The sequence below is a fragment of the Thalassotalea sp. LPB0316 genome, assembly GCF_014898095.1.
In the GTDB taxonomy this organism is placed as follows: Bacteria; Pseudomonadota; Gammaproteobacteria; order Enterobacterales; family Alteromonadaceae; genus Thalassotalea_G.
Window position 1 is genome coordinate 1,211,100 of sequence record NZ_CP062946.1, and the last position, 115,343, is coordinate 1,326,442.

Annotated in this window: 90 protein-coding genes (2 of these 90 cut by a window edge); 65 read left to right on the plus strand and 25 right to left on the minus strand. The window is 43.2% G+C overall.

Translation table 11 applies throughout. The features are described 5' to 3' along the window. From rnr to LP316_RS05380, 3 genes are all read left to right on the plus strand, one after another. Positions 1-1,255: the 3' portion of a ribonuclease R gene (rnr, locus tag LP316_RS05370; protein ID WP_193023103.1), read on the plus strand. It extends 1,157 nt beyond the left edge of the window; only the last 1,255 of its 2,412 coding nucleotides appear in the window; its start codon lies off the left edge, out of view; the stop codon is at positions 1,253-1,255. Positions 1,256-1,270: 15 nt separating this feature from the next. Continuing rightward, positions 1,271-2,029, plus strand: coding sequence for a 23S rRNA (guanosine(2251)-2'-O)-methyltransferase RlmB (gene rlmB, locus LP316_RS05375; protein WP_193023105.1), 759 nt, complete (start codon positions 1,271-1,273; stop codon positions 2,027-2,029). A 62-nt stretch (positions 2,030-2,091) separates the two neighbouring features. Then, positions 2,092-2,955: a universal stress protein gene (locus tag LP316_RS05380; protein WP_193023107.1), complete on the plus strand. Its 864-nt coding sequence runs from the start codon at positions 2,092-2,094 to the stop codon at positions 2,953-2,955. Positions 2,956-3,037: 82 nt separating this feature from the next. On the opposite strand, the gene LP316_RS05385 is transcribed toward LP316_RS05380, so the two are convergent. Continuing rightward, positions 3,038-3,910, minus strand: coding sequence for a hypothetical protein (locus LP316_RS05385; protein WP_193023109.1), 873 nt, complete (start codon positions 3,908-3,910; stop codon positions 3,038-3,040). A gap of 239 nt (positions 3,911-4,149) precedes the next feature. On the opposite strand from LP316_RS05385, the gene rpsF reads away from it, so the two are divergent. The 5 genes from rpsF (at position 4,150) to LP316_RS05410 (ending at position 7,626) form a co-directional block, all read left to right on the plus strand. Continuing rightward, on the plus strand, positions 4,150-4,548 hold the full coding sequence (rpsF, locus tag LP316_RS05390; RefSeq protein WP_193023111.1) for a 30S ribosomal protein S6: 399 nt from the start codon (positions 4,150-4,152) through the stop codon (positions 4,546-4,548). A gap of 28 nt (positions 4,549-4,576) precedes the next feature. Continuing rightward, entirely contained in the window at positions 4,577-4,864 is a 288-nt protein-coding gene (priB, locus tag LP316_RS05395) for a primosomal replication protein N (protein ID WP_193023816.1), read from the plus strand. Between the two features lie 10 nt (positions 4,865-4,874). Then, positions 4,875-5,102 carry a 30S ribosomal protein S18 gene (gene rpsR, locus LP316_RS05400; RefSeq protein ID WP_193023113.1) on the plus strand — a complete coding sequence of 76 codons (228 nt, stop codon included), beginning with the start codon at positions 4,875-4,877 and terminating at the stop codon, positions 5,100-5,102. Positions 5,103-5,122: 20 nt separating this feature from the next. Further along, on the plus strand, positions 5,123-5,575 hold the full coding sequence (gene rplI / locus LP316_RS05405; RefSeq protein WP_193023115.1) for a 50S ribosomal protein L9: 453 nt from the start codon (positions 5,123-5,125) through the stop codon (positions 5,573-5,575). A 191-nt stretch (positions 5,576-5,766) separates the two neighbouring features. After that, positions 5,767-7,626 (plus strand): EAL domain-containing protein, encoded by a 1,860-nt coding sequence (locus tag LP316_RS05410; protein ID WP_193023117.1) that lies wholly within the window; start codon positions 5,767-5,769, stop codon positions 7,624-7,626. Here LP316_RS05410 and LP316_RS05415 read toward each other — a convergent pair. Then, positions 7,592-8,527 carry a 1-aminocyclopropane-1-carboxylate deaminase/D-cysteine desulfhydrase gene (locus LP316_RS05415; protein ID WP_193023119.1) on the minus strand — a complete coding sequence of 312 codons (936 nt, stop codon included), beginning with the start codon at positions 8,525-8,527 and terminating at the stop codon, positions 7,592-7,594. The genes LP316_RS05410 and LP316_RS05415 overlap by 35 nt on opposite strands. Positions 8,528-8,672: 145 nt before the next feature. On the opposite strand from LP316_RS05415, the gene LP316_RS05420 reads away from it, so the two are divergent. From LP316_RS05420 to LP316_RS05545, 26 genes are all read left to right on the plus strand, one after another. Further along, complete coding sequence (locus tag LP316_RS05420; RefSeq protein ID WP_193023121.1) at positions 8,673-9,572, plus strand: hypothetical protein; 900 nt, start codon at positions 8,673-8,675, stop codon at positions 9,570-9,572. Then, on the plus strand, positions 9,569-10,189 hold the full coding sequence (locus LP316_RS05425; RefSeq protein WP_193023123.1) for a PilN domain-containing protein: 621 nt from the start codon (positions 9,569-9,571) through the stop codon (positions 10,187-10,189). The genes LP316_RS05420 and LP316_RS05425 overlap by 4 nt, the downstream gene beginning before the upstream one ends. Further along, positions 10,186-10,860: a hypothetical protein gene (locus LP316_RS05430; RefSeq protein WP_193023125.1), complete on the plus strand. Its 675-nt coding sequence runs from the start codon at positions 10,186-10,188 to the stop codon at positions 10,858-10,860. Before LP316_RS05425 ends, LP316_RS05430 begins: the two co-directional genes overlap by 4 nt. After that, a complete protein-coding gene (locus LP316_RS05435; protein WP_193023127.1) occupies positions 10,853-11,164 on the plus strand; it encodes a hypothetical protein in 312 nt (103 codons plus the stop codon). Before LP316_RS05430 ends, LP316_RS05435 begins: the two co-directional genes overlap by 8 nt. Next, the gene (gene mshL, locus LP316_RS05440) at positions 11,164-12,819 is read left to right on the plus strand and encodes a pilus (MSHA type) biogenesis protein MshL (RefSeq protein WP_193023129.1); all 1,656 of its coding nucleotides are present in this window, start codon (positions 11,164-11,166) and stop codon (positions 12,817-12,819) included. The genes LP316_RS05435 and mshL overlap by 1 nt, the downstream gene beginning before the upstream one ends. A 21-nt stretch (positions 12,820-12,840) precedes the next feature. Then, positions 12,841-13,746: an ExeA family protein gene (locus tag LP316_RS05445; RefSeq protein ID WP_193023131.1), complete on the plus strand. Its 906-nt coding sequence runs from the start codon at positions 12,841-12,843 to the stop codon at positions 13,744-13,746. Next, positions 13,747-14,889 carry a tetratricopeptide repeat protein gene (locus tag LP316_RS05450; RefSeq protein WP_193023133.1) on the plus strand — a complete coding sequence of 381 codons (1,143 nt, stop codon included), beginning with the start codon at positions 13,747-13,749 and terminating at the stop codon, positions 14,887-14,889. A gap of 1 nt (position 14,890) precedes the next feature. Beyond that, on the plus strand, positions 14,891-16,606 hold the full coding sequence (locus LP316_RS05455; protein WP_193023135.1) for a GspE/PulE family protein: 1,716 nt from the start codon (positions 14,891-14,893) through the stop codon (positions 16,604-16,606). A gap of 3 nt (positions 16,607-16,609) precedes the next feature. Beyond that, entirely contained in the window at positions 16,610-17,839 is a 1,230-nt protein-coding gene (locus tag LP316_RS05460; RefSeq protein ID WP_193023137.1) for a type II secretion system F family protein, read from the plus strand. Between the two features lie 2 nt (positions 17,840-17,841). Continuing rightward, positions 17,842-18,345 carry a hypothetical protein gene (locus LP316_RS05465; RefSeq protein WP_193023139.1) on the plus strand — a complete coding sequence of 168 codons (504 nt, stop codon included), beginning with the start codon at positions 17,842-17,844 and terminating at the stop codon, positions 18,343-18,345. A 110-nt stretch (positions 18,346-18,455) separates the two neighbouring features. Next, complete coding sequence (locus LP316_RS16110; protein ID WP_193023141.1) at positions 18,456-19,067, plus strand: type II secretion system protein; 612 nt, start codon at positions 18,456-18,458, stop codon at positions 19,065-19,067. A gap of 32 nt (positions 19,068-19,099) precedes the next feature. Next, complete coding sequence (locus tag LP316_RS16115; protein ID WP_193023143.1) at positions 19,100-19,594, plus strand: type II secretion system protein; 495 nt, start codon at positions 19,100-19,102, stop codon at positions 19,592-19,594. 63 nt (positions 19,595-19,657) lie between these two features. Further along, complete coding sequence (locus LP316_RS16120; RefSeq protein WP_193023145.1) at positions 19,658-20,152, plus strand: prepilin-type N-terminal cleavage/methylation domain-containing protein; 495 nt, start codon at positions 19,658-19,660, stop codon at positions 20,150-20,152. 179 nt (positions 20,153-20,331) lie between these two features. Next, complete coding sequence (locus tag LP316_RS16125; protein ID WP_193023147.1) at positions 20,332-20,778, plus strand: prepilin-type N-terminal cleavage/methylation domain-containing protein; 447 nt, start codon at positions 20,332-20,334, stop codon at positions 20,776-20,778. Further along, complete coding sequence (locus LP316_RS05490) at positions 20,768-21,325, plus strand: prepilin-type N-terminal cleavage/methylation domain-containing protein (RefSeq protein ID WP_193023149.1); 558 nt, start codon at positions 20,768-20,770, stop codon at positions 21,323-21,325. Before LP316_RS16125 ends, LP316_RS05490 begins: the two co-directional genes overlap by 11 nt. Continuing rightward, complete coding sequence (locus LP316_RS05495) at positions 21,325-22,122, plus strand: prepilin-type N-terminal cleavage/methylation domain-containing protein (protein WP_193023151.1); 798 nt, start codon at positions 21,325-21,327, stop codon at positions 22,120-22,122. Before LP316_RS05490 ends, LP316_RS05495 begins: the two co-directional genes overlap by 1 nt. Continuing rightward, a complete protein-coding gene (locus tag LP316_RS05500) occupies positions 22,112-22,585 on the plus strand; it encodes a hypothetical protein (RefSeq protein WP_193023153.1) in 474 nt (157 codons plus the stop codon). Before LP316_RS05495 ends, LP316_RS05500 begins: the two co-directional genes overlap by 11 nt. Positions 22,586-22,807: 222 nt before the next feature. Beyond that, entirely contained in the window at positions 22,808-23,851 is a 1,044-nt protein-coding gene (locus tag LP316_RS05505; RefSeq protein ID WP_193023155.1) for a rod shape-determining protein, read from the plus strand. 77 nt (positions 23,852-23,928) lie between these two features. Continuing rightward, positions 23,929-24,792 carry a rod shape-determining protein MreC gene (mreC, locus tag LP316_RS05510; protein WP_193023158.1) on the plus strand — a complete coding sequence of 288 codons (864 nt, stop codon included), beginning with the start codon at positions 23,929-23,931 and terminating at the stop codon, positions 24,790-24,792. A 5-nt stretch (positions 24,793-24,797) separates the two neighbouring features. Beyond that, on the plus strand, positions 24,798-25,277 hold the full coding sequence (gene mreD / locus LP316_RS05515) for a rod shape-determining protein MreD (RefSeq protein ID WP_193023161.1): 480 nt from the start codon (positions 24,798-24,800) through the stop codon (positions 25,275-25,277). Positions 25,278-25,288: 11 nt separating this feature from the next. After that, on the plus strand, positions 25,289-25,888 hold the full coding sequence (locus LP316_RS05520; protein ID WP_193023164.1) for a Maf family protein: 600 nt from the start codon (positions 25,289-25,291) through the stop codon (positions 25,886-25,888). A gap of 8 nt (positions 25,889-25,896) precedes the next feature. After that, positions 25,897-27,363, plus strand: a complete 1,467-nt coding sequence (gene rng, locus LP316_RS05525; RefSeq protein ID WP_193023167.1) for a ribonuclease G — start codon at positions 25,897-25,899, stop codon at positions 27,361-27,363. Continuing rightward, entirely contained in the window at positions 27,363-31,382 is a 4,020-nt protein-coding gene (locus LP316_RS05530; protein WP_193023175.1) for a YhdP family protein, read from the plus strand. The genes rng and LP316_RS05530 overlap by 1 nt, the downstream gene beginning before the upstream one ends. Next, the gene (locus tag LP316_RS05535) at positions 31,375-32,211 is read left to right on the plus strand and encodes a carbon-nitrogen hydrolase family protein (protein WP_193023177.1); all 837 of its coding nucleotides are present in this window, start codon (positions 31,375-31,377) and stop codon (positions 32,209-32,211) included. The genes LP316_RS05530 and LP316_RS05535 overlap by 8 nt, the downstream gene beginning before the upstream one ends. Then, positions 32,208-33,650 carry a metalloprotease TldD gene (gene tldD, locus LP316_RS05540; protein WP_193023179.1) on the plus strand — a complete coding sequence of 481 codons (1,443 nt, stop codon included), beginning with the start codon at positions 32,208-32,210 and terminating at the stop codon, positions 33,648-33,650. Before LP316_RS05535 ends, tldD begins: the two co-directional genes overlap by 4 nt. Then, complete coding sequence (locus LP316_RS05545; RefSeq protein WP_193023181.1) at positions 33,651-33,896, plus strand: VF530 family DNA-binding protein; 246 nt, start codon at positions 33,651-33,653, stop codon at positions 33,894-33,896. Between the two features lie 2 nt (positions 33,897-33,898). On the opposite strand, the gene LP316_RS05550 is transcribed toward LP316_RS05545, so the two are convergent. From LP316_RS05550 to pgi, 3 genes are all read right to left on the minus strand, one after another. Continuing rightward, positions 33,899-34,306, minus strand: coding sequence for a hypothetical protein (locus LP316_RS05550; protein ID WP_193023183.1), 408 nt, complete (start codon positions 34,304-34,306; stop codon positions 33,899-33,901). An 11-nt stretch (positions 34,307-34,317) separates the two neighbouring features. Next, positions 34,318-35,733, minus strand: a complete 1,416-nt coding sequence (locus LP316_RS05555; protein ID WP_193023185.1) for a sodium/proline symporter — start codon at positions 35,731-35,733, stop codon at positions 34,318-34,320. Positions 35,734-36,318: 585 nt separating this feature from the next. Next, complete coding sequence (gene pgi / locus LP316_RS05560; protein WP_193023817.1) at positions 36,319-37,968, minus strand: glucose-6-phosphate isomerase; 1,650 nt, start codon at positions 37,966-37,968, stop codon at positions 36,319-36,321. A 133-nt stretch (positions 37,969-38,101) separates the two neighbouring features. Here pgi and LP316_RS05565 point away from each other — a divergent pair, with 133 nt between their 5' ends. From LP316_RS05565 to LP316_RS05585, 5 genes are all read left to right on the plus strand, one after another. After that, positions 38,102-38,713: a fumarylacetoacetate hydrolase family protein gene (locus LP316_RS05565; RefSeq protein WP_193023187.1), complete on the plus strand. Its 612-nt coding sequence runs from the start codon at positions 38,102-38,104 to the stop codon at positions 38,711-38,713. Between the two features lie 181 nt (positions 38,714-38,894). Further along, the gene (locus tag LP316_RS05570) at positions 38,895-40,790 is read left to right on the plus strand and encodes a diguanylate cyclase (RefSeq protein ID WP_193023189.1); all 1,896 of its coding nucleotides are present in this window, start codon (positions 38,895-38,897) and stop codon (positions 40,788-40,790) included. Positions 40,791-40,832: 42 nt separating this feature from the next. Beyond that, positions 40,833-41,972 carry a hypothetical protein gene (locus LP316_RS05575; protein ID WP_226960810.1) on the plus strand — a complete coding sequence of 380 codons (1,140 nt, stop codon included), beginning with the start codon at positions 40,833-40,835 and terminating at the stop codon, positions 41,970-41,972. A 15-nt stretch (positions 41,973-41,987) separates the two neighbouring features. Beyond that, positions 41,988-44,138, plus strand: a complete 2,151-nt coding sequence (ovoA, locus tag LP316_RS05580; RefSeq protein ID WP_226960811.1) for a 5-histidylcysteine sulfoxide synthase — start codon at positions 41,988-41,990, stop codon at positions 44,136-44,138. After that, positions 44,135-45,286 (plus strand): pyridoxal phosphate-dependent aminotransferase, encoded by a 1,152-nt coding sequence (locus tag LP316_RS05585; RefSeq protein ID WP_193023191.1) that lies wholly within the window; start codon positions 44,135-44,137, stop codon positions 45,284-45,286. The genes ovoA and LP316_RS05585 overlap by 4 nt, the downstream gene beginning before the upstream one ends. 22 nt (positions 45,287-45,308) lie before the next feature. Here LP316_RS05585 and LP316_RS05590 read toward each other — a convergent pair whose 3' ends face one another. Then, entirely contained in the window at positions 45,309-47,342 is a 2,034-nt protein-coding gene (locus tag LP316_RS05590; protein ID WP_413470666.1) for a glycoside hydrolase family 97 protein, read from the minus strand. Positions 47,343-47,409: 67 nt separating this feature from the next. After that, on the minus strand, positions 47,410-50,190 hold the full coding sequence (gene pulA / locus LP316_RS05595; RefSeq protein ID WP_193023193.1) for a pullulanase-type alpha-1,6-glucosidase: 2,781 nt from the start codon (positions 50,188-50,190) through the stop codon (positions 47,410-47,412). A 446-nt stretch (positions 50,191-50,636) separates the two neighbouring features. Here pulA (LP316_RS05595) and LP316_RS05600 point away from each other — a divergent pair, with 446 nt between their 5' ends. From LP316_RS05600 to LP316_RS05625, 6 genes are all read left to right on the plus strand, one after another. Beyond that, positions 50,637-53,546: a TonB-dependent receptor gene (locus tag LP316_RS05600; RefSeq protein WP_193023194.1), complete on the plus strand. Its 2,910-nt coding sequence runs from the start codon at positions 50,637-50,639 to the stop codon at positions 53,544-53,546. 39 nt (positions 53,547-53,585) lie between these two features. After that, positions 53,586-57,884, plus strand: a complete 4,299-nt coding sequence (pulA, locus tag LP316_RS05605) for a pullulanase-type alpha-1,6-glucosidase (RefSeq protein WP_193023196.1) — start codon at positions 53,586-53,588, stop codon at positions 57,882-57,884. A 566-nt stretch (positions 57,885-58,450) separates the two neighbouring features. Then, positions 58,451-61,207 (plus strand): TonB-dependent receptor, encoded by a 2,757-nt coding sequence (locus LP316_RS05610; RefSeq protein ID WP_193023198.1) that lies wholly within the window; start codon positions 58,451-58,453, stop codon positions 61,205-61,207. A 183-nt stretch (positions 61,208-61,390) separates the two neighbouring features. Beyond that, positions 61,391-62,887 carry a tryptophan halogenase family protein gene (locus LP316_RS05615; protein WP_193023200.1) on the plus strand — a complete coding sequence of 499 codons (1,497 nt, stop codon included), beginning with the start codon at positions 61,391-61,393 and terminating at the stop codon, positions 62,885-62,887. Positions 62,888-62,890: 3 nt separating this feature from the next. Beyond that, the gene (locus tag LP316_RS05620) at positions 62,891-64,381 is read left to right on the plus strand and encodes a tryptophan halogenase family protein (protein WP_193023202.1); all 1,491 of its coding nucleotides are present in this window, start codon (positions 62,891-62,893) and stop codon (positions 64,379-64,381) included. 11 nt (positions 64,382-64,392) lie between these two features. Continuing rightward, positions 64,393-65,796, plus strand: a complete 1,404-nt coding sequence (locus tag LP316_RS05625; protein WP_193023204.1) for an MFS transporter — start codon at positions 64,393-64,395, stop codon at positions 65,794-65,796. A gap of 580 nt (positions 65,797-66,376) precedes the next feature. Here LP316_RS05625 and LP316_RS05630 read toward each other — a convergent pair. After that, a complete protein-coding gene (locus LP316_RS05630) occupies positions 66,377-67,129 on the minus strand; it encodes a hypothetical protein (protein ID WP_193023206.1) in 753 nt (250 codons plus the stop codon). Positions 67,130-67,286: 157 nt separating this feature from the next. On the opposite strand from LP316_RS05630, the gene LP316_RS05635 reads away from it, so the two are divergent. The 5 genes from LP316_RS05635 to LP316_RS05655 all read left to right on the plus strand — a co-directional run bounded on the left by LP316_RS05635 (position 67,287) and on the right by LP316_RS05655 (position 73,427). Next, a complete protein-coding gene (locus LP316_RS05635; protein WP_193023208.1) occupies positions 67,287-67,661 on the plus strand; it encodes a YacL family protein in 375 nt (124 codons plus the stop codon). Positions 67,662-67,745: 84 nt separating this feature from the next. Next, positions 67,746-69,047 (plus strand): efflux RND transporter periplasmic adaptor subunit, encoded by a 1,302-nt coding sequence (locus LP316_RS05640; RefSeq protein ID WP_193023210.1) that lies wholly within the window; start codon positions 67,746-67,748, stop codon positions 69,045-69,047. After that, positions 69,040-72,189 carry an efflux RND transporter permease subunit gene (locus LP316_RS05645; RefSeq protein WP_193023212.1) on the plus strand — a complete coding sequence of 1,050 codons (3,150 nt, stop codon included), beginning with the start codon at positions 69,040-69,042 and terminating at the stop codon, positions 72,187-72,189. The genes LP316_RS05640 and LP316_RS05645 overlap by 8 nt, the downstream gene beginning before the upstream one ends. 33 nt (positions 72,190-72,222) lie before the next feature. Then, the gene (locus tag LP316_RS05650) at positions 72,223-73,101 is read left to right on the plus strand and encodes an ATP-grasp domain-containing protein (RefSeq protein WP_193023214.1); all 879 of its coding nucleotides are present in this window, start codon (positions 72,223-72,225) and stop codon (positions 73,099-73,101) included. Positions 73,102-73,139: 38 nt separating this feature from the next. Then, a complete protein-coding gene (locus tag LP316_RS05655) occupies positions 73,140-73,427 on the plus strand; it encodes a hypothetical protein (RefSeq protein WP_193023216.1) in 288 nt (95 codons plus the stop codon). An 8-nt stretch (positions 73,428-73,435) separates the two neighbouring features. Here the strand turns inward: LP316_RS05655 and LP316_RS05660 are convergent, their stop codons facing one another. After that, a complete protein-coding gene (locus LP316_RS05660) occupies positions 73,436-74,854 on the minus strand; it encodes a phosphate ABC transporter permease family protein (RefSeq protein WP_193023218.1) in 1,419 nt (472 codons plus the stop codon). Between the two features lie 7 nt (positions 74,855-74,861). Continuing rightward, complete coding sequence (locus LP316_RS05665) at positions 74,862-75,557, minus strand: response regulator (RefSeq protein WP_193023220.1); 696 nt, start codon at positions 75,555-75,557, stop codon at positions 74,862-74,864. Between the two features lie 156 nt (positions 75,558-75,713). On the opposite strand from LP316_RS05665, the gene LP316_RS05670 reads away from it, so the two are divergent. Next, a complete protein-coding gene (locus tag LP316_RS05670; RefSeq protein WP_193023222.1) occupies positions 75,714-76,505 on the plus strand; it encodes a Spy/CpxP family protein refolding chaperone in 792 nt (263 codons plus the stop codon). 85 nt (positions 76,506-76,590) lie between these two features. Here the strand turns inward: LP316_RS05670 and LP316_RS05675 are convergent, their stop codons facing one another. From LP316_RS05675 to LP316_RS05685, 3 genes are all read right to left on the minus strand, one after another. Further along, on the minus strand, positions 76,591-77,637 hold the full coding sequence (locus tag LP316_RS05675; RefSeq protein ID WP_193023224.1) for a trypsin-like peptidase domain-containing protein: 1,047 nt from the start codon (positions 77,635-77,637) through the stop codon (positions 76,591-76,593). Between the two features lie 120 nt (positions 77,638-77,757). Continuing rightward, positions 77,758-79,113, minus strand: a complete 1,356-nt coding sequence (locus LP316_RS05680; RefSeq protein ID WP_193023226.1) for a DegQ family serine endoprotease — start codon at positions 79,111-79,113, stop codon at positions 77,758-77,760. An 82-nt stretch (positions 79,114-79,195) separates the two neighbouring features. Further along, positions 79,196-79,648 carry a YhcB family protein gene (locus LP316_RS05685; RefSeq protein ID WP_193023228.1) on the minus strand — a complete coding sequence of 151 codons (453 nt, stop codon included), beginning with the start codon at positions 79,646-79,648 and terminating at the stop codon, positions 79,196-79,198. Positions 79,649-79,830: 182 nt separating this feature from the next. On the opposite strand from LP316_RS05685, the gene zapE reads away from it, so the two are divergent. From zapE to LP316_RS05730, 9 genes are all read left to right on the plus strand, one after another. Continuing rightward, on the plus strand, positions 79,831-80,937 hold the full coding sequence (gene zapE, locus LP316_RS05690) for a cell division protein ZapE (RefSeq protein ID WP_413470671.1): 1,107 nt from the start codon (positions 79,831-79,833) through the stop codon (positions 80,935-80,937). Between the two features lie 260 nt (positions 80,938-81,197). Continuing rightward, positions 81,198-81,626, plus strand: coding sequence for a 50S ribosomal protein L13 (gene rplM, locus LP316_RS05695; RefSeq protein ID WP_193023232.1), 429 nt, complete (start codon positions 81,198-81,200; stop codon positions 81,624-81,626). A 3-nt stretch (positions 81,627-81,629) separates the two neighbouring features. Next, positions 81,630-82,022, plus strand: coding sequence for a 30S ribosomal protein S9 (gene rpsI / locus LP316_RS05700; protein ID WP_193023234.1), 393 nt, complete (start codon positions 81,630-81,632; stop codon positions 82,020-82,022). A 361-nt stretch (positions 82,023-82,383) separates the two neighbouring features. Then, on the plus strand, positions 82,384-82,974 hold the full coding sequence (petA, locus tag LP316_RS05705; protein WP_193023236.1) for a ubiquinol-cytochrome c reductase iron-sulfur subunit: 591 nt from the start codon (positions 82,384-82,386) through the stop codon (positions 82,972-82,974). Next, entirely contained in the window at positions 82,974-84,239 is a 1,266-nt protein-coding gene (locus tag LP316_RS05710; RefSeq protein ID WP_193023238.1) for a cytochrome b, read from the plus strand. Before petA ends, LP316_RS05710 begins: the two co-directional genes overlap by 1 nt. Beyond that, positions 84,239-84,940: a cytochrome c1 gene (locus tag LP316_RS05715; protein WP_193023240.1), complete on the plus strand. Its 702-nt coding sequence runs from the start codon at positions 84,239-84,241 to the stop codon at positions 84,938-84,940. Before LP316_RS05710 ends, LP316_RS05715 begins: the two co-directional genes overlap by 1 nt. Positions 84,941-85,133: 193 nt before the next feature. After that, a complete protein-coding gene (locus tag LP316_RS05720; protein WP_193023242.1) occupies positions 85,134-88,388 on the plus strand; it encodes a VPS10 domain-containing protein in 3,255 nt (1,084 codons plus the stop codon). A 187-nt stretch (positions 88,389-88,575) separates the two neighbouring features. Then, the gene (sspA, locus tag LP316_RS05725; RefSeq protein ID WP_193023253.1) at positions 88,576-89,214 is read left to right on the plus strand and encodes a stringent starvation protein SspA; all 639 of its coding nucleotides are present in this window, start codon (positions 88,576-88,578) and stop codon (positions 89,212-89,214) included. Then, positions 89,214-89,681 carry a ClpXP protease specificity-enhancing factor gene (locus tag LP316_RS05730; protein WP_226960812.1) on the plus strand — a complete coding sequence of 156 codons (468 nt, stop codon included), beginning with the start codon at positions 89,214-89,216 and terminating at the stop codon, positions 89,679-89,681. Before sspA ends, LP316_RS05730 begins: the two co-directional genes overlap by 1 nt. A gap of 59 nt (positions 89,682-89,740) precedes the next feature. Here the strand turns inward: LP316_RS05730 and LP316_RS05735 are convergent, their stop codons facing one another. Next, on the minus strand, positions 89,741-90,217 hold the full coding sequence (locus LP316_RS05735; protein WP_193023255.1) for an acyl-CoA thioesterase: 477 nt from the start codon (positions 90,215-90,217) through the stop codon (positions 89,741-89,743). 168 nt (positions 90,218-90,385) lie between these two features. Between LP316_RS05735 and LP316_RS05740 the strand changes: the two genes are divergently transcribed. The 3 genes from LP316_RS05740 (at position 90,386) to LP316_RS05750 (ending at position 91,770) form a co-directional block, all read left to right on the plus strand. Next, positions 90,386-91,126 (plus strand): 1-acylglycerol-3-phosphate O-acyltransferase, encoded by a 741-nt coding sequence (locus LP316_RS05740; protein WP_193023257.1) that lies wholly within the window; start codon positions 90,386-90,388, stop codon positions 91,124-91,126. A gap of 8 nt (positions 91,127-91,134) precedes the next feature. Continuing rightward, a complete protein-coding gene (gene rraB, locus LP316_RS05745) occupies positions 91,135-91,485 on the plus strand; it encodes a ribonuclease E inhibitor RraB (protein WP_193023259.1) in 351 nt (116 codons plus the stop codon). Between the two features lie 126 nt (positions 91,486-91,611). Then, the gene (locus tag LP316_RS05750; RefSeq protein ID WP_193023261.1) at positions 91,612-91,770 is read left to right on the plus strand and encodes a hypothetical protein; all 159 of its coding nucleotides are present in this window, start codon (positions 91,612-91,614) and stop codon (positions 91,768-91,770) included. Positions 91,771-91,849: 79 nt separating this feature from the next. Here LP316_RS05750 and LP316_RS05755 read toward each other — a convergent pair whose 3' ends face one another. Then, complete coding sequence (locus tag LP316_RS05755; protein ID WP_193023263.1) at positions 91,850-94,930, minus strand: efflux RND transporter permease subunit; 3,081 nt, start codon at positions 94,928-94,930, stop codon at positions 91,850-91,852. Next, complete coding sequence (locus LP316_RS05760) at positions 94,930-96,021, minus strand: efflux RND transporter periplasmic adaptor subunit (protein WP_193023265.1); 1,092 nt, start codon at positions 96,019-96,021, stop codon at positions 94,930-94,932. The genes LP316_RS05755 and LP316_RS05760 overlap by 1 nt, the downstream gene beginning before the upstream one ends. Before the next feature lie 141 nt (positions 96,022-96,162). Here LP316_RS05760 and LP316_RS05765 point away from each other — a divergent pair, with 141 nt between their 5' ends. Beyond that, positions 96,163-96,768, plus strand: a complete 606-nt coding sequence (locus LP316_RS05765) for a TetR/AcrR family transcriptional regulator (RefSeq protein ID WP_193023267.1) — start codon at positions 96,163-96,165, stop codon at positions 96,766-96,768. A gap of 64 nt (positions 96,769-96,832) precedes the next feature. On the opposite strand, the gene LP316_RS05770 is transcribed toward LP316_RS05765, so the two are convergent. The 8 genes from LP316_RS05770 to LP316_RS05805 form a co-directional block, all read right to left on the minus strand. Beyond that, positions 96,833-97,057 (minus strand): hypothetical protein, encoded by a 225-nt coding sequence (locus tag LP316_RS05770; protein ID WP_193023269.1) that lies wholly within the window; start codon positions 97,055-97,057, stop codon positions 96,833-96,835. Between the two features lie 34 nt (positions 97,058-97,091). Further along, positions 97,092-98,282, minus strand: a complete 1,191-nt coding sequence (locus tag LP316_RS05775) for a DUF418 domain-containing protein (protein WP_193023271.1) — start codon at positions 98,280-98,282, stop codon at positions 97,092-97,094. 160 nt (positions 98,283-98,442) lie between these two features. Continuing rightward, positions 98,443-99,951 carry a leucyl aminopeptidase family protein gene (locus tag LP316_RS05780; protein WP_193023273.1) on the minus strand — a complete coding sequence of 503 codons (1,509 nt, stop codon included), beginning with the start codon at positions 99,949-99,951 and terminating at the stop codon, positions 98,443-98,445. A gap of 227 nt (positions 99,952-100,178) precedes the next feature. Beyond that, positions 100,179-101,954: an alpha-amylase family glycosyl hydrolase gene (locus tag LP316_RS05785; RefSeq protein WP_193023275.1), complete on the minus strand. Its 1,776-nt coding sequence runs from the start codon at positions 101,952-101,954 to the stop codon at positions 100,179-100,181. 35 nt (positions 101,955-101,989) lie between these two features. After that, on the minus strand, positions 101,990-104,158 hold the full coding sequence (gene malQ / locus LP316_RS05790; protein ID WP_193023277.1) for a 4-alpha-glucanotransferase: 2,169 nt from the start codon (positions 104,156-104,158) through the stop codon (positions 101,990-101,992). Next, positions 104,145-106,283 carry a glycogen debranching protein GlgX gene (gene glgX / locus LP316_RS05795; RefSeq protein ID WP_193023279.1) on the minus strand — a complete coding sequence of 713 codons (2,139 nt, stop codon included), beginning with the start codon at positions 106,281-106,283 and terminating at the stop codon, positions 104,145-104,147. The genes malQ and glgX overlap by 14 nt, the downstream gene beginning before the upstream one ends. Position 106,284: 1 nt before the next feature. Next, positions 106,285-108,468, minus strand: a complete 2,184-nt coding sequence (gene glgB, locus LP316_RS05800) for a 1,4-alpha-glucan branching protein GlgB (protein WP_193023281.1) — start codon at positions 108,466-108,468, stop codon at positions 106,285-106,287. Positions 108,469-108,544: 76 nt separating this feature from the next. Beyond that, a complete protein-coding gene (locus LP316_RS05805; RefSeq protein WP_193023283.1) occupies positions 108,545-110,980 on the minus strand; it encodes a glycogen/starch/alpha-glucan phosphorylase in 2,436 nt (811 codons plus the stop codon). 692 nt (positions 110,981-111,672) lie between these two features. Between LP316_RS05805 and LP316_RS05810 the strand changes: the two genes are divergently transcribed. Further along, a complete protein-coding gene (locus LP316_RS05810) occupies positions 111,673-114,249 on the plus strand; it encodes a TonB-dependent receptor plug domain-containing protein (RefSeq protein ID WP_193023285.1) in 2,577 nt (858 codons plus the stop codon). Between the two features lie 160 nt (positions 114,250-114,409). On the opposite strand, the gene tolC is transcribed toward LP316_RS05810, so the two are convergent. Next, positions 114,410-115,343 carry the 3' portion of an outer membrane channel protein TolC gene (gene tolC, locus LP316_RS05815; protein WP_193023287.1) on the minus strand. Its footprint extends 404 nt past the window's final position, so only the last 934 of its 1,338 coding nucleotides appear in the window; the start codon falls outside the window, past its right edge; it ends in the stop codon at positions 114,410-114,412.

Sequence of the window (115,343 nt, forward strand, 5' to 3'; positions counted from 1 at the left end):
TAAAGTGGCAGCAATCTTAGACGGTGATCAAGCGTTGATCGACCAATACGCCCCATTGGTTGATGATTTACGTCACTTGCACGATATGTATATTGCATTGGCGAGCGCAAGAGATAACCGCGGTGCAATTGCTTTTGAAACGGAAGAGTCACAATTTATCTTTAACCAAGATAGAAAAATTGAATCGATTGTCCCGTTGATCCGTAACGATGCGCACAAGATGATTGAAGAATGCATGATCTTGGCTAATGTCGCGACGGCGAAGTTTATCGAAAAACACAAAATGCCGGGGTTATTTCGTGTCCACGATAAACCGAGTGACGATAAATACCGCAATTTTATCTCGTACTTAGGTGAATTAGGTATTGAGATCCCGTACAAAGAAGCGCCAGAGCCTTCTGATTATGGCTATATTTTGGCAAAAGTTGCTGAACGCCCAGATCAAGAACTGATCCAAACTATGTTACTGCGTTCGATGAAGCAAGCGGTTTATCAAAGTGAAAACATCGGTCACTTTGGCTTGGCCTTAACGCAATATAGCCACTTTACTTCGCCAATTAGACGTTATCCCGATCTTGTGGTTCATCGCGTGATTAAGGCTATTTTACAGCAACAGGCTGAAAGTGAAGCTAATGTTGGTTATTTCAGTTATACCGACCAACAAGTAACAGAACTAGGTGAGCACTGTTCGATGACCGAGCGCAGAGCCGATGATGCCACGCGCGACGTCGCTGATTGGCTCAAGTGCGAATACATGCTTGATCACGTTGGCGACAGCTTTACTGGGGTGATTTCGACAGTAACCAATTTTGGCCTTTTTGTTCGCTTACAAGACTTACATATTGAAGGGCTTATTCACATTACTTCACTGGGTCGCGATTTTTATCACTTTGACGATGTTAGAATGTGCTTATCCGGTGAGAATACAGGTAAGCGCTACAATGTTGGCGATGTGTTAGCTGTGCAAGTAGCGGCAGTCAATCTTGACGAGAAGAAAATTGATCTGGTATTACAGGGTGAAAATGCCATTTTACAAAAAGCAAAGCCAATAGCGAGAAGTAACGCTAAACAAGGCAAGGGTAAGAAAGTCAAATCAAAAGCGCAAGAGCGAGCTAAAAGCGCGGCACGTGATTTCGAAAAGCCAGCAAAAGGTAAAAAGAAAGACAAAGCTGAAAAGTCGAAAGTTAAAAAGCGCAAAGCGCGTAAAAACAGGCCAGGCAAAAATGCCCGTAAAGCCGCGAAATCAAAGAAGTAATTAAAGAAGAACACTATGTCAAAACAAAGTGATATCGTTTTAGGGATCCACGCCGTCCAAGCGTTAATTGAACGTTCTCCAGAGCGCTTTATCGAAATGTGGGCACTGAAAGGCCGTGACGATGAACGAATGCTACCGATCATCAACTTAGCGCGAAAATATAAAATTCCCATGCAGTTTGTGCACCGCAAGGTGTTAGACGACAAAAGTCAAGGTGAACAGCATCAAGGTGTTATTGCGCGCATTACACCGAATAAGCAATACAATGAAAATGATTTAGACGAAATTATCAGTAGTGCAGAGAAGCAAAATATCTCGCCATTTCTGTTGATCTTAGATGGCGTTACCGATCCCCATAATTTGGGCGCTTGCTTGCGAAATGCTGATGCAGCAGGTGTTCAGGCGATTATCGTGCCGAAAGATAAGGCCGCGAAAATTACCGCTACGGTTCGCAAAGTAGCGGTTGGTGCAGCTGAAACTGTGCCCTTAGTTCAAGTGACTAATTTAGCTCGCACAATGAAACACATCCAGCAACTAGGCGTTTGGATCGTTGGCACCGCTGGGGAAACCGATACCAGTTTATACGACGTTAAGCTCAATGGCCCGTTAGCTTTAGTGATGGGGGCAGAGGGCAAAGGTATGCGCAGGCTTACGCGAGAAAACTGCGACCAATTAGTTAAGCTGCCAATGGCTGGTGCGGTATCGAGTCTAAATGTATCCGTTGCGACCGGTATCTGTTTATTTGAAATAGTACGACAAAGGCTTACAAATTAACGAGTTAATTCTTAAGTTATTTGTGATATAAACGACAAAGCGGAATTATTTAGGAGATTTTTATGAGTCATATTTTGGTTGTCGCAGATTTACTAGACAACAATCCAGTAGCAACGTTAAAGGCCAGTGAACTAGCACAGCAAAGCAAGTTGCCAGTAAAGTTTGTCTTTTTCTGTCACGATAATATTACTCACCTAGATAACGATCAAGAGCAGGTCAAAGCTCAGATTATCAAGCGTGTTGAGCAGCAGTCTCAAGCATTATTAACTGAACACGTGCCAGCTGATGTTGAATATAGTTTTGAAGTGGTGTGGGAAAAGCGCATTCACCAGTGGGTTAATCGCTACGTTGATAACAATGATGTAAGTTTTGTTGTTAAAACGGGCCATCGCACTGAAACAATGATGTATACCTCAACTGATTGGCACCTACTTCGTGAGTGTAACGCGCCAATTTATATTTCTTCAGAAAAACAATGGCGCAGAGCACAACACGTTTTAGCTTCGCTTGATTTGGAAACCAAAAATGAAGAAAAACTCGCTTTAAATAGCAAGATTCTCGAGCAAGCAAAAGAATTAGCGAGTGCATCTAAAAGTCAGCTTCATGTCTGTTACACAGTACCTTTTTCGCGTCTATTACACGATTTTGGCATGCAGTTTCGAGATGAACTGGAAATTAAAGCGGAGAAGAAGTTAAAACCAGTTATCGAAGCCTTGTCTAAAGAGCACGATATTCCGATTGAACGCTTTCATATCAAAGCGGGCGAACCTGAAAAAGTGATCCCGAGTACAGCTGCAAGTGTTAAAGCCGCCGTTGTAGTTTTAGGGATGGTGGGTCGCAAAGGCTTGAGTGGTAAGATAATAGGTAACACCGCAGAGAAAATCTTAGCGTTATTAAAAACCGATTTAGTTGCCGTTAAGCCATAAACCGCTTTGGTATTAAAAAAACAAAACCGATGCAACATGCGTCGGTTTTTTTTGTGTTTAGATTCTCATTGACGACCTTGACTTAATTCACTTGGTATAACGTCAGCCACAGGTCAGAATCAATATGTGTCGATACATCGGGGAGCAAAGCGTTATTCAAATGAAAATAACGGCGTAATCGCCATTGTTCAAGCGGGAAAACCCCTTTAGTTGCCGGATGGTTTTGCATCAGAGCTAATAGACTACCATCATTAATCGCACTGACTAATCCTGCCTCTATTTGGCTCGCTAATACTTCGTTTTCTGAATTGGTAAAAAAGTAGTAGGCAAATGGGTAGTGTAAAATCGTTTGATCGTAAATCATCAATTCTGGGTATTTTAACTGAGCCTTTGCTAACTCTCCGTAGCCTTCAAAAATTGCACGAGGAAAATAATCACAGCGCTTTTGTTGCAGCATTTTGAACATTAAATCAAAGCGAGCCACTCTGAGCACTCGATAACCGTTGGCTTCTAGGATGTCTGAGTCAGGCCAGTGCTGGCCTTGACAAGCAACTTTACTTTTTAAGGTCGCTTCATCAATATTGATAAAATCTTCAAGGTTTTCTTTTCTGATAATTGAAACCCGATAACCTAGTAAGCCTTTAAATAGCGGTACCCGTATCGGTAACATCGAAGCCTCGCGATCAAGGCTAGTGCCGGTCCAATAAATATTGGTGACATTATTTTTGAGTAACTGAATTGAGCGACCTTGGGTGGGTTGGCCACTATTTAATATAGTAATATTTTGATAGGGGTGAGTATCTTTGGTTTTATTAATTGCCAAATTGAGCAATTCAACAAAGTAACTGTGAGAGGTATCTTCTTCTGATTGCGGACCAACAATGACAACACTTTTGGCGAGACAATTGACCGAAGCCACGACCAAAAAGGTAAAGAAAATAAATAACCTAAGCACATTAATCCATGTTTTTTGAACTTGCGTGTTTATCAATATAGCTACTTTTAAGTGCTTATACCAATCAGCTTTTCTTAGCCACTAACAAGCTTTTAATTATATTGCGTTAAATGATTGCATTTACTGTTCAATTTACCTACAATACGCGACCTTAATTCAGCCTGTATTTTATTGTTCCTTGTCTCAATACTGGTGATGGGCTGAGCCAGATAAGAGACTACAACCGTAAGGAGCTCGTAATGCGTCATTACGAAATCGTATTTATGGTTCACCCTGATCAGAGTGAACAAGTACCAGGTATGATCCAGCGTTATACTGATCTTATCACTGGTGCCGAAGGTCAAATCCACCGTCTTGAAGACTGGGGCCGTCGTCAATTAGCTTACCCAATCAACAAACTACACAAGGCACACTACGTTTTAATGAACGTTGAAGCGCCTCAGTCAGTTATTGATGAGCTAGAAACTTCTTTCCGTTATAACGATGTTGTTATTCGTAACATGATCATGCGCACAAAAGGCGCGGTAACTGAAGCTTCAGCAATGGCTGCTGCTAAAGAAGACCGTCGTGAAGTTAAGAAAGAGGTTACTGAAGCTCCTGCTGCTCCTGCAACTGAAGAAGCTGCAAGCGAAGAATAAGTAATCTGTGGCACACAATAGCCTAACGATGGAAGCCGTGGTGTTTAAAGCACCAAAACTGACATCAAGCCCAGTGGGGATTCACCATTGCCAATTCACTATTGAACACCGTTCAATACAGGTTGAAGCTCAAATGAATCGCCAAGCGTTCGTTAGAATGCAAGTCGTGGCAACAGGTGATTGGTCACAACACTTAACGAGTGAATTAACTGAAGGCAGGCAAATTAGAGTGACCGGTTTTTTAAATCGTCACGAAACAAGAAACGGTAACCCACTTCTTGTTCTGCATGCCCAACAGATTGAAATGATTAATTAGGAGAAATCCCATGTCACGTTTTTTTAGACGTCGTAAGTTCTGCCGCTTCTCAGCGGAAGGTGCTGCGGAAATCGATTACAAAGATATCGCAACACTAAAAAACTATATCACTGAAAGTGGTAAAATTGTTCCTAGCCGTATCACTGGTACAAGTGCTAAATACCAACGTCAACTTGGTCGTGCGATCAAGCGTGCTCGTTACTTAGCATTATTACCTTACACTGATTTACACAAGTAACCTAATAAGGGGTTTTGAAAATGGAAGTAATTCTTCTTGATAAAATCGCCAAATTAGGCGGCCTTGGTGACAAGGTAACAGTTAAGTCTGGCTACGCGCGTAACTTCTTATTACCACAAGGTAAAGCTGTATTCGCATCAAAAGCTAACGTTGAGCACTTTGAAGCTCGTCGTGCTGAATTAGAAGCTAAATTAGCTGAAACTTTAGCTGCTGCTGAAGCTCGTGCTGCTAAGATCGTTGAATTAGCTGAAGTTACTATCGCTTCTAAAGCGGGTGACGAAGGTAAATTATTCGGTTCAATTGGCACAAAAGACATCGCTGATGCAATCACTGCAGCAGGCGTTGAAGTTGCTAAAGCTGAAGTACGTATGCCTTTAGGTACAATCCGTGAAACAGGTGAGTTCGATATCGCAATTCACTTACACACAGATGTAGACACAAGCATCAAAGTAAACGTTATCGCTGAAGCATAATTTTACTTTTATGTTGCTAAAAACACCGCTACCTTTTGGGGCGGTGTTTTTTTATACCTAAATTTTTTACTAGGTACACCGATATAGGTGGGTAAGCAGACCAATTTATCGGTTGTCTTAGTATAAAATGTCCTTGGCTTTGATATTAATTGCTACAATTAATAAACTCCCTTTTTAAAAACTGGTGCGGCATGACACGCTTAGTCAAAAAAACACATAAAAAAGTTTATCACCTGCTGGGTGTGTTTTTGATTGCCGGTTATTTTTTAGCACTGGCCAGTTTTGCTTGGCAAGTGTCAACTCAACAGCAGCAACGTTTTTCTCTGATCGCGGCAATTGCGCCTGATCTCGAACGATTAAATCAAACGCATAGCCTCAATGAAGTACTAGGTCAAAATGTCATTAGCCAGGTTATCCTCCAAGATCGCATTGTCTTTGAACAAACTGCGGGTAGCGAGTGGGTATTAAAACAAATCACTTTGGCACCACAGTTATCAGTTGTTGCTAAGCCGGTTTGGTTTCAAGTCGTTAGCTCACCAATCTTTTGGTTATTGACCTCGGGGTTTGGTCTTTTGTTATTGATAACCGTCAAGCGAAGTTATCAGTTTATTGACAAGGCTTTAGCACATGTCACTGAGATTGAGCACTGGGCGAATTCGGCGATCGTTCAGGGTAATTATCCTGCGGTTACTACAGAGCACCCGATCGGTTATGCGATCAACCATTTGAGAAAGTCGATGTTGCACGCGCAAAATCAAGATAGCTTGTTTGATAAAGCAATTAAAGAAAGCGCATTACTCGACGATGAAACAGGTATTGGCAACAAAGCCTATTTTAATAGCCGTTTGAGCGCCTTAATGGCAGAAGAGGATGTGAGAGGTGCTGTTTACATTATTCAATGCCAAGGCTGCGACACGATACATTCACTATATGGCCATGAGCAGGCTATTCACGTTGTAGAGATGATTATCCAAAGTATTGAGAAACGCTTTGAAAACCGAGCGAACTTTTATCTAGCCCGTTGTCAGGAATACGAACTGGCACTGCTAGTGCCGCATGTATTTGTCAAAGAAGCGGAAAAGCTCGCTCAGCAAATTTTAAAGGGGCTACTCAATATTGTTTTACCGGTAGGCATTAATAAAGATGACTTCTGCCATATTGGCATGAGTTACTTTAAATCTGGCGATAAAGCGTTTCAGGTATTGGCGGAAGCAGATATGGCGCTGAGAACAGCACAGTTACAAGGGCCTTCTCAGTGGTTTATGTACGACGATGGTGAAATTGCTCACGAGAGTGCAAAAGGCTCTTTAAAATGGCGCACCTTCTTAGAAAATGCGATTCGCAACAACAGTTTTGTGATTTTTTTCCAGCCGGTTATTGAGCGCTTTTCAGATAATATTCTCCACCACGAAGTACTCACTAAGGTACGCGATGAAAAAGGCGAGTTGATAAGCGCGCGCGTATTTCTGCCGATGGCGAAAAAATGTGGCTTGTCAGCTCCGATCGATTTACTTGTCTTTAAACAAGTGTGTAAATTATTAACCTACGAGCAAGACAAACAAGACTGTTGCAGTTTAAACCTGAGCGTAGATTCATTATTAGATAAAAGCTTTATTGAAAAGCTGCATTACGAATTAAAACAGTACCCGCAAATTGCGCCTCGATTGATCATTGAAATTAGTGAGTATCAACTGGTTAATCATTTGACTGAACTCAAACCAATTTTATTCAAACTGACCTTGCTAGGGGTTCAGTTACTGGCAGATAAAGTTGGTCAGTATGTGGTCAGCGCTCAATATTTAAAACAACTGCCAATTCGTTACGTCAAATTGCACCGCTCAATTGTGATGAATATCGAACAAAAGCCTGAGAATCAGGTCTTTGTTCAAAGTATGAAAATCTTATGTGAGCCGTTAAAGGTGAAAATGTTTGCACTAGGTGTAGAAGATCAGAATGAGTGGCGAACCTTAACAAAACTCGGTGTTCAAGGTGGTCAAGGGCATTACTTCACCGAGCCTATTGCACAAGTTGCCAAGGCCATTGGTCACTAGTGAGTTTTTTTCGTTCTAATAAGCCATTGATCCCCTGTAAGCCACCAGTATGCAATAACACTATGCGTTGACCTGCTGCAAAATACCCTTGTTCGACCATCGCCATAAAGGCTAATAGCATTTTACCGCTATAAACGGGCTCAAAAGTCACACCAAAATGCCGGTTAAGTGTTGCGAGCTGTTGCGCATCTTCAGCTGAAAATTTTGCGTAACCACCGCGATGAAATTGATGCATTACGTGCCAATTGGTGTATTGCTCGTTTTGATCAGCCAATAGCGTTTGTATTGCTTGATTGAGATACTGCGCGCCTTTTAACACGCAAATGCCGATGATATTGTGATAATTGTTATCGGCTTTAATCAAGCCTGAAATAGTGCCAGCACTCCCTACAGGGGTGATGATAGTATGATAGGGTAATTGTTGGTTAAGCTCAGTGATAACCTCAGCCACGCCTGATAGCGCTAATTCATTAGTTCCCCCTTCAGGTACGATTAAGTAATCGGGGTATTCAGCCTGAAGTTTTGATAGGTAGCTCGCTTGTTGGCGCAAGCGGTATTGCTGACGGTCGACAAAAAGGCACTGCATGCCCCATTGCGCGGCTTGTTTTAAGGTCGCATTGTTTTGGTAGTGAGGCTCGCCTCTAATAATCCCAATTGATTTCAAACTATTTTCGCTACAGGCAAATGCTAGCGCGTGCAAATGATTTGAATAGGCACCGCCAAAGCTCAAAATCCCCGTTTTATCTAGCTGTTTTGCTCGTGCTATGTTGCCGGCTAATTTGCGCCACTTATTACCTGAGATAATCGGGTGGATCAGATCATCGCGTTTGACAAATACGTTAACATTAGCGCGTTCGAATAGCGGGTGAAATAACTGTGTGATAGGGCTTGGTGTCGACATTAAAGGCTATGAAAAAGTTGATCTTTTTACTCCTCTAAGGCTAAAAAAACTTGCGTGAACAAGCGAAAGAGGGATAATGAATACTATGCGATAATAATATTTATAACTATAACAAATCAATGTCTATAAAAATAAGTTCAGACAAATGTTTAGTAAAAATCAGTCGACTCATCAGTTAGGTGTTAGTCTGACCAAGAAAGGCGTTGCCTATTGCCATATCGCTGAAAGAAATATCCAAGATGCTCAAAGACTTAAGTTGGTTGGTGATGATGTCGTCAAATCGCTAAATGTGCTGAGCTCATCACTTGGCCTATCGGGTGAGTGTCGTTTAATCCTCGCGCCTAGCCAGTATCACATGGTGCAAATTGAGCGCCCAAATGTTTCTGAAGACGAAATCAATCAAGCGCTCAAATGGCAAGTAAAAGAGCTGGTTAATATTCCTCCCGACGATATGATTGTTGACTATTTCGACGGACCGGAATTAATTGGTAGTGCGCCGAAATTAAATGTCGTTGTGGCTGCTAAAAGTGAACTGTCGAGCTATGTTAATGAGCTTCATCAAGAAGACATTACTATTTCAGCCATCAGTACTGAGGAGTTTGCCTTTGCACAATTGTTGCCGCCTCAAGACGACGCTCATTTATTGCTTGTGCAGCAGCCAGATGAAGAGTTGGTGATTTTAATTGTCAAACAAGGACAAATGTTTTTCCATCGCCGCTTAAGAGGTTTTAGTGAGATTGCTCAAAAATCGCAAGACGAACTGGCATTTGGCATCATTGATAGTATTAGCCTCGAAATCCAGCGTTCGACAGATTATTTCGAACGCCAATTAAAGCAAGCGCCAATTAAAACGATTAAGGTGTTAATTCCCAACGAAAATGAGAGTTTTATCGCTCGCAAGCTTTCTGAAAATACCAATGTCGCTGTTGAGTTATTTACCTTACCAGAGCCATTTGTTAATTACCGTGAATATGCCGTTACCTTAGGTCTATTTGCTGAGCACGAAGTGGCAGAGCAGCCAGAAGTACAGGACGAAGTGGTATGACGGTAAAAAACACCATTAATTTATTACAGCCAGAACTCTTGCCGAAGCGTCATTTACTGACCTTGCAAAATACTGCAATTGCTTGGCTAGTTGTACTGGTGACTACCTTAAGTACAGGCGTATTTTATTCCTGGCAAGCGCAGCAGCTGCAGGCTCAGAGTAAACAATTAACGAAAGAAAAGCGCCAACTTGCTCAAACGATGGAAACGTTACAAGCACAAATAGCCAAGCACAAAGTCAGTAGTAATTTGTTGGCTAAAAGAGAGCAGTTAAAATTGGTAATGACCAATAAAAATGCGTTATTGGCACAATTAACGGACAGCCAAAAAACAGAAGTGGTCGGTTTTGCTCAAGCGATGACTGAATTGGCTAACTTTCATTCGCGTGATATTAGCTTAGAACGCGCGGTTTTTAATACGAATCACATAAGTTTTAGTGGCTTAGCGAAATCACCAGATGCCGTGCCTCAATGGTTATCAGGTTTTGAAAACTCAAAGCTGTTATCCGGCCAACATTTTAATCATTTCCAATTAGCTGAAAGTGATAATCGCTTGACCAAATTTAGTGTCAGTTCAACGGTGGAAAGTGCCATAGGGTCAGCAGGAGAGTTAAAATGATACAACGCTGGCAACAATACTGCGAAAAGTTTTTAACGATAACACCGCGTGAAAAATATATGATCGTGGCCGTTGGCTTTGTCATTGTCACCTTTTTGCCTTTTACCCTATTTGTTGAGCCAACCTTATTACAGGTCAATAAACACAAGCAGCAAATATCGAAACTCAAACAAGCTAATGGCAACTCAAGATCCTTGATTAATGACATGGAGCTGAAACTCGCCCAAGATCCAAACCTTACGGTTAAGCGTGAAATTGCCCAATATGAGCAAAATATCGCGGCGGTTGATGAGCAATTACTCGCGTTAACTTCCGAGTTAATTGACCCTGTGGCGATGCGCTCGGCGCTAGTTTCCCTCTTAAATATGCACCGTGGCGTGTCACTGCTATCTTTCGAAGTAAAGCCGGCACAGCCCCTCGTGTTAACCCAAATCACTAATGAATCAGAACAGTCAACAACAAGCCAACACTCAGGCTTATACAAGCATGAAATTTCGCTGAGATTGAAAGGTAAGTACTTTGTTTTACGCGACTATTTACAAGAGCTTGAGTCATTGAAATGGAAGTTTTTTTGGCAAAGTTTTGACTATCAACTGGTCGAGTATCCAAACGGTGAGTTAGCAGTAACCTTATATAGTTTGAGTACGCAAAAGGAGTTTTTAGGTGTTTAAAACCACAGTTGCCATCGCGTTACTTTTCAGTTGGAACTTTGCTGCTTTAGCATCCGTTGATCCAACTAAACCTCTATCTGGGGCAAAGCAGTCGAGTACTACCTCATCTCAGCAGTCAATGGTTTTACAGTCTATTATGACGATAGGTGGAGTAAATAAAGCGATTGTCAGCGGAAAGCTGGTTCAAAAAGGAGATACTATTGGCCAGTACCGAGTTATCAGTGTAGAAAAGAAACTTGTTAAATTAGCATCTTCAGATGGTCAAATGACCCTTAAATTGTTTGCAGAATCGGTTAAAAAATAATGAATGAAATAATAAAGAAGTCAGGTATCCACTATTATTTTTGTGCGCTAGTGTTAGCGGGCTGTCAAACCGTGCCAGATGCGCCAACCGACGTCAACAACGCACTAGATGAAGCGATAGCACAAGAAAAATTAAGTCAAGCACCCAAAGCGCTAACGTCAGTGCCAAGTGCGGTTCGCCAAGACTTAATGCAACAAAGTATGCAACAAGCTAGACAAGGTTTACTAGCTGAAAAGCGTTTAGAAATCGCGGCCAGTGGGGTCGATGCGAAACACTTTTTCGCCGCTTTAGTTGAAGACTCACCTTATAGTGTCGCCGTTCATCCTGACGTTGAAGGAACTATTACGTTAAACCTGCAAGATGTCACCATGGAAGAGACCATCGATGTCGTGAAAGAGCTCTACGGTTATGATATTCGCACAAGTGGTAACGTGATTCAGGTATATCCGGCTGGCATGCGGACAGAAACTTTCCCATTAGATTATCTGTTTGTTAAGCGTTTTGGCTTGTCGAGCACCAGTATAAACTCAGGCGGTGTTTCGGAAAATGATCCGAATACCGGCAACAACAATAACAATGCGAACAACAATAACAATACAGGCCGCAATAACAATAACCGCAATAATAACTCGGGTTATGGCTCGAATAACAATAATTCTTCAAGCGGTATCAATATTTACACCGAGAATGAATCAGACTTTTGGACAGAGTTAAAAGATACCTTATTAACACTTGTTGGCGAAGAAGATGGTCGCTCAGTGATTGTTTCTCCGCAAGCAGGCTTGATTACGGTGAGAGCATACCCTGAAGAAATTAAGGCGGTTAAACGCTTTATTGAAGATTCACAAAACCACTTGCGTCGTCAGGTGATTATTGAAGCAAAAATATTAGAAGTGACACTTAATGACGATTTTCAGCAAGGCGTGAAATGGGATAATATTTTTGGTCATATTGGCTCTACTGACTTCTCATTCTCAACCACGGGCAACGTAGTTGGCAATGTGATTTCTGGCGCGATTGGTGGTACAACGTCGATTGGTATTACAAACCCTGACTTCTCTGGAGTTATTGAGTTATTGCAAACCCAAGGTAATGTGCAGGTGCTTTCAAGCCCAAGAATTACCGCAACAAACAACCAAAAAGCCGTGATTAAAGTGGGTGAAGATGAATACTTTGTTACCAATGTATCAAGTACAACGACACCTGAGGTTGATCTAACACCATTTTTCTCTGGTATCGCCCTAGACGTTACCCCGCAAATTAATCAAGATGGCGAAGTTATTTTACACGTTCACCCGTCGGTTACGCTCACCGATGAGCAAGTTAAAACGATTCGCATCAGCGACGAAGATATTATTTTACCGCTAGCACAAAGCAGTGTGCGTGAATCAGATACGATTATTCGTGCGCGCTCAGGTGAAATTGTTGTTATTGGCGGTTTAATTGAAACGCGAAAAATTGATTTAGAGTCTAAAACACCTTTGTTAGGTGATATTCCATTATTAGGCGAAGCTTTTAAGAGTAAAACCCAAACAACACGCAAAAGCGAATTGGTTATCATGTTAAAGCCGACGGTGATTGGTCAAGAAACTTGGACTGATCAGCTTAAAGATGCTCGTCAGCTTTTAAAGCAGTGGTTCCCTGATAGTGAGTAATTGCTAACGTAAGGCAAGCTTATGTACTTGTACCACTTTGGTTTAACGCAATTACCCTTTACGTTAACACCAAACACTAGTTTTTATCTCGGATTAAAGCCTCATCACGAGGCTTTTGCTGTGTTGTTAACGGCGCTAAAAACGGGTGAAGGCTTTATTAAAGTGGTTGGTGAAGTAGGTACTGGCAAAACCTTGTTATGTCGGAAATTACTCAATGAAATCCCTGAGCATTTTGTTACCGCATATATTCCCAACCCTTATTTAAATCCCGACGAGTTGCGACGTGCGGTTGCTAGTGAGCTAGGCGTTAAACAAGCACAGCGAATGAATGCACAATTATTAACGCAACGCATTCAAGAGCGTCTATTAGCCCTGCACCAACAAGGCCATTCAGTGGTGCTCATTTTAGATGAAGCGCAGGCCCTACCAGAAGACAGCCTAGAAGCGCTTCGCCTGTTTACCAACTTAGAAACAGAATCACGTAAACTGTTGCAAGTCGTTTTATTTGCCCAGCCGGAGTTAGATCAGCGCTTGGCCACTACTCAATTTAGACAATTGCGTCAGCGCATTACGTTCTCTTATCAGCTAAGGGCGATGAATGTTGAAGAAGTAGAGCACTATGTGCAACACAGGATGCAAATTGCCGGCTATAAAGGGCCACAACTGTTCCAGCGTCGACTCGTTAAAAAGTTGACTAAAGCAAGTAAGGGTATTCCCCGCTTGGTCAATATTTTGTGTCATAAAATGTTGATGCTTGCCTACGGCGAGGGCAAACATGTTATCACTAACAAGCATTTGGCGTTGGCGGTAAAAGATACTGAAGATGCCAAATTAAGCATTTGGTCTCGCTACGGCGTACATTTTTCAGTGGTCGTTTTGATGCTCGCCGTTAGTGCCGGTGTTTGGCCATTTTTAGGAGTAATCTAGTTGAGTGTTATCAATCAAATGTTAAAGGATTTAGATGAGCGCAAGCCTGAGCAGCTCTCCCCAGCTCAAGGTCATCAAGTGCCGATAACACCCGCGAAAAAGCCAGTTAGCTTAGTTTTTGTTGTCATTACTTTGTTGTTACTTAACGCCGTGGGTTGGTTTATTTATCAACTTTATCAAGAAAACAAAGCGTTAAAGGCTAATGCATCTGAACAACAGCAGGTGTTAGCAAATCGTGCTGAGCAGCCACAACCGCGTAGCCATTCAAGTACATCAAACGCTCATAACTCACAAACTATCGTCGAGCCCAATAGTCAGCAAGAAGTTAATAGCGAAAGCCACATAACTATTGCTGAGCAGCCAAAAACGATAAAAGCTGCTCATTTAGCCAATCAAAAAAACGCGCCTGAGCAAATTGCAACGCCGCAAGTTAATGCGGCTGCAAGTGAGCCAGCGGTACAACAAGCGCAATTACCCGAAGAAACCTTACCCGAGCGCGAGTATCAGCCTGCCATAGTTAAACAAGCCGAGCCTAGTCAGCCTCCGTCATTAACCGTTGCGCGCAAAAAACTCACTAGCGAACAATTACTCGAGCGAAAATTGGCGCAAGCAGAAAAAGCGATTGCTAATAATGAATTAGCGAAAGCGGAAGGCTTTTATGAGGAAGCCCTGATACTCGATCAAGATCAAGCTGAGGTGCGAAAACAACTGGCTGCCCTTTGGTATGGCCGCAAAGCTTATCAAGCGGCCTTAAATTTATTACATCAAGGCAGTGCGATCGATTATAACAACAGCGAGTTTCGCTTAATGAAAGCCCGTATATACTTAACTATGGGTCAAGCTAGCAACGCGCTCTCGGAATTACTGACGTTAAAAGATGTTAATAGTGTTGAGTACCAAGCAATGATCGCTAGCACTGCGCAAGAGCTTCAACAGTATCAGCAAGCTATCGAGGCTTATCAGCAGTTAACCCGACTGCAGCCACACGATGGTCGTTGGTGGTTAGGCTTAGCCATTGCTTACGACACCAATGCGACCTTTGACCTAGCAAAAGATGCCTATAAAAACGCAATATCTTTATCGGGAATTTCTGACTCTTCCATGGCATTTGCGCGTCAACGATTACAAGAATTAGGAGAATAATATGGCGGCACCAAAACTAAAAATGCGCTTGGGCGATTTGTTAGTACATGAACATATCATTACTAACGAGCAGCTTATGCAGGCATTAAACAGCCAAAAATCTACTGGCCGTAAGTTAGGTGATACCCTGATCGAGCTTGGTTACATCGGTGAACGTCAACTGCTTGAATTTTTGGCGCAACAATTAGATGTTCCGTTCTTAGATATCAGTCAGCGCCGCATTCCCAACGAGGTTGCTAAACTTTTACCGGAAGTACATGCACGGCGTTTAAGGGCAATTATTATCGAAGATAAAGGTGCTAGCGTTGTTATCGGTATGAGTGATCCCGCTGACTTAAATGGCTTAGATCAGTTAGAACAGTTATTGTCACCAAAACGTATCGAGTTGGCGGTAGTCATGGAGTCACAGCTTTATGATGCCTTTGATTCTCTTTATCGTAGAACGGCAGATATAGAGTCGTTTGCTAGTCAGCTCGAAGAAGAGTATACCCAAACAACAGATTTTGATTTAGGAAGTAACTTTTTAGACGATGGCGGTGATGCAACCGTTGGCAAACTCTTACAATCGGTATTTGAAGATGCCGTACAAATGCGAGCTTCTGATATTCATATTGAGCCTGATGAAAAGAGTTTGCGAATTCGTCAACGTATCGATGGCGTATTACAAGAAAATGTCTTAAAAGAAAACAAGATTGCCTCAGCCGTTGCTTTGCGCTTAAAACTCATGGCGGGCTTAGATATTTCTGAAAAGCGTTTGCCGCAAGATGGTCGTTTTAATTTGCAAATTAAAGGCCACAGTGTTGATGTGCGGATGTCGACTATGCCAGTGCAGTACGGTGAATCGGTGGTTATGCGTTTACTTGATCAAAGTGCTGGTTTGCTGTCGTTTGATGAAACGGGTATGCCAAAAGATTTAGTTGAGCGCTTGCGCCATCAAATTACTCGTCCACACGGAATGGTCTTGGTAACAGGGCCAACGGGTAGCGGTAAAACAACCACACTTTACGCCGCACTCAGTGAGCTAAACCAATCTACTAAAAAAATTATTACTGTTGAAGATCCGGTGGAATATCGCTTACCTCGGGTCAATCAGGTACAGGTTAATTCAAAAATTAATTTAAATTTTTCTGATGTTTTACGCACCGCGTTACGTCAAGATCCCGATATCATCATGGTGGGTGAGATGCGTGACCATGAAACCGTTGAAATTGGTCTTCGAGGCGCGATCACCGGTCACTTAGTGTTATCAACTTTGCATACCAATGATGCCATCACCAGTGCCTTGCGTTTAATCGATATGGGGGCTGCGGGCTTCTTAGTCGGTAGTTCACTGCGAGCCGTTATTGCTCAACGTCTAGTTCGCCGCGTGTGTGATAGCTGTAGCGCCGATCACAAACCAGAGCCTCAAGAGTTATTTTGGTTGAAAAACCTCGTTGGCAATGATGTTGATAGCATGACTTTTAAGAAGGGACACGGTTGTCAAACCTGCCAATATACCGGTTATCGCGGCCGAATCGGTGTCTTTGAATTACTTGAAATGAATGAGCCGATGATGGCAGCCTTAAAGCGCGACGACGCGGAAGCTTTTACTGAGCTAGCAAAGAAAAATCCAACGTTCAAACCGTTAGCTTTAGCCGCTTTTGATTATGCAGTACAAGGTATTACAAGTGTTGAAGAAGTGCTACGCTTAGTAGAAACCGTAGAGGTGGCAGGTTAGTAGATGGCAGCATATGAATACATAGGTCGAGATGGCAGTGGCGCTCAGGTTAAAGGCGTCATTGATGCTGCCAATGCTGGTGCCGCCGCTGAACAATTGTCTCGTCAGCGCATTACGCCAATCGCGATCAATGAAAAAGCGCAAGCGGCAGCATCGGCTAATATTGATATTGGCGATTTACTTGGTTTTGATCCGGTCTCTTTAGACGAGCTCATCGTCTTTTGTCGGCAAATGTATGCCTTGATGAAATCCGGTGTACCTATCTTACGCGCTATTAATGGGCTAAGCGAGTCAGCGACCTCGGATAAACTGCGCGACGTCTTAAAAGAGGTAGCAAAAGAGCTAGAAAATGGCTATGCCTTATCATCAGCGTTAAACAAACATCCTCGATTTTTTTCATCGTTGTTTGTCGCATTAATTCACGTTGGTGAAAATACGGGTAAATTAGACGAGTCTTTCATGCAACTTGCTAGTTATTTCGAACGTGAGCAAGAAACCAAAAAGCGGATTAAAACAGCCATTCGCTATCCATCTTTCGTGTTAGCCGCGATCGCGATTGCCTTGGTGATTTTAAATATTTTCGTGATCCCAACCTTCGCCAACATGTTTACAAAGCTTGGCGCTGAGCTACCTTGGGCAACCAAAGCGTTAATTACAAGCTCAAACTTTTTCTTAAACTATTGGCCTCATATGTTATTTGTTTTGGTGGCAGGCTTTTTTGGTATGCGCAATTACCTAAAAACCAAGCAGGGACGTTATGCATGGGACAAGCGAAAAACTAAAATGCCCATTGCCGGAGATATTATCGAGCGCTCTATTTTATCGCGCTTCTCCCATAGCTTCGCCATTGTCTTAAATGCAGGCGTACCAATGACCACGGGCTTATCACTGGTTGCTGATGCCGTTGACAATGCCTTTATGAGAGAAAAGATATTAGCGATGCGCTCAGCCATTGAAAGTGGTGAAAGTTTGTTGCGTTCGGCAGCAACGAGTCAATTATTTACGCCGTTAGTGTTGCAGATGATAGCGGTTGGTGAAGAAACGGGGCGAATAGATGAGTTACTTGCCGAAGTGGGTGACTATTACGAGCGAGAAGTTGATTACGATTTAAGTATGTTAACCGCACGTATTGAGCCGATTATGATTGGTATTGTTGCTGGTATGGTACTTATTTTAGCCCTAGGTATTTTTACACCGATGTGGGATATGATGTCGGCTTTCCAAGGTCGTTAATGATGGCTGGTGAACTTGCAACCCAAAAAAAAGAAACGTGGCTGAGTGAGTTCATGCTCATTATTGCGGTTATCGGTATACTTGTTGCAAGTTTTATTAAGTATTTTGGCAAAAACGAAGACGACTTTAATCACGCAGGGCTCAAGCGAATGGCCAATACCTTCTCGAGTAAGGTTAATTTAGTGCACGGCCAGTGGTTAATGGATGATCAACCCTCGATTGTTAGGCTGAGAACCAAAGATGTTGATGGCAACGACATCATTGAGTTAATTCATGTCAATAACAAAGGGTGGATAGCCAGTCGCAGTCGACAACTAGATTGTTTTGATATTTGGCAGCAGGCAATGGATACCCCGCTCAATTTTATGAATGAAACGATCGCCGTGATCGTGCTCAATCGACATGATGAAAATGAGCAAGTGTGCCGTTACGCGTTATCGACAGGCAGTTATTTAGAGTATTCACCGAAAACTGGCCAGGTGGTTACCGTAAAGAATTCGAGCTAGTTAACCTTGCTTAAAACAGTTGTAATAAGTTGTAACTTGGTTAATTTATAAGTGACTTATCTAATATTAAGTTGCTAGAATGTAATTATTATTATTGATTAGAGGTAGTTATGAGAAAACAAAGTGGTTTTACCCTCATCGAGTTAGTAGTTGTCGTTGTTATCCTAGGCTTTTTGGCTGTGACTGCGATCCCTAAATTTATCGACTTAACCGACCAAGCTAAGCAAGCTAATATTGAAGGTATGGCGGGTGGCTTCGCAACGGGTGTTTCGCTTGTTCGCGCACAATGGGAAGCGGAAGGTCGTCCACAAAATTCGAGCGGTCAAAACGGCGTAACCTATGACGGTATTCCTTTGGTATTAACTACTGAGAATCAAGCTAATGGTATTCGCCCTGGCTATGTAACAGGTTTAACCGATGGTGCAACTTTAGGCGGCGGTTTTGATGCAAACAACTGTGAAGAAATTTGGTTAAATATTTTGCAACAGCCTCCTGGTGTAACAACTGATATTAACACCTTGAATAACGACAGCTCGATTAACTACTTCGTTAGTAAAAGCGGTACTTCACAAACCTCGACTTGTCACTATTATTTAAAAGAAAGCTTGAATCGAGACAGTAATGGCCAATGGGAAAACCCAAGTAATAGTACCTCGGTGGGCAACAGCTTTACTTATGCACCAGCAACGAACACTGTTGTGATCCATATTAACCAACAATAATGATTAAAATTTCCAAAAAAAGGATATAAAAGATGAAAAATATTCAACGCCAAGCAGGTTTTACCCTGATTGAACTTGTGGTCGTTATCGTAATTCTTGGTATTTTAGCAGCAACAGCCGCGCCAAAATTTATCGATTTACAAGACGATGCTAAAACAGCAACCTTGCAAGCGATTAAAGGGTCAATGGAAAGTGCTGCTACCTTAGTACAGTCTAAATCATTGATTGCAGGTAATGAGAAAGCTGCAACTGGCACAGTAACCGTTAATTCAGCAACACTCAATATTGTTTATGGTTATCCTCGTGATTCAGTTGTGGCCGATTGGACAGATCAATTATTAGATATTGATACAGCAGAGTTTGAAGTGTTATTAGCTGACGGTGGCAATGGTATTTATGTTGTACCGGCTGGCAGTGCACCATCATCAGGTGATCCTTCTGAATGCTTTGTGCTATATACGCAAGCTACAGCATCAGGTAGCCCTGTAGTTGTTGAACGTCCAGTTATCAGCCTTGATGAGTGCTAATTTAAAATAATTATCAACGAGGAGTTTGCGCTCCTCTTTTGATTTATGCAGTAGATAGTTGTGATGAAAAAACAAAACGGTTTTACCCTGATTGAGCTAGTCGTTGTTATCGTTATTTTAGGTATTTTAGCGGCGACCGCAGCGCCTAAATTTATCGACTTACAAGATGATGCAAGAACAGCGACAGTGGAAGCGGCAAAAGGTGCGTTAGAGTCAATGGCGGCGATGACATACAGCAAGTCATTGATTGAAAATACTGAAAAACTAGCAGATAGCAGTGTCGAGGTTAATGGTGTCACGGTGACTACCCGGTATGGTTATCCACGCTCTAATGATGCCGCAGCGCTTGCCGTTATTCGCGATGAATTATTGCAAATATCTGACGACTATGATGTGGTACTAAACTCCAATAATGTTACGGTTTTTATCTTTCCCAAAGGTCTCTATGAGCCAGCGGTTTACGGTAACTTAAATACCTTTTTAGTGCCGTGTATTGCCGCTTACAGTGAAGCTGCGCAAGAAGGTGGTAGCCCTGAAATCAAGTCAAATCCTTGCTAGTCAATAGCGAGTATTGCATGGTAAGAGGAGACATTGTCTCCTTTTTTATTGTCGGTAAAAAAATATTTATATCTATCTGCGTTTTTAAATGAGCAAGTTTAACTAAAAAGCGTTACTATTCATGTAGGTAAGCAAAACTTATTGATAACGCATAGAGTTATAGGTTGTTACAACTAATTATGAAACAACGAGGTTTCACGCTCATCGAGCTGATTATTACCATTATTATCTTAGGTATCTTGGCGGTGGTCGTCGCGCCGCGGTTTAGCTCGTCTGAAAGTTATCAAGAGCATAGCTATCGCGCCCAATCCATTGCGCTAATTCGCGCTGTTCAATTACGGGCGATGCAACAAACAAGCACGAACTTTGGTTGTCATGCGGTGAATGTAACAAGTAGTCAAATTGCCAGTGATGACACGGCCCCATGTAATATCAACCCTTTAGTTGTCGCTATTGAGCCAAACGATGATGTTAGCTTTAACTTAAATGGCGGTGACGGCACTATTTTATTCAATAATTTTGGCGTACCACAGGGCGACTGCTCAGGTGGTTGCTTAATTACCATCGATGGTGTTGATGATTTGGTTATTCAAATCGAATCACAAGGATACATCCATGCGATATAGCAAACGCGAGCGCGGTTTTACGCTAGTAGAAATTATTATCGGGATTGTTGTTATCTCGTTGTCATTTTCGATTATTTCGACCTTAGTACTGCCAGCTACCGAGCAAAGTGCAGATCAAGTCCAACAAATAAAAGCCGCAGAATTAGGGCAGTCATTGCTAACAGAAATATTAGGTAAAGCCTACGATGAGCAGCCTGGTGTTTCTGGTGGGATCTATCGCTGCAATGACAACGGACAGCCCAATTGTAGTTTAACGCTGGGCCCTGAAGCCGGTGAGAGTCGCAATAACTATAACGACGTTGATGATTATGATGAGATCACTCAGCTTGCAGGTGAAAATATTCAAAACGCATTGGGTGAAAACCTCGGTGATTACTATCTCGGATTTGTCGTTGATGTTTCGGTGGTTTACGATGGCGATTTCAATGGGGTTGATGATTATCTCGAAAGTGGCAGTAGCAACCAATTGGCCAAGTTAGTGACGGTAGAAATTACTACGCCTAGTAACCAAGTTATTAGCTTTTCAGGTTATAGGACCAATTACTAATGCGTATCTTAGCGAAGGGATTTACCTTAATCGAGCTTGTTACCGTATTGGTGTTGCTTGGGGTTTTGTCAGTCGGTATTTCGGGCTTTATCGGTGTGACAACGCAAATTTACGTCGACGTAACCACGCGAGATGAATTGATTGCCAGTGCTCGCTTTTCCATCGAACGTCTCAATCGCGAGATCAGAGGGGCATTGCCTAATAGTATTCGCACGCTTAATAACGATCGCTGCCTTGAGTTTACGCCTGCGCCATTAAGTGCGGTCTATACCCAGCTTAGCGTAGCGCCTGACCCACAAACTGATGAAATAAAATTTATCCGCTTCTTTAGTGATGGCGCGAACTTGTATAACGATGATCTCGAGGTTATTGTTTATCCGTTATCTCCAAGTGATGTTTATGATAACAACGACAAACGCGCTGCCATCAATAGCTTGGATCAAACGGGTAACGAGTGGACACTTACGCTAAGCGCAAATAAGCAGTTTCCAGCCCATTCGCCAACTTCGCGTCTTTACTTTGTTCAATCACCAATAAGTTACTGTATTGATGCCGATGTGTCGGGTGAAAATGGCAAGTTATATCGCTATCAAAACTACAACGGCTATAGTAATGGCGTGCCGAATAGTACCGGTGTATTAATGGCACAGTCTCTTGATATTAGTGGCAGTATTCCGTTTAGATATGCTGAGGCAACACGGCTGCGTAATGCGATTGTGTTAATTAATATCAGCTTTGCTGCTAATGATGAAACCATCAGTTTTAACAATGAAATTCAGGTGCCTAATGTTCCGTAATCGCACATTGCCCATCGGGCCAAAACATCAATCGGGTAGCATGTTGGTGATCGCCATTTTCATTATGGTGGTCATGTTGTTAATTGGTGCGGCAATGGTCAATATTTTAGCCACCAGTGGCCAAACAGTCGCGTATGAGGTTTCAGGCACTCGGGCTTACCTTGCGGCAAACTCAGGTGCGCAACGAAAATTACTTGAAATTTTTCCACTCGACGACGGTGTTAACAACGGTCAAGCGAAAATGTGTGATGGGTCTGATTTGCTCACTGCGCCCTCATCAACATCCAATCAAACCTTTCAACTGGTGGTTGACCACAATAAGAACCGTTGCAACGTTGCTGTTAGTTGCGAAGATTTTCATCACGATAATGTAACTTATTACCAAATTGCCAGTACGGCGACCTGTGATCTCGGTGCTGATAGTACCTCTAGAACTGTTATTATAGAAGCGAGAAGCCTTTAATTTTATCGAGTAAAAGTCGTTCATTAATTGGTATCTGATAAAAACATCATGCCCTAGCAGCAACTTTGCTATTTTTCTTGAATTTTTTTGCGTTTTTTTTAATTTTACATGCCACATCTTTGCCAAGGTGGGGTATGATGTCGGATAATTTCGCAAAAGTATTTATAGCTGTTGATAGCAACGTAAACGTTGATAAATCAGCATGTAAAAGGTTAATAAAATATGTTCAAAAAATTACGTGGCATGTTCTCTAATGACTTATCAATTGACTTGGGAACAGCTAACACCCTTATCTATGTAAAAGATCAAGGGATTGTCTTGAATGAGCCGTCGGTTGTCGCAATTCGTCAAGATCGCGCAGGTGGTTCTAAAAGTGTTGCAGCGGTCGGTACTGCAGCAAAACAAATGTTAGGTAGAACGCCGGGTAATATTGAAGCGATTCGCCCGATGAAAGACGGGGTAATTGCTAACTTCTTCGTCACTGAAAAAATGCTTCAGTACTTTATCAAGCAAGTACACAGCAATAATTTCCTACGTCCAAGTCCGCGCGTTTTGGTTTGTGTACCTTGTGGCTCAACACAAGTTGAACGCCGAGCCATTCGCGAATCAGCACTAGGGGCTGGCGCTCGTGAGGTTTACTTGATTGATGAACCTATGGCAGCCGCAATCGGTGCGGGCCTACCGGTATCTGAAGCAACAGGTTCAATGGTCGTTGATATCGGTGGTGGTACAACAGAAGTTGGCATTATTTCACTTAACGGTGTCGTTTATTCTTCTTCAGTGCGCATTGGCGGTGACAAATTTGACGAAGCTATCATCAATTACGTGCGTCGTAACTTTGGTAGCTTAATTGGTGAAGCAACAGCAGAGCGCATCAAGCATGAAATTGGCTCAGCTTACCCTGGTGAAGAATTGGTTGAAATTGAGGTACGCGGTCGCAACCTAGCAGAGGGTGTGCCACGTAGCTTTACGTTAAACAGCAATGAAATTTTAGAAGCATTGCAAGAGCCGTTAACAGGAATTGTCAGTGCAATCATGGTGGCACTAGAGCAATCACCGCCAGAGCTTGCCTCTGATATTTCAGAGCGTGGTATGGTATTAACCGGTGGTGGTGCCTTACTTAAAGATCTCGATCGATTATTAATGGAAGAGACGGGTATTCCGGTTGTTGTTGCCGATGATCCGCTAACTTGTGTAGCGCGTGGTGGTGGTAAGGCCATTGAAATGATCGATATGCACGGTGGCGATCTATTCTCATACGAATAAGCTCTTTAGCCAACCTAGTGAACTAGGTTGGTTGAGCCCCTCTTGGTTGCCCTTAATTAAAAGGTGATTCGAATTTAATGAATCCTATTTTTAAACATGGCCCTTCTGCACAGCACCGACTCGTTTTGGTGCTTTGTTGTTCTATGCTACTGATTTTTTTCGATCATAAATTACAAAGTTTTGATAGCGTGCGAGGGTACTTGCAGTCGATGGTGAGCCCGTTGCAATACATCGCTAATGCACCAAAACAGATGATGAATTGGGCCGTAGAAAACCTCGCGACAAGAAAACAGCTAATTAAAGAAAATCAACAATTTAAATCTCAGCAGTTATTGTTCAACGAGCAAGCTATACAGCTTGATATTTTGCGCCGTGAAAATAGCCGACTCCGTTCATTACTGGCGTCACCGGTTCGACCTCAAGTCAAAAAAATGGTTGCTGAAATTTTGGCTGTAGATACCGATCCTTATAGTCATCAAATTTTGATTAACAAAGGCTTGAACGACGATGTTTACGAAGGGCAGCCAGTGATTGATGATTTAGGTGTTGTCGGCCAAGTGTTGCACGCGGGGGCGACCAATAGCCGTATTTTATTAATCTCTGATGTTAGTCATGCTATTCCATTGCGGATCAAACGCAATGGTGTTCGATTAATTGCATCGGGTAGCGGCAATATTAGGCGGTTAATCGTCAATCACGTGGCACACAGCACGGATATCGAAGAAGGCGATATTCTTGTTACTTCAGGTTTAGGCGGTAAATTCCCTGAAGGCTATCCGGTGGCTCAAGTCACTTATGTGCAAAAAGATGAAACGCGTGCCTTTGCTCAAGTTATTGCAGAGCCAATAGCCCAGATCGATCGCTTGCGTTATATGTTGTTATTGTGGCCAGAGCCTGTCGAAGAATTTGCTAGCCCACAAACAGCGACAGAGGATAAGTAATCACTGTGTTTGCTCATAACGGAATTATTATTTTACTGACCCTATTATTGTCCTTAATTGCGGCGATTATGCCTATGCCGATTAGCTTAGATATATTCCGGCCTGACTGGGTATTAGTGGTCACTATGTATTGGGCGATAGCCTTGCCAAATCGAGTCAACGTGATCACAGCGTGGGTAATGGGCTTACTCCTCGATATTTTATTGGGCTCAATTTTGGGGGTTCATGCTGCCGCCCTAGCAATAACCATTTACATTGCCTCAGGTAATTATCAGAAAATCAGAAATTTCTCACTTTGGCAGCAATCTTTAGTGGTCGGTGTATTAGCGGCATTATTCCACTTAATTGTGTTTTGGCTGCAGCGGCTATTGACCGATGTCGTATTTTTACCGAGTTATTTATATCCGGTGATTACCTCAATGGTGTTATGGCCATGGGCATTTTTGATCTTACGAAAAACGCGTCAACATTTTAAAATTAAGTAGTTAATATCATTATGGTTTTTCAAAATCACAAACAGCCGAACATTGTTTTGGCTTCTCAATCTCCCAGACGCAAGGAGCTGCTGAGTCAACTCGGCTTTGAATTTGTCACTAAGGCCAGTGATATTGATGAGTCTGTGCTTGTTGGCGAGTCACCGCAATCTTATGTCACGAGAATGGCAAAAGAAAAGGCGCTAGCACAAGATCACGGCGATCAAACTTTAGTGATTGGCTCAGATACTTGTGTTGTTTTTGAAGATAAAATTTTGGGTAAGCCAAAAGACGTTGACGACGCCAAGGCCATGCTGGCCATGTTATCAGGCAATACTCACCAAGTACTGACCGCTGTTGCGATCGCCGTTAACCATGAGGTTGATGTAACGTTAGTGACAACAGATGTTACATTTAAAGCGTTAAGTGCTCAGGAAATTCTGAACTATTGGCGCTCTGGCGAGCCAAAAGATAAAGCGGGTAGCTACGGAATTCAAGGTATTGCCGGTCAATTTGTGACGGGTATCAAAGGTAGTTATTCTGCTGTAGTTGGTCTACCGTTATATGAGACAGCACAACTGATGGCAAAACACGGTTGTCCTACATCAATGATGCAAAGCTAGGTGGTTTAATGAGTGGTGAACTATTAGTTAATGTAACACCGAGTGAAACTCGCGTTGCGTTAATCGAAAACGGCGTATTACAGGAAGTTCACATAGAAAGAGAAGCCAAACGAGGATTGGTTGGCAACATCTATTTGGGTAAGGTGATAAGAGTTTTACCCGGTATGCAAGCGGCTTTTGTCGATATTAATTTAGATCGCGCGGCATTCTTACATGCCGCTGATATCAACTCTAAACTGATCACCAACGACAGTAATGAGGATACACAGACCGTTCCCGATATTCGTTCACTCGTTCACGAAGGACAATTTTTGATGGTTCAAGTCGTCAAAGATCCTCTCGGCACTAAAGGTGCCCGCTTGACGACAGATATTACCATAGCCTCGCGTTATTTAGTGTTAATGCCTGATGCTAGCCACGCCGGTATTTCTCAACGGATCGAAGATGTTGAAGAACGACAGAGATTAAAATCACTGGTTTCTCCTTATTGTGATGATACGCACGGCTTTATTGTTCGCACTGCTGCCGAAGGTGCCGGCGAACAAGAGCTGCAACACGATGCGGAATTTTTACGCCGCGTTTGGCACAAAGTGTTGGAGCGAAAAAAGCGTCGTCAAACCAAAAAACCGATATATCAAGATCTCGCGTTAACTTTTCGGGTACTGCGCGATTTCGTTGGCATTGAGCTTGAGCGGGTTAGAATAGACTCAAAATTGACCTTTGATCAACTTATGGAATTTACCCAAGAATTTGTGCCTGAACTATCAAAAGTGCTGGAATACTACCCAGGTGAGCGGCCCATTTTTGATTTGTTTGATGTCGAGGCCGAAATTCAGCGCGCCTTACAACGTAAAATCGAATTGAAATCAGGTGGCTATTTGATCATTGATCAAACTGAAGCCATGACCACGATCGATATTAATACCGGCGCTTTTGTTGGCCATCGCAATCTTGATGAAACCATTTTCAATACCAATATTGAAGCGACACAGGCGATTGCTCGCCAACTCAGGTTACGCAATTTGGGGGGTATTATTATTATCGATTTTATCGATATGACCATTGACGATCACAAAAAGCGGGTATTACACAGTCTTGAAACGGCTTTATCGAAAGACAAGGTCAAATTTAGCGTCCATGACTTTTCGCCATTAGGATTAGTGCAAATGACCCGCAAGCGCACTCGTGAAAGCTTAGAGCATATTTTGTGTGGTGAGTGCAGCTCATGCCAAGGGCGCGGCCAGCTAAAAACAGTTGAAACCGTTTGTTATGAAATTTTACGCGAAATTGTCCGAGTCAATCGCGCTTACGACTCCGATAAGTTTATCGTCTACGCATCGCCTGCCGTGAGTGAAGCATTGATTGATGACGAATATCACCACTTGGCGGAAACGGAAGTGTTTATCGGCAAGCAAGTGAAAATTCAAACGGAACCGCTATACAATCAAGAGCAGTTTGACGTGGTAATGATGTAATGAAAGGCGGCTCGAGAATATTAAATCGCTGGTTAAATCGACTATTTAAATTAGTCGCGGTTTTTCTCGTCTTATTTGCCGTGTTACTCTCGAGTGCGCGCTTGTTATTACCGTACGCTGACAACTACCGTGTTGAATTACAAGATTATATTAATCAACGCTTTAACGCAGATATTGAAATCGGTGGGTTAAGTGTTGGTTGGTCGGGGACTGGCCCGACGATGGTTGCGCAAAACGTTTCGCTAATTGATATTTCCGGTTTACAGATCGATGTTGCCAATTTTGGCTTTGAATTGGATTTTTGGGCAAGTGTGCTCAATCAAAAGTTAGTATCGAGCCAATTTGATATCCGCGGGCTTAATGCAACACTTAATCCAGAGCTTTTTGAACGCAGTAAATCCAATGCCAGTGTCGTCGAGGTAATTGAAACCGCTGCCGATATCTTTCTTTCGCAAATTCCTCACGTTACCCTACGCGACAGTCGACTCAATGTCATTGATGGCGAAAGTCAGCGTTCACTAACCATCGCTAAATTACGGTGGCAAAACATCGGCCTAAAACACTTAGGCGAGGGTGAGATTATTGTCGATGGCGTCTCGTCAAATAATTTAAAACTGCAGTTAGCGTTCACTGGTGATGAACTAGATGAGCTATCGGGTATGGCTTATGTTGAAGCAAATAATATCGACGTAACCCCATGGCTTCAGCAAGTTTTATCGGTTAGCAATAACAAGGTTGATTCACAAATTAACTTCCAAGTTTGGCAAACGATAAGCAATGGTATGCCTAATCTGTTGCAGTTGGAGTTTGGCAAAAGTAATTTTGTTTGGCAGTCGGGCGATGAAGCGCAAACGCTGAGTATTAATCAAGGACAAATCGTTGGCCATTACAACCAGAGCCGCAAGCAGTTTGACTTGGCTTCAAATAATATTATTTGGCAAACCAACGAAACACAACACGCGCCATTGGCATTTTATTTAGAAGCTCAAAACGACACCCTATTTAGCTATATTTCAAGCCTTGATGTGGCTGGCGTCAATACCGTAGCCTCAGTACTCGTTCAAACCCCAGAAAGTCAGGCAATGCTAAAAAAGTTGTCACCGCAAGGGCAGCTTAACGATGTGTTTATCCGCTATGATGAACAGCTTAAGCTAGTTGCTGAGTTAACTGATTTTAGCAATGCGCATGCTAGCGGTATTCCTGCGACAACCTCGCTATATGCTAGCATCGCGCATCAAGGTCAACAAACCGCTATCACACTCAGTGGTAGTGATGGTTATTTTGACTTTGACAATGGCTTTTATCGCCCGATTCCTTATCAAGCAATTTCATCAAATATTCAAATTGAACAATCTGATAACGGCATAGCGGTAGCGGTTAAACAGCTAAAGCTTTTATCGCAAGAGCTTACCTTAGATGGTGAGTTAACCCTTGATTTTCCGAATAATGATGCGCCGAGTATGGCGTTAGTAGCCAATGCGCGAGATATTGATGCCGCCAATGCCCGCTATTATTATCCGCTAAAATCGATGACAGAAAACTTAGTGGGCTATTTAGAAAACAGTATAATCTCGGGGCAAATTCCATTAGCAACTGTGATTTATCACGGTAAATTTGCTGATTTTCCGTTTAATAACAATCAAGGGATCTTCAGTGTTCAGGCTGATTTACAACAAGCGTCTTTCCAGTTCGATCAAAACTGGCCAGCGATTGAAAACCTTGATGCTCATTTAGATTTCACTAATAACTCGATGACAATTACAACGCGCGGGGGCGATCTCAGTGGTTTGTCGGTTGATCGGGTTATCGCAAGGATTGACGAGCTTAAAGGGGAAAACGTTTTAGTTGTCGATGCGCCGATTGAACAGCAGTCACCAGCAGATATTCACCGTTTACTCAGTCAGAGCCCGTTAGAGCAATCCGTGGCTAAGGTGCTTGATCAAGTTAAGATTAGCCAACCGGTTTCAGGACATTTTAATTTGAATCTACCGCTAAAAGATACGCAAGCGGTGGTAGCGAGTGGTCAGGTTCAGTTTAACGATAATTTAATAGAACTGGCCGCACCAGAAATGAACTTTCATCAAGTTAACGGTCAACTCAGCTTTAGTAATGACAAGATCACCGTAGAAGATTTGACCTTGCTTTGGCGAGATAAGCCGATGCAGTTAGTTGCTCAGGGTGAAAAGCAAGATAACTTTTACCAAACGCTGATTGATATTCATGCCAAGTGGCCACAAGCGACGTGGCAAAGTGAAATCCCCGCTAAGTTTTCACCGTATCTAGCTGGTGAGTTAACATGGCAAGGACAACTCAAATTGTTTAATGTCGATGGTGGCAATTTTAACTATCAACTTACCGCAGCATCAGATTTAGCAGGTAGTCAATTAAACTTCCCCGAACCTTATTCGTTAACCGCTGAGCAAACTGCTGATTTGAGTATTGTTGCTAAAGGCGATAACAACAGCTCAACTATTGATGCTTTACTGGGCGAGAATTTGAGTTTTTACGGTGTGTTAGCACACGAAAGCGCCAGTTTTAACCGAGCACATTTAGTTTTAGGCGAAGAGAAAATGATGCTGCCAACTGATGGCTTTCATATCACTATGAAGCTTGATAATGCAATGTTCACCCAGTGGCACCCTTTTGTTCGCGACATTATAGAATCTGTCGACAAAGTTAAAAGCGAAAACACCGACAAACAAACACCGCTATTGGAAAAACCAGAGCGTATTCGCGGGACAATTGCTAGCCTCGATCTTTGGGGGCATCAATTAACCGACATCTCATTTAATATTTTTGACAAAACCCATTGGTGGTTACTTCAGCTCAATGCTAAAGAAGGCCGAAGCCAAGTGAAGTTTTATCCTGATTGGTATGAGCAAGGTGTTGATGTCAATATCGACTTTCTCAACTTGCCCGTTCAACAAGGGGTCGTCGAGGAAGTCGAGGACGTTATTGCCCAATCAGGCCAGTTCCACCTTGAACAAGCCGAGGGCTTATTACATCAAGAAAAAGATATTTTTGATGGCATGCCGCCGATGAAAGTACATTGCGATAGCTGTCGCTTTGGTTTGCTTGACTTAGGTGTTATTGATTTCGAGATAGCCCGTAGCTCTGGTGAAATTATCGCACTTAAAAACTTTTCTGCCAGTCGAGATGGCCTAGCAGTAAAGTTTGATGGTCAATGGTTATTGCAGGGCGACTACTCAAGCACCCAAATTGTCGGCACGTTAAACGTTAAAGATGTTGAAAGTGAACTCGGTCGCCTTGAAGTTGCGTCAGCAATCAAAGATTCTGGCATGAAAACGCGTTATGAGCTCAATTGGCTTGGCAGTCCACCGAGCTTTGATTTGGCTAACCTCAATGGTCAGGTGAGCGTTGCTTTTGACGACGGTTATGTCGCCGATGTCAGTGAAAAAGGCGCAAAGCTATTTTCTTTGCTGAGTTTACAGTCATTGGTGCGCAAATTAACGCTAGATTTTCGCGATATTTTTGCCGACGGCATGTTTTACAGTTCAATTAAAGGTGATTTAACTGTTGAGCAGGGGGTAGTCTACACCGACAACATTAAAATGAAAGGTTCTGCCGGTGATTTAGCGGTTAAAGGTAATACTAACTTAGTCGAGCAAGAGCTCGATTATGAAATGCTTTATAAGCCCAATTTAACCTCGAGCTTGCCGGCACTTGCTTGGATCGCAACGTTAAATCCCGTGACGTTTTTAGCCGGTATCGCAATTGATGAAGTGATTACTTCAACCGTTGTTCAAGAATTCAAGTTTGTTTTATCAGGCACTATTGACGAGCCAAATCTGGTTCAAGTGGATCGCAAAAATACCAATATTAGTGTTGGCCGATCAACGCCGCCACAAATCGTTGAGCAACTACCTCAGGAGCCAGACACCACGAAACCACAGCAACCACCATTGCCGGGTAAAGTAACACCGTTGAAAAAAGAATCTGTCGACTTTCCCGAACAAAAAGAGAAAAAAGACAACATTCAAGGAGCGATAAATGGCTAAGTTATCGGCTATTCAACTGACCACTACGCCAAACGTTGACCACAATCTTGAAACCATTGACCGTTTGCTTAGTCAATTGCCACACGACGATGAGCACCTCGTACTATTGCCAGAGTGCTGTCTGTTTTTTGGTGGTCGAGATGCGGAACAATTAGCATTGGCAAAAAAGAGTGGTAGCGAAAAGCACAATAGCTTGGTGAGTCAATTAGCAAACTTAGCTCAGCGACATAAGTTATATTTAGTGGCTGGCACTATTCCTTGTCTAACCGCTAATACTGATAAATTTTACAATCGCAGTTATGTTTTTTCGCCACAAGGGCAAACACTGTGTTATTACGATAAAATCCATTTGTTCGATGTTGTCGTAGAAGATAGTGAAAAAAACTATTTGGAATCAAAATACACCCAAGCCGGTAATGAGGTGAAACACATAGATTTACCTTTTGCCACGTTAGGCCTAACAGTGTGTTATGATTTGCGCTTTCCTGAGCTTTATCGCGTATTGAGTCAACGTGGTGTTGATGTGATTACTGTCCCGGCAGCGTTTACCAAAGTTACTGGCCAAGCCCATTGGCAAGCATTGCTGCAGGCAAGAGCAATAGAAAATCAATGCTATATTGTTGCTGCAGGGCAACAAGGTAAACACGCTAACGGCCGTGAAACCTGGGGTCATTCTATGGTTATTTCGCCATGGGGTGAGGTGCTCGCCTGTGTCCCTGAGGGTGAAGGCAGTGTTACCGTTGACTTTAGCTTAAAAAGTATTGATAAAATTCGTCAATCGATGCCGGTAAATACGCACAATCAATTTAAAACTGAGTTAATTAAATGAGCAATATTGTTGAACAAGAATTACTAGCCCAAAGCCAATTAGACAAGGGCTTTTTACAACAAGCGTTGGCCCGTATCGTCGAGCGCAATGTCGATTTTGCCGATCTGTATTTTCAGTCGAGCCAACACGAATCATGGATGTTAGAAGACGGTATTGTCAAAGAAGGCTCATACAATATTGAACAAGGTGTTGGGGTACGCGCGATTACTGGCGAGAAAACCGGTTTTGCCTACTCAGATGATATTTCAGCGTTGGCCATCAACCAAGCAGCTGATGCGGCTAAAGGTATTGCACTGGCAGATAAAAGCGGTTCAGTTCAGGCGTTTAAAGCAGATAAACACAAGAAAATTTTTACCGAACGCGATCCGCTAGGCAGTTTGTCACAAGAGCAAAAAATTAACTTATTACACGAAGTTGAAGCCCATGCCCGAAGCGTCGATAAACGCGTATCTCAAGTGATTGTTAGCTTAAGTGGCGTTTATGAAAAAGTATTAGTTGCGGCAACCGACGGCACTTACGCAACCGATATTCGCCCATTAGTCAGGCTTAACTGCTCAGTCTTGGTTGAAGAAAACGGCAAGCGAGAGCGCGGCAGCTCAGGTGGCGGTGCGAGAACAGACTACAGTTACTTTTTCGAAGCCCAGGGTAATAAAGCGCGCTATTTACACTATGCCGAAGAAGCGGTTCGCCAAGCGTTAGTGAATTTGGTTGCAATTGCCGCACCTGCGGGTAGTTTCCCTGTTGTTTTAGGCTCGGGTTGGCCAGGCGTTCTATTGCACGAAGCCGTTGGCCATGGCTTAGAAGGCGACTTTAACCGCAAAGGTTCATCGGCGTTCTCTGGCAAGGTCGGCCAACAAGTCGCCTCGCAGCACTGCACAATTGTTGACGATGGCACCCTAGCGAATCGTCGTGGCTCCTTAAATATCGACGACGAAGGCACGCCAGGCCAATACAATGTGTTGATCGAGAAAGGCATTCTCAAAGGTTATATGCAAGATAAGCACAATGCTAAGTTAATGGGTGTTGCCCCAACGGGGAATGGTCGTCGTGAATCTTATGCTCACTTGCCAATGCCAAGGATGACGAATACCTATATGTTGGCGGGCGAGCACGATCCGAAAGATATTATCAAAACCGTGAAAAAAGGTATCTACGCACCAAACTTCGCAGGTGGTCAGGTTGATATCACCTCTGGCAAGTTTGTTTTTACCAGTGCTGAAGCCTATTTAATTGAAAACGGCGAAATTACTTCGCCAGTTAAAGGGGCTACCTTAATTGGTAGTGGCCCTGAGTCAATGAAAAAGGTCTCTATGGTGGGTAATGATTTGGCTCTTGACGCTGGCGTTGGTGTGTGCGGTAAAGATGGTCAAAGTGTCCCTGTTGGTGTTGGCCAACCGACGTTAAAGATCGATGAAATGACCATAGGTGGTACTCAGTAAATGAGTCAACAAGCGCAACCTAATAATCCGCTGCACGGCATCACATTAGCGATGATGCTGGAGCGGTTAGTTGCCGAAATAGGCTGGGAAAAAATGGCACAAACGGTAGATATTCGTTGCTTTAAATTTGATCCTAGCATTAAGTCTAGCTTGGCGTTTTTACGCAAAACCCCTTGGGCTAGGGCTGAAGTGGAACAGCTATATATCAATACTTTTCACGGCTTTGTTTGGCCTAAAATTGACTAGCCCTATAAACCTATTGGTTCAAAATTTAATACTTGAGCGCGAGCGTTAGTGACTTCAACTAAGCGCTCTCGCAATATATTCTCAATAGCGATCTGCTCGCTTAGCTTGGCGATTTCCTCGGTCAAGGCAATCAAAATAACACAGTTGAGCGATTGGCTCTGGGCTATAAAAGCACTATTTGGCGCTTCGTGCTGCCACGCTAAACCATCGTTAGATTGTAGGTTTAACTCTTCTTGGCTGACAAAGCGATAGCGAAATCGCGGGCTATTGGCCTCATCGGCAAACCAGTTTAAGCCCATGGTTTGGAAATTTAACCAAGCCTCGGTATTCGTTAACGCTGCCGACAGTATCGGCGATAGTTCAAGCAGGGTTTTACTTGCACTGAGTTGCAATGGAAATAAATTAGCCATGTGGTGTTTCCTTAACTTGTTTGTGTTTGCGGCTGAGTTCTGCCTAACCAAGCGATAAAGAAAGCAAGGAAAAACGGCACGAGTCGCTCAAGGTAGTCGCCCGGTGCTGACGGTATAAAGCTAAGCGCTATGGTAGTAAAAAAGCCAGTAAAAATAGCCATAAAAGCATATAAGCCATCAACTCGTTGGCTACAAACACGCACCACTAATAATGGACCAAAAGCAGCCCCCAGTGCGTTCCAAGCAAATAACACCCGAGTGAAAATATCTTCAGGCGCGAATAGAGCGATCAAGGTTGAAATTAAACACATTAAAACAACGGTTAAACGGGAATAAATTAAACCTTTGCGATGACTTTGCAGTTGAGCAACATCGTATGACAGTGCTGAAGCACTCACTAATAATTGGCTATCGGCGGTCGACATAATAGCTGAAAGCACAGCTGCGATAATAATACCGGCAATAATTGGAGAGAACAGCTCCGCAGTTAACACAAAAAATGCCTGCTCTTGATCGGCAACCGGTTCAATTAACACTTTCGCTGACCAACCGACGATTACCATGCCGCCGTAAACAATAGTCGCCCAGCTAATAGCAATGATTCTACCTTGTTTTATCGCTTGTTGAGACTTAATTGCCATCAATCGATTAACAACGTGTGGTTGGCCACAGTTACCTAAACCTATACCCATGAGACCAAGCACAAAACCGAGTGCCAGCATGCCAGAGTGAGTACTAAAGGCGTTGAGCTGTTCGCCGGCAAATGTTGTTTGCATCTGCTGCCACAATTCAACGGGGCCACCAATAGCCCATAGAGCAAAAATTGGCAATAAAAAGCTAGTTGCTGCCATCAAAAGCCCTTGTAGGGTGTCGGTAATACTCACCGCCCAAAAACCGCCAAGTAAAGTATAAATAAGAATAATGACAGTACCTAGCACTATGCTTGCCGTCATCGACATATCAAAGGTACTGGCAAACGTTTTACCTGCAGCTTGAAATTGAGCAGCGATATAAAAGCTAAAGGCGAAAATAATCGCCAGTGAGCATAATAGGGTAATACTGCGTTTGTATTTGCCAGTGTCTTCGGCAAGCAACTCGGTAAGGGTGACCGATTTTTTCTCTTGGGTAAGTTTTTGCAGCCTTGGGGCTAACCAAAACCAATTAAAGATATAACCGCAAATGATGCCCGGTGGTATCCAAGCCGCTGATACACCCATAATATAAGCCGCTCCACTCATCCCTAATAATGACCAAGCTGATGATGCACTGGCTGCCGAGCTTACGGCTGCGACCCATGGGCCAAGCGAATGGCTGCCAATAAAGTAATCTTGAGTTGAATGGTTGCGTTGATTACTCCACAAGCCGATGCCAATAAGGACAAGCTTATATACGATCAGGGTAATGAGGACAGCGTGATGATATTCCATAGTGTGATGAAGGCTTTGTTATTTTTATTATTGGTTTTGTTGATCAGTCTACTAAAGCGTGTAGAACTTTCAAATGTGTTTTTCTAAGGGGTGTTGTAGCCCTGTAAAATTAATCGTTTCAGTACGGTATAAACAATTATCTGCAAAATATTAACTAATGATTATTCGAGGCTTTGGTCACTTTTTAGTAAAAATACTATTAAGTTCAGTGGTTTTTTAAGGTTTTATTGTCGGGGTGCCGACAGCACTAAAGAGGGAAAAAGCGCCTGTTTCCCTCTTTAATCTCCCTCGGCGCCCACGCAATAGACAACATTAATTTTTCACTTGTGTTTATTAGCTGTTCCTGAAGAAGATACGTCCTGTATTGCATCAGTGCTCGGCGTCCTGCCTCACCCAGCAATAAACATGGAAGTGAAAAATTAATCTATTGCGAATGGGATTGGTGTGTAATTCGAGTCTCGATTTTTTTCGAAGTGTGGCAAAAAATTGGTATAACTTGGGGTTAGCAGCAGGGCAGCTATTGAAACCTGTACTAATGTACAAAAAAGCCGCAGCAAGCGGCTTAGTTGGTTAAGTTAAAACGGATTAGCTTTCGCTTTTCATTGCGTGATAGTGGGCAAGCAAACCTTGGGTCGAGCTATCGTGATTTGGATTAACTTGCCCAGATTCTAGTTCTTGTTGAATCTTATTAGCCAGTGTCTTGCCTAGCTCAACACCCCATTGATCAAATGAGCAAATTTGTAAAATAATACCTTGGACAAAAATTTTGTGCTCATAAAGCGCTATTAAATTGCCGATCGAGCGCGGTGAAATTCGTTTCATTAATAACGTGTTGGTTGGCCTATTGCCCAGATGCACTTTGTGTGGTGCAACTTTATTGATGTAATCATCGCTGCGGCCGCGCATTTTTAAATCCGCGCGAACTTCTTGTTCAGTGACACCTTGCATTAATGCTTGGGTTTGGGCAAAAAAGTTCGCCATTAAGGTTTCGTGATGCCCTTCAACTGGGGTAACGCTCTCAACCGAACCAATAAAATCAGCAGGAACAATATTATTACTTTGGTGGAGGTATTGATAAAACGCGTGTTGGCCATTAATGCCTAACTCTCCCCAAATAGATGGTACGGTTGGGTAATCAACCTTTTCACCCTGCCAGTTAACTGACTTACCGTTACTTTCCATTTCTGCTTGTTGTAGGTATGCACTGAGCATGTGTAGCGATTGGTCGTATGGCAATATGGCTTGTGACTGAGCACCTAAAAACGTAGTGTTCCACAAGCTCATTAATGCCATTAATACCGGAATGTTTTGTTCTAGTTCGGCCGTTAAAAAGTGCTGATCAACTTCGTATGCGCCGTCGAGTAATTGCTTGAATTGGTCAAAGCCCAAATCAAGTGCAATCGGCAAACCGATAGCTGACCACAAAGAGAATCGGCCGCCAACCCAATCCCACATATTGAAAATATTGTCTTGGCTAATGCCAAATTTTATCGCATTGCTCTTGTTAGCTGTAACCGCAACAAAATGTTTAGCAACGATAGAAGTGTCTTGCGCTGCTGTGGTTAACCATTGCATCGCCGTGTGGGCGTTGGTCATGGTTTCTGTTGTTGTGAAGGTTTTACTCGAGACAATAAATAATACGGTTTCAGGATTTAACGGTTTCAATACATTGGCGATTTGCGTGCCGTCAACATTCGACACGTAATGCATCTTGAGTTGCCCGTCACTGTATTGATGAAGCGCTTCAGTCACCATTTGCGGGCCGAGGTTAGAGCCGCCAACACCGATACTAACAACATCGGTGATCGCTTTACCTGAATAACCGCGCCATTGGCCTGAGCGCACACAGTCACAAAATGCCGCCATTTGTTGTTGGGTCGCTGCTATTTGCTGATTAATATCAACGCCATCGAGTTCTTTGGCATTGTCGAGTCGATCGCGCAAGGCAACGTGTAAAACGGCGCGATCTTCGGTCGTATTGATATGCTCACCGGCAAACATGCGCTCGCGCCACTGCTCGACTTGACACTGCTTAGCCAATTCAACGAGCTGGGTTATGGTCTGCTGGTCGATTAAGTTTTTAGAATAATCAAAGAGAATTTTAGGGAGTTTGACGCTGTATTTGTTAAACCTTTCAGTATCTTGTGAAAACAAATCCTTCATGTGCTTTGTTTTCATCATGTTGGCATGTTGTGTTAGCGCTTGCCATGCCGGAAGTGATTGTCGTGCGTCCATAGTGACCTTTATAAACCCTGTTTTATCTTTTAATGATGGCATATTTAGTTTTTGCTATTATGCCAGAATAATAGCAGGATAAAATCATTAAAAGCTTTTAACTGACCTTTCATCATTGGGTACAAGAGAGATTATGCAAACTGTTACTTTTAATAAACAAGCGATCACACCGAGCAAGATAGTTTGTATTGGGCGCAATTACTTGGCTCATATTCAAGAATTAGGCAACGCAGTACCCGATGAACTGGTGGTGTTTTTAAAACCTAATAGTGCAATAACCGAAAAGCTTAACCGACATCACCTCGGTGAAGTATTGCACTATGAAGCTGAATTAGCTTATTTGTATCAAGGTGGTCGCTTTAGCGCCGTTGCTTTAGGGTTAGATTTAACCAAACGCGGCCTACAAAGCCAATTGAAAAGCAAAGGTTTGCCGTGGGAAAAGGCTAAAGCATTTAACGGCTCGGCACTGTTTAGCGAGTTTATGCCGATTGAAGACAACGATATTCCACTAACCTTATCGCTAACCATTGACGGTGAGCTCAAACAACATGCATCAAATCAACTTATGATGCACAAGCCCAGTGATATCCTGGCTCAACTATCATCATGGTTAACCCTAGAGGACGGAGATATCGTCATGACAGGAACACCTCAAGGTGTTGGTGAAGTTACTCAAAACAGTGATTTTGTCGGGGGTGTTTGGCTACAACAAGAAAAATTAGTTGAAGTAAAGTGGCGTAGTTAAAAATACGGCATAGGACTCAACACTAAATTGCGTTAATATTAGCCAAGTGTAAGATCTTGATAAATTTAATAAGGGTTGTTCAAAGTACAACTTAAAATGTAATGCAGTTAAAAGCTGCGACAGAGCAAAGGCTTATCAAGTTTAGGTGTAACCGATAATTAAAGTTAACAGCGGAAGTATAATGAGAGCGCAAATGGGGATTGTTGTAGGTATTATCAGAGTTTTACTATTGGTTGTTATGCCATGCTTTTATGCTAGTGCTGATGTTTTACCCGCTTCACTGTTGAGCGATGAAGAAAACCTTCGCTACACTAATCCTAAAGCCTATTATCAACAAGTGCTGAGCTACCAAGACGTGGCTAAAACTGCCGATAGAGATACGTATTATTGGTGGCTGTTGCGCAAAGCTCAAGCAGAGCGATTGATTTGGTCACCTAAAAACTTTAAACAAACCGTTGAATATGCGCTTGAAATTATCGAGCCGGGTGCACCGGCAGAAATTATTAGTCACTTTCAGTTGTTTCGCGGTATTTTAGCGCAGCAAGAAAGTCGTTACAGCGATGCCGTTAACGCTTTTGAGTTGGCGATGACTGTTGCTGAACAAGAGCAATTAAATGAAGTTTATGTTGTTGCCAAACAAGAGCTCGCCTACACCCGAAGTTTAACTGAGTTATTTGACACATCACTTGCTGGTCTGCAAGAAGCTTATGTCGAAGCTTTTGCCTTAGACGATTTGTTTTTAATCGCGATAATTAATGAAACATACGGTGCTATCTACGGCTATATGGATGAATATGAAAAGTCGATTGAATACTATGAAAAAGCCTTAGAAACCTATGAGCGTTTTGGTTATGTTTACCATATTGCAGAGGCCACGTTTGGTTTAGCAACCACCTATCGCTACTGGAAAAAATACGATCTGGCGATTGAATACTTCAATATTTACCAAGAAAAAATAGCCTATAACGCGACCCCTGAAATCAACTTTTACGCCAGTTATGGCTTAGGGATGACGTTAGCTGAAAAGGGCGACTGTCAAGCCGCAATTAAGGTGATCGATAAAGCGATTTCACAAGGTGGTTTTATCGACTACATTGCCGAGCTTTACAAGCGCCAAGCTGGTTGTTTTATCAAATTAGAGCAACTTGACAAGGCTCAGCAGGCAATTGATAGTGCGCGTAATATTTTTGCTGATATTCCTGAGTTGCAAGGCACTACATGGCAACTAGAAGTCGAAAAGCTCGATGGCTTATTGGCCTATGCACAGGGAAACCCGGACTTAGCCTATCAACGCATTAGCCAATATTACGAAAAATTCATTAAACTACTTTATAAAAATTCAAGTGAGCGGCTGATGCGCGTTAGAACGTCAATGGAGGTTGAGCGGCACAATATTGAAATTTCACTACTTCAACAACGCTCTCGGGTAAAAATGCTAGAGATCGACAAGAAACACCAGGAAAATGTCCAGAAATCATATTTGATTTTTAGTTTGTTGGCGATAATTGCCATGATAGTCATCCTAATGATCCTTCAGCAACGTACTAATAAGCGTATCTTGGAATTGTCGATTAGAGATTCATTAAGTGGCTTATATAATCGTCGGTATATTTTTAAACATATGGATCGCTTGGTTGAGAAATACCAAGGCAAAGGCGAGTTTGCGACTATTTTAATCGATGTAGACGACTTTAAATCAATTAACGATTTATATGGACACCCTTTTGGTGACCAAGTCATCAAAACCATTGCCGATGTTGGCCAAAAAGTCATGCGAGTCGGCGATGAAATGGCGCGCATTGGCGGCGAAGAGTTTCTGTGTATTTGCCCTCGTATCGATGAAAGTCAGGCGATAGAAATCGCCGAGCGTTTGCGAGAATCTGTATCGACAACCCATATCTATCGCGATAATGGGCAGCCAGTAAAAGTAACCATCAGTGTTGGGCTTGTGGTCGCTGATCAAAATACCAAAGATAGTCAGTCACTTTATATTTGTGCTGATAAGGCACTTTATAAAGCTAAAAATGATGGTAAAAACCAGGTAGTCGCATACTCTGAAATTGCCAGTAAAAGTTAACACGTACCGCCTATTCGAGCGATGCGTAAAAGGCAAGTTACATTGGAATATTCAAAGCAACACTTAGCACTAGCAATCATTGAGTTTTTGCAAGATGTTATTACTAGTCATGGTTACCAGGCAAAGGTTCACTTTGAACTCGAGGGCTGTTATCAACAAAGCACTGGACACAAAAAGGTGTGCTTTGAAACACTTAATCAATGGTTAACAGTATACGATATCCAAGGCCAGCTGATCCCTGAATATTGGCGTAATCAATGGGAGTTTGTTTCCGCCTTTGCTGGCCAAACACCAGCCAAAGAAGCCAAAAATCTCGCTTTTGTTATCAAACACTTGCAATCGGCATTCGATAAATTTCACTATGGCACTGTGGTCATCAAACCCGTTGTCTGGTCTGGCGACCGCGGTAAAATGGCGGCGGGTTCAAGGCAAATATTTTCTCGTGACACGCGCAGTGTTCACATTCCCAATGCTATTCAAATGAATGTCTCTGTGATTGATCAAGCAGGCAATAACTTAATGGTCGAGCAAAGCTTTGGCGAGCGCTTACAAGCGCAATTTATCGCAACTAGCTTAGCCTGCAGTTTACTCTACCTACCTGAAGAAGAGGCTTTTGAGCGCTTTGCCTTAAAAACGCAATACGGGTTGTTTGATGAATTATGCTCACCCTATGATATTTCTGGTGGTCATCAAGGCAGTATCGCTTTTTACAAAGACAAAGGTAAACACAATCAGGTGATGGGGGTTGAGCCATTGCTTTACGGCGCAGATCAGCAAGTTTTACTCAGCCAGCAAAACTGGCAAGCAACAGCCCGTATTGAACATCGATTAGGCGCCGCAAGTCAGCATTATGATCCCTACATCAACGTCATTTTTGCACTGCTCAATATTATTGAAGCACTCGAGAGTATGGCGGCTAACCAAACCATAGAACACGTCATTCAAGTGCAAACTTTACCTTCGTCATTACACGATCAAAAAAATGTCACAAACACCACCTATGGTGCTATTAGTTTATTTGCTAATGACACATGGTTTGCAGAAAAAATTGATCAATTGATTGTTCATGCACGTAATGTGCAATCTCACGTGATTGATCTCCCGCATGATGCTGGAGCGCAATTAAAACAACATATTTTGGCACGTTATCAACCTCAGCCTGTCATCATATCAGCGGTATAAAAAGTAGAAACACTTATGAGTACAAGCAATATCACTAAACACCAAATGAAAACCGTTTTGTTAACGGGCGATAGCATTGAAGCAAAGCGCGATGAACTCAAAAACTATTTCGAAAATACATGGCAAACATATGAAGCGTTATTTAGCTTAATTAATAGCGACGAGGCTTACTTTCTCCGCCCTGAGCCGTTGAGGCATCCGTTGATTTTTTACTACGGCCATACCGCAACATTTTTTATCAATAAGTTGATGTTGGGCAAATACATTAATCAGCGTGTTAACGAGAAGCTCGAAGCGATTTGTGCGGTTGGCGTTGATGAAATGAGCTGGGATGATTTGGATGCCACCCATTACGATTGGCCGAGTGTTGACGAAGTGCGTGCCTATCGCAATCAAGTATACCAATTGATTTGTCAGTTGATTGATGAAATGCCATTGAGCCTGCCGATAACACAAGACTCACTAGCGTGGGTTATTATGATGGGCTGTGAGCACGAACGTATCCATTTGGAAACCTCATCGGTGATCATGCGGATGCTCGATAGCCAATACCTCACACCCAAAAATGACTGGCAAGCCTGCTCATCGTCTGGTGCAGCGCCACAAAACAGCTTACTACCCGCAGCTGGCCACACCGTCACGCTTGGTAAGCCAGTTAATGCCGACACCTATGGCTGGGACAACGAATACGGTAGCGCTCAAGTAGAGGTACCAGATTTTAATGCCTCGCAATACTTGGTTTCAAACGGTGAGTACATGGCCTTCGTTGAAGCGGGTGGCTACCAAAAGCCAGAGTTTTGGACGGAAGAAGGCCAATCATGGTTAGCGTACAAGCAAGCGAGCATGCCGCGATTTTGGTTTAAAGAAAACGGTAATTATTATCAGCGCAATTTACTCAATGCCATGCCATTGCCACTCGATTGGCCAGTTGAAGTTAATTACCTTGAAGCTAAGGCATTTTGTAATTGGTTAGGTCATACGCAAGGCAAAAATATTCGCCTACCTAGTGAAGCTGAGTGGTATTGCTTACGCGATCGTATTCAGGGCGATATCACCCAATGGCCTGAAGCCAAGGGCAATATTAACCTTGAGTACTATGCTTCGTCATGCCCTGTTAATCGCTTTGAGCATAAACAGTTTTACGATGTTATTGGCAATGTCTGGCAGTGGACAGAATCTGCGATTGACGGTTTTAATGGCTTTGAAGTGCATCCGTTATACGATGATTTCTCCACGCCAACGTTTGATGGCAAGCATAACCTAATCAAAGGTGGTTCGTGGATTTCAACAGGTAATGAAGCGATCAAATACTCGCGTTACGCTTTTCGTCGTCACTTTATGCAACACGCTGGTTTTCGTTATATCGAAAGCCACAGTGATAGTATTCCTGATATCGAAGTCAACCACTTCATCACCAATAAAGAAATTACTCAGCAGTTGGCTTGTTATTACGCCAAAGGCGGCGATCATCAATTTGCCATGCCAAATTACGCCGATCAATTAGCTCAGAAGGTCAGTGATATTAGTGAACGTTATCAAACCCCTAGAGCGCGTTTGTTGGAATTAGGTTGTAGTGTCGGCAAAACGAGTTTTTTACTTTCTTCACTCTTTGAGCAAGTGGACGGCGTTGATTTTTCTGCCCGATTTATTCAGCATGCGGTTAAGTTACAGCAGGGTGAAGCGGTGCGTTACTCGATAGAAAACGAAGGGGAAATTGTTGATTTTAATGAAGTGACACTGAGCCAGTTTGAACAGTTTAACGGGCAATCAATTCAGCCTCAAAATGTACTGTTTAGCCAAGGTGATGCTGGTAACCTAAAACCGATATTTACCGATTACGATATTATTGTTGCTCAGCAGTTACTCGAGCAGTGTTACGACGCTAGAAGCTTCTTAGCGCAAGTTGCCGACAGGCTAAATTCACGCGGCTTGTTTATATTGGTCAGTGACTACAGTATCAACCCTGAGCGAGTGCCGGCTGAAAAGCGTCTTGGTGGGACAAAAATCAACGGTGAAAACGTCACTGGCTTCGATGCGGTGAGCGAGATTTTGATGCCAAGCTTTGAGTTAATTGAGCAAGATCAGATGACCAAAGTCATACCGCAGAATAATCGTCAAGCGCGTTTAAGTATTATGCACATCAGTGTTTGGCAGAAAGCAAATTGAGCACGAGTCAAGTAAATACGTTAAGCGAACTCCCTGCACATATCGCCTTTAGTCGCTCGATTGAAGGTGATATTGCGGTTAATTTGAGTAATTCCTGCGCACAGACTATGACGATTAGTAGCTTATTAGCTTATTGTGACAGTAAACAGCCGTCGATGGCGGAGCTTGAGCTTAGCTATGCCAGCATAGAAGGTGGCGGGGCACTGCGCCAAGCGATATGTGATTTTCATCATCAGGTGTTTGAGCAAACTTGGCTAAAGCCTGCTGATGTAGTGACTTTTGCCGGCGCGCAAGAAGCACTGCGCAGTGTTTATCACGCGCTTTTACAACCTGGCGATGAAGTGATTGTAATGACGCCGAGTTATCCGTCATTACAGGCCATGGCTGAGCAATGTGGTGCCAACTTAATAGCGGTTGAGCTAGCGTTTGAAAACCAATGGCAAGTTAATTGGCAAGCACTTAATTCAGCGTTTTCTGAGAAAACAGCGATGGTGGTGATCAACAGCCCACACAATCCAACCGGCATGACATTAAGTGAGCATGAGCTCGAGTCGATCGTCAATTTGTGCCAAAAATATCATTGTTACCTAGTGCTTGACGATGTCTCGCAAGCCAGCCAATATCAGCAAAACAGCGCTGTTCGCAAGGTTGACTATGACAAAGCCATACTGATCAATGTGATGTCGAAAAGCCTTGGCTTAGGAGGTATTCGCCTAGGGTGGGCAATTAGCCAAGACCAACAAGTGCGCAATGCCCTTATCGCTCAAAAAGCCAGTGGTTCGATTTGTACCAGCGCGGTTGATGAATATCTAGCCCACTTAGCGTTAGTTAATCACCAGCCAATTTTGGCGCGCGCTAACGCGATTATCGAGCAAAACATCAAGCTGTTTAACCAATTTCTCAGCCAGCATTCAGCAATTACTTGGCATCAACCTCAGGCTGGGATTTTAGCTACGATAAAACTTTCAGATAAATTGTTAGCAGGCGATAGTATTGAAGTATGGACAAAGCGCTGCGCCGAGCAAACCGGTGTTTTATTACTGCCAACGAGTTTGTTCGGTTTATCAGGCCCCTATTGTCGATTGGGCCTAGGGCAAAAGGACTTTGCCGAAGGCTTGGCAAGACTGAGTAACTTTCTTAACGGTTAATAAGGAAAAAGTGAGCGCTTTGTTAAAGCGCTTTGAACCTAATCGCGACACCGCCACTGGTGGCGAGTTTTACCGATAATATGTCATCGGCAGTTACCGTTTTCTTTTCAATCACCATTTCATACGGGTTATTTACCCATTCGGCAGTCTCACCATCGCGATAAATTTGTGCTTGGTACTTTTTACCTGTTGTTAAAAAGTCGAGCTTTAAATCCAGTGTCCGCGAGTTTTCATCTGTTACTGCGCCTAAATACCAGTCTTGACCATCGCGCTCTTGGCGCGCAAAGGCAACGTATTCGCCAATTTCACCGGCAATCGCCACTGACTTCTCCCAATCGGTCGGTACATCTCGAATAAACTGGAAGGCCGGTAAATTGGCTTCGTAATTGCGCGGTAAGTCCGAAGCCATTTGAATCGGGCTGTAGATCACAACAAACAATGCCAATTGCTTGGCGAGGGTTGTTTGTGGACGGTTAGTGTCAGCACCTAAGCCATTAAACCCCATATCAAAAGTACCGGCGGTAAAATCCATTGGCCCAGATAGCATGCGAGTAAAGGGTAAAATTGTTGTGTGTTCAGGTGGGTTTGGCGGTGTCCCCCATGCGTTGTACTCTTGACCACGAGCGCCTTCACGAGAAATCCAGTTTGGATAAGTTCTGCGTAAGCCGGTGTCTTTAATAGGCTCGTGAGTATTAATACTAATGCGATATTTGGCCGCTTGTAATATATTGAATAAGTACTCATTGACCATGAATTGACCATCGTGCCACTCTTTGCGAACAATGCCATTGTTATCAACTCGCTTAATATTACCACCATCGGCAACATAGCCGGTTTTTACTTGAGCAACATTGTGTTTTTTGTACAGGGTGAAGGCTTCAGCCATTTGATTGCGATAATTCGTGACGTTACCCGAAGTTTCATGATGACCAATCAAGCGAACACCCACTTTTTTACCATGGGCACTAACGGCGTCAATATCAAAGTCAGGGTAGGGTTTATCAAACTTAAAAATATCACCATTGTTAAACCAGTCGCCATCCCAGCCTTCATTCCAACCTTCAACTAATACGCCATCAAAACCGTACTTGGCGGCGAAATCCATATAGCGAATAGTTTCTGCCGTGGTCGCGCCATGTTTATCACCGCTGCCCCAAGTATTTTCATTGATGTGCATCCCCCACCAAATACCAACGTATTTACCTGGCTCAACCCAAGAGACATCGCCAAGCTTATTGGGCTCGTTGAGGTTGAGGATCAAATCAGAATTAAGTAAGCCGGTTGCTTGTTGGCTAATTTGAATGGTACGCCAAGGGGTGGTAAAGCTATCGCGTTTTTTCACTAAAATGCCGTCTGACCATGGGGTTAAATCGGCTTTTAAGGTACCAGGGCGGCGTTGATTTAATGTCATACTGGCATAATCAACCAGTGCTGCTTCGTGGATTGAAACATGGGTGCCGTTGGTTAACTTAAAGGTGAGTGGTGTGTGAGTTAGCGCCGCTTCTTTGAGCTTAGTGGTGTTATATATATACTCATAGCGATTCCAGCCACGAGCAGGTATCCACCATGCTGTCGCGTTTTCGCCATCGTTAATGGCAAACTCTGTTACCTCATCGGTGATCTCGATATCACCGCTCAAGCCTTTTTGTTTTTTTACTTCATAGCGAAAGCCTAGGCCATCATTAAATACGCGAAATTTTACATCGAAAGTGTGTGCTTGTTTGCGATCGGCAGTAAATGTAACCACCACCTCATTGTGGCTATCAACGACTTCTTTGCGCTCACCCCAAGGTTGAGTCCAGCTCGAATGATTACTGGCATTTTGGACACGTTCAATGGTAAAGCCATCACCAAAACTCGGCGCCTTTTTAAATGACATACCCAAACGCGATGGCTCAATAACCGGCTTGTCCTGATAGATCACACTGTAACGCGGGCCATTGTCATCGTTAATGGTCACGACAATCTCACCATTAGGTGAGGTAACTTCTACCGTTTTTGCCATCAGCCATGGGCTGAGCAACATACTGGAGGCTAAGGTGATTAATTTTTTCATGTTTATCTCGTTGTGATTTTTCTTAACTCGACGTGCTCGCCATAATAATAGTCGGCGAGCGAATTTTTTATTTTACAAAGACCGTTGTGGTTAGTGCTGGTACTACAAAGGTGCCGCCTTTAACTTTACTTTGTTGTGCCGTACTATCGACGCTTTTTGTTAATACGGGGTGTAAGCTAAACTGTTCTGCCCCTTGATAAGCAAAGGTTAACGCAGTGCGATTAGCGTTAAACAGCACGATAATTTCATTAAAAGCTGAATCGTTGTTGTCGGCTTTGACTAAATGCATGGCAATTAAGCCGTCTTGTTGCGTTGGCCCGCTATTTAAAAAGCTTAGCTGATCTATAATGGCTTGCTCAGTGGTGAGCCTAAATAAATCGCTTGATGTGCGAATTTTCAATAAATCGTTAAACATCTGCGAAGCTAGCTCAATATCGTTAGGCGTTACCTGATCTTTGCCATTATTGGTGCGAATAATCTTGCTGATCAGCGGCCAGTTTTGTTGATCCTTTTCTGCTGGCGGTAAACCAACGTGATAGTTATTACTTTGCTTTGAAAAATCGACATAGTTGAACCAGTCGGAGTAATCGTAGCTATCGCGTAAGTATGATTTTGAGCGCAGTAGCTCTGAGCCCATGTGAATAAACGGAATACCTTGGCCCAACATCACGTATGACAAACTTTGAATATGCATGCGCACGCGTTCATCTCGGCTGACTGAGAAGTCGGTGCGGTATTGGTTATTATCCCAAAGGGTTTGGTTATCGTGCTTTGAAACATAGTTAACGGTATCGGCGGGATCAAGGGCGTAGCCAGTTGGTTGGTCGCCATATGGCACTTCTTTCCCCAATACTTGCTCGCCTGTTTTTAAGGTTAAAGGATAGTTAGCTAAGTTACCTGCTAAGCCGATACGGGTTTGATCGAGCAGTAATTGATAGTCTGGCGCGCCAGGCTCTGATTGCAACTCGTTGTTAATGGTACCCAAGCCGTTACCGATACCTTGGTTGCGACGAATATCATTACCCGACACACTGATCCCTGGGCCCCGCACGGCATCGCGTAAACGGTCAGAGAAGGTGCCGATTTCAGTGCCGGCTAGCTCTAACTGGCTGGCTTGGACAAACTGCTTGTTGTTAGCCACTTCACCAAAATTCCAACCTTCGCCGTAAAAGTAGTTATCGCTATCAACGCTGAGCACGGCATCACGCGCTTTGAGCATTGACGATTTGGGTTGATGGCCCATCAAGTCGAATCTAAAGCCATCAATTTTGTAATCTTTTGCCCAAACAACCAGTGAATCGATCATTAACTTTTCCATCATCACTCGTTCTGTAGCGGTATTGTCGCAACACGTAGATTGCTCAATTGCGCCGCTGATTGGGTTGAGGCGATGGTAGTAATTAGGCACGATTTTATCGAGCACTGCCGTTGGCGCTAAGCCCGCTTGATGGGTATGGTTATAAACCACGTCCATGATCACCCGAAATCCCATATTGTGGATGTTTTGGATCATCTGGCGAAACTCGACAATACGCGCTTTACCTTCTGGGTTAACGGCGTATGAACCTTCTGGCACTGTGTAGTGGAACGGATCGTAACCCCAGTTGTAGTTATCAAATTCGCGTAGTTCAGAAACTAGGTGTTGTGCCTCATTCGATAGCGGATCATAGCTAGATAGTGCTTGCTTGAGGGTTAATTCGGGTGCTAATTCCTGTGAGCAAATACTGACTTCAGGTCGTGCTTGGCAAACCTTGGCAACCTTGTCAGATAAAGCAAAAGCAACACCGGGCTCCTCGTTTATCGTACCAATATCAAAGGTCGGCAATAAGTGAATATAGGTTAAACCCGCGTTTTTGAGTGTTCGTAAGTGTTTGATGCCATAAGAGTCTGTTTCGTTAAACGCGCCGTATTTGCCGCGATTTGCTTCGTTAGTAAGACGTTTTTCCGCCGCGCTAAAATCGCGAATGTGAAGCTCGTAAAAAATCGCATCTTCTTTATTTTTTAAAACTGGGTCGCGCTGTGTTTGCCAGCCTTCAGGCATGGTTGAGCGACTCGATAAATCGACAATCTGTGAGTGCTCACTGTTAGTGGAAAGGCTTAATGAGTATGGATCGGTTGTGGTAAATTGCTCGATGTTTTGCGTTAGAGGGTGGTAGGTTTCAATCTGATATTGGTAGTAGTAGCCATCGAGGTTTTGATCGACAACCAGTTGCCAAACACCCGTTTCGCCATCAAAGTTCATCGCCTTGGTGTCAACCAACGCTTTGTTTTGGTCAAAGAGTTTAACTTGGATGTTACGCGCGGTTGGCGACCACAACTTAAACTGGCTAGACGTCGCATTGGCTAGCGCGCCAAAATCAGTTATTTCGTCGGCATCAAAATCACCGCTGGTATAAAGCTCGTCGATCACATAACTCGTTTGAACATGATGAATAAAGCCAAGTTTATCTTGCTCGCTTTCTATCACGGCAACGCGACCTTTAATCATGTCTTTGATTTTAGTGCTCTCAACATTGACGCGGTAGAGCTGGAAATCGGCTAGGTGTGGATACTTTGCCTGCAATACTGCCGGAAACTCGATGGGCTCAAGTGCATAGCCGCTAAGTTGATGCTTGCCAGCTAACTGAGATTTAGTTGGCAGCTCGACTAAGGTTAGCCTTGCGTTGGTTGATTGCGGCAGCGCAATGGTTGAATTTGTTAGCCAGTGACCGGCAAAGTCTGATTCAACCTGGCTTATGGCTTCACCGGTAAATGTTAGCGATGGAGAAGTCGTCGCAGATTTTTCAGGCTGTTTATCACAGGCCATCAACACCGCGCATGAAAGTAAACTGGTAAGCAAAACACGCATAATAATGAAGTCTATTTTTAGTGATTCTTATTGTGTCTCTAATCTATCGAGTAACAGGGTTAATAAGAAGATAGCCTATCTATTATGCATACGTATTCAAAAAGTGCAGTGTTAATGAAAAGTTAACCTTGAATATTAGATGCCAAATTTTGTTCGTTTTTTACCCGCCCTTAACTGGCATACCTTTGCGCTTAATTTCGAGTAAAAGCTCTTATTTTGATTGCATTTATTGACGTGAAATTATTAATGTTTTGGACGTTTAGCTTGGTTTTTGAATACGTATGCAATTTATAGGTGAACGCGAATTTGTTTCATAAAGTGGCTAATGGCGTTGAATTTTTGAACGCTAAAAAGGCCATTGTTAGCTCATTGTTAGCACTGGTTATAAACAATAAAAGTTAACCACGAAGTTAACTAACTACAGAGAGTAATCTGGGGAAGATAACATGTTTAAACCAAGCAAATTGTCGCTTGCGTTGTTGTCGTGTGGTGTTTTTTCTGTTGGTGGCGCGATTGCCCAAACAGCAGAGCCAAATCAAGCGCAACAAGTAGCGAATGATGCTCAAGATGAACAAATCGAAGTGATTGAAGTTACCGGCTTTCGCAAATCACTAATCGATTCCATTAATGCCAAACGCTTTGCCGATACCGTGACCGAGCAACTATCGGCGGATGATTTGGGGGCATTACCCGATGTTTCAATGGCTGACGCTTTAACTCGCTTACCCGGCGTTTCAGCTGTGCGCACCGGTGGCCAAGCGGCAGAAATCAATATTCGCGGGATGGACGGCGGTTTTGTTTTTTCAACGTTGAACGGTCGCGAGCAAGTGTCAACCAGCGGTAGCCGCAGTATTGAGTTCGATCAATATCCGTCTGAGCTCATCAGCCAAGCGGCAGTCTACAAATCACCTAAAGCGTCGCTTATTGAAGGCGGTGTTGCCGGTACCGTTGAGTTGAAAACGGCGAGCCCACTGAGCATAGATCAAGATCACAAATTCAATATTAATGCCCGTGGTATGTATAACGACAGAGCTAGCGAAGTGCAAGATGCCAATGAATTTGGCCATCGTTTTAGCTTTTCTTATCAAGGCAAGTTTTTAGATGAAACCTTTGGCGTTGCCCTAGGTTATGCCCGTTTATATCAGCCAAGTGTTGCGACTCAGTTTATTGGTTTTGCTTATAACGGAGTGAAAGACATTGATTTGGTTGACGGTGATGTTGATGGCCCAGTGTACGACGACGGCAGTGCCAACCCTGAACGCGATATCGACAAAGAATACATTTCGGAAGGTTTTGAATTACAGCATTTAGGCGGTGAAGAAACCCGTAACGGTTATGTCGGTGCGATTGAGTGGGCGCCGAGTGATGTCTTTAAACTGAGAGCAGATGCGTTTGTTTCGAAATTTGATAGCGAAACATTTGCTCGTGGTTTCCGCGTTAAATTTGGTGGTGAAAACGCCGCTTATGCCAACCCTGTGATCGCTGAAAATGCGATGATTGGCGGTACGGTTAATCGCACGACTAAGAGTTTTACGCGCGTAGAAACGGTTAACGATGACAACCAAGATTTTGATGAAATTCAAAATTACGGTTTGAACCTTCAGTGGCAAATGACGGAGCGTTTTAGCGCTGATTTAGATTTGTCATACTCCAACGCTACGAATAACTTTCGCAATGGTTTGTTGTGGGCGCTAGTTGCCGAAGATGCCAATGCCGACGTACCCGTATTCGATACCAATGTTTCGTTATCTTATTTACTCAATGGTTTAGATTTACCTGATGTTGGTTTTAACCAAGCCGATGCTTTAACCGATATCAATCGCTTGATGGTCAGTAAATACGGGATTTATCCGTACCAAAATGAAGATGAACTCAAAGCGGTTCGATTAGATTTACAATACGATTTAGACAACGATTTTTTTAGCGCGATTGAATTTGGTGCGCGCTATTCAGAGCGAGATTACAGCAATGATCGCTCCTTGTATCAGTATGGTAACGACGGCGCTTTTTCGCCGCGTGAAACGCCATTACAGCTCACCGAAGACATGGTTGAAGTGGTTAATTGGGAAGGCGATTTTTCTTATTTTCCATCGTATTTAGCTATCGATCTCGATCAGGCGCTTGCCGCGTGGTTCCCCAACGGTATTCCACAACCGGTGCAAACTTGGGGGGCTAATAGTCAAGGCGAGATAGATAACAACTCGTCGTGGTCGGTATTACAAAGTGGTGATGTTTTCGAGAAAGTGATCTCTGCGTACGTGATGGCTAATATCGATACCGAAATTGGTGGTATTCCGGTAACCGGTAACATTGGTATTCGCATGGTCGATACCGATCAATCGTCAACGGTTTATGAAGACGTTGGTGGTGATGTTGCCGCTGGTGCTATGCCTATTGTCGATCAAGTCGGTTTAGTCAACAGCAATTATGCGTTCAAACGCTTAGGCTTAAAATACACCGATTACTTGCCATCAATGAACTTAAACTTTCGCCTAACCGATAACGATCAAGTGCGTTTTGCTGCCGCGAAAGTGATGTCGCGCCCTGAAATTAACCGCTTAGTTTCAAACTTAAGTACCAATATTAATGACGATGGTGAGATTTCTGGTAACAGTGACAACAACCCATTCTTAAAACCGTTTTACGCCAACCAGTACGATATTTCGTACGAGCGCTATTTTGAAGATTCAGATGGTGCCTTTATTGCGGCGTTCTTCTACAAGGATATTGAGTCTTTTGTTCAAACCTTGCCAATCTACAATTTCGATTTCAGAGCCAACGGTTTCTACGTGCCTGAAACGATTGAAGATGAGCTCAGCGGTGTACCAGTAACCGTAGATCCGGTAGGTACTTATACAACCGCCATTAACAATGAGGAAGGCGGCAGTATTAAAGGTATCGAATTAGCTTATACCCAAATTTTCTCAATGTTACCTGATTTGTGGTCAGGTTTAGGGTTAAACATCAGTTACTCATACACCAAAAGTGAAGTCGAGTTTTTTACTGACTTAGGCGGCCAAACGCGCACGCAATCGCTGCCGGGGTTATCTGAAAATGTCTTAAATGCCACCTTGTTTTGGAACTATCAAGATTTCGAAGCGCGGGTCAACACTCGTTATCGCTCAGAGTTTGTCTCAGAGCAGTGGGGGGTAAATGAGCAAGTGGTTAATTTCGATGATGAAATCGTCGTTGATATGCAGGCATCTTACGATGTTACCGAGCAACTAAGCGTGTTATTCCAAGTGAATAACTTAACCGATGAACCGACCCAAAGTTACTTTGGCTCGAAACAGTTTACCGGCACAACGCAGTTCTTTGGTCGCCAATTTTACTTGGGGGCAAATTATGCGTTTTAAGTTATCAACTCAGTTAATTTTCACTTCGGAGAGTCGCTCATGTTAGCAACGAATATCATCAAATTATTGGCTGTAGCATTGCTGACAGTGCTGCTTAGTGCCTGTGGCGGTGGCTCTAGTGATGTCTCGCCCGGCCAAACTTTATTAACTTGTGACGTACCACAAGTGCCCGATGCTACTGGCACTATGTGTGTCGATCCCGAGCCATTGCAATGTAAAGCGCCATTGGTTCCCGATGCACTAAACGAAGAGTGTGTGGTTGGTTTTAATGAAAATGCACCACTACCTTCGGTTACCCCTGAGGCAAATCAGGCGATTTTGTACTACAACCGCGGTGATGTGGGCGCGCAAAACACACCTGATGATCCATCCTATGAAGGCTATCGCTTGCACACTTGGAATAGCGATAGTTGTGACGCTTATGCGCCGCCATTTGATAGCTCTGATTGGGCAAATGGCCATATTCACGACGGTGTTGATCCAAACTACGGCGCTTACTGGATCTTAAATTTAAAAGACGGCTACAGCGATTGTGCCAACTTTATTATTCACATTGGCACTGACGATGCGGGTAAGGCATTAGGCTCAAGTGACTTACAAATGCCACTGAACCAAGATGACGAGCGCTTTGTTCGAATGAACTTCACCTTCCACGGCGTACCAACGGTATTTGAATATCCTGTTGAGTCGTTAGGTTTTAGTGCCTCGGGTAATTCAGCTCATTGGATTGATGCCAATACGATTGTCTGGAAAGGCTATAACGAAGGTATTAGCAGCGTTAAGTTACATCACTCAGCAAGTGCGGGTATTGAACAAGATGACGACGGCAATATCACCGGTAGTTCACTTGAATTAACGCCCGTTGATTTAACCGATGAGCAACGTGCGCTTGCGCCACAAGTCGCCGATTGGCCAGCGTTCCAAGGTGATTGGCAGGCAAGTGACGCTAAACAAGTGTTAAAAAACCAATTGCTTGTTGTTGGCTACGATGGTGAAAACAAACCAGCGCTTGCAACTGGCGTGCAAGCAGACAAAGTGCTTGATGTCCTTTATACCCAAGGCGATGCTGATGCCGATGAGGCGCAACTAGGCGTGGTTTACGCGAACGGTGAAGTTACTGTTAACTTGTGGGCACCAACGGCGCAAAATGTCGATTTATTGGTCTTTGATGCCAACAAAACCGAAACTGGCCGTTATTCAATGACGGAAGATACGGCAACCGGTATCTGGTCGTACACTGGCGATGAGTCACTTGATCGCGCGTTTTACCAGTTTGAAGTAACGGTTTACCACTACCAAACCAAAGCGATTGAAGTATTAACGGTGACCGACCCGTATTCGGTGAGCTTATCAACCAATGGTATTTACTCTCAGTTTGTTAACTTGGCCGATGAAGACTTAATGCCAGCAGGTTGGGATAGCCATGAAATTCCAACCATTGCTAATGTTGAAGACGCAGTGATTTACGAAGGTCATATTCGCGATTTTAGTGCTCGAGATAACACGGTGTCACTGGCAAATCGCGGCAAGTACAAAGCTTTTACTGAGGTTGATTCTGCACCCGTTCAACATTTACAAAAACTAGCCGACAGTGGCTTAACGCATTTTCATATGCTGCCGGCAAATGACATTGCCACCGTCAACGAAGATGCAGGGTCGATTGTCGATATTACTGACACAGTTGCAGATCTATGTGCATTAAATGCCAACGCACCGGTTTGTGGTGTGGAAGCCAATGACGCTGTGCTCGCAGATGTGTTAGCAAGCTACTCGCCATATACTATCGATGCTGCCATGTTAGTTGATGCGATGCGCAATTTTGATAGCTTCAACTGGGGCTATGATCCTAAGCACTTTAATGTGCCAGATGGTATTTACGCGTCTAACCCTGATGGCGTTGCCCGAATTATTGAAATGCGCGAGATGATCCAAGCGCTACACAATACTGGGCTGCGCGTGGTGCTTGATGTGGTGTACAACCATACCAACTCAGCTGGTACTTACGACAACTCTGTGTTGGATAAAGTGGTGCCGGGTTATTATCACTCACGTGATATTGAAACAGGCAGTGTCATTCAGTCAACCTGTTGTAACGATACCGCGCTTGAGCATCGCATGATGGACAAGCTGATGGTTGATTCATTGGTTGTTTGGACCGAGCACTATAAGTTTGATGGCTTTAGATTTGACATTATGAGCCACGGCTCGAAAGCGCAAATGTTAGCGGCGCGCGATGCTATTCAAGCAATTGACCCTGATAACTACTTCTATGGTGAAGGCTGGAATCGCGACGATCGCGGTTTTGCACAAGCTAATCAGTTTAATATGGCGGGTACTGAAATTGCGACCTTTAACGATCGCCTGCGCGAGGGCATTCGCACGGCAGAAATTTTCAGTAACAATACTGAAGAAAACGGTCCGTTTATCAAGCAGGATATCGTCAAATTAGGCCTCGCGGGCTCGCTAGCAGATTACGTGTTGGTCAATTACAACGGTGTCGCGAGCACAGGCTCAGCCTACTCGCCAAATATGTATGCTAAAGATCCAGCAGACAATATCAACTACATCTCAAAACACGATAACGAATCACTGTGGGATCAGTTACAGCTTGAATTGCCTGCGGCTTATTCAATGGCAGAGCGTGTGCGTATTCAAAACGTGTCGCATTCCATCGTTTTGCTTTCTCAAGGTATTCCATTCTTGCAATTAGGTGGTGACTTCTTGCGCTCTAAATCGCTTGATAGAAACACTTATGACGCTGGTGATTGGTATAACTATGTTGATTTTGCGATGGAGACTAACAACTTCAACGTTGGCTTACCGCTAGATAAGGGGGGCCGCGACGATGATAGTTTAGTGAGTATCGCTTCAAGTGCATTAAACCAAGTGGGCATGTCTGAAATGATGTTTGCTTCAAGCGTGTTTAATGAGTTCTTGCAAGTGAGAACTTCAAGTGCCTTGTTTAAGCTCACTAGCGCAGAAGACATTATCGATCGCATTGGCTTTCACAATATCGGCAAAGGGCAAACCCAAGGCTTGATCGTGATGAGTATTGACGATGGTCTTGGCCTTGATGATTTAGATCCAGCTCACGACGCCATTGTTGTCGTTATTAACACCAGTGAAAATGATGTTAGCCATACGGTGGCAACGGCCTCTGGCTTTAGCTTACATCCTGTACTTGCCGCCTCTGTAGATAGCCAAGTTGCTAGTGCGAGTTTTACAGCGGGTGAAGGGGAAGGTACATTTAATGTACCTGCCTATACCACAGCAGTATTTGTGAAAGCTCAAGGTGAAAGCCAAGGCGAAGGTTTACTGGCTACGGCAACTTCAGGCGCACCCGATGTAGAGCCATATGGCGACACGACAGTGTTTGTTCGCGGTGAAATGAACGGTTGGGGTGAAGTCGATAGCTTTAGTTACCAAGGCCAAGGTGTTTATCGCACGACAATTGCGTTAACTGCAGGCACTTACGGTTTTAAAGTGGCATCAGCTGATTGGGCTACGGTAAACCTTGGTGCACCAGCTGCGTCTAACGAAGTGATAGTCGGTGAAGATTTCACGCTGTTACCAGGCAGTAATGACAACTTAGCGATGACAATTGCTGAAGATGCAACTTACGTATTTACTTTAGATGCGTCAGATATTGAGAATCCGGTATTGCACGTGCGCAATCAAGAAGCGTACGCGGGTACAACGATCTTTGTTCGCGGCGGTATGAATGGTTGGAGCGAAGACAATCCGCTTGAGTATATTGGTGATGGCCGCTACTCAACAACGATTACAGTTACAGCGGGCAGCCATGAGTTTAAAGTCGCTTCTGGTGACTGGTCGACGGTTAACTTAGGTGCGCCATCTGGCGATCGCGAAGTTACTGTCCGTGATGAAAAGCAATTAGTACCAGGTAGTAATGATAACTTGTTTATGGAGTTTGCCGCTGGCGACTATACCTTTATTCTTGATACTCAAGATATCAATGCGCCAACGTTAACGGTTTATAGCGCGGAGATGTTTGGTAATACAACGGTTTATATTCGCGGTGGTATGAATGGCTGGGGTGAGGTTGATGCACTTAGTTATGTAGGTAACAGCACCTATAGTGTGGAAATCGACTTAAGCGCAGAAAACCACGAATTTAAAGTGGCCTCGGGTGATTGGTCGACTGTTAACCTAGGGGGTGATGACGGCGCCAGTGCAGTTAGTCTTGATACGCCATATCGGTTAACCCAAGGCTCAAATACCAACTTAACCGTTGATATTAGTGAGGCGGCAACGTATGTATTTACCGTTGTCGGGCCAAATCCTGAAAGCCCAACCGTCACTATTACTAAAAAATAAGGATTAGTGCAAATACTCAATTTTAAGGCGCTCGATGAGCGCCTTTTTTACGCGTTAATTTTGATGGTTATTTGAATAATTGTGGCCACAAATATTCACTTCGGTTGAGGATTATGCAACATCGCTTTAACACCTGTAATGCTTGCATACGTATTCAGTTTTTGTCGGCAGGTGGTGAAAGTTATTAGTGATAACTTCCATTTAATGAAAATTTGTCTCTTAGGGGGGAATTAAACAATAACAGTTACCCTGCGTTAACTAATTGAATTTGGTGGCTTGAAAGTTGTTTTGGAATCTTCTAACGAGTTTTTGAAGGTTTTTTTCAGCAAAATTTGTCGTTATTTAAGATTGTCTATTACGCTTAAAAGGTTTGTAGCTAGCAGAGACAATTGTGGTCATAAATTGATGAATACGTATGCAAACAGTGTTTTTAGAAAGGGCTCGCTTTTATAGTAAGTTGACCGCTTTCCTACACGAAGCGGATTTCTAAAAAATATAATACAAATGTCGTCGCGTCAGCTTGGATGCTGAACAAACAAAGAAAACACGGATGAAGGGGAGAATATATGTTGAAGTTTAAACCTAGTAAGGTAACGCTTGCTATGCTTTCTACTGGCTTAATGGCAATGAGTGCACCTGTACTTGCTGCTCAAGACAGCCAAGCAAAAGAACAAGAAGTTGAAGTAATCACGGTTACGGGTATCCGCGGTTCACTACAACGCGCTCAAGCAATCAAAATGAGCACAGACAATATTGTCGAAGTTATCTCAGCTGAAGATATCGGTAAATTACCAGATACTTCTGTTGCAGAATCGCTATCTCGTTTACCAGGTGTAACAGGTGAACGTCGCAACGGTCGTACAAGTGGTTTAGCTGTGCGTGGTTTCAACGAAAACTACGTTGGTACAACGCTTAACGGTCGTGAAATCTTAGGTATGGGTGACAACCGTGGCGTTGAGTTCGACCTTTACCCAACAGAAATCATTAACAACATTGTTGTTTACAAGTCTTCTGAAGCTGGCCTAACGACACAAGGTATCGGTGGTACTATCGATATGCAGATGGTTAGCCCATTAACTGCTGAAAAAACAATGACGTTCAACGCGTCATACGAAAAAAATGCTGAAGATGCTGGTAACCCAGATTACGACAACAAAGGTCACCGATTATCTTTCAACTTTGTTGATAAGTTTGCCGATGACACTATTGGTGTTGCATTAACGGTTGCAGACCAAGAAACACCACGCCAAGAAAATCAATTCCGCGGTTGGGGTTACGCTGACTCAAGTCAAGCGCCTGGCGCTAAAATTTTAGGTGGTCACGACTCTTACACGCGTTCAGCATTATTAGAGCGTACCTCGGTTGCCGGTGTTGTTGAATGGGCACCAACAGATCGTTTAAAAGTTAAACTAGACGCGCTATACATCGACTTTGAAGAAAACGATGTAAAACGCGGTTTAGAAGAAGGTGGTGCTGAATGGGGTGCGCCTAATCACACGGCTGGTACTGTTGAAAACGGTTTAGTGATGAACGGTGAATTCGATGGTTTCCATTCGGTTATTCGCAACGACGGTTTAAGCCAAAAAGCTGAATTAAACAGCTTAGGTTTAAACGTAGAGTACGCTTTATCTGATAACTGGACATTTGCTTTCGATTACTCAGGCAGCGATGTTGAAAAAGAGTTACTTGACGTAGAAAGTTACTCAGGTGTTGGTCGTGCTGGCGTTGATGGCCGTCCGACAATTGCCCGTTCATGGCAACAAACATCTACCGGTGCAATGTTTGGTGATCACTCATCATTACCGACATTAGATTACACTGATCCGAACTTAATCCGCTTGGCCGGCCCACAAGCTTGGGGTGCACCAGTGGTAGGTTCTGATGCACAAGACGGCTTTATTAACCGTCCGAACTTTAACGAAGAGTTAGATGCAGTGCGTTTTAGCGTTGATGGTGTGGTTGAGTGGGGCATCATCTCAGCGGCTGAATTTGGCTTACACATCTCAGATCGCAAAAAGACAAAAATTAATGAAGGTGACTACTTAACGGCGCCGTCATACCCAGGTGATGCGGCAATTCCTGACGTATTAGGTGTTGCAGACTTAAGCTTTATCGGTATCAACGGCGTATTAGCTTACGACTCGTTAGGTCTTTACCGCAGTGGTTACTACAATGCGACTGAAGCATCATTAGTACAAACAGACCGTTTAGGTGATACATACACTGTAGAAGAAGATATCCGCACTTGGTACGCGAAGTTCAGTATTGATACTGAATGGCAAGGTGTATATGTAACGGGTAACTTCGGTGTTCAATACACCAGTGTTGAGCAGAGCTCATTTGGTTTCTCAACGGTAGAAAATGAAAATGGCTATGTTGAAGCGACACCGGTTGAAGGTAATTCTGATTACGCAGACTTGTTACCAACGATGAACTTAAGCTTTGAAATTGCTGAGAATCAATTTATCCGTACGGCAGCAGGTAAAGTATTATCTCGCCCTCGTATGGATCAAATGAAGCCGAATAATGTTGCGACATTTGCTTATAACGATGATCAAATCAATAATCCAAACCCAGAGCGTGGCCCATGGAGTGGTAATGCAGGTAATCCAAACCTTAAACCTCTTGAAGCGGTTCAATTTGACTTATCTTACGAGAACTACTTCTCGCCAGAAGGTTACTTTGCAGCGACATTCTTCTACAAAGATCTGAAAAACTGGCATCGTTCAAATCGCGAGTTAGTTGATTTTTCAGATGTTTACATTCCTGAGTTACACCAAGACAGCGAAGGTAATGCACCGGCGACCCTATTTGGTTTCGTCAACACTGAGCAAGACGGCTTAGAAGGTTTTGTGCGCGGTTACGAGTTCCAAACGAGCTTACCGTTTAACATTATGCACGATAGCCTAGAAGGTTTAGGTGTGGTAATGAGTGCAACCTTCATCGATGGTAAGTTAGACGATGGTGGTCGTATCCCTGGTCTTTCTGAAGAGAGCTACTCATTAACGGCTTACTACGAAATTAACGGTTGGGAATTCCGTATCGCTGGCACTAAGCGCGATGAATTCTTAACGGAAACTCGTGGCTTAAGCTTAGCGTTAGAAGAAACTGAAGACTTAGGTGGTCAGTTATGGGATGCGCAAATTAGCTATGACTTCAGTGAGTCAAGCATGGAGTCTCTGCACGGTTTACGTGTGAGCTTCCAAGCGCAAAACTTAACAGACGAAGATACGGTTCAAGCTGAAGCCGTTGACCCGCGTCAAATCACTAAGTACCAATCTTTTGGTGCTAACTACATGTTAAGCATGAACTACAAGTTCTAAACGACTTGTTCTGAATCAAAACCTGCCAGTTTACTGGCAGGTTTTTCTTTATTGACAGTTTGTTTTTCACTAAATTAATGATTCACGCAGTAATTTAATGAAAAACAAATTACGCTTCGAAACAAGGCCAATTTTGCGGCCAATCGTTCGGCTAATATTTAGGCCAATAATTAGAAAATTGTTATGAATAATGCAGTAAAAAAAGTCGTGGTTTTAGGTGGCGGCACATCGGGCTGGATGTCGGCAGCGTTTTTAAAGAAAATGTTCAGCCATCAAATCGATGTTGAATTGGTCGAATCAGATGCCATTGGCACGATTGGCGTCGGTGAGGCGACCATTCCACCCATTCGCTTGTTTAATAATGTGCTTGGCATCAATGAAGCTGAGTTTATTAAAGAAACCAAGGCGACAATCAAACTCGCGATCAAATTCGAAAACTGGAAAAACGTTGGCGAGAGCTACTACCACACCTTCGGCGCTGCCGGCAAAAGTAACCCGTTTTGTCATTTTCATCACTATTACTATCGCGCTAAACAGCTTGGCTTAGACAAAAGCCTGTGGGATTACGATCTTAATTACTTAGCTGCAGAAGCCGGTAAATTTGCCCAAATTAAAGCGCAAGATCCGGTGTTAGATATGCCTTTTGCTTATCATTTTGATGCTGGCTTATACGCTCAATTTTTGCGTAAGTTCAGTGAGAAAATGGGCGTTAAGCGCACCGAAGGCATGGTTGAACAAGTCCTGCAAAATCATAACTCGGGCTTTGTCGAGAAGTTGGTGCTGAAATCTGGTGAGGTGATTGAAGGCGACCTATTTATTGACTGCTCAGGCTTTAAAGGGCTATTAATACAAGAAACCCTAGCAACAGGGTTTGAAGATTGGAGCCATTGGCTGCATTCAGATTCTGCGATTGCAGTGCCGTCTGAGCGCTTAGAAAAAACATTGCCATATACGCGTTCAATTGCTCATGCCGGTGGTTGGCAGTGGCGCATTCCACTGCAACATCGCAATGGCAATGGCATTGTCTTTAGCCATCGCCATTACACGCCGCAACAGGCGGAAGATGTTTTGATGAGTAATTTAGATAGCAAGCCATTGGCTGACCCCATGTTGATCCGTTTCACTACCGGGCGTCGCCGCAAGCAGTGGCATAAAAACGTGATTGCCGTTGGTTTGTCGAGTGGTTTCTTAGAGCCCCTAGAGTCAACCAGTATTCATTTAATTCAAAGCGCGGTGGTGCGCCTAGCGCATTTATTCCCGCATCAAGGTATTAATGAGCACGATGTTGCTGAATACAACAAGCAATCAGAAATAGAGTACCAGCAGATCAGAGACTTTATTATTCTGCATTACGTGGTTAATGAGCGCACTGATAGCCTGTATTGGAAAGCAATGCGCGAGCTTGATATACCTGATTCATTACGCCACAAAATTGAGATGTTTAAAGCCTCTGGCCGTATCTTTAGAGAGCAAAATGATCTATTTCTCGAAAGCTCTTGGTTGCAAGTTATGGCTGGTCAAGGGCTAGAGCCAAGAGATTACAACCCGCAAGCGAATCAGTTATCTGAGCAACAATTGATCGATATGCTTAGCCGCATTGAGCAAATTAAACAAGAGCCAATATCGCAACTGCCAAGCCATGATGAATTCTTACAAAGCATGATCAGTCGAGCGCCATAACAGATGAAGCCGGTCTCAATTGCAATTATCGGTGGCGGTACCGCAGGCTGGATGGCAGCAAACTTGTTTGCTAAAAAATGGGCAGATAAAAACGTTGTCATCAGCTTAGTTGAGTCACCTGATATTGGTATTATTGGCGTTGGCGAAGGGTCAACACCGACACTTAAGCGATTTTTTGAAATACTAGAGGTATCAGAGCGCGAGTGGATGCCAGCGTGTAATGCGACTTATAAGCTCAATATTCGCTTTAAAGACTGGAGCCCGCAATCGGGCATTGAAAGCTATTCACATCCGTTTACTTCGCAAGTAGATACCTTTACTTCAAGATCATTTCACGTCAATACTCAAACCCGTCGCTTAGGTTTAGATACCCATGTCGTACCGGAAGACTTTTTTATTAATGGCGTGTTAGCCAAGCAGGGTAAAGGGCCGGTAACACCGGAAAACTTCCCGTTTAAAATGGAGTATGGCTACCATTTTGATTCCGGTTTACTCTGCCAATTCTTGGCAAAATTTGCCGCTGATAAAGGCGTTAATCACATTCAAGCTAATGTCCTTGAAGCAACACGTCACCAAAACGGTGATATTGCCAGTGTGATCACCAAAGAGCAGGGTGAAATTAGCGCAGACTTTTTTGTCGATTGCACCGGTTTTAACGCCCTGTTGATGGAAAAAACACTCGGTGTTGAATTTAAATCTTATAAAGACAATTTGTTCAACGATAGTGCAGTGGTCATGCCTACACCGATTGACGAAATGATTCCTGTAGAAACGTTAGCAACTGCACTTAGCGCTGGTTGGGTTTGGAAAATCCCATTAACTAACCGCTATGGTAATGGTTATGTTTATAGCTCAGATTTTATTTCATCAGATCAGGCAGAAACTGAATTTCGCCGGCATTTAAATGCCATTGATAGCGATGAGATGTGCAATCATTTACAGATGAAGGTGGGTTGCTTGGTAAAACATTGGGCACACAACTGCTTGAGTATCGGCTTATCGCAAGGTTTTATTGAGCCACTTGAAGCCACCGCGTTGCACCTTGTTCAATTGAGCCTTGAGATGTTTATCGAGCAGTTTGAAAAAGGTGGCTTTAGCAATCAATATCAAGCGCAATACAATCAATTCACTGCAGAGCGCTTTGAGCGAGTGCGCGATTACATTGTTGCGCATTATAAGATGAACACCCGAAATGATAGCGATTACTGGCGTGCCAACCGTGACAATACGCACTTATCAGATTCACTAATACAGCTATTGAACGTTTGGTTTAATCGCGAAGATCTCACTCAAGAAATTCTCCGGCAAAACTTACAAAGCCATTTCGATACCAGTTCATGGCATTGCTTGTTAGCAGGTTACGGAGCGTTCCCACCGCTTGCCGACAATCAGCCGAATCGAGGCGATTTATACCGAGATAATAACATTGCGCAATTTTTACAGGGCTGCGCGCTTAACTTTCAATCACATGCGACCCATTTGCAGTTTAAATAAGTGAGAATGCCATGCTAGCCATGCAAAAAAAATTAACCAATAGTTTTTACATGTTGTTGTCGTTACCCGCCACGGCAATGGGCTTTGCTTTGTCGGTGCAAATCTCGGCACTTAGTTGGATTTTAACAACACAGTATGGTTTAGATATTCACGAAGTTGGCCTAGTTTGGGCGGCAGGCCCTATTGCAGGTATTTTAGGGCAAGTAATCGTGGGGATTATTAGTGATAAAGTGTGGTTCTGGAACGGCCGACGTCGCCCGTTTATTTTAATTGGTGGCGTGATAGCTGGCTTAATGCTTTTGGCGTTACCCAATATTGATATTGTTTCTTCAAGCTTGGGCTTGTCAGGTATTTTAGGGGTGGCAATTGCGATAGCGTTAGCCTTAGATTTATCGATAAACGTTAGCTTTAATCCGACGCGAGCACTTATTGCTGATGTTACACCAGAAGGTGAGGAGCGCACAAAAGGCTATACTTGGATGCAAACCGTTTCTGGGTCATTTGGCGTTTTAGCCTACGCGATAGGGGCTGCTTGGGGCAATTATGCCTTAATATACTTTGGTGCCGCCTTGGTACTGGTATTGTCTTTAGTACCACCATTTTTTATTGAAGAGCCTAGAGAATTAACCAATCAAGCTGACGAACAAGATAATTATGGCCTGATTGATGTGATTAAAAATATCAGACCGCTTTGGGGGATATTAATTTATGATATTTATGCCCTCGGTTTGCAGTTGTCAGGCGTTAAAGTGGCGCATTATTGGGCGGAAGCTATTGCTGGCTTGATCACCCTTGTATTGGTGATACAAACGATTAGCGCACGAGAGCAAACCGATACACCCACTAATCAAACAGGCTTTGCAAAAGTGTTAGCGGCCCATTCATTTAGCTGGATTGGCGTGCAAACCATGTTTGTTTTTATCATCGCCTTTTTACAAGACAAAATGCCAAGTGTTAGTGATGACGATTTGGGTAAAGTGATTGCCACCAGTTTCCTGATTTTAAGCATTACTGCGGCTTTCTTGCCTGCCTTGGTTTTAGAGCCCGTTGCTAAGAAAATTGGTCGCGTTAAAACTCACACATATTGCTTAGCGACTATGGCGATTGCTTATGGTTTGGTCGCATACCTCGGTCATGAAAAAGTCAATTTATACGTGTTGATGGCAATTTTAGGGATTGGCTGGTCATCGATTATTAGTTTGCCGTTCGCGATTATGTCGGAAAAAGTTAATCAAGCACAGATGGGGTTATATATGGGGCTGTTTAATTTGTCAGTCGTTTTACCGCAGCTGTTGGTGAGCTTAGGCGTTGGCTTGTTTATTTCCAAGGTTGCCGATAAGAGTATTGTTTTTCAAGTAAGCGCCATTGCACTTGCGATATCGGCGTTGGTGTGGACTAAGGTGAGAGAGAAATAGGTTAGTCGTGATTTACACGTTCAACTTTCGTCACTCCTGCCACAATCCAACGTCATTGACGCCTCCACCCAACGTCATTGACGCCTCCACCCAACGTCATTCCCGCCACTACCCAACGTCATTCCCGCGGTCTCTTAGGCGGGAATCTCAAGCAGTAAATTCAATGAGATCCCCAATAACAGCATTTGGGGATGACGGAGTGTTCTATTGGGGATGACGATAAATAAACTGTCATTCTCGCTACTACCCAACGTCATTCCCGCGGTCTCTTAGGCGGGAATCTCAAGCAGTAAATTCAATGAGATCCCCAATAACAGCATTTGGGGATGACGGAGTGGTCTATAGGGGATGACGATAAATAAACTGTCATTCCCGCCACTACCCAACGTCATTCCCGCGGTCTCTTAGGCGGGAATCTCAAGCAGTAAATTCAATGAGATCCCCAATAACAGCATTTGGATATGACGGAGTGTTCTATTGGGGATGACGGAGTGGTCTATACGGGATGACGGATTGGGCTATAGGGGCGGAGTAGTTTATCGGCAGTCACGGAGTGCTCGACAAAGGAGACAGAGTACCTTTAGTCTTTTTTCTTCTTACCCAATCGCTCCAACACTTTATCCATGTGTAAACGGAAGTTTTTCTCATCTTTACTTTCGCCACAACCAAAGCTAGAAACAGCTTTGTGATCTAAGCCTAAATAAGATAAATCTTCAACTAAGGTACAGTTGCCGTTATCGCCCTTGATAATATCAAAATTACCGATATTTGACGTTGCTCGCTTGTCCTTTTCATCTTGCGTGAGCGGGACAACAGATTCAGGCACAGGCAGGTGCTTACCTGACATCACATCACCTTGACGATAACTTTGATACTCATTAAATGCTTGCTGTATATGTTGATCTTGAATTTGTTGCTTGAGATCGAATAATTGTGCGCGAACAGAGCCCTTGGCTATAGCTGGTGGTTTGATTGAGGGGATGTCAACAATCTGAGATTGCTGCTCTCGATTTTCCTGCTGTACTGGGGTAACTGCAGGTTCTGTAATATCAAGCTCGGTGATTTGTTCAACTTGCTTAGGTTCGCTTTTGGCTTGAGTATCTTCTTTTGGGGTAATTGCAGGTGGAGTCTTAACTGTTATAGGTTTTGGCACATATAGGTAGCTCTTTATCGGTGTTACATCTTGTTTATCTTTATGTTCATTGGGTAGATAAAACGACTGCATACTCAACAAAAGCACTAAGCCAAGATGGATAGTCAAGGTAAATAAAATCGCTTTACTATGCTGCTTTAACTCGGCAAATTGCAATCTACTCTCCCTGATTGCTGACATATTTAATGAATACCAATAGACCTATAGACTGTCGCTAAGTTCATTTTGCGAAAATAATTTATTGTCTGTTAATTAACTATATAAGTCGTTGATTTAGAAAAGCCAGAAAAGCTTTGCTACACTTAAGCATTAGCATCATTAATGACCATCAAATTTCATGGAATATCAATTTTCACATGATACAACGTCTGGCAACTTTCGGGCGAAATTCAATACCGAACACCAAGTGTTTGGCCAATGGCTTGAAACTGAAATTGGCAGCAACCAAGCAAACCTTTCAAAAGTCTTAAAAATGTTAGACGGTGTGGCCCATACTCATCAGCAAGATATTAAATATGTTGGTCATCAATATACCTTGGTCCTGTCTAATGAAGATGCCATTATCGCGCTTAATGCAAGTCTAGAAGGCGAAGAAATGTCGGAAAACCTCGCAGAGCAAGCGTTAGAGTTTGACGAAACAGAATCAGCCATGTGTGGCATTGACGACTTTCATCAATTAATGCTTGCTTGGGCAAACTTTCTTACAAAATAAATCGTATCTCGTTTTGTATTTTGCGTTAAAGTACGCATAGAAAATAATAACTTACAGATTATTTTAATAATTAGGTATTTTACGATGACACCTCCTGTTACGTCACCAACAGAGCAAACGAAACCAGAAAAACAGCGAAAAATGGTGCAACTGCGCTTTGTGCTTTGGCCTATCGCTATTATTGTTGCTGCAATTGTTTTATTAGGGGTTATGGGCGCATTAGCCCCTAAACCTGAGAAAAAGCCTTTTACCGTTAAAGCACCTCTGGTTGAAGTGCAGGATATAACGTCGAGCGATGTGCAATTCGTCATTGCCAGTCAAGGCAGTGTATTGCCGCGTACCGAAACGGTGATTGTCTCGGAGGTTAGCGGCCAAGTTGTTAGTGTGTCAGATAAATTCATCGCCGGTGGCTTTTTCAAAAAAGGGGAGCAGTTGCTATCGATCAACGATATCGATTATCAGGTGGCATTGCTTCAGGCTAAAGCCAGATTACACGTTGCCGAAGCGGCACTGATGGAAGAAAAAGCGCGTGTTGAACAAGCTAAAGAAGAGTGGGGTTTAACAGGTAAATCTTTGAGTGACGCTCCTGCATTGGCGCTGAGAAAACCACAACTGCAAAAAGCTAAGGCCGATTTAGAAGCGGCTCAAGCAGATGTTCAAGCGGCCCAAATTAAACTCGAGAGAACGAAAATCGTCGCACCATATGATGCAATGTTAAAGACTAAGCACTTAGATATAGGTCAGTTTGTTGGCGTGGGTGGCCAAATCGCTACAACATTTGCGGTAGATTATGCTGAAATTCGTTTACCGGTAAAATTCCAAGATATCGACTTTCTCTCGTTACCTAAGATTAATAACACAGATGCACTCCAAGGTTCGCGCGTTGACTTACATATTGATGTACTAGGTCAGCAGCAAACTTGGCAGGCTCAGTTAGCTCGATATGAAGGTGTTGTTGATATGAACTCGCGGGTCCATTACGTAGTGGCACAAGTGGATGATCCCTATAACCTGTTTAGCGAAAACAGACCTTATGAGCTGCGCGTTGGTACTTTCGTCAATGGTGATATTTATGGTAAAACCGTAACCGATATCACCGCAATCCCCCGTGCTGCAGTGCGTGGTGCAAACAGTGTTCACCTTGTTACCAGTAAAAATACCTTAGATGTTCGCGAAATTGACATTTTACGTGGTGATGCAAACTACGTTTATACGCGCGATAAGTTTGCTCCTGATGAGCGCTTAATTCTGACCAAACTTGAGTTACCTGTTAACGGTATGGATTTGCGCGTGGTTAATGATCAATCGCCAACCGGTATTGAGCAGGATAGCGCGCAAACAGACGTGAACAATAACGTATCAGTAAACGGTGAAACTAATGACTAACCCCGGAGAAAAGCGCTCAACCGGCATTATCGCTTGGTTTACCTATAACAGTGTCGCCGCCAACTTATTGATGGTACTGATCATTGTTTCTGGCTTTATGTCTTATTTGTCGATCAACAAAAAAATGTTTCCGGAATTTAGCCCGAATACTATTCAAGTTGTCGTGCCACATTTAGGCGCAGCACCGGAAGAAGTAGAGCTTGCCGTTGTGCTAAAAGTTGAAGAGGCATTAGACGACATTGAAGGGATTAAGAAAATCACTTCAACCGCCAATGAAGGTGTGGGAGTTGTGGTTATTGAGTTGCAGTCGGGCTACTCACTCGATGAAAAGCTCAATGAAGTTCAGACTCAAGTCGACAGTATTACAACCTTTCCCGAGCAAGCAGAAAAACCGGTTATTTCAAAGCAAGAGTTCAAGGGCCAAGTGATGTGGTTGTCGCTGCGCGGCAATATGGATAGGCACACTCGCCAGACCATGGCACAAAATATTCGCGATGAAATTATGGCCTTACCCGGTGTTAATACGGCAGAAGTGGTTGGCTCTAGAGACTATGAAATTAGCGTTGAAGTATCAGAAGAAAAGCTCCTGCAATACGGTTTGACCTTTGAGCAAATTGGTCAAGCGATACGCGCCTCGTCAATTGACTTACCCGGTGGCCGGATCAAAGCATCTAGCGGTGATATCTCGGTACGCGCACAAGGTCAGGCATATACTGGGCAGGAATATGCCAACCTAGTGTTGCGCACCAACCCTGATGGCACGCATTTGCGTTTAGGTGATGTCGCTAACGTGGTTGATGGCTTTGTTGAAACGGAAGATTTCGCCACTTTTGATGGCGAGCAAACGTCAAGCATTATGGTGCAATCAACGGGTAATCAAAATGATTTGGAAATCGCTAAGCAGGTTCGCGCTTATGTTGATGAAAAATCAGCTAATCTACCAAATGGCGTAAAATTAACTATATGGGGTGATTCATCGTATTACCTCGATGCTCGCCTTGATATGATGTTTAGTAACTTAGCCCTGGGTGCGTTACTTGTATTTTGTGTCTTAACGCTATTTTTACGGGTAAAAGTCGCTTTTTGGGTGATGTTAGGAATTCCAATCAGTTTCTTTGGCGCCTTTGCGTTAATGCCATTAGGTGGCGAGTGGGCAGTGTCGGTTAACTTAATCAGTTTATTCGCCTTTATCATGGTGTTAGGGATAGTGGTTGATGACGCGATTGTTATCGGCGAGAGTATCTATTCTGAAATCGGTAAAAAAGGCCATTCAACAGAAAATGTCATTCAAGGAACGATGAGAGTAGCGATGCCGGCAACCTTTGGCGTTTTAACCACCATTGCTGCCTTTGCCCCACTATTATTTATCGATGCAACGTTTGCCGCATTCTTTCGGGCAATCGCTTTGGTCGTTACGTATTGTTTGATCTTCTCGTTAATTGAGTCGAAGTGGATATTGCCTGCTCATTTAGCCCACATGAAGTACGTGCCGTTGACTGAGCAAAACGCCAACTGGTTTGAACGCAAGCAAATGGCTTTCAAACACGGCCTTAATAAGTTTATTCAAAACAAATATTTACCGTTATTACAAAAAGCGCTCCGCGCGCGCTACACCACTATGGCGGTGTTTTTTGCCATGTTATTAGTGTCGATTGGTTTAATCGCTAGCTCTTTGGTGAAGGTAGAAGTATTCCCGAATGTGCCAAGTGACTTTATTCAAGCAAACCTAGAAATGGTTGACGGCTCATCGGTTGCCGATCGCAATAAAGCGGCTGAAAAAGTACTACTGGCGGCTGAAAAAATTGCTCAAAATTATAAAAGTAGTGAAGGTGAAAGCATTATCAAGCACACCATGCTCTTTACCGGTGGTAATAACAACGCTACGTTTTTACTTGAGTTGGTTAAACCTGAATATCGAGACTTAACCTCATATGATGTTGAAAAAATTTGGCGTCAAGAGGTGGGTGAAATTCCAGGAGTTCGCGAATTGCGACTCTTTGCCGGCACCAATACAGGCGGTGGGGCCGCACTAGAGTTTCAATTGTCAGGCCGAAACGACGCAGACTTAGAAGCTGCCTCAACCCAAATTGAAGACAAGCTTACCGAATACGATGGCGTATATGATGTTCGCAGTTCATTTAGCCGAGGAGTTCAGGAAATCAAACTCAATATCAAGCCTGAAGCTGAAGTGTTAGGATTGAAATTGAGCGACTTGGCAAGCCAGGTTCGGCAGGCGTTTTATGGCTTAGAGGCGCAACGTATTCAGCGTGGCCGCGACGAACTTAAAGTCATGGTGCGCTACCCAGAAGAAGACAGATTGTCGATATCTGATCTTGAAAACATGTGGATTCGCACACCAAGCGGTGAAAAGGTGCCGTTCTATCAAGTCGCCGATATTGCCATTGGTCAAAGTTACTCGACGATTACTCGAATCAATCAAAAGCGCACGATTACCGTTTCAGCAGATATTGATAGCGACAAAGTTGAGTCGCGTGTTGTCCTCAAAGAAATGAATGAAGAAGTCATTCCTCAAATCTTAGCCAATTACTCAACGGTTGAATACGGTATGGAGGGGGCAAGTAAAGAACAAGCTGACTTCATGGCGCAACTTGGCGTTGCCTTAATTGGTGCGCTGTTTTTAATTTACGGCTTAATAGCCATTCCAACCAAATCTTATATTCAGCCACTCGTTATTATGTCAGTGATCCCGTTTGGTATTATTGGCGCGATATGGGGGCATTTGCTGTTAGGTAAAACTGTTAATATGATGTCGATGTATGGATTTATCGCCCTAACAGGTGTTGTTGTAAATGACTCGTTGATTATGGTCGATTTTATTAACCGTGCAAAACAACAGGGCATGAAGTTGATTGATGCAGTTTGTCAGGCAGGTACTCAGCGCTTTAGAGCGATCTTACTGACCTCATTAACCACCTTTTTTGGGGTGTTACCGCTGTACTTTGAAACGAGTTTACAGGCGCAATTTATTATCCCAATGGCGATAGCACTGGGCTTTGGTATTATTTTTGCGACGGTTATTACCTTGTTCTTGATCCCATCTTTATATCTGATCAAAGAAGATTTACACAGCTTATTTAAGCGTTCAGCGCCAACCAACAAACTTGGGGTCAGAGTCAATTGACTCTGACCCCTACCTTTTTATTTGGAGAAGTAAATGAAAGCGTGCGCCATTTTGTCGATGGATAACCTTGACGATTTTGAAGCATATGACGAATTGCTCATTGAGCCATTAGCGAAACTGGGTTGGCAAACGGAGTTTGTCTCGTGGCGAGCGCAACAAGTAGACTGGAACCAATTTGACGTAGTTATTATACGGACACCATGGGATTACCAAGACGACGCACCGGCGTTTTTGCAGGTACTCGCTGATATTGAGCAATCAAAAGCGATACTTGAAAATTCACTCGACATTGTTAAGTGGAACATTGATAAACAATACTTGAAGTCGTTGGAGCAAAAAGGGGTACTAATCGTACCGAGCTTGTGGCGAGAGCAGCTCGACAAAACAGAAATAGCAGCGTTTTTCCAGTACTTTAATACGCAGCAATTGGTGATGAAGCCTCGCATTAGTGCCAATGCTGATAACACCTTTTGGCTGACACAAGCACAAGCTGAGCAGCGCGCTGATGAGCTCGTTGAGGTGTTTAAAGATAAGCCGTTTATTATTCAGCCATTTGTTGAAAGTGTAATCACCGAAGGTGAGTTTTCACTGTTTTACTTTGATGGCAAGTACAGCCATGCCATCTTAAAAACGCCAAAGCCTGATGATTTTCGCGTTCAAGAAGAGCACGGTGGTCGCTTGAAAACTATTACACCTGAATTAGTATTAGTTGAGGCTGCGGAAAAAACACTACATGCAATCGATGAATTGCCAATGTACGCCCGTGTTGATTTTGTTCGCACTGATCAAGGGTTTGCTTTGATGGAAGCTGAACTTATTGAGCCATCTTTATATTTTAATATGGATGATAAATCAGCACAGCGTTTTGCCGAGGCCTTTGTTGCACGAATGGCGAGGTTATATCAGTTATAGCAAGGGAACTGATTTAGGGACAACTTACAGGAGTGAATATGGACAGCATTTATTGGCTGACAACGTTGATAATCGCGTTAATTATTGTCGCGTTATTAAAGTATCTAGCGTTCAAAAAAACAGTAAAGTATGTTTGTATTTTACTCCTTTCAGTACTCTCGCCTTACGTAATAGATATATACTACTGTAACGTTTTATCGCTTGGTTGTCAGGCTGATGCATTAGATGGCATTGGCTTTATCTTACGTACTTTCTTTGTTTGTTTATTTGTTTTTGTCATCGACCTAGTTGTCTCGAAAATGACAAATCGTCAAGTAAGTAACTAATTAGACGTTTAATGTACTTTAGGCAAGCGCACACTCACTTTTAACCCCTGTGGTTCAGCATTTTCTGCCGTAACCGAGCCGTTGTGAGCACTTATCGCCGATCGCGTGATAGCGAGCCCTAAACCGACGCCGCCAGATTGTCGGTTGCGCGACGCAGAGGCGCGATAAAACGGGGTAAAAATCTTATCAATTTCCTCGTCGTTAACACCACCACCGTCATCTTGTACAAAGAAATGTATTGTTTTGTCCTCTTCCTCTAGCACGACCTGAATAGTTTGCTGAGCGTACTTGATGGCATTGCGGATGAGGTTTTCAAAAGCGCGACTTAATAGTTGGCCATCGCCATTTAGCTCAATGCCTGGCTTGACTTGGCAAACTAATGCCTTACTTTGGGCATCGGCTTCAAATTGCGCATCTTGGCATAACTGGCTAACTAAAGAGGATAAATTAACTTGCTCAAACGCCTGTTGCTGTTGATTGGCTTCTAATCGCGATAAGGCTAATACTTGGCTGATCATTGTTTCAATTTCATCGGCTTCTTTTTCAATACGTGTCAGTGACGATAATTGAGCTTCACTCATGCTATCAGCACTTGATTGTTGAGCGATACCAATAGCGATCTGGAGCCGAGCCAGCGGTGAACGCAATTCGTGGGAGATATCGGCAAGCAATCGTTTTTGGCTACTGACTAAACTGTCAACTTGCTCTGCCATATGGTTAATATCTTGGCTGAGTTTACCTACCTCATCGTGACGTTTGTCGGCATTGGCTACCCGTGCTGATAAATCACCAGAGGCCATTTGCTGCACGGTTTGCTGCAAGGCTTTAAGAGGCTTGTTAAGCGTCCAGGCCATCACTAAACACAACAGTGCACTGATGGTTAAAATAATCGCGATAAACCAACCTGGGTGCTGATCTTTAAAGCTGTGCAGCGCACCGCCAGCGCGGTGTTGACCAACGTAAATCAATATTGACTTGTCATTGATCATAGCTTGGGTTGGTCCTGCGAAAGTGAAACGACCAACATTAAATGCGAGCGCTTGATCATACGCTAACATTCGCTCAAAGCGACTCTCACCTCTAAAGGTCGGTGTCGGTAAGTCGTTAAACCACTTTTTCTCTTCGATATCGTAAATAACAATCGCGTAGTTAAACTGTCGGCTTAAATGAAAAGCGAGCTTTTTTAAATCTCTCGGTTTGCGCTTGCGTTGATTAAGTTGTTCGACGCGCTCAAAAACTTGGGTTAATACCTGTTGTTGCTGTTTTGATACCGGTCTAATTTGATTATCGTCACTAAACTGTCGTGAAAGCCATACCGTGCTGGAGATCAGTACGATAGTTGCCAACCAAAACCACAAGAATAATTTGCCAAACAAACTGTGTTTGGGGTTTAGTCGTTTTAATGCTGATTTTACTTTATTGCTCATAGGTAAATTACTGCGTTGCGACAAAAATATAGCCAGAGCCACGTACGGTTTTTATCATCGTTTGTTCGCTAAACTGGTGAAGCTTTTTACGAATATTACTGACATGCATATCGATAGAGCGATCAAACGCCATCAATTTTCGGTTAAACACCTGTTCCGAAATTAGCTCTTTAGAAATGAGTTCGCCGGGGTGCGACATTAGCAGTTGTAAAATAGCAAACTCGGTGCCCGTTAACGTGATGGGTTGTTGATCAAAAAATGCTTCTTGTCTACTTGGTACTATCGATAACTTGTCGATGGTTAGCTGCTGTGGCGTCGACGGTTTGGTGTGAAAATCCACCCGCCTTACTATTGCGTTGATCCTAGCAGTTAGTTCACGGTGGTTAAATGGCTTCGGCAGATAATCGTCGGCACCTAATTCTAGCCCTAATATTCGGTCGAGATCATCGCCTTTTGCCGTTAGCATTAATACTGGCGTAATACAGCTTTGTCTGAGCTTTTTTAGTACCTCAAAGCCATTGAGTTTTGGCATCATGACGTCGAGTAAAATTAAATCATATTTGTTGCTAATCACTGCCATACCTAGGCCTTGCTCACTGTCATTAGCAACATCGACTTGAAAATTTTGGCTTGATAAGTATTGTGATAAGAGTTCAGTTAATTCAATATCATCGTCAATGATCAATAGCGACTTCTCAGACATACACAGCTCCTAGATTGATGGCGTTATCATAGCAAACATGCGAAATGAGCCCTAGTATGCTATTTGATCTTTACGCAATCTTTACACTGGCTTTGCGTTTCTTTGCATTGCTATAGCTACAATAATTTCGAAGGTTAATTAAGAGGAAGCGCAATCATGAAAACCATACACAAAACACTAATCGCGATAAGTTTGTCGGCGATTATCATGCCCGCTGTTATTTCTAGTGCCTATGCACACGGCGACAAGGTTCACAAGCGTCATGACAACGACCATCACATGCTAAAGCAGCTAGATTTAACGCAGAGCCAGAAAGAAAACGCAAGCGCCATTATCAAAGCTAGCCGCGTTGATAGTGAACAAAATAAAGCGACATTTAAGGCGTTACACCTCGAGCTGCAACAACAAATTAAACAAGATAAATGGGATGAGGCACAAGTTGCTCAACTCATTGGTGAAATTGACGCGCTAAAATTGGCAAGAGCAGAAAAAAGTCGTAGCAGTAAACAGCAAATATGGGCACTGTTATCGCCAGAACAACAAGTTAAATTTGTTGAAATAGAGCAATCACGTATAGCTAGAGCGTCGACTAAAATGGCTGATAAAGGCCAAAAGCGTCAGGAAAAATTAATCGCTAAATTAGCATTAACTGATGAGCAAAAAACAACGATTGAACCGTTATTTGAACAACTTAACGATAATCGCAAGTTGCTACAAGAACTAAAACTCAGGGAAAAGAAAGCGTTTATTAACATCTTAAAAAATGGTGATGACGTACTGCCAGGGATGCCAATGGCTACAATCGATACTCAATCGATAGCTATAGATAACGCTAATTTACAACATCGTATATGGCACACTTTAAACGCCGAGCAACAGCAAACCTTTGAGCGCTTTATTGATAGGCAAAAACACAACATGAAAAAGCAACGCGGCCACCGCAGTTAGTCGTGATTTTGCAGTAAGTAATATGTAAAAAGGGTAGCAATTTTCGCTACCCTTTGTTGTTTTAGACAAGGTGAGCTAAAACGGGTTAGATCGGAAAAGTACCTATAGTGATTGGCAGAACAATATTTTTATTATTGCGATAGACCGCAAAATTGAGCACGGTACCAGGTCTTGTTTCCGCAACGATATCTAATGCTTGGGCAATACTTTGGATCTCGATATCGTTAATTTTATGAACGATATCGCCTTTTAGTAAGCCGCCTAATTGCGCTGGGCCATTAACTACTACGTCACCGATCAAAAAGCCTTTAGCATTTTGAATGTACTCTATGGTACTGATGCCAAGCCAACCTCGAACCACTCGACCATTCTCAATGATTTCTAGCATGACTTTGTGAGCTAATTTATATGGCACGGCTAAAAAGATCCCCTGAATATTGAGTTCTTCTCGATCGACTTTCCGCGAGTTGATACCGACCAAATCGCCATTAGTGTTGATCAGGGCACCACCCGAGTTGCCTTCATTGATGGCGGCATCCATTTGTAAAAACTCTAGGTGGCTTGTCGCACTCAAGCCCGAACGACCAACTGCGCTAATAATACCTTGAGTAACGGTTTGTCCTAAATTTAGGGGATTGCCAATGGCTAATACAACATCACCAACAAATGGTTCCATATCTGGCTCTTGTGGAATTACTGGTAAATTAACCGCATCAACCTTTAATACAGCAAGATCGGTGACAACGTCGTAGCCAATTAACTCGGCGGCGTAATCTTCACCAGATTGCAATAACACAATAATTTGCGCCGCGTTGCGAATAACATGGTAATTCGTGATGATAAAACCTTGGCTGTCCATTATCACACCTGAGCCAAGTTTGGTGCTGATGGTGTTTCTACGCGTTACTCGGTTGCTATTGATAATTTCGTGAGAGTACAAGTTAACAACTGCCGGGCTAGCCACTTTTACCGCTTGCGCAAAAGATAAAGGCGCTGGCTTGCTATCTTTAGGATCGAACAAATCGAAAAATGAGCCTTCATCTCCGCGCAGTTGAGGAAATAGAATCAACGCAACAACGCCGGCCATTACGCCATAACTAATAGCCCGAAAAATATACTTAAAATAAGACATGGTAAAAATTAAAGCTGATAAATTTTTATAATATTTATATTAGCTTATCACAGATATTTAAACGTACGTAAAAATAAAAAAGCTCGCATTAGCGAGCTTTTTATCGTTTAGCATGTTGGCTTAACGCAACATTAAGTAAACGGTTTGATTGCCTCGTAACACATTGAGGGCAAACAATCCTGTGCGATTTTGAAAGTAATCACGTAGCTCACCTAGGTTGCTGATTTGCGTGCGGTTTACGCCGATGATGATATCGTCAGGCTGCAAACCAATGTATTGCGCAGCAGAGTCTTCTTCAACTGCAGTTACAACAACGCCTTTGCCATCAGCTTGGTTTTCTAGGTTTGCACCATCTAGCATATCGTGGAGCTTGACCGCTTCCAATTTCGGGCTTTCAGGTTTTTTCAAGGTAGCGGTATAAGTACGCTCTTTCCCTTCTCGGGTAATAACCGTGATATCGACTTCTTTGCCCGCACCAATTGAGCCGATTTTACCGCGTAGTTCACTAAATGATTTGATGCGTTTGCCGTTGACTTTGGTGATGACATCGCCAGCTTTAATACCCGCTTCTTCGGCTGCAGAATCTTTCGCTACTTGCTCAACAAATCCGCCTTGGTTCGTTTCGAGCTCCATTGCTTTAGCAATTTCACCATTAACACTTAACCCCGTTACGCCTAAGACACCGCGACGGACTTCACCAAACTCAATAATTTGAGTGACTAGGTTGCGCATCATATTGCTTGGAATAGCAAAGCCAATGCCGACATTGCCACCATTTGGCCCTAAAATTGCGGTGTTTATACCGATAAGCTCACCGCGTAAGTTAACCAGTGCACCACCTGAGTTACCACTGTTGATTGCTGCGTCGGTTTGAATGAAATCTTCAAAGTTTTCAATGTTTAAACCGCTGCGACCTAAGGCACTGACAATACCTGAAGTCACCGTTTGACCTAAACCAAATGGGCTACCAATGGCGACAGTAAAGTCGCCAACGCGCAACTCGTCTGAATCAGCTAGCTCAATTTCTGTTAAATTTTTTGCTTCGATCTGTAAAAGCGCGATGTCGCTGTCTTTATCAGAGCCAAGTTTAGTCGCTTCAAGCTGGCGACCATCTTTTAGCGTCACCATGATTTCATCGGCATCAGCAACCACGTGGTTATTGGTAACAACGTAGCCTTTGTCGGCATTAATAATGACACCTGAACCTAAGCCCCTAAACGGGCGCTCTTGAGGTTGCTGGCGCGGATTGCCAAAGAAAAAGCGAAATGCGTCTGGTACCCCTCGTTGTTGAACTTCGTGGGTCCCTTTTACTGAGATACTCACAACCGCTGGCGTTGTTTTTTCAAGCATAGGAGCTAAGCTGGGCATTTCTTGAGAGCCGATAGAAAACGGTAACTTTGCCTGAGCTAGAGGACTAGCTAATGTTAGCGTACTAGTTACGAGAGCGGCACTGATCAATAACGCAAATTTTTTCATTTTTATTAAGACTCCATAAAAAACATTTAAGTACGGATACTCAACTACTGACTAATTAGCTTGGGGTTAGTTCCTCAAAATGCTATTCGTCATTTGTAACACTTTGTTTCTTATCAGCAAACAAACCACTTGGATTGCCTGAATAATCGAGTGGTTGCTCCGTTGATGCGGCTTCTGATTTGCGATCGCGATTGTGACGAAGTTTTGCTGTACTCGATAATTGCTCGTGGGTTTCCTGCGAGAAAAATGGCATTGCAGCTGCGTTTTCAGGCGTTGCTTGATTGAGCAACTGAGTGCTTTGCTCCATTTGCTTCATCGCGGCCTGACAAGCTTCGTTCATTTGTGCTAATAACTGAGTCGAATTATCTAAATGCTCAGCAACATCTTCTTTGTATTTAGCAAGTGCAGCTTCACTCTCTGAGACTTTCTCGGTCAATTTGATTTGTTCTTTTGATGAAGCGCTAAACGTTTTAAACGCAAATGCGCCAACTGCTGCACCGACGATAAAAATAATAATTCCAGAAACAACATCCATACTTCGCTACCTTAAATTGTTGTAATAAAGAAAAAAGATGAAAAATTCACCCAAAAAAGGGTTAAGTTAATGCCTAACCGACTGATATACTATAGCTTGCCTTTTATTTCAGTTACAGCAGATATAATTGGTTTTTTTCATATTTCAAGGGTTCAATAAGTTAGAGTCGACTAATGATTAATCTGTCTCCCATAGATAAGTATAAACAAGATTTGCAACGAGATGATTTTCAATATGATGCTGCGCAAGAAAATGCCGTGAAGCATTTGCAGCGATTATATGAAGACTTAACGATAAAGCCTGTGCCTGTTTCTGGTTTTAAGAAGGTGTTAAACCGCTGGAAAAAAGTGATGGCCAAACCTGAAGTTAAGCCAGTAAAAGGGCTTTATTTTTGGGGTGGTGTTGGCCGTGGTAAAACGTATTTAGTCGACACGTTTTACGATTGTTTACCGTTTGAAAATAAAATGCGGGTTCACTTTCATCGCTTTATGCATCGGGTTCACGATGAATTGAAACTACTTGCTGGCAAGTCTGATCCGTTAAAAATTATTGCCAAAAAGTTCGCCGAAGAAACGTCGATTATCTGCTTTGACGAGTTTTTTGTTTCAGATATTACTGATGCCATGATTTTAGGTACATTATTCGAAGAGTTATTTTCGCTTAATGTCACCTTAGTAGCGACCTCAAATATTATCCCCGATGAACTTTATCGAAATGGTTTACAGCGCGCACGCTTTCTTCCGGCAATTGCATTGATCAACGAGCACACGGAGGTTGTTAACGTTGATAGTGGCATCGACTATCGCTTGAGAACCCTGGAGCAAGCCGAAATTTACCACTATCCGCTTGATGAGCAAGCTGATAAAAACTTGAGAACTTACTTTAAGCAGTTGTCTGTTGAAGAAGGTCAGCAAAACGCCGACATTGAAATCAATCATCGCCAATTGCCAACCGTTGAAGTTTCTGATGGCGTTGTCCACTTTGAGTTTGCCACCTTATGTGAAACGGCACGCAGCCAAAGTGATTACATGGAACTTAGCAAAATATATCACACCGTTTTACTGGCCAACGTTACGCAAATGGGCGCGAGTAATGATGATGCTGCTCGTCGGTTTATCGCCTTAGTCGATGAGTTTTACGAGCGTAAAGTAAAGCTTATTATCTCAGCGCAAACCCCGATGGAAGCGTTATACACCGATGGTAACTTGAACTTTGAATTTAAGCGCTGTTTAAGCCGATTACAGGAAATGCAATCACGCGATTATCTCGCGGCTGAACACCTGCCATAAAGACAATTAAATTTGGGGTCAGAGTCAATTGACTCTGACCCCAAGAATTTTTGCATTTTTTTAATAAAAACAGCAGAAAATAGGTGATCTTTTGGACAAACTTCTCTATAATCCTGCGCTCCCTAACGTTACAAATGTTTATTCTTTCCCGGAATAAACAGCATGGTTCGATACTCGAAGGGGTAATAGCGTAACCATTTTGAATCGATAATTTGTTGAAAATTATCATTTTAGTAACTTTTTTAATAATGGGTTTTTTAATGAAAACTTTTGTAGCAAAACCAGAGAGCGTACAACGCGAATGGTTTTTGGTGGACGCTGAAGATAAAACTTTAGGTCGTATCGCCACAGAAATCGCTTCACGTTTACGTGGTAAGCACAAGCCAGAGTACACGCCTCACTGTGATACTGGTGACTACATCGTAGTTATCAACGCTGAGAAAGTACGTGTAACAGGTAACAAAGCGAAAGGTAAAATTTACTACTCGCACACTGAGTTCCCTGGCGGTTTAAAGCAAATCAGCTTTGAAAAGCTTATCGAAAAAGCGCCTGAGCGTGCTATCGAATTCGCTGTTAAAGGCATGTTACCTAAAGGTCCTTTAGGTCGTGACATGTACCGTAAGCTAAAAGTGTATGCTGGCCCAGAGCACAAGCATGCTGCACAACAACCACAACTTTTGGAGCTATAAGCAATGGCTGATAATCAATATTACGGTACTGGTCGTCGCAAGAGCTCAACTGCTCGTGTGTTCATGAAAGCTGGTAACGGTACAATCACAATTAACAAACGTGACATCTCTACTTACTTCGGTCGTGAAACGGCTCGCATGGTTGTTCGTCAGCCATTAGAATTAGTTGATATGTTAGAGAAGTTTGACTTCAACATCACTGTAGTTGGTGGTGGTATTTCTGGTCAAGCGGGTGCAATTCGTCACGGTATTACTCGTGCCTTAATGCAATTTGACGAAACTTTACGTTCTGATTTACGTAAAGCTGGCTTCGTTACACGTGATGCTCGTAAAGTTGAACGTAAGAAAGTTGGTTTACACAAAGCACGTAAACGTCCTCAATTCTCAAAACGTTAATCGATTTTTCGTTTCATGCAAAAAAGCTGGCTTATGCCGGCTTTTTTTATGGCTGATATCTTGGTTTTTAAGGCTGAAAACTTCGAAAGTTTCGGGTTAATAGCGATAGTCAGCTTTAGCGTCTAAAATTCACTTCAAGTGAACTACACTTATGCATCTGTATCTGGGGTGGTTAAGTTGGTAAAAATTTGAATTTATATTGCTGAAATCTCTTTTATTACCTTGTAAAAATAAGGGGTTTTCTTTATGATCAAAAAAATTTTTTTATCGTTAGATTACTCACGACTTTCGAGGCTTGGATTGCCATTTAAAATGATAAAAATCGAAACGTTTGGGGTATAAACACATTTGGAGAAGTTGAATGAGCAATACGCCTGTGAATAACGGCCGTCGACGCTTTTTAACCGCGGCTACTTCGGTAGTTGGTGGTGTAGGTGTTGTCGGTGTGGCTGTGCCTTTCATTGGGTCTTGGAACCCGAGTGCTCGTGCGAAAGCTGCGGGTGCGCCGGTTGAAGTCAATGTAAGCAAGCTGGAGCCTGGCCAGCTGGTACGCGCTGAATGGCGCGGTAAGCCAGTTTACGTAGTACGTCGTACTGAAAAAGCGATCGCCGATTTAGGTAAGCACGAAGATCAATTGAGCGACCCTAACTCAGAAGAACCGCAACAACCTGAATATGCGGCTAACCAGCATCGTTCAATTAAACCTGAAATTTTGGTGGCTTTAGGTGTTTGTACTCACTTAGGTTGTGCTCCAACTTACCGCAAAGGTGATTTTGAAGAGATCGTTGAAGGTGTTACTGATGGTTTCTTCTGTCCATGTCACGGTTCTAAGTTTGACATGGCTGGTCGCGTGTTCTCTGGTGTACCTGCACCAACGAACTTAGCAGTACCAGAGCACTCTTTCCCATCTGATGGCGTATTGTTAATCGGTGTAGGCCAAGGAGAAGCGTAATGTTTGAAAATTTCATGGCTTGGATCGACAAGCGTCTTCCAGTGACTGATGCTTGGAACAAGCACTTAGCACAATATCCAGCACCAAAGAACTTCAACTTCTGGTACTTCTTTGGTTCATTAGCGATGTTAGTTTTAGTTAACCAAATCTTAACGGGTATCTGGTTAACCATGAACTACGAACCATCTGGCGATGGTGCCTTCGCGTCAATCGAATACATTATGCGTGATGTCGACTACGGTTGGTTGTTGCGTTACATGCACTCGACAGGTGCTTCGGCATTCTTCGTTGTGGTATACCTTCATATGTTCCGCGGCTTAATTTACGGTTCTTACCAAAAGCCACGTGAATTATTATGGATCTTCGGCATGTTAATCTTCTTAGTATTAATGGCTGAAGCATTCATGGGGTACTTACTACCTTGGGGTAACATGAGTTTCTGGGGTGCACAGGTAATTATTTCACTGTTTAGTGCGGTACCAATCGTCGGTGAAGAATTAGCAACATGGATCAAAGGTGACTACGTTATCTCTGGTGCTACGCTTAACCGCTTCTTCGCATTACACGTAGTTGCTTTACCGTTAGTATTAGTTGTGCTTGTTTTCTTACACATCCTAGCGTTACACGAAGTGGGTTCTAATAACCCAGAAGGTACTGATATTAAGAAGCCTAAAGGCAGCGTGAAAGAAGAAGACAAAGCTAAGTTTGAATTCCACGAGCACTACACGAAGAAGTACGACATCGTTGATGCCGTGCCATTCCACCCTTATTACTCTGTTAAAGATATTATGGGCGTAGCCGGCTTCTTAATCTTGTTCTGTTGGGTGATGTTCTTCTATCCAGAAGGTGGCGGTTACTTTATCGAGGCGCCAAACTTCGAACCAGCAAATGGCTTAAAAACGCCTGAAAACATTGTTCCTGTATGGTACTTCGGTCCGTTCTACACCATCTTACGTGTTGTTCCTGACAAGCTAATGGGTACGATTACCATGTTCGCGGCTATCGGGTTTTTGTTTGCCTTGCCATGGTTCGACCGTTCAACGGTTAAATCATTCCGTTACCGCAGCAAGTTACACTTATTCAACATTATTCAGTTTGCTATTTGTTTTATCGTCTTAGGTGTTTTAGGTACGATGGCAGCATCAGACTTAGCTAACTTCATTGGTCGTATTGCGAGCATTGGCTATTTCGGTTTCTTCATTGCACTCTGGTTCTACTCTAAGAACGAAAGAACTAAGCCTGTACCAGAAAGGATGACTAAATAATGAAAAAGATTTTATTAGTATTATTAGTGGCTTTAGTTCCTGCGCTAGCATTTGCCGCAGGTCCTAAAGTACCGGTTGATCCTGCAGGTAACGACTTAGCAGACAAAGAATCGTTAAAGCGCGGTTTCCGAGCTTACATTAATTATTGTTTAGCGTGTCACCAATTACAGTATCAACGTTACAACCGTACTTTCGCTGATTTAGGTATCGACGAAAAAGAAGGTAAAGAAAACTGGATGCCAACAGGTGAGAAAGTCGGTGATCACATCACAAACACTATGCCAGCTAAAGAAGCGGCGGCATGGTTTGGTGCTGCGCCACCTGATTTAACGTTAGAAACACGTTTTAGAAGCCCAGACTGGGTATATACATACTTGCGTTCATTCTACGTTGACGAAGCTCGTCCATTTGGCGTGAACAACACAGTATTTAAAGATGTTGGTATGCCACACGTTCTTCAAAATTTACAAGGTACGCGTACTTTAGATGAGAACGGTAAACTTACTCCAGCAGTAGGTGGTAGCATGACAGAAGCTGAATACGATGCTTTTGTTCGCGACTTAACTAACTTCTTAGAGTATGTTTCTGAGCCAAACAAACTAGAGCGTAAGTCTTTAGGTTACTGGGTAATTGGTTTCTTATTAGTGTTCTTCGTGCTTTCTTACTTGTTGAAGAAAGAGTACTGGCGAGACGTGCACTAATCCTATTGCACAGCAATTTTTGAAAAGGTAGCCAATTGGCTACCTTTTTTGTTTCTAGATCAAAATTTTAAGCGCTTTGTTCCTGATTACTTAACCCAGTTTTCTGTGATTTTATCGTTGATATCTTGAGCTTTTCACGTGTAGTGACTATGGTGTTGACTGGAAAAAATAATAATTAAAATTTGGTGGGAACATGAAAACTCTCTTTAAGACTGCGATTAGCGTGGCCTTGTTGCTTTCAAGTGCAGATGTTTTAGCACTTAAAGCAGACGACGATTCGCTATTTACCAGTAAAACCTTCAATGCAATGAAACTTCGCAATATTGGTCCTGCATATATGTCTGGGCGTATTGCTGATATCGCCGTCGATCAAAATAACCCTTCAACTTGGTACACAGCGGTAGGTTCTGGTGGTGTCTGGAAAACGGTAAACGCGGGCACGACATGGACGCCAATCTTTGATAAACAAGCAGTTTACTCGATTGGTGATGTCACTATCGATCCAAGTAATTCAGACATAATTTGGGTGGGTACCGGTGAAAATAACGGTGGCCGTCATATTAGCTTTGGCGACGGTGTTTATAAGTCATTAGACGGCGGTAAAACATGGAAGAACATGGGGTTAAAAAATTCTGAACATGTTTCTGATATTATTATTCACCCAACAAATTCAGATATTGTCTGGGTTTCTGCACAAGGGCCATTATGGTCAAGTGGTGGTGAACGCGGTCTTTATAAAACCACTGATGGTGGTGAAACTTGGCAGCAAGTATTAACACCAAAAGACGAGTGGACAGGGGTAACTTCATTACTGATCGACCCACGCAACCCAGATAAACTTTATGCTGCGACTTGGTCTCGTCAGCGCACGGTTGCTGCTTATGTAGGTACTAATGAAGGTGCAGGTATTCACACTTCAGACGATGGCGGTGAGACTTGGACTGAGCTTAAAACAGGTTTGCCAACAGGTAATATGGGTAAAATCGGGATGGCCATTTCACCGACAAATCCAGATGTGCTTTACGCAACGATTGAAACCGATAACCGCAAAGGTGGTTTCTATCGCTCGGCTAATCGCGGCCAAAGCTGGACGAAAATGTCAGACGAAGTCGGTGGCGGTACAGGGCCACATTACTATCAAGAAATTTTTGCCGACCAACATCAATTTGATCGCGTCTATATCGCTAGTAATTACAGTAAAGTCTCTGATGATGGCGGTAAAACATGGACACCTATTAGCACAAAACTCAAACACGTAGACGACCATGCAATGGCGTTTCATCCAAGCGATCCTGACTTTGTCTTAATCGGCTCTGATGGCGGTATTTATATGTCGCATGATCGCATGGAAAACTGGCGTTTTATCGCTAACTTACCATTGACTCAGTTCTATAAAGTAGCGCCTGATGACGCCCAGCCGTTCTACAATGTTTTTGCTGGCGCTCAAGATAATTCAACTCAAGGTGGTCCTTCTCGGACAAATCGTCAGGAAGGGATCAAAAACAAAGACTGGTTTTTAACGCTAGGCGGTGACGGTCACCAACCGGCTACTGAGCCGGGCAATCCCAATATTGTCTATTCTCAATGGCAACAAGGTAATCTAGCGCGCCATGATCGCATTACCGGTGAAAACGTTTATATTAAACCTCAACCGCGCAAAGGCGAGCCTGCTGAGCGCTTTAACTGGGATGCCCCGATTAATGTTTCAGCACATGATCCTAAGCGTATTTACTTTGCCTCTCAACGGGTTTGGCGCTCAGATAACCGCGGTGACAGCTGGACACCCATTTCAGGTGATTTAACTAAAAATGGCAATCGCTTGCACATGCCGATGATGGGGCGGACTTGGTCTGTTGAAGCGGGTTGGGATTTATATGCGATGTCGCAATTCCACACCATTGCTAACTTTGCCGAAAGCCCTGTTGATGAAAATGTCCTTTGGGTAGGTACCGATGACGGGTTAATTCAAGTAACCACAGACGGCGGCAAAAACTGGAAGAAAATTGACTTAGGCAAAGTCAAAGGTGTTCCTGCCAACGCTTATGTTAATGATATTCGGGCCGATTTGTTCGACCGAGACACGGTTTATGTTGCTTTAGATAACCACAAAGAAGGCGATTACAAGCCGTACTTAATCAAATCAACCAATCTGGGTAAAAAGTGGAGCTCATTAGCAGAAACACTTCCCGATAAACACTTAGTTTGGCGTATCGTCCAAGATCATGTAAACAAAGACTTAATGTTCTTAGGTACTGAGTTTGGTATTTTCTTCACCGTTGATGGTGGTAAAGAATGGTTAGAGCTCAACGGCGGTATACCAACCATCTCAACGCGTGATGTAAAAATTCAACGTCGTGAAAACGATCTAGTCGCCGGTACTTTTGGTCGTGGCATTTACATTTTAGATGACTATGCACCACTGCGAGAGCTTACTGAAGATGCAATGAAAAAAGACGCGGTATTAATTCCACCAAGTCGTCCGGTAAAGTGGTTTAAGCTAAGTCGTAACCATACCCGAACCGATGGCGATGATCGTTATGCAGCCAAAAACCCTGATCATGGTGCAACGCTTACCTATTTCTTAAAAGAGAGCTTGATGACGGCGAAACAAATACGTCAACAAGCTGAAAAGAAAATGATCAAGGATAAGAAATATCCGAAATACCCTGATTGGCAGGTGGTTGAGGCTGAACTAGAAGAAGCAAAACCGGCGCTATACCTTGAAGTGCGCAACGCTAATGGTGAATTCATTAATCGGGTTAATGCCAAAGCGAGCAAAGGTATTCACCGTATTACTTGGGATATGACATACGCGAGTAACAGTGCGATAGCCAAAGCTAAAGGCTCAGACCGCGGTGGTATCATGGCTCCGCCAGGCGTTTACACAGCGGCCTTATATCAGCGCGTTGACGGCGAAATTCGCCAGTTAACTGCGCCAGTAGAATTTATGCTAGAAGCGATTTATCAAAATGCATTAGTGGGCCCAAGCGAGCAAGAAAAGCAATTGTTCAATCAACAAATCACCGATGCTCAGCGTCGTTCATCAGCGGCAAGCAGTATGCTAGAGGAGCTTGAAAATACACTTGAGCTAATTCGCGTGGCTATTGATCGAACACCAAATAATATTGAGCAGTTAGAAACTCAATTCGCGGCAATTCAAAAAGAAATTCACGCGATTAATAACAGTGTCTATGGCTTAGAATCGCAAAACCGCATGATCGCTAAGCCAGCTAATATTTCAAGTCGTTTGGGCTATGCAATGTCAGCATTGTGGTCGTCTTACGGACCAACACAGCAGCACAAAGAGCAATTGGCATTGGCGCTTGAAGAATTTGACGCAATGCAGGCACGAATTAAAACATTAAATGATGTCTCTGTGCCGGCACTTCAACAAGCGATTATCGATGCTGGAGGACCTTGGACAAAAGGCGCATCAACGATTAACTAAGGCGTTAATTTAGAAATGTTCAACGGCACCGAGCTAAGGTGCCGTTTTATTTTCTGTACTACGCGTTAAAGCAAGTCTCATAGATAATTCTAGAGGTCTGACCAGTTTTAGTTTTTAGCCAAAATCAGTTATCATATGCGCCATTGTCAACCTTGGTTGATTGTTTTTTATCCTACTTGGAGGCATCATGGCCGTAGCTGCAAACAAACGTTCTGTAATGACGTTATATTCTCACGCTGATGATATGTATAGTCATCAAACTCGTATCGTATTAGCAGAGAAGGGTGTTGGCGTTGATATTCACTTGGTTGATCCAACTAACTTACCTGAAGACTTAATTGACCTAAACCCATATGGTACAGTGCCGACGTTAATTGATCGTGAATTAGCGTTATACGAAGCAAGTATCATTATTGAATATTTAGATGAGCGTTTTCCTCATCCACCATTAATGCCTGTTTACCCAGTATCACGTGGCCGTTCTCGTTTGATGATGCACCGCATTGAGCACGACTGGTATAGCTTGGCAAAAATCATTATCGCTGGTGGTGATGACGCAGATAAAGCGCGTCAAGAGTTAAAAGAGAGCTTATTAAGCGTAGCGCCAATCTTAAACGAAGCGCCTTACTTTATGAGTGAAGAGTTTAGCTTAGTTGATTGTTACTTAGCACCGCTATTGTGGCGTTTACCAGCATTTGGTATTGAATTAACTGGCCAAGGCTCAAAAGAGCTTAAGTCATACATGTTAAAATTATTTGAACGTGAATCATTCCAAGCTTCGTTGACTGAAGCTGAGCGTGAGTTGCGTTTTGGTAACCCTGCTTAATGACAGGCGAAATGACCTCGAGTAAGCCTTATTTGATTAAGGCTTTCTACGATTGGATTTCTGATAACCAACTAACACCATACGTGGTTGTTGATACAACGGTGTTGGGTGTTCAAGTGCCTTGGCAGTTCGTTCAAGATAATCAAATTGTTTTGAATATTTCTGGTGGTGCCGTTGGTGCCATTTCATTTGGCGATAACGCGATTGAGTTTACTGCGCGTTTTAGTGGCAAAATTGAATATATCACGGTGCCATTTGGCGCGGTTGGTGCTATTTATGCCAAAGAAAATGGTGCCGGAAGTTCCTTCCCGATTGAGCATGATGAGACCTTCGAGGAAGAGGATATTAGTACAGACGAGCCAAGTATTAAGCTCGAAGATGCAAGTATTGAAAAGCCAACGACAGATGATAACAACAAGTCATCGAGTAAAAAGTCAGGGCGTCCAACCTTGAAAGTGATCAAATAAGCGCATAGCTTGTAATAATAAAAAGGTAGCAAATGCTACCTTTTTTACTTAGTAGTCCACTATTTCCAACCAAGCGATTGCTCAAAGTCATCATCGAGTTGTTTGGCAAACTCTTTAGCGTGTTTAGCGACTTCTTCTAATTTCTTATCTTCTTCAGTTGCTGGCTCGAATGTTGGCACCTTAGCAGGAAAGCCCGCCTCATCGACTGCCATAAACGTGATAAAACAGCGATTGGTCACTGACGGTTTATCGCCTCGCGGATCACTGGCTCTTACCACGACATAAATATGCATGCTCGATTTTCCGGTATGAACAATGCGCGCCTCAACACTAATCAATTGACCGACTAAGACAGGGCGAATAAATCGAATAGCATTGGCCGAAACGGTCACACAATAGCGTTTACTCCATTGTGCAGCACAAGCATAAGACGCTTGGTCGATCCATTTCATCACAATACCGCCATGGACTTTACCACCAAAGTTTACATCTGTAGGCTCAGCCAAAAAACGAAATTCAACGATATTTTTTTTCATTCCATTTATCTCGATCGAAAAAATATTAAATAAACTATAGTAAATATCAGTAACTTAGCTAGTCGAATGAAAAATAAACAAAAAAATAAACTAACGCGTTCAGTCTATACTTAGCGTACACGTGTTTTCTGTGTATAATTGCGCCTTTTGTTATTCTAGGTATTTTGTGTGCTAGCCGTTATCAGAATTATTTTACTCGCTTTAGCCATCGGCGTGATTTCTATTATTTCAATCATTTCTTGTTTGGTGAGACCGTTTCACCGCAATAACGTGCATTTTGCTGCGGGCATGATGGGCAGTTTACACAAATTGCTGGGGTTAAAAATTGAGATTCGGATCCCTGAAGAAGTTAAGCATTTAGGCTCTGTCGTATATATTGCTAACCATCAAAATAACTTTGATATTTTTACCATAGCCAATGCTGTTCAACCCGGTACAGTAAGTGTAGGTAAGAAAAGCTTAAAGTGGATCCCATTTTTTGGTCAGATGTACTGGTTAACCGGCAATATTCTTATCGACCGTAAAAACACGTCAAAAGCGATGGGGACGATTGCATTAACAGCAGAAAAAATTAAAGAAAAACGTTTGTCGGTATGGCTGTTTCCGGAAGGCACTCGCAGCTATGGTCGTGGGTTACTGCCATTTAAAACTGGCGCATTTAGAACTGCAGCACTTGCAGGTGTACCTGTGGTACCGATCTGTAGCTCAAATCAACACGGTTCAATTAAGCTCAATCGCTGGAATAATGGCAAAATAATTATTGAATTTTTACCGCCGGTTGAGGTTTTAGTTAAAACCAAAGAGGAAATACGTGCATTAGCCAATCAAGTGCGCGAAAATATGGCGAATAAGCTTGAAGAAATTAGTACTCAAGCAGGTTCACATTATCCAACATATCAAGGTAAATAAGGGTCACCATGATTGATCAAGAATTACAGGAACTGTTCGACTACACCGAATCGTTAATTGACGAGTTAATTGAAGACGGTACTAACGAAGAAGTTCATCACACCATTGAACATCACTTTTCAAGTGAGGACTTCAATGCTCTTGAGCAAGCGGCCGTGACAGCGTTTAAAATGGGCTTAGAAGTTGAAGAGCCTGAAGAAGCGGAATTAGAAGATGGCACCAAAGTCTTTGCTTTTGATATTATTACAGAACAAGCACTTGAAGCCGAAATCATTAATGATGAAGTCAAGGCGATGTATCAGTTGGCAAAACAATGCAAAATTGATTATGATGGCTGGGGTACTTACTTCGAAGAATAGTTGTCAGCCTTTAGGCTAGATTTTCGAGGATGAAATATTAACGACTTTCTAAGGCAATCGTGCGGCGTGAAAATTTGTCACCGCGACTTTTGTCTTATGCAAACCATAAAATAAAGGAGTGTTTTTATGGAATGGCTTACAGATATCTTTAACCCTGCAACCTTAGCATTATTGATCCCATTAGTGGCGATTATTGGTGGATTTGCCGTTGCGGCGTTAAAAGCGCATCACAAACACCAAGAGCGCATTGAAAAAATTAAACAAGGCTTTGATGTTCACGAATAGAAAAAGCTGAGTAATTCAAAAGTAACCTGAACACGGGTTAAGTCAATGGGGCAACGTTAAGGCGTTGCCCCATTTTCGTTTACGCCGCTTGCATCGTCAATTCGAATGGTTTTTTCTGATTAAGCCAGGCAAAGCAGGTTGGCACAAAATAGAAAGACAAGATGGTTGTTAGCACAGTACCACCAGCAATGGCGATAGCGAAAGGCGGCCAAAATCCACCTCCAGCAAGAATTAGCGGTAAAAAGCCGCCAACGGTTGTAATAGTCGTTGAACTAATATGTCGGCCACAGCTTAGTACACTGGCTACAATCGCATTTTTGTCACCATTAATTGCGGCTTGATTTGATTTGAGCTCAGCAATAATCACAATGGCCGCGTTAATCGCTAACCCCATTAAACCTAGCAAACCAATAATGACAGTAAAGCCGAACGGGTAGTCAAAAACAAAAACACTAAACAGGCCAAGACCAATAGATTGAAACGCCGACAGTAAAATAATCGCACTGATCCTAAACGAGTTGAATGACAATACAACCACGGTAAATAACAAAGTCATTATCAAGCCAACACTTGCCATTAATTGTCCAACGGTTGAATCGCGCTCGGCAGATTCGCCACCAATTTCAATATGATAGCCATTAGGCACGTGAAAGTCGCTCGCCTCCATGGCAGCTAAAATGTCACTTAATACTTGAGAGGGTAGAACCCCTGCGGTGATGTAGCCTGCGATAGTATTCACTCTTACCCCCTCGCGATGCGGAATCGCCCCGCGCGTAGGCGCAATACTCATCGTTGAGATTGCACTCAGTGGAATTGGCTGTGATGCATGTGGGCTCACCAATTGAATGTCATGGAGTTGACTAATGTTATTTTTTGATTGGTTATCAACACTGACGCGAACAGGAATTGATTCAGTCACTTCGATTAGGCTACCGTTGACCTTGCCATTTAGTGTATTGCTAAGCTGGTTTGCGACATCAACGAGCGTTAAGCCCGATAACATCACTTGCGCTTCATCAGCATTGAGCCAGACCTTTGGCGCGCCAGCTTGTAGTGAGGCGCGGGTGTGAATTACATTGTCAACCGTACTCATGACTTGGCGGACATGATCACCGATACGCTTTAGTTCATCTAAATTTGGCCCGTAAATTCGCAGTTCAACGGGGGCGGCAAACGGTGGTCCTTGCTCTAGCTTACGGACAATAATTTGCCCCTGTGGAAAGCGTTGATCGAGGGCTTTTTGTAATATTGGGATCAGGCGATTGGTCGTTGAAAAATGATCGGTGGTGACCATCGCTTGCGCATAGTGTTTTGAGCCATCGTTCTCCGGTGCTAAATTGTAATAAAACGACGGCATATTTTTACCAACTAACCAGCGAGTATGGTTAATTCCCTCAACCTGATTTAAATAATCGGTAATATCGAGCGCCACTTTTTCCGTTGCCAAAATACTTGAATTGGCAGGCATAAAGAGCTCAATTTGAAACATATCGCGATCAGATGGTGGGAAAAACTGTTCGGTTAACGTACCTGCGGCCCAAAAACCAAATAGCGGTAAGCACATCACAGCTAACATGACTTTTTTCATGTGGCGCATACTAAAGTGTAAGCTGCTTTCAAACGCTTTACTTAACTTAGGTAAATGAATACCGTGCTGCAACCAGCCGCCTTTTTCTGACTTGTCTTTTTCAATAAACCGGCCAGCAAGCCCTGCGACAATAGTATGGGAAATCAAGTAAGAGGCGATTAAAGAAAAAATAACACTTAAAGCAATGCCACTGACAAATTCACCGGCTGGCCCTGGCATTAATACAATCGGCATAAAGGCCAAAATCGTGGTAATAGTTGAGCCTAATAAAGGCAACCACAAATGCTTAACGGCATAGCCAACAGAGTCTAAACGGCCAACACCTTGTTGCCGTCTTTGTTGGATTGTATCTGTCATGACAATGGCGTTATCAACCATGATGCCTAAGGCTACAACTAAGCCCGTGACCGACATTTGATGTATCGGCAAGCCGTAAAAGTTCATCACTGCCAAGGTAAATAACACGGATAACGGTAATGACAAGGCTACGATAATGGCTGCGCGCCAACCTAGCGTTACCATTAGTACCGCGGTAATGAGCGTGAAGCCAACAACAATATTGTTGACTAAGTCTGATAAGCGCTCACTGGTATAGGTGTTCTGATCAAATAGGACTTCGAGTGCAATATTTGATGGCAGTTGCTGTTCAAATAAGGCGATCTCTTTATTCACTTTTTCCGACCACAAGTCGATTCTAACTTTTTCGAGCATTCGCGTGCCAACGATCACCGCCCGTTGATTGTTTACGATGGCGATTTCCGAAGCCGGCCAGTGCAGATCTTTATCGACGGTTGCGATATCACCTAAGCGCAAAATTGAACCGTTATCAGCTTGTTTTATCGGGATATTTCGTATCCGTTCAATATCGCTAAAGGCACCGTCAAGCTCCACTTGCATCTGGGTGTAAGGGTTAACAATTTCACCGGCGGAAACTTTGGCATCTGCTGTTAGTAAGCGCTGTGATACTTGAGCACTGGTTAAGCCGACTTGACTGGTTAGTTCGTGATCAATTTCAACTTGAATCTCTTCTTGACCGCGACCATAAATACTGACGATATCGGTGCCGGTAATATTTCTTAAGCGATTTTGTAGCTCATTAGCATAGCGACCCAATGCGGCTAAATCGACCTCACCACTACCGCGCCAATTAATCGCAAATAACTGAGTATAGGCATAACCGCGATCATCGATTAAGGTTGGCGAATTTGCGCCGTTGGGTAGCTCTGGCCGTGTATCGTTGAGTAAATCTCGCACTCTCGACCAAATCGGTTTGGTATCAACCACTTCATCGTGCAGTTGAATTTTAACTACCGAAATGTTTGCTCGAGAAACTGATGAAATCAGTTTTACTTCTGGTAGTTTTCGTAATTTTTGCTCAACTTTTTCCGTCACCAAGACTTCTACTCGTTCAGCACTGGCACCGGGAAATTCAGTTATCGCACTCGCAATGCGATTGGTTATTCTCGGATCTTCGGTTCTTGGTAAGGTCGATAGTGCGCCTAAACCTGCGACGACAATTAATGCAATCGCTAGGCTCATCAAGCGGCCATTTTTAACAAAGGCACGGATCATTACTTATGCTCCGCTAATAGTGTTGAGCGCATTGTCACCATTTGATTCGGGACAAATTTGTGGACGCCTTGAGCAACGAATAGCGCGTTGTCTTGCTCAATACCCGTAATAAATGCCTGTTGTTCCGTTGCATACTCTACTTGCACGGCAGTGAGTGAGAGTTGGTAATTTTCGCCTTTTGGTTTGGCGATCAGTAAATTCCACTGGCCGCGAACACCGTCGGTCAAGGCGCTCATGGGCACCCAATAACCGACTTGATGAATCGTTTGATCAATATAGACTCGCGCAAGTTGGTCATTGTAGGTTTGAACATTTTGCTCGAGCGCGATACGTAAGTTAACGGTGCGATTACTGTTATTAATTTGGCGACCTATGCGAATAACTTTGCCTTGGTGCCTCGTCTTTGAAATCTCAACTACAACGCTTTGGCCAATCGATAAACCGCTCGCTAATTCACTTGAGACACCCACTTTTACTTCTTGATCATTTTGTTTGATGAGCTGAAATACTGGCATACCCGCTTGGATATTCGCGCCTTGTGCGACGGAGCGCTGAGAAATGATACCGTCAAACGGCGCAATGAGTTGGCTGCGGTTGATTTGGTAGTTTAACGCATTAATGTTGGCGATCAGTTGTTGTTGATTAGCCGCTAAAATGGCCTGCTGTGCCGTGAGTTCATCAAACGTTTGGGCTGAGGCGTAGTTGTCTTTTTTAAGCTCGTTGATTCTTGCTAAATTATTGCTGTTTAGAGTAATTTGCGCTTTGTTTTGAGCCAGCTGCGCATTGAGTTCTTCAAGTTTAATGGTTAAGAGTTGGGTATTTAGCTGTGCCAACACTTGGCCTTTTTTAACTTCGTCACCATCATCGACAAATAAAGCTTCTAACGTACCGCCATATTCAAAACTTACTGGCGTAAACTGGTTGGTGGAAATTTTACCGATATAAGCGCGAGGCACCTGATAACTTGTTACTGCTTCAAGTTTCAATAGCTCTGCCACTGCATGTGACATACGGGGTTGTTCATTAGCTACCGGTTGTGAGCAACCGATTAATGCCGTAATGGAGAATACAAAAACTATGTGCTTAAGCATGAGCGCAATCCTAATGTTGTAAACGAGCTGTTGCTGATAAGTTACTCGTAAGCTAGACTGCGAAGTCTAGTTTAATCAAACTAGACTGTCCAGTTTATTTTGTTAAAATGGCCAATACGAAAATAAACGCTTAGGTGATCAATGAATCGTATTCGTCCTAAAAACGAAGTAAAACGCAAACAAATTCTGGATGCGGCGACCCAGTTATTTACTGAAAATGGCTACGTTGAAACGAGCATGGACACTATTGCCAAGCTAGCTAATGTTTCAAAACAAACGGTTTACAGCCACTTTGGCAACAAGGAAGAGCTTTTTTCGGCATCGATAGAGCAAAAGTGTATTGCCTATGATCTCAGTCAAATGAGCTTTCAACCGGATGATGATTTAGCTGAATTTTTACTCGAATTAGCAACGCGATTTTTTGATTTGATCAGCTCAAAAGAAGCGATGGCAGTACACAAAATTTGTGCTTATGAGTCGGCAAGCTACCCCGAGTTATCTGAGCTGTTTTATCGTGCAGGTCCTGAGCCTTTGGTTAATGAAGTGACCGAGTTATTTGCTCACCTCAACAAGATCAAGGTCTTGAATATAGTGGAGCCAAGAACGGCTGCCGTGCAGTTTTTAAGTATGATGCGCGGCGAGGCTTGGCTGCGGCTAGAGTTCAATCTAAAAGAGCAATTGTCACCGCGTGAGATAAAGCGTTACCTTGAGCAAAGTGTCGCGTTTTTTATCAAAGGTTATCAATAATTCAATAGATATATGCCAAAGTGCCTCGATGGTACTTTGCTTTGCTAGATCCTTTGCCATTTAGCTAACACGAGCAAGCTATTTTCCCTTTGTGTTGCCACTCGCGGTAGTCGTTACCACACTTTTGTTTAAAGTGATTACACTGTGCCTTATTGCCGTAAGCGATAGTGCTTCCGGTAATAATACCTATGACTGCTGCTTGTACTCTCTCTTCTGTAGACATTGATGGTGAAGAGCAAGCGTTGATATTAACGGCAAAACACAGGGTTAGAATAAATTTAAGCTTCATTGATTGGTTCCTACACCTTATTACTTGAATAACATCAACTCGATGAAGCGCTTAGCTTAGCTGATTGCTCTGTCGATTGTGATGCTTTTATCATGCTTCTTCTCACGAGATAACGCCACAGTTTTTCTAATGGGCCTTGTTTAAAGTGGCGTAAATAGCGATTGGCGATGAGCATTTGCAACAAGATAAAGCTTACCGAGACGAGTGCATAGTCAGTTAAGGTAAAGGTTTCATTTAACTCGGGGAAAAGGTATCGAAAAATCCCTGCCATCACTATTGACTGTAAAATGTAGAAACTAAAGGCCATTCGGCCTGTTCGCTGTAAACAGGTTGATAACCAAGCCGTGCTATCTGCTAGTTTTAAGGTTAAAACCAAGTGCCAGATTAGCAGTGCCATACTCAGCCCTGATATTGAGCCGATAAGGCCTGTCATCATGTAGTGAATATCGGGTCGGAAAACGGCAAAGTAGGCGTCAATCGTAGAAAATACCAAGGTAATGATAATCAACAAAAACAGTTGTTTTTGATTAAAACCATGCTGGAGTTGCCCTGATTTATACAGGCCGAGCGATAACATCATCACACCACCAAAATAGAATAAAGCTAGAATAGGGAAGGTAATAACATAGGCAAAAGCCATCAATGTATTCACTTTTAGTACTTCCCAATACGAGCCTTTAATTACTGCTAAAGCTTCTAAATACTCAGTACTATGACGAGTTGTTGGTCCTTCGGAATAGTACTCAATAAGTGAGAGTTGCGCGGCTGAAATAATCAGGCCTATGGCAAAGAAGGTAAGGCCGCGTTTGATGAGTTTTTTTGCTGGCCAATCTAACTTAGACATTAAGTACATGCCAGTTAATGCGTACAGAATCAAAATGTCGCCCGGCCAAAGAAAAATACAATGGATCAGGCCAAAGACCAGCAACCAGTTAAGCCGAGATTTTAAAATAACGTAGCTATTGAGGTTTTTGTTTTGATAACTGAGATATTGCAGGTACAAGCCTATGCTAAACAGTAAACAAAACAGGCTTCTGAATCTGCCATCAAAAAACAGTGCTTGAAACAGTGAGTAAATTTTATCGCCCAGTAAATCGGGCTCATAGCTGACATAGCCCATTTCTGGTATGCCCATACTCGGCATGTTCATCAGTAAAAGGCCTAAAACGGCAATCCCTCTTAAAAAATCTAGATAGAGGATGCGATTTCCCTGTGTAGTCGACATATATTCTCTCCTTAGAATGCGACGAGTAAACCCAGTAACACGAGTTAACGATATCAACTACTATAGTTGAAATTTATGCGTTGGGAAAAATAATTTTTCTTGTGCTACAAGATAAAAAAGCCCTGAACACTGTCAGGGCTTATGATTAGCTTGGTGATAACTACTTCGCAGTATGGTGGTTTAAAATCCACTCAGTCATCAAACTAACACCATAACCCGTGCCACCTACTGGGTGTTCGCCACTGGCTGAAGCCGCTAAGCCATTACCGGCCATATCAATGTGCAACCATGGCGTGTCGCCGGCAAAGTGCTGTAAAAAGCTTGCTGCCGTTGTTGCACTTGGGCCACCTTTACCGGTATTGCGAATGTCGGCAATTGGGCTTGCTAACATTTCTTTGTAACCTAAAGGTAGGTGCCAAACGGGCTCATTTACCGCATCACCGGCAACTTTAAACGCTTCAACAAGCTGATCACTTTCACTGAAAATACCAGCATACTTGTTACCTAAGGCACGGTATTTACCGCCAGTTAAGGTGGCTATGTCAAGTAACACACTCGGTTGATAATATTTACGGGCATACCACATGGCATCGCTTAACACTAGGCGACCTTCGGCATCGGTATGAGTAATTTCAACCGTGATCCCCTCAGCTGTCGTAACAACATCGCCAGGGATATACGAGTTTTCAGAAACCATGTTAGCTGCCATTCCCATGACGGCGACAACATTCACGTTAGCTTTCATTTGAGCAAGCGCTTTTACTGTGCCTAAGGCCGCTGCAGCACCTGCCATATCAGATTTCATGCGAACGATATGCTCAGAGGTCTTAATTTGAATACCGCCTGAGTCAAAGGTGATACCTTTACCCGCAATGGCTATCGGTGCGTCATCGCTGCCTTGATAATGAGCAACAACTAATCGCGAACCGTCTTTACTGCCACGACCAACTGCTTCAAGTGCATTCATTCCAAGCTTTTTCAACTCTTTAGGCTCGAGTACCTTTACTTTTACACCAAGTGTTTTGAGTTTTTTGGCTTCTTTGGCAAAATCAGCAGGTGTCAGGTTTGTTGGAATTTCGTTAGTTAAATCACGCGCTAAGAAAATCCCAGATTGTAAGGCTTCAAGCTCACTATAGGCTGATTGCGTTGCTTGGCTGTCGGTTACATCAAAGGTGTACGATTTTTCTTGGCGTTTTTCTTTTTTGTACTTGTCGTAGCTGTAGGCGCGAAGATTGATGCCGTGAGCGATAAACGATGCTTGTTCAGCATTAAAGTGTTCTGCTGACACCGAAATTTCATTGATATTATTACTGGTTAGCTGACCTGCAATATTGCCGCCGAGTTTGGTTAATTGCGCTTTTGTTAAGGTTTTGTCACCCAGGCCAACAATCAATACGCGATCATAGTTCAAGTTAGTCGGGGCAAGGATTTCAACAAAAGTGTTGTAGCTGGCATCAAATTGGTTAGCTTTGATAGCACGGCTTAATTGGCCCTGCGTTTTTTGATCAAAGGCGCTAAAGCCGGTGGTGTCTTCGCTACTTTTAAAAACGACTAACGCATCTGATTGCTCATTAACGTCATTGTTAAAGCTGAAGGTTTCTGCTTGTACGGCATGTGACATTGCCAGTGCTAAAAATAATGATGATAGCTGAGTAAGCTTGGCTTTCATTGATTTTTCCTTGTTGTTCTGTTCACAGGTTTTTATAAATTGGTATGAGATAGCAGGAGTATAGCGAGTAACGTGTTTGCTGTTAATGCTAGATCTACGAATTGTCGAGTAAACGCGCTCACTGGTTGGCAGATTATTTTTACGAAGCGACTTCACTTACAAGCAGACAATAAAAAAGGCTAGCGCAACTACTTACGCTAGCCTTTTATTTGGTTGATTTTGATTAATTAAAGCTGATAGATAGCGAAGCTCAAGCCTGAGAGTGTCACGCTTGCTTTGTTGTTCGCTATTGCAACGCTGTCTTTGCTATCGCCGAAGATGTGAGTTGCGCGATTAGCCGATACCTCAAATTCAGCATTGGCTACTTTATTTGAGGTGTTAAACACGACTAAGTATTGGCTATCACCATGGCTACGCGTGATCGCAAATACACCCGGTGTCGCTTGTGAATACAAAGTTGTTTGCTCGCCTTTGCGCAAGGTTTCATGGGCAAAGTAAACCGATGCGTAATCAGCAAATGCGTTGTAGAACGGGTGGCTTTGATCAAAGTTATCGTCGGCGGTTGTTTTATCTGTGCCTAACAAGTTGTCATCGTTGTAGCTGTCGACTTGTGAAGGCATCATATCTTGGCGAGCGGCTTTATCACCACCATCACCCACAAAGCCTTGTTCATCACCGTAATACACTACAGGAATACCGCGCGCAAAGTACAAGAAGGCATGGGCTAAGGTTACCCGTTGTTCCATCTCAGCCATCGAGTAGTTGTGCTCTGAATCTTTTAACATCCAAGCAAAACGTCCCATATCGTGGTTTGAAACAAAGGTTAATAGTTGGTTGGCGTTTGAATCACCGTCGCGATAGAGCTCATCTTTAGTAAATAAGTTGGCTAATACATCGGTGCCTTTTTGCTTGATTAGGGCATCGGCAAGCATGCCTTGTAAGGCGAAATCTAACACTGATTGTACTTTACCCGTGGTTGTGAAGTAGCTCAGGTTTTCAGGGGTAAAGTCATAAACTTCACCAAACATAAAGAACTTGGGAATACCTTCACTTTGGGCATGGCTGACAACGGCAGGCGCAAATTCTTGCCAAAACTCAATGTTTACGTGCTTAACGGTATCAATACGGAAGCCGTCAGGTTTAAACTGGCTGACAAGTTTGGTTAAAATATCAATCATCCCTTTAACCACTTCAGGATCATCGGTGTTGATATCGTCAAGGCCAGCAAAATCACCATAAACCGAGTTTTCACCTTCGAATGTTGTTTCACCTTGGTTGTGATAATACTTAGGATCGTTTAACCATGCCGGTACTTTCGCGTTTTCACTGCCTGCTGGGATCACTGGCGTGTAAGTGCCTTTTTCCGCGACTTCGGCGAGTGTGCGATACTCACAGTTTGGGTTAGGCGTTAAACCGTCTTCACCGTGGCATTCGGTATATTTGATAACGTCAGCGGTGTGATTGGTAATAATGTCAAAGTAAACTTTGATGTTCTCTTTGTGTGCGGCATCGATAAAGGCTTTTAAATCGTCATTGGTGCCTAAATGCGGGTCAATTTCAGTAAAATCTAACACCCAGTAACCGTGATAACCCGAGCCACCCTCTTGTAACGCTTGGTTGCGCAAAATCGGTGTTAACCAAATCGCGCTAATGCCCATTGCTTTCAAGTAAGGAATTTTAGCTTGTAAGCCCGGCACATCACCGCCGTGATACATACCGTAATCTGTTGGATCAAAACCGCCTTGTGAGATCAGTTTGGTTGTTGAGCCGTTGTCGTTACTAGTATCACCGTTGTAGAAGCGATCCGGTAAGACGAAATAAAAAACATCGTCTTGAATGTCACGTTCGATATAGGGAGCTAAATCGCTCGCGGTTAAGCGCTTTGTTGTTGCTGATTCTGCAGCAACGGGCGCTGTTGACGCTGATTTCGGTGCGTCTTGGCAACCGAGCATGCCAAAAGCAATAACGCTAATGGCAAGGGTTTTTAATGTTGTTTTGATCATAGTTTACCTGTGTATATTTCTTGTTATTGGTATTATTAGTTTTTCGGACGCGCTTGTTGCATCGTTTGACAAATATCGCTCATTGCTTGGTTATCCCATAGCTCTTCAAGCGTGACAGGAATGCGTTGTAACCAGTTTGGATGCTCGTCAATCGTGCCTGGAATATTGACTTGCTCAACATTCTCTAGTGCATCTTCTAATGGAATTAACTGAATACGGCTCGGCGCTAATGCCATGTATTTTTGTACGGCAAGGCTGAGCTCGCGATTCATCTTCGCTGGCGATGTTTCAGGTGCCTTTGTCATATCGATTACTTGCATATCTTCAAGTGCTGCGAGTAAGTGATTGCGGTCAGCCACTCGGTTATTGCGATCGTCGATGCCCATTTGCTCATTCGGATATAAGTTTAGGTTTTGACGCCACTCTAAATCGCGACCTGTCCACCAACCGGCAAGCGTTGGTAAATCGTGAGTAGAAACCGTTACCATCGATTGCTCTGGGTACATTTCTGGGCGCATAAATAGACCAGATTCCCATGTTTCAAAAAACAGTACCTTGTACGACAACAAGCCGTGAGCTTGCATAATATCGCCAAAACCTTCTGGCACTGTGCCTAAATCTTCTCCAATGACAACACACTGGCTGCGGCGAGATTCTAAGGCAATAATGCGTAAAATATCTTCTAGTGGGTAGGTGATAAACACCCCTTCATCGGCTTTCATACCCGGTGCAACCCAGTATTGGCGCATTAAACCAAGAATGTGGTCAATACGCAGGGCGCCAGCATATTGCATGTTTGAACGAAGCGCGCGAACCAACGGCTGATAACCTTGAAGTTTCAAGGCAACTGGGTTAATTGGCGTTAAGCCCCAGTCTTGACCTAAGGTGTTTAATAAATCTGGTGGCGCGCCAACTGAAGCACCGGCAACGTAAACGTCTTTGTCTGACCAAACATCAACCCCTGAGCCGTCACAACCTACCGCTAAATCGAGGTATAAACCTACTGGCATGCCATCGGCTTTTGCGGTGTGTTGCGCGTTTAATAGCTGGCGATGTGCAAGCCATTGTAAATACATAAAATAACCAATGCGTTCTTGGTTTTGCGCTTTAAACTCGCTTACTTCTACAGAGTGTGGGTTTTGGTAAGCTTCAGGCCACTTTGGCCAACCGTAGGCGTTAAAATCTAACTCTCTAAAGTGCTCATAAAGCGCTTCAAAAGTAGCGTGACGGGTTAAGCCTGCTTCGTTCGCTTGTTTAAACGCTTCAAATTCAGCCACTAATGTCGTGTCGTTTTGTGCTAAAAATTCGCTGTAAAGTAGCTCTAATACTTGATACTTAACATCAGCAACTGCTGGGTAGTCGATTAACTCAGTTGAGCGAGCAAAGGCGATTTTATCTTGAAATTCCTTTGATGCGACAAGTGCTTGAGCCGCTTTTGATTGGGCGTAAAACGGCGCAGCAGTGACATCAATATATTGCGTGTTTAAGAAACAACGACTGGTCGGCGAGTATGGGCTGCGATGAGCAGGGTTGTTTTGGTAAAGCGGATGCAATGGGTTTAAGCCAATAGCTGAAGCGCCACGAGCAGCAGCGCCTTTGACTAGTTTGGTGAGATCTGAGTAATCACCCATACCCCAGTTGGTTTCACTTTGTAGTGAATATAATTGCGCGGCAAAGCCCCACATTTTAAAGTCAGCTGCTTCATTTGGGCTGTAACAGGTTTGCGGGGCAAAAATTAAATGACAACTGTCAGTTTGCTCACCGTAGTTAACCACTAATTCGTGATAACCGTCAGCAACTCGTGGTAAACCTAAAAAGTATTGAGTAAATACCACACCGTCAAATTCGGCACTTTCACCTTGGCGCAAATCCGCCAAGTTGACTTGGGCAGATTGCTCGTTGCCGTCTTCAGTGGTAATCGTCCAGTTAAAGTACTCGGCAACACCTTGTTCAAAGGTAACAACCACTTCGTGATGGTGCTCTTCAGACTTAGCAATATGAACTTGCGGCAATATTTTACGCCATGGCTGTTGTTCTAGTTCGGTAATACTGGCAGCAATTGCTTGTTCGTCGTCAATATCGTAGCCCATCGCTTTTAACAAAGCGCGGCGAGCTTCATCTTTGGCAGTGACCTGATTGCCAAACGCATCAATATAGTCGCGATGAAAGCCAACTAAATCTGCTAGTTTTTCAATTAAGTTCATAAGTCTCGTTCTCTTGTCTAAAGTCTGCAGGAGACTGGCTAAAACTCAGTAGCGAGCAGCTGTGTGGGCTGACCATCAACTCAGTTCTAACAAGGTTCTCATTTTGTTTTATTTTTGTATCTGCGGTATTAAAAATGGTCTGCCAATAACCATTGAGTTTTGGCAGTTGGTATAAATGTTCATGATCGTGAGCGTTGAAAATAACCAGTAAGGCATCGTCGTGATAAAAATCATCGCTTATCAATTCATGTTCGGTATTGGCAAGTAGCATGGCAAAGCACTTGATTGAGTGATCGTGCCATTGACTGTCTTGCATCGGTTTACCATGGCAGTTGAGCCAGCTGATATCGGCTAAGCCGGTTTTTGCTGAATAGTTTTTGCCATGATGGTAGTGGGTTCTATTGAGTAGCGGGTGGGCTTTTCTCAATGCGATGAGTGCTTGAACAAACTCGAGCAACTCACTGTTTTCGGCTTGTTGCCAGTTAAGCCATGAAATCTCATTGTCTTGGCAATAGGCGTTGTTGTTGCCTTGTTGCGAATGGCCAAATTCGTCGCCACTGAGCAACATCGGTGTGCCTTGTGAAATAAACAAGGTGGTTAGAATGTTTTTCTGCTGCTGCAGGCGCAGTGCGTTAATTGCTTTATCCTTGGTTGCGCCTTCAACACCAAAGTTACAACTGTAGTTAGCGTTGTGGCCATCTTGATTATTTTCACCGTTAGCGTGATTGTGCTTTTGTTGATAACTGACTAAATCGCGCAGGGTGTAGCCGTCGTGCGAAGTAATAAAGTTAATACTTGAGCTGGGTCGGCGACTTCTGTTTTCAAATAAATCACTTGAACCGTGAATGCGATTGGCAAAATCAGCTAACATGCCGTGATCGCCACGCCAAAAGCGGCGCACGGTATCGCGGTATCTATCGTTCCACTCCATCCAACTATTGGGGAAGCGGCCTAATTGATAGCCGTCTTGACCAATATCCCAAGGCTCAGCAATGAGCTTAACACCGGCTAATACAGGGTCTTGTTTAAGGGTATTGAAAAAGTGATTGTACTGGTTAAAGTGTGGTCGCTCTCTGCCTAAAATGGTTGCTAAGTCGAAGCGAAAGCCATCAATGCCCATCGTTTGCACCCAATAGCGCAGGCTATCGGTTACCATTTGCAAAACTCTAGGGTGATCGATATTAAAGGTGTTACCACAGCCGGAAAAATTTTCGTAAAAGCGCTGGTCGTGTTTAGCGAGTCGGTAATAACTGGCGTTATCTATGCCTTTAAAGCTATAAGTTGGCCCTAGCTCATTGCCCTCGGCGCTGTGGTTGTAAACGACGTCTAAAATGACTTCGATACCGGCTTGATGGAGCTTATCGACCATTTGGCGAAACTCTTCAATGCCATTATTTAGGGTATAACGGGCATCTGGTACAAAGTAGTTAATTGAGTTGTAACCCCAATAATTAACCAGTTGCTTTTCTTTCGTAAACGGCTCATCAATAAATTGGTGTACCGGTAGCAGTTCAACACTGGTTACGCCGAGCGCCGTTAAGTAATCAATTGATACATCATCAGCTAGCCCTAAATAAGTACCGCGCAGTTTTTTCTTAAGCGCTGGGTTTAACCGGCTAAAGCCTTTAACGTGCATTTCATAAATAATGGTATCGCGGCGGCGAATTTGCGGTTTGTTTTCGAGCGCAGGTAATTCTTCAGTAACCACGCATTTGGGCATAAACTCGGCGTTGTTTTGGTAATCGAGGGTTAAGTCTTTTTGGCAAGAGTCTAAGTCGTAACTGTAGTTTGCTTTGTGCTCAACAAACTCGCCGTGTAAGGCTTTGGCATAAGGATCTAACAGTAATTTTGCCGGATTAAAACGGTGGCCTTTATGCGGCTCGAACGGGCCGTGAACGCGGTAGCCATAAAGCGCGCCTGCACCGATGCCTTGTACACAAACATGCCAAACATCATCGGTAAATTCCGGCATTTCAATCTTGATGATCTCTTTTTCGCCATTGGTATCAAACAGGCATAGCTCTACCTTTTCAGCGTTAGCTGAAAACAGGGCGAAGTTAACACCTTGGGGTGTTATAGTTGCGCCAAGCGGGTAGGGAAAACCTGAAGATACCTTGATGTTCATCTTAGCTTTCCAATTTGAAAATCAAGGTGGCAAGCGGTGGTACGGTGATGTCAATACTCTGCGCTTGATTGTCCATTGGCTTATCTTTACTGGTTGCGCCGCCAAAATTACCTTGGTTGCTGCCACCATAAATTTGCGCATCGGTATTGAGTAATTCTTGATAATGACCTTGCTCAGGCACGCCAACGGTAAAGTTGTGATAAACCTGATCTGAGAAGTTACAGACAACGACAACCGGCGCTTCGCCATGTTGACCAAAACGAATAAAGCTATAAACACTTTGCTCAGCATTTTCGTGATCGAGCCACGCAAAGCCTTGGTGTTCACAGTCGTGTTGGTAAAGTGCCGGCGTAGCTTGATAAACGCGGTTTAAATCTTTTACCAGTTGTTGTACTTGTGCGTGCCAGTGAATGTCTAATTGGTGCCACTCAAGGGCTTTTTCATAGTTCCACTCTGGCCCTTGACCATATTCACAGCCCATAAACAGTAGTTTTTTACCCGGGTGTGACCACATAAAGCCGTAATAGGCGCGTAAGTTGGCAAATTGCTGCCACGCATCACCTGGCATACGCTCAATCATTGAGCCTTTGCCGTGGACAACTTCGTCATGGCTAATCGGTAAAATAAAGTTTTCGTCAAAGGCGTACACTAAACCAAAGCTAATTTCGTTGTGGTGATGTTTGCGATGAATCGGTTCGCGCTTGATGTATTCTAGGGTGTCGTTCATCCAACCCATATTCCATTTATAGCCAAATCCTAAACCACCAGCATCGGTTGGTTTTGACACGCCCGGCCATGAAGTTGATTCTTCAGCAACAGAAAAAGTGCCGGGATATTCGCGATATAGCTCTTCATTAAAGCGCTGTAAAAAGGCAACGGCCTCGAGGTTTTCGCGGCCACCGTGTTCGTTCGGGATCCATTCGCCTTCTTTGCGGCTGTAATCGAGGTATAACATTGAGGCGACAGCATCTACGCGAATGCCATCGACGTGGAATCTATCTAACCAGTGCAGGGCACTGGCGCGCAAAAAATTAGCAACTTCGGTGCGGCCGTAGTTGTAAATCAGGGTGTTCCAATCGGGATGAAAGCCTTGGCGCGGATCGGCGTGTTCATATAAATGCGTGCCGTCAAATTGAGCTAAACCGTGTTGATCAATTGGAAAATGCCCTGGTACCCAATCAATTAAAACCCCGAGGTTAGCTTGGTGGCATTGGTCGACAAAATATTTGAAATCGTCGGCATCGCCAAAGCGTGAGCTTGGCGCAAATAAACCTACTGGTTGATAACCCCATGAACCATCATAGGGAAATTCACTCACTGGCATCAATTGAATATGGGTAAAACCCATCTCCAAGGTATAAGGAATTAATTGATCGGCAAGTTCGCGATAGTTGAGGTAATGGTTGTTTTCATCGCGTTGCCAAGAGCCTAAATGCACCTCGTAAATACTAATGGGGGCATGTCGTGAATTGCGCGCTTCACGCACTTTTAACCACGCTTTATCTTGCCATTTGTAATGTTTTTCTGCGTTGACAATAGACGCTGTTTCAGGGCGAAACTGGGCTTGTAAGCCATATGGGTCAGCTTTTAACGGTTGTAAGTTGCCATCGCTACGTAGGATTTCAAACTTGTATAATTCGCCTGCTTTCAATTGAGGAATAAACAGCGACCAGTAACCGCTAAAATCTTGGTTGGTCATCGGGTGGCAACGACCATCCCAATTGTTGAATTCACCTACGACCGAAACGCGCTTGGCGTTAGGCGCCCAAAGCGCGAAGCTCACCCCTTTAACGCCGTTAACGGTTTTTAGGTGAGCGCCAAGAATATTGTATGGGTGCAGATGATTGCCTTCACGAAGTAGGTGCAAGTCAAGTTCGCCAAGGGTCGGAGCAAAAGCAAAGGGATCTTCAACTCGTGATGTTTTGCCATCAACCGTGATTTCTAGTTGGTAATCAAAGCTATTTTTACGACGTAATTTTTTACTGAAAAAGCCGGCGTCGTCAATTTTGTTGAGTTTGGCGATGACTTTTTTGGTGTTTTTGGCATAAACCGCAACGGCTTGTGCTTTCGGAACAAATGCATTGAGCGTGAGATAGCCAGAATCATCGGCATGTAAACCCAACACTTGATGTGGTTGGTTGTGTTGTGCACTGATTATTCCATTGATTGCATTTGTATCTGTCATCTTGTTTTCCAATAACTAAAGCTTGAACTTGTGGTTAAAACACAAACGCCCCAATCAAGGGGCGTGTGTAAATTACCTAGTTTTTACAGGGCTGAATGTGCCAGATGCGCTCAACATAGTCGTTAATTGAGCGGTCTGAGTTGAACTTGCCCATTAACGCGGTGTTGAGGATTGCCATTTTCGCCCAGCGTTTTTTATCTCGATACGCTTCATCAAGGGCTTGATGAGCATCGCTGTACGATTGGTAATCAGCTAGCACAAGGTATGGATCACCACCATCGAGTAAACTGTGCTTGATAGCTGATAGTTCATATGGCTTGCCCGGCGTAAAGTAATCGGTATCTAACCAATCAAGTACCGCTTTAATTTCAGCGTTTTGCTCGTAGTAACTGTATGGGTTGTAACCCTGAGCTTTGATTGCTTTTACTTGCTCTACCGTGTTACCGAAAATAAAGATATTGTCGTCGCCCACTTCTTCGGCGATCTCAATATTAGCACCGTCTAGGGTACCTATAGTGACAGCACCATTAAGTGCTAACTTCATGTTACCTGTGCCCGATGCTTCTTTACCCGCCGTTGAAATTTGCTCTGAAACATCAGCGGCTGGGATCATTTTCTCGGCGAGACTAACGCGGTAGTTCGGTAAAAATACGACTTTTAGCTTGTCTTTAATACGCGTGTCGTTGTTGATTTTGTCAGCAACTTTATTGATCGCGTAAATGATCTCTTTAGCTAAGCGATAACCCGGCGCTGCTTTTGCGCCAAAAATGAATACCCGTGGTTGCATCTCAAGTGCAGGGTTTTCCAGTAAACGACGATACAGCGCAACAATGTGTAAGAAGTTTAAGTGCTGTCGCTTATACTCGTGTAAACGTTTGATTTGGATGTCAAAAATAGCTTCAGGGTTAACTTGGACACCGGTGAGCGATAAGATTTCTTTCGCTAATGCTTGTTTGTTTTCTAACTTGATGTCCATAAACGCTTTTTGCAATTTCGCGTCGTCAGCAAGCTTTTCAAGTGCCGATAAGCTGTCTAAGTCTTTCGCCCAATCCGCTTTGACGTGTTTGGTCAATAACGCTGATAACTTAGGGTTACACGCTTTTAACCAGCGGCGTGGTGTAATACCGTTAGTTACGTTAGTTAACTTGTTCGGGTAAAGCGCATCAAATTCAGGGAATAAATCTTGTTTAACAAGCTTTGAGTGAATTTCGGCAACACCGTTGACTTTGTGGGCGGCAACCACACATAAATGCGCCATGCGTACTTTCTTTTCAGCGCCTTCTTCGATCAGCGATAGTTTGGCACGCATTTGGTTATTGTCTGGCCATTTGACCGATACTTCATTGTTTAAGAAGTCTTCGTTGATCGCGTATAAAATTTCTAAATGACGCGGTAATACGCGTTCAAATAGCGACACCGACCACTTTTCTAATGCTTCAGGCAATAAGGTGTGGTTGGTGTAGGCAAATACTTCGCGGCATAACGCCCAAGCATCAGCATGGGTAAATTGGTACTCATCGATTAACACGCGCATAAATTCTAAAATCGCAATGGTTGGATGGGTATCGTTTAGTTGAATCGCGGTATCTTTTGCAAACGCTTGCCAGTTAACACCGTTGATGGTTTGGTGACGAGCAATAATGTCTTTAATTGAACAAGCACAGAAGAAGTACTGTTGAATAAAGCGCAATTCTTTACCCGCATCGTGTTCATCATTTGGATATAACACTTTAGATACGGTTTCTGCTTGGACATTTTTACCGTGCGCGTTTAAGAAATCACCGCGGTTAAATAAATCCCAATCAAATGCTTGGTCTGAACGTGATTCCCACAAACGCAAAACGTTAACTGTGTCTGAGTTGTAGCCAACAATTGGGATATCCCAAGGTACACCTTTTAACTGGACCGCTGGTTGCCATGTTGAGGTCGTGCTACCGTCGGCGTTGTTAATGTGTTCAACGTGACCGTATAACGGTACTAATTGTGTAGATTCTGGACGACAAATTTCCCACGGGCTGCCAAATTCACGCCATAAATCAGGTTCTTCAATTTGACGACCGTCTTTAAAGCTTTGCTTGAACAAACCGTGTTGGTAGTGAATACCATAGCCCGTTGCAGGGTAGTCTAGCGTTGCTAATGAATCGAGAAAACACGCAGCAAGACGCCCTAAACCACCGTTACCCAGTGCTAAGTCAGCACCTTGTTCACACAGATCGGTTAATTCAAATCCTAACGCTTTAACGGCTTTTTCAGCTTCATCGTAAATGGCTAGGTTATGGAGGTTGTTTGATAATAAACGACCCATTAAATATTCAAGCGATAGGTAGTTAACTGTTTTAATACCTGCTTGGTTTTGACGATCGCGGGTTGCTGCGAGTTTTTCAACCACGATGTCGTTAATTGCTAAGCTCGTTGCTTTCCAGAAAGCTTCAGGATTTTTATCATTGCTGTGAGCAAGGGTAAATTTCAAATGATGCTCAATCGCTTTTTTAATCGTAGCACGTTTAGCCATAAGAGAAGACTCATCCCGTTTTTTAAAGAGTTTAGTAGATAAATACCTAACTAGACTGCCTAATGATTAGTTAGTTGGCAGTTCATCACTCTATGTGTAATTAGTTGTAACTGATTATGCCGATGTCAGTATTTAGGGCAATCACCTACATACGTATGCATCGAAAGATAGACGATTAAACTAGGGTGCATACGTATGCACGTGACATTGAAAATTATCTGCTTAGCTAGCACTCAATTATCAGTAATCACTGATTGAATGAGAAAAATATCTCGACACCTAGCTGGGTGAACTGTAAAGAAATAGCGACAACTGTGTTAACGCTTTGTTAATTGCTCAATTGCTGGAAAAAATATGAAAAAATTTTTTATAAAATTTTTTTAGCTTTAAATACGAAATCTTTCATATTAATGATATGTCGATTTAAATTCTTATATCTCGGTATTTAAAGGGGTGGCGATGAGTTTTGAGTTGGGTTGAGTTTTTGAAAAACTTCGTAGTTGGATATTCTGGTAGGACTTGTTCATTAGTTTTTGCAGGATTTTTGCTCAATATCGGGTTGTAAACGGCTTGTAGCTGTTTTATAACAGATATGTCAATTAAGACGATTGCGTAATTTTTTACTCGCAATTAAATAATAAATAACCGGTAAACATTACTGGTAAAAAAATAAGAATTTAAGGGAAGGAAACATGTCTAAAACATTTCGTACGGGCAGCCTAGCATTAGCGGTAGGCTTAGCTCTTGGAACTGTTCCTGCTTATGCTGATGACGCAGAAGCAGCGAAAGCTAAAGACGTTGAAAAAATTGTTGTTGTAGGCTCACGTGCAGCACCTCGTTCAATCGCAGACTCTGCTGTACCTGTAGATATCGTTGGTGGTGACGAATTAGGTCGTTCTGGTTCATCAGATATGCTTGATCAGTTAGCAACATCAGTACCATCATTCAACGTGCGTGCTCAACCAATTTCTGATGCGGCAACGTTAATTCGCCCAGTTAACTTGCGTGGTTTATCATCAGATTCAACACTTGTACTTTTAAACGGTAAACGTCGCCATCGTGCGTCAGTTATCGCTTTCCAAGGTGGTGGTGTTAACGATGGTGCACAAGGTCCAGATATCTCAGTTATTCCGAGTGCAGCGTTAAAGCAAGTTGAAGTTTTACGTGACGGTGCTGCCGCTCAATACGGTTCTGATGCTATCGCTGGTGTAATGAACTTCGTATTAAAAGATGCTGCTGACGGTGGTTCTTTGTCAGTTAAAGCTGGTCAATTCTATGAAGGTGACGGCGACACAGTAACGATTGACGGTAACATTGGTTTACCATTAAGCGATGACGGTTTTGCTAACTTAAGCTTCCAATACAAAAATGCTGATGCAACTTCACGTTCAGTACAACGCCCAGATGCACAAAACTTGATCGACAATGGTAATACATTCGTTAACGATCCTGCACAAATTTGGGGTAACCCAGAAATTTCTGACGATATTACTATTTTTGGTAACTTCGGCTTAGATTTAGGTAATGACAAAGAAGCTTACATGTTCGGTAACTACTCTGAGCGTGATGTTGTTGGTGGCTTCTACTACCGTAACCCACATAACCGTGGCAACGTATACTCAATTGATGGTGGCGAAACACTATTAGTTGGTGATATCGCTCAAGCAGGTGGCGCGGCGCGTACTTGTGCTGTGGTTAATATTCCTAAGAACCCTGACGGCTCAGATGGTAACGTATTAGAATCAGCTGAATATCAAGCAATGCTAGCTGATCCTAACTGTTTCTCAATGAACCAAATTTTCCCTGGCGGTTATACGCCGGCGTTTGGTGGTAACATTGTTGATACGGCGTTAACAATGGGTACACGTGGTGATATCCATTCTGGCTTCTTAAAAGACTGGCGCTACGATATCTCAGGTACAGTTGGTCGCAACGCGTCAAGCTTTAACCTATCAAATACTTTAAACCCATCGTTAGGTTTAGAGACACCAACTGATTTTGACACTGGTAGCTACATTCAACTTGAGAAAATGTTCAACGTTGATTTAGTACGCGGTATTAATGTCGATGCGCTAGATGAGCCAATCAACTTAGCTATGGGTATGGAGTTCCGTGAAGAGTCATTTGAAATTATCTCAGGTGAAGAAGCTTCTTGGAAAGCTGGTCCATATGCCGACCAAGGTTTCAACATTGGTTCTCACGGCTTTAAAGGCTTTGGTCCTGAAGCTCAAGGCTTAAATGATCGTCGCTCAGTAGCAGCTTACATCGATACAGAAACTTACTTCACTGAAGACTTTATGGTTGGTGCAGCGTTGCGTTTTGAAGATTACAGCACCTTTGGTAACACAACCGATTACAAGTTGACGTTCCAATATTCAGTGTCTGATGACTTCTCATTACGTGGTTCAACAAGTACGGGTTTCCGTGCGCCAACAGTTGGTCAAGCTAACGTTGTTAACACGGCAACATCATTAGTTAATGGTGAACTAATTCAAAGCTTCTTAGCGCCACCAACTGATCCACTATCAGCTTTCTACGGCGGTAAAGAGTTAACACCAGAAGAGTCTAAGTCGTACGCCTTTGGTGGTGTCTACCAAAGTGGTGATTTCTTCTTAACCGTTGACTACTACAACATTGAAGTAACTGATCGTATTGCACAATCTAGCCAAATCGATGTTTTAGCCGAAGACTACGATGAGTTGAGAGCACTCGGTGTTAAGAACCCAGAATTAATTTCAGCGGTGACTTACTTTGCTAACGACTTTGATACAACAACTCAAGGTCTTGATATTGTTGCAAACTACTCAATGCAGTTATTTGACGGCGATACGCAATTTAGCTTTGCTTACAACTGGAATGAAACAACGGTTGACAAGTTCAATCCAGAAACAACAGATGAAGGTAAAGTTCGTCGCTTAGAAGAAGGTATGCCGAATCACCGCGGTACGTTAACTATGTCTCAGCAATGGGATAGCGTACAAATGTTCGTTCGTGCTAACTACTTCGGTAAGTACTACGCTGTGCATGCAGATGATACATCTGATTGGGGTAGTGAGACAGCTGACTCAGCAATTACTTTCGATGCTGAATTAAGCTACTTCATCAACGACGACTTCTCTGTTGCTGTTGGCGCTAACAACATCTTTGATCAAGAAGCTCAAGAGCTGAAAGATGGCACATACGGTGTGTTAGGTGCTAAGTACTACGAAAGTGGTCCATTCGATTACAACGGTGGTTACTACTACGCGAAGTTAACTTATAGCTTCTAATCGTAGCTAATAGCGATAAAACGCTCCTCAATTGAGGGGCGTTTTTTTTGTACTAATAAAAAGCGTAGCAAGTTAATAAGTGAAGTAAGGTTAGTCATTTTGATTAGGTATAAAAAAACCACTCGTTTATGAGTGGTTTTTCTGTCGCCATTAGCAGTAATTAACTCGCTGACTTTAATCCAGCTTGAATTGCTGTAATGTCGGCCTCAGTAATCGTACCTGCTGCACGCTTTAACGCTAATATCGAATTGATGTAAGCATAACGCGTTGATGAGAGGTTGCGCTTGGCGTTGTATAAGTTACGCGTGCTTTGTAATACGTCAACGATAGTACGCGTACCTACTTCAAAGCCAGCTTCAGTCGCTTTAAGTGCACTTTCTGCAGAAATTACTGATTGCTCTAATGCTTTAATCGCTGAGACAGTAGCAATAACTGTGTTGTAGGCATTGCGCGTATTACGAACAACTGCGCGTTGAGTAGACTGTAAACCTTGGCTAGAGGCAACATACAAGCTTTGTGCTTGACGAACCGAACTCGAAATTGCACCACCTGCGTAAATCGGTACATTTAATTGTACGCCAATTGATGATGAATCTAATTGCGGGTCAAGGGTATTATTTTTGATCGTGTTATCAGATTGCTGATAGCTCGCTTTTAAATCGAGCGTAGGGTAGTGCCCACTGCGCGCGATGTTGATGTTTTCTTTTGAAATATCTACCGAAACTTTTTGACCAAGAATTTCTAAGTTTTTCGTTTCTGCTACTTGTTGCCACTCATCTGCACTGGTCGGGGCTGGTGCCGATGCACTAAAGCGCATGGTATCTAGGACATCTAAGTCACGAGGGTACACGTTAGTAATTTCACGTAGTGACTCACTCGCGCTAGCTAATTGATTTTCTGCTTGGATCACTGCTGTTACGGCATTGTCGTATTGGGCTTGCGCTTCGTGAACATCGGTAATCGCGGTTAAACCCACTGAAAAGCGTTGCTTGGTTTGTTCTAGTTGACGCTCAATTGCTTTTAGCTCGGCATTAGCAAACTCTAAATCATCTTGTGCGCTTAACACACCGAAGTAGGCATTAGCTACGCGAACA

Bases quoted from the DNA above. Each gene is read 5' to 3' on its own strand.
- rlmB (WP_193023105.1), top strand. From the start codon at position 1,271: ATGTCAAAACAAAGTGATATCGTTTTAGGGATCCACGCCGTCCAAGCG.
- LP316_RS05380 (WP_193023107.1), top strand. From the start codon at position 2,092: ATGAGTCATATTTTGGTTGTCGCAGATTTACTAGACAACAATCCAGTA.
- rpsF (WP_193023111.1), top strand. From the start codon at position 4,150: ATGCGTCATTACGAAATCGTATTTATGGTTCACCCTGATCAGAGTGAA.
- priB (WP_193023816.1), top strand. From the start codon at position 4,577: ATGGAAGCCGTGGTGTTTAAAGCACCAAAACTGACATCAAGCCCAGTG.
- rpsR (WP_193023113.1), top strand. From the start codon at position 4,875: ATGTCACGTTTTTTTAGACGTCGTAAGTTCTGCCGCTTCTCAGCGGAA.
- rplI (WP_193023115.1), top strand. From the start codon at position 5,123: ATGGAAGTAATTCTTCTTGATAAAATCGCCAAATTAGGCGGCCTTGGT.
- LP316_RS05410 (WP_193023117.1), top strand. From the start codon at position 5,767: ATGACACGCTTAGTCAAAAAAACACATAAAAAAGTTTATCACCTGCTG.
- LP316_RS05415 (WP_193023119.1), bottom strand. From the start codon at position 8,527: ATGTCGACACCAAGCCCTATCACACAGTTATTTCACCCGCTATTCGAA.
- LP316_RS05420 (WP_193023121.1), top strand. From the start codon at position 8,673: ATGTTTAGTAAAAATCAGTCGACTCATCAGTTAGGTGTTAGTCTGACC.
- LP316_RS05425 (WP_193023123.1), top strand. From the start codon at position 9,569: ATGACGGTAAAAAACACCATTAATTTATTACAGCCAGAACTCTTGCCG.
- LP316_RS05430 (WP_193023125.1), top strand. From the start codon at position 10,186: ATGATACAACGCTGGCAACAATACTGCGAAAAGTTTTTAACGATAACA.
- mshL (WP_193023129.1), top strand. From the start codon at position 11,164: ATGAATGAAATAATAAAGAAGTCAGGTATCCACTATTATTTTTGTGCG.
- LP316_RS05445 (WP_193023131.1), top strand. From the start codon at position 12,841: ATGTACTTGTACCACTTTGGTTTAACGCAATTACCCTTTACGTTAACA.
- LP316_RS05455 (WP_193023135.1), top strand. From the start codon at position 14,891: ATGGCGGCACCAAAACTAAAAATGCGCTTGGGCGATTTGTTAGTACAT.
- LP316_RS05460 (WP_193023137.1), top strand. From the start codon at position 16,610: ATGGCAGCATATGAATACATAGGTCGAGATGGCAGTGGCGCTCAGGTT.
- LP316_RS05465 (WP_193023139.1), top strand. From the start codon at position 17,842: ATGGCTGGTGAACTTGCAACCCAAAAAAAAGAAACGTGGCTGAGTGAG.
- LP316_RS16110 (WP_193023141.1), top strand. From the start codon at position 18,456: ATGAGAAAACAAAGTGGTTTTACCCTCATCGAGTTAGTAGTTGTCGTT.
- LP316_RS16115 (WP_193023143.1), top strand. From the start codon at position 19,100: ATGAAAAATATTCAACGCCAAGCAGGTTTTACCCTGATTGAACTTGTG.
- LP316_RS16120 (WP_193023145.1), top strand. From the start codon at position 19,658: ATGAAAAAACAAAACGGTTTTACCCTGATTGAGCTAGTCGTTGTTATC.
- LP316_RS16125 (WP_193023147.1), top strand. From the start codon at position 20,332: ATGAAACAACGAGGTTTCACGCTCATCGAGCTGATTATTACCATTATT.
- LP316_RS05490 (WP_193023149.1), top strand. From the start codon at position 20,768: ATGCGATATAGCAAACGCGAGCGCGGTTTTACGCTAGTAGAAATTATT.
- LP316_RS05495 (WP_193023151.1), top strand. From the start codon at position 21,325: ATGCGTATCTTAGCGAAGGGATTTACCTTAATCGAGCTTGTTACCGTA.
- LP316_RS05500 (WP_193023153.1), top strand. From the start codon at position 22,112: ATGTTCCGTAATCGCACATTGCCCATCGGGCCAAAACATCAATCGGGT.
- LP316_RS05505 (WP_193023155.1), top strand. From the start codon at position 22,808: ATGTTCAAAAAATTACGTGGCATGTTCTCTAATGACTTATCAATTGAC.
- mreC (WP_193023158.1), top strand. From the start codon at position 23,929: ATGAATCCTATTTTTAAACATGGCCCTTCTGCACAGCACCGACTCGTT.
- LP316_RS05520 (WP_193023164.1), top strand. From the start codon at position 25,289: ATGGTTTTTCAAAATCACAAACAGCCGAACATTGTTTTGGCTTCTCAA.
- rng (WP_193023167.1), top strand. From the start codon at position 25,897: ATGAGTGGTGAACTATTAGTTAATGTAACACCGAGTGAAACTCGCGTT.
- LP316_RS05530 (WP_193023175.1), top strand. From the start codon at position 27,363: ATGAAAGGCGGCTCGAGAATATTAAATCGCTGGTTAAATCGACTATTT.
- LP316_RS05535 (WP_193023177.1), top strand. From the start codon at position 31,375: ATGGCTAAGTTATCGGCTATTCAACTGACCACTACGCCAAACGTTGAC.
- tldD (WP_193023179.1), top strand. From the start codon at position 32,208: ATGAGCAATATTGTTGAACAAGAATTACTAGCCCAAAGCCAATTAGAC.
- LP316_RS05545 (WP_193023181.1), top strand. From the start codon at position 33,651: ATGAGTCAACAAGCGCAACCTAATAATCCGCTGCACGGCATCACATTA.
- LP316_RS05550 (WP_193023183.1), bottom strand. From the start codon at position 34,306: ATGGCTAATTTATTTCCATTGCAACTCAGTGCAAGTAAAACCCTGCTT.
- LP316_RS05555 (WP_193023185.1), bottom strand. From the start codon at position 35,733: ATGGAATATCATCACGCTGTCCTCATTACCCTGATCGTATATAAGCTT.
- pgi (WP_193023817.1), bottom strand. From the start codon at position 37,968: ATGGACGCACGACAATCACTTCCGGCATGGCAAGCGCTAACACAACAT.
- LP316_RS05565 (WP_193023187.1), top strand. From the start codon at position 38,102: ATGCAAACTGTTACTTTTAATAAACAAGCGATCACACCGAGCAAGATA.
- LP316_RS05570 (WP_193023189.1), top strand. From the start codon at position 38,895: ATGAGAGCGCAAATGGGGATTGTTGTAGGTATTATCAGAGTTTTACTA.
- ovoA (WP_226960811.1), top strand. From the start codon at position 41,988: ATGAGTACAAGCAATATCACTAAACACCAAATGAAAACCGTTTTGTTA.
- LP316_RS05590 (WP_413470666.1), bottom strand. From the start codon at position 47,342: ATGAAAAAATTAATCACCTTAGCCTCCAGTATGTTGCTCAGCCCATGG.
- pulA (WP_193023193.1), bottom strand. From the start codon at position 50,190: ATGCGTGTTTTGCTTACCAGTTTACTTTCATGCGCGGTGTTGATGGCC.
- LP316_RS05600 (WP_193023194.1), top strand. From the start codon at position 50,637: ATGTTTAAACCAAGCAAATTGTCGCTTGCGTTGTTGTCGTGTGGTGTT.
- pulA (WP_193023196.1), top strand. From the start codon at position 53,586: ATGTTAGCAACGAATATCATCAAATTATTGGCTGTAGCATTGCTGACA.
- LP316_RS05610 (WP_193023198.1), top strand. From the start codon at position 58,451: ATGTTGAAGTTTAAACCTAGTAAGGTAACGCTTGCTATGCTTTCTACT.
- LP316_RS05615 (WP_193023200.1), top strand. From the start codon at position 61,391: ATGAATAATGCAGTAAAAAAAGTCGTGGTTTTAGGTGGCGGCACATCG.
- LP316_RS05620 (WP_193023202.1), top strand. From the start codon at position 62,891: ATGAAGCCGGTCTCAATTGCAATTATCGGTGGCGGTACCGCAGGCTGG.
- LP316_RS05625 (WP_193023204.1), top strand. From the start codon at position 64,393: ATGCTAGCCATGCAAAAAAAATTAACCAATAGTTTTTACATGTTGTTG.
- LP316_RS05630 (WP_193023206.1), bottom strand. From the start codon at position 67,129: ATGTCAGCAATCAGGGAGAGTAGATTGCAATTTGCCGAGTTAAAGCAG.
- LP316_RS05635 (WP_193023208.1), top strand. From the start codon at position 67,287: ATGGAATATCAATTTTCACATGATACAACGTCTGGCAACTTTCGGGCG.
- LP316_RS05640 (WP_193023210.1), top strand. From the start codon at position 67,746: ATGACACCTCCTGTTACGTCACCAACAGAGCAAACGAAACCAGAAAAA.
- LP316_RS05645 (WP_193023212.1), top strand. From the start codon at position 69,040: ATGACTAACCCCGGAGAAAAGCGCTCAACCGGCATTATCGCTTGGTTT.
- LP316_RS05650 (WP_193023214.1), top strand. From the start codon at position 72,223: ATGAAAGCGTGCGCCATTTTGTCGATGGATAACCTTGACGATTTTGAA.
- LP316_RS05655 (WP_193023216.1), top strand. From the start codon at position 73,140: ATGGACAGCATTTATTGGCTGACAACGTTGATAATCGCGTTAATTATT.
- LP316_RS05660 (WP_193023218.1), bottom strand. From the start codon at position 74,854: ATGAGCAATAAAGTAAAATCAGCATTAAAACGACTAAACCCCAAACAC.
- LP316_RS05665 (WP_193023220.1), bottom strand. From the start codon at position 75,557: ATGTCTGAGAAGTCGCTATTGATCATTGACGATGATATTGAATTAACT.
- LP316_RS05670 (WP_193023222.1), top strand. From the start codon at position 75,714: ATGAAAACCATACACAAAACACTAATCGCGATAAGTTTGTCGGCGATT.
- LP316_RS05675 (WP_193023224.1), bottom strand. From the start codon at position 77,637: ATGTCTTATTTTAAGTATATTTTTCGGGCTATTAGTTATGGCGTAATG.
- LP316_RS05680 (WP_193023226.1), bottom strand. From the start codon at position 79,113: ATGAAAAAATTTGCGTTATTGATCAGTGCCGCTCTCGTAACTAGTACG.
- LP316_RS05685 (WP_193023228.1), bottom strand. From the start codon at position 79,648: ATGGATGTTGTTTCTGGAATTATTATTTTTATCGTCGGTGCAGCAGTT.
- rplM (WP_193023232.1), top strand. From the start codon at position 81,198: ATGAAAACTTTTGTAGCAAAACCAGAGAGCGTACAACGCGAATGGTTT.
- rpsI (WP_193023234.1), top strand. From the start codon at position 81,630: ATGGCTGATAATCAATATTACGGTACTGGTCGTCGCAAGAGCTCAACT.
- petA (WP_193023236.1), top strand. From the start codon at position 82,384: ATGAGCAATACGCCTGTGAATAACGGCCGTCGACGCTTTTTAACCGCG.
- LP316_RS05710 (WP_193023238.1), top strand. From the start codon at position 82,974: ATGTTTGAAAATTTCATGGCTTGGATCGACAAGCGTCTTCCAGTGACT.
- LP316_RS05715 (WP_193023240.1), top strand. From the start codon at position 84,239: ATGAAAAAGATTTTATTAGTATTATTAGTGGCTTTAGTTCCTGCGCTA.
- LP316_RS05720 (WP_193023242.1), top strand. From the start codon at position 85,134: ATGAAAACTCTCTTTAAGACTGCGATTAGCGTGGCCTTGTTGCTTTCA.
- sspA (WP_193023253.1), top strand. From the start codon at position 88,576: ATGGCCGTAGCTGCAAACAAACGTTCTGTAATGACGTTATATTCTCAC.
- LP316_RS05730 (WP_226960812.1), top strand. From the start codon at position 89,214: ATGACAGGCGAAATGACCTCGAGTAAGCCTTATTTGATTAAGGCTTTC.
- LP316_RS05735 (WP_193023255.1), bottom strand. From the start codon at position 90,217: ATGAAAAAAAATATCGTTGAATTTCGTTTTTTGGCTGAGCCTACAGAT.
- rraB (WP_193023259.1), top strand. From the start codon at position 91,135: ATGATTGATCAAGAATTACAGGAACTGTTCGACTACACCGAATCGTTA.
- LP316_RS05750 (WP_193023261.1), top strand. From the start codon at position 91,612: ATGGAATGGCTTACAGATATCTTTAACCCTGCAACCTTAGCATTATTG.
- LP316_RS05755 (WP_193023263.1), bottom strand. From the start codon at position 94,930: ATGATCCGTGCCTTTGTTAAAAATGGCCGCTTGATGAGCCTAGCGATT.
- LP316_RS05760 (WP_193023265.1), bottom strand. From the start codon at position 96,021: ATGCTTAAGCACATAGTTTTTGTATTCTCCATTACGGCATTAATCGGT.
- LP316_RS05765 (WP_193023267.1), top strand. From the start codon at position 96,163: ATGAATCGTATTCGTCCTAAAAACGAAGTAAAACGCAAACAAATTCTG.
- LP316_RS05770 (WP_193023269.1), bottom strand. From the start codon at position 97,057: ATGAAGCTTAAATTTATTCTAACCCTGTGTTTTGCCGTTAATATCAAC.
- LP316_RS05775 (WP_193023271.1), bottom strand. From the start codon at position 98,282: ATGTCGACTACACAGGGAAATCGCATCCTCTATCTAGATTTTTTAAGA.
- LP316_RS05780 (WP_193023273.1), bottom strand. From the start codon at position 99,951: ATGAAAGCCAAGCTTACTCAGCTATCATCATTATTTTTAGCACTGGCA.
- LP316_RS05785 (WP_193023275.1), bottom strand. From the start codon at position 101,954: ATGATCAAAACAACATTAAAAACCCTTGCCATTAGCGTTATTGCTTTT.
- malQ (WP_193023277.1), bottom strand. From the start codon at position 104,158: ATGAACTTAATTGAAAAACTAGCAGATTTAGTTGGCTTTCATCGCGAC.
- glgX (WP_193023279.1), bottom strand. From the start codon at position 106,283: ATGAACATCAAGGTATCTTCAGGTTTTCCCTACCCGCTTGGCGCAACT.
- glgB (WP_193023281.1), bottom strand. From the start codon at position 108,468: ATGACAGATACAAATGCAATCAATGGAATAATCAGTGCACAACACAAC.
- LP316_RS05805 (WP_193023283.1), bottom strand. From the start codon at position 110,980: ATGGCTAAACGTGCTACGATTAAAAAAGCGATTGAGCATCATTTGAAA.
- LP316_RS05810 (WP_193023285.1), top strand. From the start codon at position 111,673: ATGTCTAAAACATTTCGTACGGGCAGCCTAGCATTAGCGGTAGGCTTA.